Source organism: Thermococcus sp. AM4 (genome assembly GCF_000151205.2).
In the GTDB taxonomy this organism is placed as follows: Archaea; Methanobacteriota_B; Thermococci; order Thermococcales; family Thermococcaceae; genus Thermococcus.
The window spans coordinates 496,899-600,631 of sequence record NC_016051.1; the positions used below are offsets into that span (position 1 = coordinate 496,899).

Sequence of the window (103,733 nt, forward strand, 5' to 3'; positions counted from 1 at the left end):
TCGTAGGTGCTTCTCTTGTTCCATCTGCCCGCGTTGATCTGCTCGACTTTGCTCACGTCAGCGTTCAGGGTTACCTTGGTGCTCCCTCCGTCTATCAAAAAGGTAACACTGTTCCGGGCTACCTCAATCCGGTATGTGTGGGGGACGCTCATATCGAGGCTGATCGTCTGGGAACCTGAGGGCGAGTCTATCACTACTTCGTCCTTTCCGTACCAGTAAAACGAATACCAGCAAGTTTTTCCTTTGCTGTTCTTGGCCTGGATCTCAAGGAGGACGACTCCCGCGCTGCCACTGTAGTTCGCCGCCATAACGACCTGTTCTATCGCGTAGACATCACCGGAACCAAGTACGCGGTTTACGTTGTGGATCTCAATGTATGAACTTTTTCGATCGTGACTCCATGCGTGGAGGACGGTGCCGCTGAGGGGGGAGCCGTAGGCGTTGGGAATCCCGGCTATTATCATGATTATAGACAGGCTGATTATTGCACCCCTCATGAATTTCACAACCGGCTCACCTCCCTTCATACGTTACGGCTCTGACGTTTATAATACCTTTAGACGTTACTTCGAACGCGGCTCGCCGGATTATAAGCGTTTCTCCTCAGAATCATCGAGTCCCTAGTCAATTTTGTCGTCTCTCCCTCAGGCTCTTCACCAGAAGATCCCCCAGCAGAAGAACCACTACTCCAAACATCAGCGCGGGCCCGAGGATGTAATGGAAGAACGAGAACACCTTCTCCCCGAAGTGGTGGTAGAGGAGTATCGAGGTAACGACGCGGAGAAAGTTCGCCAGGTAAAGGACCGAGACCCCGAAGAGCCATTCCCAGGGATTTCTTCGTATACCCGGAAAGGTCAGGTAGACGATGGTGTAAAGGCTTATGCTGAACATCCCGCTGCACTGCCAGGTTATCTCGAAGGAGAGGCGCTCCTCCGGGAGGTACACCATGTTCCCCATGAGGGTGTTTGGAACTCCGAGAACCTTCAGCAGCACGTGGACGTTCTTTGCCTCAATCCTAACAAGAGGACCGCCGAATTTGGTTCCGATCACGAGTATCAGGATGGAGAACAGGAGGAGATACCCGAGGAGCTGCAGTATTCCAAAGGCGAGGCTATTCCTCTTCATCTTCCTCCCCCAGCACCCCGTACTCCTTGAGGATCTGGATGTTGTAGTGAACGGTGGACTTGCTCACCCCGAGTATTCTGGCGATCTCGCTTAAGCTTTTCCCCTTCTGGAGGAGCTCGTATATCTTCCTGCGCGTCGTGTTCTCGAGGAGGAAATCGCGCACGGCCCTCCTGCGGTTTTCCTGTCCCGGCAGATGGAAGACTATAACCTTACCAACTGAGGTTTCGTCCACTAGCCGGGCCCTTTTGAGAACGCTGAGATGCCAGCGGGCATTGGTCCTTGAAATGGAAAATGTGGAAGCCACGTCGTCTATTGTTGAGTACCCTTTGGCCTTGATGTAGTTGTATATTGCCGCCCTCGTGCTGTTCTTGAGAACGTCTTCGGGTGGGGTTATGAACCTTCCGAAGATTATGGGAACGGTCTTTATCCATCTCCTAACCTTCTCAGCCTGGGGGTTGTTGGAGGTGGCGATGTAAGCCGCTGTCGCTCCCGCTATGCCCAGGGCCACGGCTGTTCCGACGGGAAATCCCCCACCGGTGTAGTGCTTTATGATTGCCACGAGAAAATCGACAACCGCGGGGTTCTCGGTGTTGAGGTAGTAATCCGCCGGATTTATCGTCAGTATTACAAGCCTTCCCCTCCCAACGGGCGTTTCGATCAGAATTGGATGGCCCTCCGCCTCCAGCAGTATCTTGCCATTGGAGGCATTTACCTCGGCCAGACCGTAGACGTCGGAATCGTAGCCAAAGGGCTTGAACTTGAAACCGTTTTCAGGGGCTATCTCAATGATTCCGGCCTTTCTGAACGCAACCGAGAGACCGAGGAGTTTCATGGTCTCGGGAACCTCGAGCTCAAGGCTTCTGAGAGTGTTAAGGCCGATTATAACGGTCTTACCGGACTTTGCCTCCCGGAGGAGCATTACGAGGTACTCCTTTCCCGTCTCGTTGAGGAAGTTGTAGTTAAGATCCAGGGCGAGGATAACGTCTCCCCCTGGCTTCTTGGAGAGGGACACGTCCACCCTCTCGGAAAGGGCCCGATACAGGGGGATGTCTCCCTGGTCCGAGATAACGTAAACGACTCCCGCGGCCGTGGCTATTGGAACTATGAGCAGGAGGATGATTAGAAGGGGCAGTAGTCTCTTTACCAAGCCTGAACCACCCCCCTGAGGAATCTCAGCATCGCGTCTATCTTCGCCAGGGAGAGGAGAGGGTTGTAGATCGGGTAGTAAAGGAATATCACAGGAAGATACCTGATAGCCGTCCCCGGGCCTCTTTCAATGGCCATTGCAACGCCGCTCATCAATACTCCGGGCAGGTACTGGAGAGGGAGGACGAGGAGAAAGACCACGGCCATGAGAATGGGAGGCAAGGTTATGTCGAGTATACTCAGGCCGAGAACGTTCTGGGCGATCAGTATTATGGGGAACGCCACCATACCGAACACCTGAAGAACCGGAAGGATGTACTCAAGGAGGATCATGTGAAAGAACAGGAAAAGGCCCTTCTCCCCGTACTTCCTGTTCATTATCATGTCGTGATACTTGGCCATAACCTGAAGTCCCCCGTAATACCACCTTATCCTCTGCCGGTAGAGTTCTCTCCACGAGCCAGCTGGCTCCGTGTAAACGGCGGCCTTCGGCTCGAAGTTTGAGGTCAGCCCCGCGCGGTACGTGATCATCGCGAGCTCAAAGTCTTCCGCCAGCGTGTCCTTGGGTATTGCGGGAAGTGACTTTATGAAGTATCCCTTGAAGGCTGAAAACGCTCCTGGAACCACGAGAAGCCAGTCAAGATAGCCCTGAACCCTTCGTCCCACCTCGAAGGAATGGAGGTACTCGATGACCTGGAACTTCTCTATCAGCTTTCCGCCCCTGACGTCGATCCTGATTGTGCCGGTGGAGATGCCCACGAAGGGCCGGCTGAACAGGTTCTCCACGATGTTCCTCAGTGATGAGCCGTCGGCGAAGTAGGAATCGGCATCCAGGGTTATTATCACGTCACCCTTAGCAGCCCGTATCCCCGTTTCCAGTGCGCGAGCCTTTCCGAGGTTTTTCTCGTGCCGGATCACCTTAACCCCGTACCTTTCGGCTATCTCCGCCGTCCCGTCAACGCTGCCGTCGTCCACGAGTATGACCTCGTAGCACTCGAAGGGATAGTCCTGGTACTGAATGCTCTCGATCAGACGCTCGATGTTCATGGCCTCGTTGTGGGCGGGTATAACCAGCGAGACCTTCGGGAAGAAGCGGGGAACAGGTTTAGAGCCCTCGTTCCCCCTGAAATGGAGGTAGAAAATGAAGTAGGCCGAATATATCAGGATGACGAAGGCCCCTGTCAGGTAGAAGAGGTATCGAACGAACGCGTAGACCGGGTATCTGGGGGTTCCGGGAAAGAGAACCGAGACAACTTTCCATACAGTTCCCTGGACGAAGAGGTAGTCGAGGTACACGAGATAACTCGCAACTACGAGGGCTGAGAAATAGGACAGCAGTTTTCGTTTCATACCTCGAACCACCTCAATAGGGGCCTCATCGGGTAGACCTCGTAATCGACGACTATTTTCCTGAGCTCGACCACTCCGTAGCGCGAGAGCTCCCTGAGGAGCCTGAGAACGTCGTAGGGCGGCATGTTAACCTGACGGGCGAGGTCTATCACGCCGATCCCGGGGTTGCTGGCTATGATCTCCATCATCCTGGGGTAGACCTCAATAGCCCAGGCGGCAACGCCATCCCCCTCAAGGCCCCGGAGGACAACGAGGACATCTTTGAAACCGAAGGGGGAGAGATCAATGACACTGATCTGCTTTTTGAGGAAGAGAAGCGCCAGGGGAAACTTAAGCCTTCGGGGGGACCTTCCTATTTCATCTGCCAGGTTCCCGAGGGTTACGCCCCTGAGCATTCTCACTATCTCAAGGATCGCTGAGTAGGGCGCCCTCCCCAGCAAAAACCTGGAGAAAGGCAATAAGGGAACGGCGAAGAGGACGGTAACGCTGAAGGGAAGAAAACCAAGATAAGCCATTATCTCAAGAAGCACGAAGACCAGAACTCCAAGAAAGACCGGATGGAGGAGAACCCTCTCCAGTTTTAGAAGAACGGCCTCTCCTGCCGGAATTTCAGGCTTTCCGGAGCGCTCCGAAAGGGCGATGTTGGCCACGTGGACGTAAACGTCAATGATTTCAGGATTGTACTCAACCAGCTCCTTCACGGGGTTGAACGTCATTAGAACACCAACTCCCCTGCCGTAGCGGGAGAGCGTTACAGCGGGAAGGCCGTTGGAGTACCTGGCAAGGACCTGGGCTCTGTACGGGGTCACAACGGCGACTTGGTATGTGGCGTTGTAGGGGTAAACCCTGCCCTCAAACACCAGGTTCCACTCATCGCTCGCCTCTTCCGGCTTTTCAATGCGCATGAGCCTGGTTCCCGTTATCCTCTCCAGGGTTCTGCTCCAGCTCTGGGTGTAGGTGTTCAGCCCGAGGACAAGAACGCCCCCTCTCCTCACGTACTCTGCGAGGGCCGACGTTTCCTCCCGGTTCAGTCTTCCCCCTTCAGTTAGTCCGGCGTTCAAATCTGGGATCCATATTTCGTCGTATTTAATCAGGTACAGCTCGTTGGAGAGAAGGGAACGGTCGTCGGGAAGATCCCTGCCGAGGTAGAGGACATCAACGGTGAAGTTGCCTTCGGCCCCAAGGGTGTTTGCGAACATAACGTCCTCGGGATCGCTGCAGACGACCAGTATTCTGGCCTTCTCGTTCGGTGAGGCGTAATTGGGGGGAAGATGGAACAGAAGGGCAAAGAAAAGAAAGACCACCAGCAGCTTGGAGCCAAGTCTCGTCATTCGAAAGTCACCCTTCAGCTTGGCATTTCCTTTATGTGGACGTCCATCTGCGGGAACGGGATCTCAATGCCCTCCATTGTGTAGGCCTCGTAGATGGCCCTCGTGAGATCGCCCTTAACGGCCCAGTAATCCTCAGTCTTGGCCCACGCCCTGAGCTGGAGGTTTATCGAGGAATCGGCGAGGGCGGTTATGACGACGCTCGGCTCCGGATCGCTCAGGACCTTCGGGTGGCTCTTCATGATGTCCATCGCGATCTTTATCGCTTTGTCGAGATCTGTTCCATATGCAACGCCAACGTCCACGTCAACCCTCCTCGTTGGCATCCTGGTGTAGTTGGTTATAACGCTTCCCCAGACGAGCTTGTTGGGGACCGTTACGAAGGTGTTGTCCGGTGTCAGGAGTTCGGTGCTCATTATACCAACGGCGTTGACCTTTCCAACCTTGCCGGCTACCTCAACGACTTCGCCAACGTCTATCGGCCTAAGCGCGGCTATCCACACTCCCGCGGCCAGATTGGTCAGGGTGTCCTGCATTCCAAAGCCCAGGATGAGGCCGATCACCGCCGAGAGGCCCAGGACGACCGAGCCAACGCCGATTCCCAGCGCGCTGACAGCGAGGAGGATCACCGCAACGTACAGGAGCGCGCTCAGGAACCGGCCGAGGAACTCCACGACGAGCTCTGGAAGTTTGGTCTTCTTCAGTCCCTTCTTGAAGGCACCGACGACTATCTTGGTCACTATCCAGCCTACCACTAGAATCGCTACCGCGGTCGCTATCTGAAGGGGGGTCACCCCTACGTAGGGCAGGGGTTTGTCTATTTTCACAGCTTCCACCTCCTAAGAGTTTTGAGTGCATGGCTTTAAGGGTTTCCTAATTTATAACATCATTAGCCGGACCATCGAACACCGGAAGCCTAATTAACGGGAGCGTGGAAGCGGGGATGGTGGTGTGGATGGATCCCCTCGACGTTGCCATCGAACGGCTGAGAAAGCTCGACAAGGAATCGCTCATAGCCTACTGGATAAAGGGCGAGCTTGAGGAGGCCGAGCTGTACGAGGAGCTGGCGAGGAGGGCGAAAAACCTTGGACTGCCCGATTCGCTCGTGGAAACTTTCTGGACCCTCTCCAAGGAGTCAAGGGAGCACGGCGAGAGGCTGAAGGAGATCTACAGAAAGACCTACGGCAGGGAGCCAAAACCGCCGGAGATCCCGCCGATAGAGGTTTACCCTATCCTTGACAGGTTTGAAAGGGCAGAGGACGCGGTAGAAGCTCTTCAAGCTGCTATGGAGAGCGAGAAGCTGGCCATGGAGGTCTACAACCGCCTGGCAGAGGAAACGGATGATCCGGAGCTCAAGGAACTCTTCCAGTCTCTGGTGAAGGTAGAAAAAGGCCACTACGAGCGCCTGGAAGGCGAGCTCAAGCTCCTCAAAAAGTTGATGGAGGGGAAAGACTGATCACTTCCCCATCTTTTTCATGAGGTTCGCCATCTCGAGCGCGGCCATCGCGTACTCGAAGCCCTTGTTGCTCTTCACTCCCGCCCTGTTGAAGCCCTGAAGTTCGTCCTCGACTGTTATGACACCAAAAATCACCGGAACGCCGGTGTCGAGAGAGACCTTCGCGACACCCTTCGCGACTTCGCTGGCAACCAGGTCGAAGTGCTTGGTCTCGCCCCTCACGACAGCCCCCAGGGCTAAAACCGCGTCGTAGTTTCCGCTCTCGGCCATTTTCTTGGCTACCAGTGGAATCTCGAAGGAACCCGGAACCCTGACGACGTCAACCCTCTCAACGCCGTGCCTCTCGAAGCAGTCGAGTGCTCCCTTAAGGAGCTCCTCCGTGAGCAAATCGTTGAAGCGGGCAACCACTATTCCCATTCTCAGGCCGGTTCCGATAAAACCGCCCTCAACCGTCCTTACCTCCATCACCACACCCCCTAAACCTCGAAGGGAAGCTTGTGGCCGAGCTTCTCGACCTTAACCTTGAGGTACGTCCTGTTGTGCTCCGTGATCTCGGGAGGGGCCGGAACGATCTCCACCACCTCAATCCCGAACTCCTCCAGGGCTTTGGCCTTCGCCGGGTTGTTCGTTATGAGCTTTATCCTTGAAACGCCCAGCGCGCGAAGCATCTGGAAGGCGGCCTCGTAGGTCCTCTCGTCTGCCTTATGACCGAGGGCCTCGTTGGCCTCAACGGTATCTAAGCCCTTATCCTGGAGCTCGTAGGCCTTAATCTTTTCCTTTAAGCCAATTCCCCTCCCCTCCTGATCCATGTAGAGCAGTATTCCGCCCTCCTGCGCTATCATTCTCAGCGAATTGGCAAGCTGACTGCCACAGTCGCACTTGAGGGAGGCTAACGTGTCGCCGGTTAGGCACTTCGAGTGCACCCTGACGAGAGGAACCTTGCCGTAGGGTTCCTTGACTATCGCGACGTGCTCCTTGAAGTCCAGCTCGTTCTCGAAGGCGATTATCCTGAACTCCCCGTACCTTGTCGGCAGTCTCGCGTTGGCGTAAACTCTAATCAGCTGCTTCCTTTTCACGAACTCCTTCCAGACGTCGTCCGTCGTGATAACCGGCAGGCCGTGCTCCTCCGCAAACTTGAGGGCGTACTCGCGGTTGTGGGAGTCGCCCTTCTCGTCGAGAATCTCGATTATCAGGGCGTAGCGCCTGAACCCGAGGAACTCCATGAGCTCGAGCGAGCTCTCCGTGTGCCCACGACGCCTGTTGAGTCCAATTCCGCCGAGGAGGTGCAGATGCCCGGGGTAGCGGAAGGCCTCAACCCCCAGCCCCTCGGCGAGCTTTTTAGCTGTTAAAGCCCTCTCCTCGGCGGTTATGCCCGTAAAGGTCTCCCGGTAATCGACCGGAATCAAAAAGTTCGTCTCGCCCTCCTTGCTCGGCAGGCGGAAGAAGCCCTTCTTTAAGGCCTCGTCCATGTCCATCGTGAGGCAGAGAAGGCCCTTAGCGGAAAGCATGAAGTTCACAACCTCAGCCGAGGCAATCTCGGCCGGATAAATCAAATCGGCCTCGAACTCCCTCCTGTCGTCTATAAGAACCACGGGTTTTCCCTCAAGGATTGCCCTCCGGATTTCTTCAAGGTTCATACTCCCGCCTCCATGATGCGCTTTACGTACCTCGCCAGAACGTCAATCTCGTAGTTCACCCTGTCTCCAGGCTTAAGATGGCCGAGGTTCGTCACCTCGAGCGTGTAGGGGATAACCTGAATCCAGAAGCGGTTCGCCTCGACCCTCGCGACGGTTAGAGAAACGCCGTTGAGCGCTATCGAGCCCTTCTCGGCAACTCCCCACCTCTCGCGGGGCATCTCAAAGGCCAGCCAGGTCGTGTTCCCGCTCCTCCGCGCGGTGATGAAGCGAACCGTCCCGTCCACGTGGCCCGTAACTACGTGGCCGTCGAGCCTGTCCCCAAGCTTCAAGGCCCTCTCGAGGTTCACCAGCTTTGCCTCGCGCAGGTTGGTCCTCCTCAGGGTCTCCTCGCCGACGTCGAAGACCGCTCTCTTTCCATCGAACTCGACGACGGTTAAGCATGCCCCGTTCACCGCGACGCTGTCGCCCGGTTTGACCTCGAACGGGAGCTCAACGTACAGCTTTCCCGCCGAGTAGCGGGCTTTGCCCGTTCCCTCAACGATTCCGCTGAACATCTTCACCACCAGGGTAAGCGGTTACGAGGAAGCTCTCGCCGAGCCTCTCGATTGAGTCAATCCTCAGCAGCGGGGCCTCGTTCGCGTCCCTAACGTTTAAGCACTCGAAGGGCTTGATTCCCCTCCCGAAGAGCTTCGGTCCGTAGAAGAGGTAGAACTTGTCCGCGTAGCTTAAAAACTGGCAGGCTATCCTTCCACCCTCAATCAGGACGCTGTCGATGCCGAGTTCACCGAGCTTCCTGAGGATTTCCTCCGGCCCGGTTATAGGGTAGGCTTCCGCTATTCCCTCGAAGAGCTCGGGCCTCTCGGTGAAGAAGATGACCCTGCCGTCCTCAAAAAGCCGGAACTTCCTCCCCGACCTTATCGCCTCGGCAACCCTGCCGGAGCGGTCGAGGATTACCTTGACCTTCTCGGGGCAGTTCTCCAGTCTGCAATTGAGCCTCGGGTTGTCAGCTAAAACGGTTCCCGCGCCGACCATTATCGCCATGTGCCTCCTCCTGAGCTCCTGAACTTTGAGTCTCGCCTTCTCGCCGGTAATCCACTGGGAGGATCCGGTCTCCGTCGCGATGAAGCCGTCCAAGGTTAGGGCGAGCTTGATTGAAACGAAGGGCATCTTTGTAGTCACGTACTTGATGAAAATTTCGTTGAGCCTTCTTGCCTCGTCTTCAAGAACGCCGACTTCGACCTCGATTCCAGCCTTCCTCATCTTCTCGATTCCCCTTCCCGAGACGAGGGGATTGGGATCGACCATCGCGACGACGACACGCTTGAAGCCCTCTTTAATTATCCTGTCGGCGCAAGGCGGCTGCTTCCCCCAGTGGGAGCAGGGCTCGAGAGTCACGTACATGGTTGCACCCCTTACGTCGTGCCCCCTGCTCTTCGCGTCCTCTATGGCGTTAACCTCCGCGTGCTTCTCGCCGAAGCGCCGGTGCCAGCCGACGCCTATTACCTCCCCGTCCTTGACAATAACCGCGCCTACCATTGGGTTTGGATTGACCCACCCCTCACCGCGCTTCGCAAGTTCCAATGCAAGGCGCATGAACCTCTCATCTTCGCTGCTCATGGTTGAACCTTTGTTCCAAATTTTAAAAGAATTTGTTCCGTTTTTGGAACACCCTAAGGCTTATATCGCCTTGATCCCATCTTCCGCGGGAGGTATCGATGCCCTTCTCCGTCTGCATGCGGGACTGCTACGACACCTGCTCGATGGTGAGCGAGCTCAAGGACGGAAGGCTCGGGGTTAGGGGCAATCCGGAGCACCCGATAACGGCCGGCTTTCTCTGTCCCAAAGGTGCCTTGCTCCCGAAGTGGTTTCATTCAACGGACAGACTGAGAAAGCCTCTCATCAGGACGGGCGAGAGGGGGAGCGGTTCCTTCAGGGAGGCGAGCTGGGAAGAGGCGATAAGCCTCGTAGCGAAGAGGCTGAAGGAGACCATCGAGAAACACGGGAGCGAGAGCGTTCTCGTTTACCAGTACGCCGGTGACAGGGGAGTTGTGAACTACGCGTTCCCGCTGAGGCTCTTCCACTACCTCAACACCGCCATGCTCGACTACGGAATCTGCGACAGGGCCGGGCAGGAGGCACTCAAGGACGTCTATGGAACCGCCGTCGGTCTCGACCCTGAGGAGATTAAAAACCAGCGATTAATCGTCTACTGGGGGATAAACGCCTTCTGGACGAACCTTCACGGCTTCGCCCTCGCCAAAAGGCACGGCCTTGAAATCTGGACGGTTGACGTCGTCAGGACAGAAACTGCCAAGCGCTCTCACCGGTTCTTCCAGATAAAGCCTGACACGGACGTTCTTTTGGCTTTGGGCGTTGCAAAAGTTATAATCGAGGAGGGACTTTACGATAGGGCCTTCGTCCGCGAGAACGTTTACGGCTTTGAAGAATTCAGGAATTATGTAAAAACGCTATCGCTTGATTATGTAAGCAGGGAAACCGGGCTGAGCGTCGAGGAGATAGAGACCTTCGCGCGGGAGTTCGCCGAGAAGAGAGGAGTAATCCACATCGGCTACGGCTTTCAGCGCTCCCTTGCTGGTGGGGAGGCGGTTAGGGCGATAGCAATCCTTCCCGCCCTCGTCGGCCACCGCTTCGGCTTCATCTACGACATGAAAACGATAGACAAGTCCTACGCAGAAGGCGCCTTCCTGAGGACGAAGCCGGCAAAGAGAATCCCCCAGATGAAGCTGGCGGAATACATCGAGCGGGGCGAGGTTAAGTTCCTCTACGTCTACAACTCCAACCCCCTCGCGAGCCTTCCGAACCAGAACCGGCTGAGAACAGCCCTAAGCGAGAGCGACGTCTTCGTCGTTACGCACGACATCTTTCTCACCGACACGGCCCTCTACTCCGACGTCGTTTTGCCGGCAAACACCTTCTTCGAGAGGCTTGACATAGCGGATTCCTACTACCACCACTATGTTGCTCTGAACGAGCCGGTCGCGAGGCTGTACGGCAGGAGCAACAGCGAGGTAACGAGACTGCTCGCAAGAGCGCTGGGCATTAAAAATCCCCACCTCTACGAGAGCGATGAAGAGGTAATTCGAAAGGTCCTTGAACTCAACGGCCTGAGCTGGGAGGAGCTGAATGCGAAGGGCTTCGTCAAAATTCCGGAAAAGCCGAGGAAATGGGAAACCCTGAGCGGAAAAATCGAGTTCCTCTCGCGGAGGGCCGTTGAGAGGGGATTAGGGCCGTTTCCAGAATACAGGAAGTTTGAAGGAAAGTATCCGCTCCGCCTGCTCACGCCAACCTACAGAATGACGATAACGAGCCAGTATCACAACACCTACGGAATGGTTGATCCCCATCTCTACATCAATCCTGCGGACGCCGGTGAGCGGGGAATCAGGGATGGCGAGACGGTCGAGGTCTTCAACGACTATGGCCGAGTAAAAACCCTCGCAAAGCTCAGCGATGACGTCCCAAGGGGTGTTGTCCTGCTCTACAAGGCCTTCTGGGTCAGGCTCCTCGGCTGGAACGCCAACTTCCTGACGACGGATGAGACGGTTGAGGATTACGGGAACGGCTCGGCGTACCATTCAACGTGGGTCGAGGTTAGGAAGCTTAGCGGCAAATAAACATTTTTGTTCACTGATTTTCGACAACAGGAGTTTGGGCTATTTTACACAATGCCAATCAAAGATGGGCATGGCTGTACTTCTCCCCGATGGCTTTTAAGGGCCATTGTTTTTTCTCCAAGATTTCTCCTGAAAACGAACCGAAAAGCTTATATATTCGAACCAATGAGGTTTATAGTGAAGACGACACAGGAAAAGAAGAGGTGATGAAAGATGGTCGTCATAGGAGAAAAGTTCCCAGAGGTTGAGGTCAAGACCACCCACGGAGTGATAAAGCTCCCGGACTACTTCGCCGAGCAGGGCAAGTGGTTCATACTCTTCAGCCACCCGGCTGACTTCACCCCGGTCTGTACGACCGAGTTCTACGCCATGCAGAAGAGAGCCGAGGAGTTCAGGAAGCTCGGCGTCGAGCCAATAGGGCTTAGCGTTGACCAGGTCTTCAGCCACCTCAAGTGGATGGAGTGGATCAAGGAGAACCTCGGCGTTGAGATCGACTTCCCGGTCATCGCCGACGACCGCGGCGAGCTCGCCGACAAGCTCGGCATGATCCCGAGCGGCGCCACCATAACCGCCAGGGCTGTCTTCATCGTCGATGACAAGGGCGTCATTCGCGCTATAGTCTACTACCCGGCCGAGGTCGGCAGGGACTGGGACGAGATACTTCGCCTTGTCAAGGCCCTCAAGGTCAGCGACGAGAAGGGAGTTGCCCTCCCGCACAAGTGGCCCAACAACGAGCTCATCGGCGACAGGGCCATCGTTCCGCCCGCGGCCAGCGTCGAGGAGATCAAGGCCAGGGAAGAGGCCAAGGCCAAGGGCGAGATCGAGTGCTACGACTGGTGGTTCTGCCACAAGAAGCTCGAGTGAGCTTCTTTTCCTGTTCTATGTTTCTTCCGTTTCTCGTTTAGATTCTCAGCATCAACACAGCCAGCACCACGGACACTATAAAATACACAATCGAATGTTTGTGGAAGTCCCTCAGAGAAACCCTCGCTATTCTAACCGCTATGAGGTTGGCGAGAGATCCCACAATAGTCCCAGTTCCGCCGGCGTTCACACCCACAGCTAAGGGAAGCCAGCTCGGCTTTGAGCCGAGGAAGACAACCGTCGCCGGAACGTTGCTTATCAGCTGACTTAACCCTGCAGACACCAGAACGAGGCCGGCTCCTCCGGTTGGGAAGGACAGGCCTGCCTTGATGAGCAACGTCGAGAGCTCGTTGAAGTCTATGAAGATGAACGCGAAGGTGAGCACGAGCGCCCAGTCGAAGCTTAGAAGAACGTCCCGCTCGAGGAGAAGAAAGGTGAGCAGAGTGAGCGCAATCGAGAGCTCGTGCCTCCCGGTTTCACCGAGGTAGACGTTGAGAGCGAGGAGAAGGGCCGAGACAAGAAACAGGTCCTTTCTGAAGGCAACCGGAGGAAGGGAGCGGACGGAGAGCGTTTCATCTGGAGTGAGGAAGACGATTGCCAGCAACAGGCCGAGCCAGAGGAGAACGAAGGGGAGCATACCCCTGATGAATGCAAAGAAGCCCAAACCGTACTCGCGCCAGATTATGATGTTCTGCGGGTTCCCTATCGGCGTCAGGGCGGAACCGACGTTCGCCGCTATCGCCGAGAGTGTTACCGCCTTCGCCTTGTCCATTCCCGAGAGCTCAGATAGGGCAACAACAAGGGGAATGAAGACGAGCATGGCGGTGTCGTTCATTATCAGGGCCGAGGAGAGGGCTATCGTCGGAAGCAGGAGGAGGAGCAGTCTCCTGCTCGAACCGTTTGCCCCCACAACGAGTCTCGGCGCGAGCCTGTTGAAGACCCCCGAAAGCTCGAGGCCCTTCGAGGTTATGATTAAAGCAGTGATGAGGCTTAAACTGCCCCAGTCAACGAGCTCAGGCGTTCTCCCGGGAAGGGAGCGGTCTATCAGAACTAACCCGGCGTAGAGGAGGAGCAGAAGGCTCAGAAACCACTCCCTTTTCAGGAAGTCTTTCAGCCTACAGGCCGTGTCGCCTCACCTCTTCGGTTAGATGGTAATCCGGAATCAGCTCGCTTCCATCCGCCGAGACGCGGACGTGCAGGATTATAAAGCTTTTCCAGGCAACAGGCACGACCCAGCAATCCTCCGGCTCCCTGAACTCCGCGCCTTCGAGGACATAAGCCTCTTTGAGAACCTCGTCTATTCTCCCGCGGGCTCCCTCGGCGCAGGGCTCCGCGTGGGGCGGTGCGCCCTTTGGGCTGGGATTGCCCGTTCGCGGGTCGTAGTGAACCCTGTCTATCGCGAAATCGAGATAGAGAACCGGAACGTCCACGTGGTCGGGGTGAACTATCGGTTCTCCCGCCCTGAAGAAGGGCAGTGCCTGCCTGACGAGCTCTATTGCCTTTTCAGCGTCTTCCGGCTTGAGGATTCGGCTCTCCCTTACCGGCACCCTTCTTATCGGGGGAAACGGCGCGCTCACCTTTCACCACCTCCAGAAAGCGCGATGACGAGGGTGAACGCCATGATGAGGATAATCTCGTAGGTTTCTAAGAGGGCCGTTGAGGGCCACTTGAAGAGGGTTCCGATTACGGCGAGGGCAAAGAGAACGAGCGAGGCAATCTTAACTTTTCTCTCCGAGCCAAGGCCGTAAATCAAAGCCCCCAGGAAGAACTGGACGAAGAAGTACGTCGAGACGAAGACGTGAGCTTTAGTTCCCTCGTGGAATATCCCTATCAGGGCCAGGAAGATGGCCGAGACGCTTATGTAGGCTCCTCCAACGGTCTGGGCCTTATTGACTGCCGTCGAGATTAGATAGACCGCGAAGGCGAGCACGAAGAACGATGTAACCACCAGGCCGGCGTTGTAAATCCAGGGCGAGTTTGCCTTGGCCCCTCCGAGGTCGCTCAGCGCGTTCCTCCAGAAGGAGAACCAGGGGTTTCGGCTTATGCTCCAGGCAACGAAGAGCCAGTAGACAAGACCGCCCGCAAAACCTGACCACCTGAGTTTTTCGTTCATTGAACGGCACCGATAAGGGATTAGGAAAAAGGGCGTAAAAATGTTAGCCGAGGGCGGAGAAAGTGGCTTCGGCCAGCCTCTTCACCGCGTCAACGTAACCCTGCCAGTCCATCGCATGAACGGCCGCTGGGTGGAAGAACCTGTCGATTATCACCGGGGCGAAGAGTCCGAAAAGGACAACGAGGATTCCAAGGACTAAGTTGACGGCCACGAAGAGCGGGATCTCGTGCCTCTCCGGTTCTTCATGTTCTCCGTGCTCATGATGCCCCTCGACCGGCTTTCCGCGCCAGAGGGTTATGAAGAGCCCGAAGTAGGCCCACGCGGCTATGGCGCTCGTTATTATCACGACGGAAGCCACGAGCGGGCTCACCTGGAGGAGGGCATTGAAAATCAGCATCTTGCTGAAGAAGACGTTAAGCGGGGGAACGCCGACGAGGCTGAGCGTCGCCAGGCCGAAGAGGAAAGTATTGATGGGCATCTCCCTGCCGACCCCAGCTAAGTCCTCGACCTTCACCGTTCCCCTGCGGTAGATGAAGGCTCCAACCGTGAAGAACAGGAGGGTCTTCGCTATCGCGTGGTTGACGATGTGGAAGTCGATTGCCATCAGCGCGAGCTGGGTTCCGACGCCGAGGGTCATGAAGAGGTAGCCCATGTGGAGTATCGTGGAATAGGCAATCAGCCTCTTGACGTTCTTCTGGACGAGCATCATAATCGAGCCGAGGAACGCTGTTGCTGTTCCGAGGACGAGGAAGACGAGCGAGAGGATTCTCCAGAAGGGGAGCCCGTGGAAGAGCGTGTAGGTGTAGCGCGCGAGCAGGTAGATTCCGACGACCTCGACGAAACTGCTGAGTATCGCTCCAACGGGAATCGGTGCGCCTGAGTAGGCGCTCGGAAGCCAGTAGTGGCCGGGGAAGATTGCGCTCTTGACTATGACCATAGCCAAAGTCAGCGCGAAGAAGATGACCAAAGCGAGAGTTGGCTCGCCGAAAAGCTTCGTCGTTACCGGGAAGGAAACCCCGTGGAACTTGGCGCTTAGGTCGGCCATGTTGAGGGTTCCGAAAGATGCGTAGATGAAGCCGAGAGCCAAGAAGTAGAGGCTCGTCGCGACGGCCCCGCTGATGCCGTACTTGAAGGCCCCTTCAACGGCCTCGCTCCTGTTGCGGTAGAAGCCGACTATCGCGTAGGCGCTCGCGCCGATGACCTCGAGCATGACGAAGGTGTTGAAGGCATCACCCGTCATGAAGGCCCCGAGCGTTCCGGCCTCAAGTCCGAGGAGGAAGGTGTAGTAGAACTCGAGGCCGTGCGTCCTTATGAACTTGGCAGAGTAGATTCCCGCGAGGAGGAAGCCGAACGTGGCCGTTAAAACGAGCGTCGCCGAGAGCTTATCCACTTCAAAGACTATGCCAATGGGCGCTATCCAGTTACCGAAGGCGTAGACGAGGGGTTCATTGCTCGAATAGGCCCTATCGAACAGCCAGATTCCAGCGAGGAACGTAACGGTGAGGGCGGTGAGCGAGTAGGCTATTACAATCCCTCTCCTCCTGCCGGTCATGAAGGCCACGAAGGGCAGGAAGAAGGCGAAGCCGAGCGGAATTACCGGAACGAGTCCAACCTGCATGCTATCACCTCAGTCGAAGATTTTCCTCGCGTAGTCCTCGAAATAAGCGACGATGTTCTCTTTCACTTCCTTCTCGTCGAGCGTGGAAACGTCAATCCAGTGGACGTACAGCCACTTTCCGTCGTCGCTTATGTCCACCACAACCGTTCCGGGTGTGTTGGTTATCGAGTTTGCAACGAGGACCTTTCCGTAGTCGCTCTCGACGTCGAGGGGAATTCGCACTATGCCGGGGTTGGCCTTGAGCGTAAAGACCCTCTTTGCCACGTCGATGTGCGTCTTGGTTTCCTCGATGAAGAAGTATCGGAGGGCGTAAATGAGGGCATAGAACCACCTCCTCGGCGAGAAGAACTTGAGCTCGTTCTCCACCAGCCAGTGGCCGACGATGAAGGAAACTATGAGCGCGACTATCGAGCCCGTTATCATGTCGTACTCCGTGGCCGAGCCAGTGTAGAACAGGTACGTTGCCAGGACTATAAAGAACGTCGCCGGTGAAAACCTGAGCCTCATTCGTCCTCACCCCCCATTATCTCGGCCATGTCCCTCGCATCAACCGTCCCGTGGAGGCGGTAGAACTGTATCGCGTAGGTAGCCAGCAGTATGTTCATGGCCATTCCGATGACTATCGCCGTCAGAACCAAAGCTTGAGGAACCGGGTCGACGGCCCTGCTCAGGAACTCCTCAAAGGTTATGTGCTTCTCGTAAATCGGCGGGAAGACGGGGAAGACGAGGCGGTAGCCGATTAAGATGAAGAGCATGTTTATGGCATCTCCCATGACGTTGAGCATGATGATTTTCTTAATCAGGTTGGAGCGAGTGGCAACTCCGTAGATTCCGAGGAGTATCATGCCGAAGAGCGTCAGCGTGATGTAGGCGAGGAGGAAGCTAATCATCGACCTCACCCCTGAGGACGGTCTTGAATATCCACTCAGAGACGCCGAGCACGAGGAACACCGTCAGGAAGCCGAAGGTCACCGCTGTATACTCGCCCACGTCGAGGTTGAAGAGGCCGGTTTCTCCGGGCAGGAGGTTTATCTCAAGGACTTTGCCGCCGTAGAGGAAAACTGGAGCGAGCACCGTGGCGAGGATTAAGGCCAGGCCGAGGGCATAAGCTGAAATCGTGTGCCTCAGGTTGAGGCCCTTTCTCTCAAGGGTGAACTTCGAAAACACCGCGAAGAGCAGGAGGGAAGCAACTGCCATCGCCGAACCGCCCTGGAAGCCACCGCCCGGCGTCAGGTGCCCGTGGAGCGCTATCGAGGCGGAGATGGCGATTATCATTATCACGACGAGCTTGGTAGTTGACCTCGTGATTAGATCCATGTGCCTGTGCGGTTCCCTCGCCTCGAGCTCCCTTACAATCTTCTCCTGCTCGTCGGTGAGCCTGAGCACGCTGAAGGCCCCCATTATGGCGAGGAAGAAGACGAAGGTCTCGAAGAGCGTATCGAAGCCACGGTAGTTCCAGACTATGGCCGTAACGACTTCGGGGCTGTGGCTCGTGAGGCCTTCGTGGGCGAATGCATGGCTGAGATAGAACTCACCCAGGGGCCTTAGCTCCTCTCCCCCGAGACCAAGGACGTTAACGTAAACTAATGCATAGGCTATGAACAGGAACGCGAGCAGGAAGGAAACCGCGACGATAACGTCCCTCTTCATTCTCCCACCTCGTAGCGCTCCGTTTTGCTTATGGCGAGGATTACGAGGGCTGTGTAGGCCCCAACCGCTATGGCGAGGTAGGCAAGGACTATGTCAGGGGCGGCCAAGATGTAGAAGCCGAGGGCGAAGAACGTTGACTGGACGGAGCTTAAAGCGAGGGCCTTGAGCAGGTCGTGCTCTTTCATGGCCAAGTAGCTGAAGACGAAGCCAAATGAGACGACTATCGCGAGGATCAGCAGGTGAAGCTCGATCATCTCGCCAGCCTCCTGAAGGTGAACTTGGGTTCTTCCTCCTCACCGGGCAGCTCTTCGTGCTCGCGGACGAGCTCCGCAACGTCCTCTCTCGTTGGTAGGTCTTCCTCGAGCTGGTCAACCACCAGAGGAGGCTTCTTCCCGACCCTTCCGAAGTAGACAGCGGAGACTATCGAGTGCGTTCCGGTCGGCGCTATCAGGAGGATTAGAACGCCGACGGTGAAGGCTATTCCGGCCATGAAGAACCTCTGGGCCCCGAGGGGGTGGTAGACGAGCGCCACCAGGCCGGCACCGAAGACAGGCAATGCGGCGCCTCCGACGGTTCCAACTGTCGCGGCGTGGGTTCTCATGTAGAAGTCTTTGAACCTGAGCAGACCTATCGCCGCTATGAGGTCATAGATGGCCCCGAGGAGTATTGCAATTGAGCCGATGACGAAGATTACGTCCTCGATAATCATACCTCCACCTCCCCGTAGAGGACGTACTTGGTGTAGTAGATGTCCAGCATGAAGGCCCAGAGGGTGAGGATTATCGCGCCGCTCGCCAGCATGATGGACTTGAAGTATATTCCTAATATTACCATAAACGCCGCCATATCGAATGACAGGCAGTCAACGGCGAGGATTATGTCGGCCGTCGTCGGCCCCTTAATCGCGCGGATTCCGTAGAGCACGAACGCGAGGGTGTAGATGACGGCGGCAAAGTAGAGGACCTCGTTGAAGACGACCTCAAAGTTCATGCGAACACCCCCAGGAGGACTATCAAAATCGCCATCGCAATCGCAAAGCCACTTATGAGAGAGTTCATGTCGAGGTTCCTCGCCTTGCCCCAGCGGGCCAGCCTCTCGACGGCCCTTATGAGCGGCATGAACATGGCCTCGTCAAGGTGCCTTACCGGGTAGTCGAGCGCGTCGTCGTAGTCCTTGATGAGCGGAACCTCGTGCTTGGGAACCACCTTGATAACAGGCAGGACGTGATGGAGGTAGAAGTTCTTTCCGGCTGTGAGTATGTACTCCGAAGTGTACCTCAGTATGTCGCCCATGTTGTAGAAGATCAGGAGCAGCTCGCTTGCCCTGTCCGTTGGCATTCTCCCTATCTTCCACCCGGCGATCGCCACGCCAGCGAGGAGGAGCAGCGAAAGGACGGCGCTCGGATGGGCAAAGAACAGCTCGGCCGGGGTGTTGGGGAGGGGAACCTCCAGCTCTTTAAGGGATCTCGTGAGCCAGGGGAAGATGACCACAGGAAGCACGGCCACGACCACGCTCGTCAGGGCAACGAAGCCCGTAACCGTCCTTATCGGGAACGGTATCTCCTCCCTCTCCACCTCCCTCTTGCAGAGGAGCCTGTTTATCCTCCTGACCTGGATTATCGAGGCGAGGGGGAATATTCCAAGGAACGCAACGGCTAAAGCCATCAGCCAGAGGAGAACATCATGGCTTCCCATCGAAGCCGTGTAGATCAGCCATTTGCTCACGAAGGCCGAGAGGGGCGGAACCGCCGCCATCGAGAAGACCGAGAGGGTGATGAGGAGCGCCACGACGTGACCGCGGAGGAGCTTCCTGAGGGAGCAGATGTTCGGCTCCTCTCCGTAGTGCTCTATCGCCCCGAGGCCGAAGAAAGTTGAGCTCTTGTAGAGGACCTGGTAGAGAACGTGGAGGAGTGCGCCGATTAGAGCGACGGTCCCGAGCAAACTTCCTTTGAGGACGAGCGCGCTCCCGAGGGCGAAGTAGGCTATCCCGACGTCCATGACGCTGTGGTAGGCGAACTTGCGCTTGAGCCTGATCTCCCTAAAGGAATAGAGCGTTGCGAAGGCGGTAACGATCCCGAGGAAGGCCAGAGCGTAGCCGAAGGTTGGGCCGGCGGGGAGGACGAAGAAGGAAACCCTCATGAGGATGTAAAGGCCGAGGGCTTCGCCGAGGAGGAAAACCGGCACGAAGGGACTCGGAAGCGAGCGGTAGACCCTCGGAACCCAGACGTGGAAGGGGAACGCCCCGCTCCTGACGAGGGAAGCCGAGAGGAAGAGGACGAGGAGAAACGCCGGACTGACCGCGAGGTTTCCAAGGTTCTCGCGGAGGCCGTGGAAGGTCAGGTGGTGCAGATCACCAACGGCGCCGTAGGCCAAGCCGGTCGCTATGAGGAGGGGGATCATGCCGAAGACCTGGGTGAGGACGAGGTAGCGCCATGTGGCCTTTCTTGAGCCCCTCGTTTCGGATGCTAACACCATCACCGCCGTGAAGACCGCGAAGAGCTCGTAAAAGAGCGTGAGCCTCTCGATGTTGTCGGTTACGAGGAGGAGAAGCCCCGAGAGCAGGGCGAGGTTGGTTGCCATCGTGAGGTATCTGGCGTCACCCTTGACCTCGTAGGAGGGCAGGTAGAGCGAGAGGGCGAGCGTTATGAAGGCGAAGACGAGGAGGAAAAGGGACGAGAGGGAATCGATCTTGACGCTCGTCGGCAGGAAAGGAAGTATCTCCCCGGAGAGGCCCCTGAGGCCCTCGATTGAGGTCCCGAACATTGCGAGTGAAGCCAGGAACGTGAAGGCGTAGGCTGCCCTTCTCCCGGTGAAGAGGCCGACGAGTGAGGCAATGAAGAGCAGTCCGAGGGCCAGCTCTAGGAGGTAGAGGCTCATGGTATCACCCCGTAGCCGATCTCCTCAACGAGCGGGTAGGCGAGGTAAGCAGAGACCAGCGTCAGGACGATGAGAATCAAGAGCGACGCGGTTATTATCGGGTGCGTTGAGGCCCTGATCGCTATCGGCCTGCCGAAGACGTTCTTGGTAATCCACTTGAGGCCGACCCAGAGGAAGACTACCGAATCCGCGAGGAGCATCACTATCGGAAGCCATGCCAAAGCGGAAACCCTGACGAGGCTCAGGTTGGTTATCAGCTCGGCCTTGCTGAAGGCTATTCCCATCGGGGGAAGGCCGGCCAATCCAAGAAGTGCCACCGTCCACGCGAGGCCGTTTATTGGCAGAACCTCCCTGAGCCCGCTTATCTGCCTCAGGTCGAGGGTGCCGAGGGAGTAGGTGAAGCTTCCCGCGGTGAGAAACGCCAGGCCCTTGACGAAGGCGTGAGTAGTCAGCTGGAACATCGCCGCTTTCAATCCAACGTCGAAGCCTGGAGCTTTGCCCGTGAGGCCGAGGACGGCGTAGGTTAGGCCGGCGAACATTATTCCCGCCTCGGCAACCGTTGAGTAAGCTAAAAGCCTTTTCGCGTCCTTCTGGACCGGGTAGTTGAGTATCGGAATGAGGAGCGTGAGGGAGACCATTATTGCCATGAAGTAGAAGACCCAGACCGGGAGGGGCCCGATAAACTGGATAACCCTCGCGACGAGGTAAACGCCCATCTCAACCATTGCCGCGCCGTGTAGGAAGGCAGAGGCTGGAGTTGGGGCCTCCATAGCATCGGGAATCCACGAGTAGGTCGGGAACTGGGCGCTCTTGGTGTAGCCCGCTATGAGCAAAGCTAAGAACAGCCAGGGCTTTATATCGGGCGAGACCTTCGAGAGCGAGAACAGGCTCAAATCGTGGAGCTGGGTGAGGCCGATGTAGATTGCCGTGTAGAAGCCTATCATCGCCCCAACGTTCGGGATTATGAAGGCCTTGAAGCCGGCCCTCCTCGCTTCCCTGGTGTTGTAGAAGCTCACGACGCCCCAACATGCAAGTCCCATCAGCTCGAAGAAGATGAGCAGGCCGAGGAAGGTGGAGGAGTATATAAAGCCGAGGGTGGCCCCTTCAAAGAGCGTCATCCAGGCGTAGAAAAGCCCCCTGCCCTTTCCGCCCGGGTGGCCGACGTTCCTCTCGCTCATGTACTCGACGCCGTAGAACATGAATATGAAGCCGGCAACCGCAACAACGGTGCCTATCAAAACGCTCATGGGGTCGATTATAATGCCGTAAACCTCGCCGAACTGGGCGCTCTTGAGGTAGGTGATGTGGATGAGCTCCTCGTGGCCCCTCAGGTAAAGGAACGCAACGCCGAGCTGTGCCAGCATCGCCGTTATAAAAGATGCGAGCATTAGAACGTCCGCTTTTCTCTCGTCGAGCCTGAACAGGATTAACCCACCGATGAGCGGGACTGTGAACGCTAACGTCGCGAGAAGGCCTATCATGGTTCCCCCTCCACACCGGCCAAAATCCATTAGGTTTGTCTAACAAACCCTTTTAAAGTTTTTCGTTTATCCCCGAAAGGCATTTAGCCAAATGCCCATTTCCGTGAAACCTGATAGGCTAACCGCCCTGAACGTTGATCTTTTCGAAGATCCCCTCGAAATAGTCCGAGACGAGGTTCATGACGTCGCTCCCATCAAAGGGCAGGCCATCAACGAGCCCGAGGGCCTCTTCCACGTAACCCCTCGCCCTCGCAAGGGACTCCTCGAAGACTCCGGCCTTGCTCATCCTCTCGAAGAGCTCGAGCAGGTCATCCTCCTTTGGATTCTTCAGGATTCTCTCGACGAGGGAGGAGCCGTAGCGCTCCGTGTAGAGGATTAGCGGGAGGGTCGTTTTTCCGTTGAGCAGGTCCTTGAAGCGGTCCTTTCCCGTTCCCGGGAAGTAGTCGAGGACATCGTCCACTATCTGAAACGCCCTCCCCACGAGCGTTCCGGCCCTATCGAGCTCTTCCCAGTATGTCTTCCCGTGGTAATAGGCGGGAAGCGCAAAGGAGGCACCGAAGAGCCGTCCGGTTTTCCCATCTATTATCCTGTAATAAGTTTCAAGGTCGAGGTGGACGCTCCCGCGCACTGCCTCCTGGAGGATTTCGGCCTTCACCATGTCCTCGACGACCTTCGCAACGTAGTCCACCATCTCGACCTTCTTACCCGCTATAATCCTCAGCGCGCGGACAAAGAGGAAATCACCGCTGAGAACAGCTAACTCAGGCCCCCAGCGCATGACGACGGTGGGGTTGTTCCTCCTCTTTTCCGCCAAGTCGATGACGTCGTCGTGAACTAAACTGGCGGTGTGGATCAGCTCTATCGCGGAGGCGAGGTCGAGGGCATCTTTTTCCTCAAGTCCGAGGCCTTTGGCAACCGCCAGGGTTATTCTCGGCCTTATTCTCTTTCCCCCGCTCCGGATTATGTACTCCCCGATTTTCTTGGCGAGTTCGACGCTGCCTTCAAGGGCCTCAACGAGCCTCTCGTCCAGCGATTCCATCGATGACACCTCCGAACCTGATTCCGAAGGCAACTCCTATGAGACCAAGGAGCAGGGAGATCCCCACGTGAAAGGCCGTTGAACCGAGTGCCAGCCCCTCGATGAGGACGAAAAGGCCCAGAAGCCTGATGTCGCGGAGCTTTGAATACGTCTCGGCCGAAAGCGCGTGGAAGGCGGTGAATATGGCCGCGTCGAGGAAGGCCCAGTAGATCGGTCCCGTGAAGGAAACCGGTAGCTGCATTATGAAGTTCGTCGCCACGAAGGTGCCGATGGAGAGGAGGATGTACTGGCCGATGCCGAGCCCGAGGCCGAGGGAAAGGCCGTCCCTGTTCCGGGAGAAGTAGAACTTAACTGCCTCGACAGTTATCGCGGTTGTAAAGGCCGTGAACAGGGCGCGCGCAACCGTTGAGTATGCCACGATGAGGGAGATTATCCCGTAGAAGGGGATTATAACCGAGAGGCCGAGCGCAATTCCAGCACCGAGGACGAGGTCCGGAATTGAGGGCTTCCTGATGAGGTAAAACGCCCCCAGAACGAGCAGAGAGCCGATAATCATCGCGACCATTCCGGCCGGGTTCGGCTTTGCCCTCACCCCGAGGCCGATTCCAACGAGCTCGCCGTTTTCATACGTCAGGGCAACCGGAAAGCTTCCTTTCTCGGCTCTGACCTCGTATTCCAGCTTCACCATGTCCCCTTCACGACTCTCGTTGACGAAGCTGAAGGACAGCAACTTTCCGTAGTTGGTAAGGGTGAACTCCCTCAGCTGGGCGAACTCCCTTTCCCCGAGTTCCTTCTTGAGCCTCTCGCTCATGTATGGCTCTATTAGGGAGTAGTTGCCGGTGTTCATGGCCTTTATGAAGTCCTCCATGAAGGCGTTTCCCTTCTCGGTGAACTCGTCGGCAAGAACTGACGGCTGAAGGAGCAGAATAACCGCGAGGAGCAGGGCGATGGAGGTTAGTCTTCTCATCTTCATCCCTCACACAGCTGGGGATATGGCCTTAATGAGCTTTTTGGCCAGTCCCTCGATGCCGGGAATCCTGTAGGTTTCTCCCCTCAGCATCTTCCACATCCCGAAGGCCGCGTAGACGTACCAGAGGGCCAAGACGTAGAGCGACCAGCCGAACTCGGGGTAGCCGGGGTACATGTGCCAGGCCCCCATGAAGGCAATCCAGAAGAAAAAGCCCACCACGCTGGAGTAGGCCGCGTGGGTCTTCGTTAGCTCGTCAGTATCTTTCATGAGGAGCAGGGGAATTCCCCCGACAAAGCCGAAGACGTAGGCTATGAAAGCGTCGCTAAGCCTTCCCATCTTCCCACCTCCTAAGCTCCTGGACTATCGCCGAGATGAGGTAATCGTGCCTGTGGTCGAGCTTCGCCCGGTAAAACCTAAGCCCGAGCTTTTCAGCAAATTCCCGGTATTCAACGTCGAGCTCGTAAAGCGTCTCGACGTTCTCAACGAGGAAGCTGAGCGGGTAAACCAGAACCTCCTCGACGCCCTCCTCCTTAAGTCTCTCCAGGACCTCCGGAACCTCCGGCCCGAGCCAGTCGCCTTTGCCGAACCTGCTCTGGAAGGCCATTTCCCACTCGAGGTCAAAGGCCTTCATGACCCTCTTAGCCAGCTCGGTGTGGCTTTTCAGGTAGGGGTCGCCCCTCTCGATGACCTTCCTCGGCAGGCTGTGGACGCTCAGGACGACGTAGGGGTTCTCAAAACCGCTCTCAGCTAAGCCCTTCTCGATGTTGTGCCTGACCCAGGCGATGAACCTCTCGTTGCCCCACCACTCCCTGACGTAGGGCCTATCGCCGAAGAGCTCCCTGACCTTGAGCAGGCACCTTTCGGTCGTCGAGCTGGAGTATACGTGGTAGAGGGGGAAGACAAGGTCGAAGCCGTCGCTCAGCTCCTCGAGGAGGGGTTTAGAATAGCACATGCCGAGCGCCATCTCGTGACCGGTTCTCTCGCCTACCAGTTCGGCTATCTCGCGCATGTAATCCACGAGGGGGCTTTTCCCGCCCATAACCGCGTAGTGGCCCCTAACTGCCCGGGCGCGGGCCTTGGCTATGCCCCGGATTATCGCCTTTGCCCCGGGCACGTCGAGGCCAATATCCCTTCTCACGTCGTAGAGAAAGCGGAATATGAAGTCCTCAACTTCATCGGGCGTCGTCGGTGCCCCCATGTATGTGAAGAGAACCCTCAAGGTTTCACCTCCGAAAAGAAAGGAAAGAATTACTTCTCGTTCAACGCCGCTCCGAGGTTCTTGGCCAGAGTTAGTAGGAAGCCGAGACCCTTCTGAACGTCCTCGTCGCGGAGGTAGCCGAGAGCGGCTGTCATTCCGACCTTCGGAACCTCCTTGGGGTTGGTCTCCGCGAGGGCCTTGAGCAGCGCTTTGACGAGTTCCTCCGTGTTCCAGCTGAGCTTTCTGACGTCCTCAACCTCGAGCTCCCTGACCGGTTTGAGGGCAGAATTCCCTATCGCGGTGAGCCTCAGTATCGCCTTCTCCTCGGCTATGGTCTCAAGCAACTTATCACCGTTCTCTGTCATGGCCCTGAGGATTCCGAGTGTTCCGCTCTTCTTCAAAGCCACGGCAACCTCAACCAGCTCCTTAACGGCGGCAATCTCTTCGGGGGTGAAATTGAGCTCGCTCATCTTCCTCACCTCACAGCCTCAAACTGTCGAGCCAGCCCCTGTAGAAGGAGTCCTTCATCATCCTGACCAGCGGGCTCTTGAAGAGCAGGTAGCACTCGCGCCTGTACTTGCTTCCGGTCCACTCGTACTCACAGTTGCCGACGAAGCCGGTGTTGTAGCCGTGGCCGACGCACATCGTCGGGGCGTACTCCGCGACCGGGAACCCGCCGTGTATCTGGTGGAGTATGCTCGTCGCGGAAACTATCGAGGCGTTGTGGAGCGGAACGCCCGCTGTCAAGAGTCCAAGCGGTGGCATGCTCGCTTCGCTGACGACGTAGACCTCATCGTAGCCGGGGTAGCGGAAGTCCGGTCCCTTAACCTTGGCCCAGCGCGGGTCCTTCTCGTCGGCCATGAAGGCCATGACGTCGGGAATCGCTATGGGTGGCACTTTGATTAGGAGGTCGTACTCAACCTCGGCGTTCTTGGTGATGACCTTGTTCGGCGTTATCTCAACGTGCCCCTCGTTCCTGATGAAGTTCACCCTCGCCTTCTCCATTTCCCTCTTGAAGAACCTGACGAGGTCCGGACCGAGTCCGATGGCCGGCTCCTTGTCCGGGTGAACGACGGTAATCTCGACGTCGTCAATTCCGCGGTGCTCAAAGTACATCCTGAGGTTGAGGCCCATCTCGTATGGATAGATGCCACAGCGGTGCGGTGCCTCGGGGGTGTAGATGACTATTCTCTTCCCCTTGAACTCGTAGAGGGCCTTTCTCAGCTCAAGGGCCCCTTCAAGGGTGAAGTTGTGGTAGCCGTGCTCGGCCAGTCCCTTGTACTTGTCCCAGACGTACTTGACGCCGAGGCCGAGGACGAGGTAGTCGTAGTCGTAAACCTTTCCTCCCTCTGTCTTTACCTGTCTGTTATCGAGGTCAATCTCGGTAACCCTATCGATGTCAACCTTGAAGCCGTAGACCTTCTCGGCGTTCTTTATCGGCGCCCAGGTCTCGTGCCCCTCGGCGGAACCGAGCGCAACCTCCATGAAGAGCGGTGGCATGTAGTGCCTCTCGCTCGCGGTCACCATCGTTACGTCAACGTCAAGCTTGAGTCTGTCCGCTTCCGCCTTCAGATAGCGCGCCGCCACGAGACCGGCGGTGCCTCCTCCGAGAACCAAAACCCTGGCCATAAAAGTGCACCTCCGTGTAGTACCTCTGGTGGATATGGTGTGTGGGAGTATTTAACCCTTTCGATTTTCATACCTTAAAGGTTTGAGTCCCGGAGACGAAAACCCTTTAAGAAGAAGTTCCCAAATCATACTTCGGTGGTTCCCATGGCGGTGAAGGCTGAAACCGGAACTGAGGTGAAGGCGGGATTAACGGCGATAGTGCTTGCCCTGCTGTTCGTTTTGGTGGCGTTCCTGCTCCACAACGTCGTTTGGGTTGTTCCGGGGATGATTTTCGGCATAGGATTTCTCATCTGGGTTCTGGAGAAGAACGGACTGGGCTTTTTCACGAAGCCGAAAGCCGGCAGCTGATGTTTTTCGTTATTTTTAGTCAAACGTCGAAAACCAAAAGTTGCCAAGTCGAAAACGTTATAAGTTTGGACATCGGTGTTTTCGATTTGAGGAGCAAACTTTGGGAGGTGAAATGGTATGGATCCCATACTGCTTTCAAGGATACAGTTTGCCCTGACCGCGGGCTACCATTGGATTTTCGTGCCCGCGAGCATAGGAATGGCCTTCATGGTCTTCCTGCTATGGACCATGGCAGCGATAACGAACGAGGAGCAGTGGCACAAGGCGGCGAAGTTCTTCAGCAAGTGGCTTGGGGTTTTCTTCGTCCTCGGTGTCCCCACTGGAATCGTCATGGAGTTCGAGTTCGGTGCTAACTGGGCCAACTACTCGGTCTTCGTCGGCTCGATCTTCGGGCCGCCGCTGATGCTTGAGGGTCTCTTCGCCTTCGCCCTCGAGTCGACGTTCCTCGGTGTGCTTCTCTTCGGTATGGACAGGCTCCCGAGGGCCATAACTTGGATTTCGTCGTTCTTCGTGTTCATCGGTTCGAGTCTCTCCGGCCTGTGGATTCTCATCGCCAACAGCTGGCAACAGACGCCGACAGCCTACATCATCAGGGACACGCCTCTTGGCCCCAGGGCCGAGCTGACCGACTTCATGAAGGCAGTTTTCAACCCTCTCCTGGTCAGCCAGTACACCCACACAATAAACTCCGCAATCCTCACCGGCGCCTACATAGTCGTCGCGGTCAGCGCCTACTACCTGCTCAAGAAGAGGCACGTCCAGGTCGCGAGGAGCGCGCTCGCCCTGGGCATAGTCGTTCTCGCGATAAGCTCTATAATCCAGCTCTATCCAACGGGCCACGAGGAGGGCATGGTCATAGCCAAGTACCAGCCCACGAAGCTCGCCGCAGACGAGGGCCTCTTCAAGACCGAGAAGGGTGCGCCCATGGTCATATTCGGAATAGTGGACGAGAAGAACCAGGAGGTTAAGGCTGCCATAGGAATTCCAAAGCTCCTCAGCTGGCTTGCCTTTGGCGACTGGAACGCTGAAGTTATGGGGCTCCACGACGCGGCCAGATACGTATGGTACGAGCAGGTTCTCAACAACCCGAACTTCGAGAACGAGAAGGTGAAGAAGCAGGTCATAGAGGGTATAATGAAGGCCCACGGCGTTGATCCCAACGCTCCAGACGCCAACGAGCAGATGGTGAAGGTCCTTGAAGATGCCGTGCCGGTTGCCTTCATGTTCTACGCCTACCGCGTCATGGTCGGCCTTGGAACGCTCTTCATACTGATCGGCCTCGTGGGCGTTCTGCTCCTCCTGCTCGGCAAGCTCTACGACGCCAGATGGTTCCTCAAGGTGCTCGTCGTGACGATACCGCTTCCGTGGCTCGCGGGCGAGGCGGGCTGGTTCACCCACGAGGTCGGCAGGATGCCATGGATGGTCTGGGGCCTCGTCACAACGAACACGGGTGTATCCTCCAACGTCTCGGCAACCCACGTGCTGATAACCCTCATAGGCTTCGTCGTGGTCTACAGCATACTGTTCTACATCTGGCTCCACTTCGTCAGGAAGCTCATCAGAGAGGGCCCCGAGCCGGTTGAGGGTGACCTCACCTCAAAGCCAACCCCTGCCGTTAGCGCCGCGGGAGGTGGTCAGTGATGGACTACGCGAGTGCCTGGTTTTACTTTTCCGCCTTCCTCCTTGGAATGTACCTAGCGTTTGACGGCTTCGACCTCGGCATAGGCGCGTTGCTCGCCCTGATCAAGGACCAGAGGGAGCGCGACATACTCGTGAACACCATCGCGCCGGTCTGGGACGGCAACGAGGTCTGGTTCATCACCTGGGGAGCCGGGCTCTTCGCGATGTGGCCGGCGCTCTACGCGACGCTCTTCAGCACGTTCTACCTCGCGGTCTGGCTGCTCGCGTTCCTGTTCATATTCAGGGCTGTCGGCTTTGAGTTCAGAAACAAGAACAAAGAGCTATGGGACAAGCTCTTCGCCCTCGTCAGCGCATTAATCCCGCTCGTCATCGGCGTCATCGTTGGCAACCTCATCATGGGAATCCCCATCGACGCCAAGGGCTTCCACGGCTCACTGCTGACGCTCTTCAGGCCGTACCCGCTCATAGTCGGCCTCTTCGTGCTCTTCGCGGTGACCTGGCACGGGGCCAATTGGGGCGTCTACAAGACCACAGGAAAGCTCCAGGAGAAGATGAGGGACTTTGCTTTCAAGGCCTGGCTCCTGACCGTCGTCTTCCTCCTGCTCACGGTCATCGGCATGAAGATCTGGGCCCCGCTGAGGTTCGAGAGGCTCATGACCCCACTCGGACTCTTCCTGACGGTCGTAATCCTCGTGGCAGGGCTGCTCGACGGCTACCTCATCAAGAAGGGCGAGGAGAAACTAACATTTTACATCAGCTGGCTGGCCTTCCCGCTCGTGGTGTTCCTCGTCTACTACACGATGTACCCCTACTGGGTCATCTCGACCACCGACCCGAACTTCAAGCTCAGCATACACGACCTCGCGGCATCTCCACTGACCCTCAAGGCCGTCCTGGGAATCTCGCTGATCCTGGCGGTCATCATCATGGCCTACACCCTCTACGTATACAGGGCCTTCGGCGGAAAGGTCACCGAGGCGGAGGGCTACTACTGAGTTCCCCTTTCCTTTTTCGATATTCGAACTTTTTTAGGGAAAAGTTTATAATTCGAGTCACCTAAGTTCCTTCTGGAAACCTAAAAAACGGTGGTCGAAATGCACAGAGGCAGATCTACCGGCTGGCCCTACGACCGGAAGCCGGTCCTCGTCTTCTGGGAGACGACGAAGGCCTGCCAGCTCAAGTGCAAGCACTGCAGAGCGGAGGCGATACTCCAGGCACTGCCGGGCGAGCTGAGTACCGAGGAGGGAAAGGCCCTCATCGATTCCCTCACCGACTTCGGAAGGCCCTACCCGATACTCATTCTCACCGGTGGCGACCCGCTCATGAGGAAGGACATCTTCGAGCTTATTGACTACGCTGTTGAGAAGGGCGTAAGGGTAGGCCTCGCCCCTGCCGTGACACCTCTCCTGACCGAGGAAACAATCGAGAGAATCGCGAGGAGCGGAGTTAAGGCGGTAAGCATAAGCCTCGACAGCCCGTTTCCAGATGTCCACGACGCAATCAGAGGCATAGAAGGGACGTGGGAGAAAACCGTCTGGGCCATCAAGGAGTTCCTGAAACACGGCCTAAGCGTTCAGGTGAACACGGTTGTGATGCGCGAGACCGTTGAGGGTTTGCCCGAGATGGTGAAGCTCCTCAAAGACCTCGGCGTCGAAATCTGGGAGGTCTTCTACCTCGTCCCGACCGGGAGGGGCAACTTCGAGAGCGATCTAAGGCCGGAGGAGTGGGAGGACGTCACGCACTTCCTTTACGAGGCCTCGAAGCACCTCCTCGTGAGGACCACCGAGGGCCCGATGTTCAGAAGGGTAGCGATAATGAGGAAAGCCCTTGAGGAGAGGGGACTCGACCCCGACGAGGTTCTCAAGCCAGGGGAACTCTACTTCCGGCTGAAGAAGAGGCTCGTTGAGCTTCTCGGCGGAGGTGGAGAGGCGAGGGCGCAGACGATGGGGACGCGCGACGGAAAGGGAATCGTTTTCATCGCCTACAACGGCAACGTCTACCCGAGCGGTTTCCTGCCCTTCAGCGTCGGCAACGTCCGCGAGAAAAGTTTGGTCGAGATTTACAGGGAGAGTGAACTTATGAAAAAGCTCCGCTCGGCCGAGTTCGAGGGGCGCTGTGGGAAGTGCGAGTTCAGGGAAATCTGCGGGGGAAGCCGGGCGAGGGCCTACGCCTATAGCTTAAACCCTCTCGCCGAAGACCCGGCCTGCCCGTACGAGCCCGGCTCATACCTCAGGCTCGCCGGCGAACTCGGGCTGAACCTTCCAATCGGAACCTTCGGAGGGCAAAAGCCGATTTGAGGTGGTGGAGATGAGGTGGAGCGGTCTAATCCTGTCGGTCGTTCTCCTCCTCGCGGTCGTTTCGGCCGGTTGCGTGGGCAACTCAACCGGAACCTCAAGCGAGGCAACGGCAAAGGAAGTAACCGTGAAGGACTTCTCGGGAAGGAGCGTCACGGTTAAAGTTCCGGTTCAGCGGGCGGTCGTTCTCTCGACTTCCGCCCTCGAAATAATCCAGCTCCTCAACGCGAGCGACCAGGTCGTCGGGATTCCCAAGGAAGCCCAGTACGACGCTTTACTGAGCGAAAGCCTGAAGAACAAGACCGTCGTCGGCGCGAGGCTCAAGATTACCGACTGGGAGAAGGTTTTAGCTCTGAAGCCCGACCTAATCATCGACCTCGACCTGAAGAAGTTCTACAACGTTGACGAGCTCCTCAACCGCTCCGCCAGCTACGGAATTCCGGTTGTTCTTCTGAGGGAGGATAACCTCGAGGACATACCCAGGGCCGTTTCGCTCCTCGGCGAGCTCTTCGGAAGGGAGAAAGAGGCCAAAGCCTTCGACAACTACTTCAACGAGCAGGTGAAGGGAGTTCAGGCCATAGCCTCAAAGGTTCCGGCCAACGAGAGGAAGAAGGTCGTAATGATACAGCCGATAATGGGCAAGCTCTACCTCGTCAACGGCAACGACGTCCTTGCTCAGGCCGTCAGGCTTGTGGGGGCGAACTACCTCGTGAACCTGACCTTCAACGGCTACACACCGGTTAGGGTCCCGATGGACGGGGAGAAGATAATAGCGAGCTACCGCGACGCCGACGTCGTAATCCTCCTCACGAGCGCAATAACGCCTTACGAGAAGGTCGAGAAGCTCAGGGAGGAGATGCTCAGCGATGAGGCCTGGAAGGGCATTAAGGCCGTCGGGGAGGGCAACGTAGTAATCCTCAGGGCGGACATGGGCAAGGACTCCTTCCTCCGCTGGAGCCCGCGCTTGGCAGTGGGAATCTGGGTCATTGGAAAGGCAATCTACCCGGACTACTACCCCGCCTGGAATGACAAGGCCAAGGACTTTCTGAAGAGGTTCTACGGCCTCTCCTGATTTTCCTTTTGGGGTGGGACGATGATAGCGGTCTTTCCAGCGAGTCTCGCGGAAATCGTCAAACTCGTCGGGAAAGCCGGGGAGATAGCCGGGGTGAACGAGGAAATCAGGCTTGACCCCTGCCTTCCCGAGCTGAAGGATAAGCCTGTCATCGGGAAGTACCTCAAGAGGAGCAAGAAGACCTACTGGGACGTTCTGGAGGAGCTTAGGCCGGACCTTATCCTCGACTTCGAGGTTGAGAACCTGCACTCAGGGAACGAGCTGAGGGCCTTTGGGGAGCGTATAGGGGCAAGGGTCGAGCTGATTGACTTCGAGACTGTTGAAGGCCTCGTCGAGGCGAGCAGGAGGATAGCCGAACTGACGAACGGCGATTTTTCAAGGCTCGGTGAATTCTATGAGAAGCACCTGACGAGGCTGGGTGAGATAACTGAAGCCATCGAGGAGAGGCCTAAAGCCCTGCTCACCTACCGGAACTTCAACGTCGTAACGAGGACCAACGTTCTGAGCGACGCGGTTAGAAAAGCAGGGGCGATGAACCTCGGCGAGAGGATACAGACAAGGCGGAAGGTCTATCCGGTAAAGAAGGAGCGCTTCTTCAGGGCCTTCGGCGATGCGGAGCACCTCTTCCTGCTCACGAGCATAATGACGGACAGGGAGAAGATGGAAGAGATAAGGGACGAAATCCTTGACTCGGCCGAGTGGAGGGCAATCGAAGCCGTTCAGCTCGGAAACGCGCACATAGTCGGCTCGGCCCTCGACCTTGAGAGCTTCATGCGCTGGAGTCCCCGCATAATCCCGGGAATCTACCAGCTCGGAAGGTTTGTTCACGGAAGGGCCTTTCCGAAGTGGAAAAGAGTCGCGGGGGAACTCTACTCGCTCTGCGGTGTTTGAGATGAAGAGAGAACTGACTCTGGTAATCCTTCCGGTGGTGGCGGTGCTCCTCGGGGTCTTCGTGGGTAGCTACCCGACCAACCCGCTCCACCTCGATAGCTTAGCCAAGGCCATAATCTGGAAATTCAGACTTCCGAGGACGCTTATGGGTGTCTCGGCCGGAATAGCCCTGAGCTTAGGCGGAATGACCCTTCAGGCAGTTTTCAGAAACCCTCTCGTTGATACCTACATTCTGGGCGTGGCATCGGGAGTGGCCTTTGGCGCAGCACTGGCCGTCGCTTTCCTCCCCTTCATCGGCCTCGCACCGCTCGCGCTCCCCTTCGGCCTCTTGGCGGTTTTCTTAGCCTATTACCTCGCGCGCGTCAACGGCAGGGTCTCTACCGTCTCGCTAATCCTCGGCGGAATAATCGTTACTGCCCTTTTCTCCGCCCTGCTTTACCTCCTCGAACTGCTCCTTCCGAGCGAGAGCTTATCCGGTTTAGTCGTCTGGCTGATGGGAAGCTTGGCGAACTCAACGTGGAAGACGGTGGTTTATTCCCTCCCCGGAGTCGTCCTCATAGCCGTGCTCCTCTACCTCCTCCGCTGGAACCTGAACGCAATGAGCCTCGGCGACGAGGCAGAAATCCTCGGCCTGAACGTCTCCTTCTGGAGAGGGATTTTCGTGTTCCTGTCTGCCCTCCTAACGGCGCTCGTGATTTCCTTCACGGGCATAATCGGATGGGTCGGGCTGATAGTCCCGCACACGGCGAGAATGCTCGTCGGGCCCGAGCACTCGAAGCTGATTCCTGCAACAATCTCGATTGGAATAACCGTTATGGTCTTGGCGGATGTGATAGTCCGCCTTCTTCCGGGGGACATCCCCGTTGGGATAATAACGACCCTCGTGGGAGTTCCCTTCTTCGCGTATCTCCTCAGAAAAACCGGAGGTGGTTGGAGTTGAGGATTCTCATCGTTTACACGACCCGCTACGGAACGACCGAAAGGGCCGTAAAATTGGCTAAGAAGCTCTTCGAGGAGGAAGGCCACGAAGTGGAGGTCAGGGAGGTTAAGGAGAACCCCTCGCTAAGGGGCTACGACCTGGTCGTCATGAGTGCCCCCGTTTACCGCGACGGCCCCCACTGGGATTTGACGGACTGGATAAGCGAGCACCGGGAGGAGCTTGAAGACGTTCCAAAGGCGTTCTTTCTGGTGGCGATGCATTTGGCCGGCTCGGTCTTCATGGGGAAGCTCCACGGTGGAATAGCCTACTCCCAGCCACTGATAGAGGCCTTTGAAGTTCCGCCCTTCTACGGGACGCTCATCGGGGGCGAGATTGACGTTGAAAGGCTCAGCGACGAGGACAGGAGGAAGATGAAGCGCTTCTATGCGGTCCTCGGTGAGAGGCTCGAAAGCAAGAGCCTTTACAGGGAGGAGGACGTTAAAGCGTTCGTGAGGAGGACTCTATTGTATTACGACTGGTTCGGGAAGCACTTCAGGCGGGGCGAGGTCAATAAAGCTAAAGACTTCGACTTCATGGAGAAGGTAAGGGAGATGGAGGCAAAGCTCGATGCTGAGGGCTGATAACCTCTCGTACTCCTACGGGGACTTCGGAATCGAGGGGGTTAGCCTGGAGGTTGAGACGGGTGAGTTCGTCGCCCTAATCGGGCCGAACGGCGCGGGGAAGAGCACCCTCCTGAGGCTAATATACGGCCTGTTGAAGCCCGAAAAGGGGCGCGTCTTCGCCGACGGAAGGGACGTTCTGAGACTCTCCTCTAAGGAGAGGGCAAAACTGCTCGGCTACGTTCCCCAGAACCACGTTCCGACCTTCCCCTTCATGGTTCTCGACTTCGTCCTCCTCGGGGCAACCCCTGAACTCGGGACCTTCGGCTCGCCAGGGAAGGAGCACAGGGAAAGGGCTGAAAGGTTGCTCAAGCACTTCGGCCTCGATGCTTATCGGGAAAAGCCCTACACCGCCCTGAGCGGGGGGCAGAAAAGGCTTCTCCTCCTCGCGAGGGCGATGATGACGTCGCCCAAATATCTCCTCCTCGACGAGCCGACGAGCGAGCTCGACCTCAAGAACGCCCTCCTCGTCCTCGGAACCGTTAAGAGGCTCGCGAGAAATGGTGTGGGTGTTCTGGCGGTTCTCCACGACCCCAACTTAGCCTACCTTTTCGCCGACAGGGTCGTCCTCATGAGGAACGGGAGGATAGTGGCTGAAGGAAAGCCCTCGGAGGTCCTGTCTGAGGAACTTTTGAGCGGGCTTTATGGGGTTAAGCTTAAGGTGATGGAGTGCAACGGGGAAAGGGTTTTGAGGGTTCTCCCGGAGGTGCTCCCATGAGGGACATGCGCGACTATCTGGAATGGCTTGAAGCGAGAGGCGAGCTGATTAGAGTTAGTGAGGAGCTTTCGCCCGAGCTTGAAATTCCCGCGTTTCTGAGGAGGGCGATGTATCAAAAGGCAGGCGCGGTTCTCTTTGAGCGCGTTAAAGGCCACCCGGAGTGGAAGGTAGCGGGAAACCTCTTCACGAGCGTTGAGACCGTTAGGGAAGCCCTCGGCGTTGAAAGGCTTGAGGAAATCGGCGAGAGACCGCTAAAGCTAATGGAAAGCCTGCCCCTTGGATTGTCCGACAAGCTGGCCTCCATCTCAAGGCTCAGGGAGCTAAGCAACTACCTGCCGAAGCTCGTGAGAAAAGCGGAGTTCACGAGGAACGTGGTGGAAGACGAGCCCCTGAACTTCGTTCCGGCCTTTAAAACGTGGCCGAAGGACGGTTCACGCTACCTCACCTACCCGCTCGTCTGCTTCTCGGACCCGAGAGGAATTAACTCCATCAGCGTCTACCGCGTCATGCTCCTCGACGGTGAAAGGGGTGTAATCCACTGGCAGGTTCACAAGCGCGGAAGTCAGGCCTGGATGGACTACCTCGAGAGGAACGACGGCAGAATGTCGGTCGCGATAGCGATTGGCTCCGATATAGGCACTCTCCTGACGGCAGTTTCTCCCGTTCCCTATCCTATGGACAAGCTCCTTTTCGCGGGCTTCGTTCGCGGTTCGGGTTTGGAGCTCTACCGCCTGCCCAACGGTGTCCTCGTTCCGGCAAACGCGGAAGCGGTCATAGAGGGCTACGTTCAGGTTGACGAGCTGAGCGAGGAGGGTCCCTTCGGCGACCACTTCGGCTTCTACGATAAGCCGAGCGAGAGGAACGAGCTCTACCCCGTTTTCCACGCAGAGAGGGTTTACTACCGCGACAACCCGATTTACTACGGCTCGGTCGTTGGGAAACCGCCGTTGGAAGATGCCGTAATCGGAAAGGCCATCGAGAGGATTTTCCTCCCGTTGATGAGGGTCGTTTTGCCCGAGGTCGTCGATGTGAACTTCCCCGAATACGGCGTCTTTCAGGGCGTCGCGATAGTCTCGATAAAGAAGCGCTACCCTGGGCAGGGGAAGAAGGTTCTCAACGCGCTCTGGGGAATGGGGCAGATGGCGCTGACGAAGGTCATAGTGGTTGTCAGCGACGATATCAACCCCCACGACATAAACCAGGTGATATGGGCGATAGCTTCCTTCGTGAACCCCGAGCGGGACGTTTTAATAATCCCGCACGCCCACACAGACGCGCTCGACCCGGCCGTTCCGAGGCCTCCGCTCGGGAGCAAGCTCGGCATAGACGCTACCAGAAAGCTCCCTGAGGAGATGGACGGCAGGGTCGTTGAGGAGGTTAAAGAAGACCCCGAAGTCCTTGAAAGGCTTGAAGACCTATTCATGGAATACCTCGGTGGTAGCGATGGCCTTTGACCCCGGAGAGGTTAGGGAAGCCAACAGGTTTCACGCGCTGATGAGGCTCGTCAGAATAGAGCACACCCTCTTCAGCCTGCCCTACGCTTACGTCGGCGCTTTCCTCAGCGGTTTCCCGGTAACCCTGAGGGAGCTAATCCTGATGAGCCTTGCCCTGCTCGGACTCAGGACTTCTGCTTTAGCCTACAACAACATAGCCGACCTCGACATAGACAGCCAGAACCCGAGGACGTGGAATAGACCGCTGATTAAGGGAACCGTGAAGGTGAGCGACGCCTGGTGGCTCGTCGTCGTTGGCTCGGTAATCTACTTCGTCTCGGCAGTCCTTCTCAACCGCTGGACAGCTCTGCTCAGTCCGATTCCCTGGTTAATAGCGATGAGCTACTCCGGGGCAAAGAGGAAGCACAGCTTCCCCCATCTCCACCTCGGATTAACGCTCGCCCTGGCCGTTGCGGGCGGAACGATAGCCGTCGCTGACAACGCTCCTTTCATAGAAGTCCTCGCGCGGATTCCCTGGGCGTTCTTCTTCGGCGTCCTCTTCTGGGTGGCTGGCTTCGACACGATATACACGATAATGGACTACGAGTTCGACGTTAAGCACGGCGTTGGAAGCATCCCCGCGAGGTTTGGCATAGAGAAGGCCCTCAAGATTGCCCTCGCCTTCCATCTTCTCGCTATAGCCCTCTTCGGCCTGGCTGGATTCCTCTACGGCCTCGGCCGGGTTTATTTAACCGGTTGGCTCGTCGCGAGCGCCCTAATCCTCTACGAGAACGCAATCGTCTGGAAGAGCCTTGACAACGTTCCAAAAGCGTTTAACCTCAACATTCCAATCGGTTTAATCCTCACGCTTTCGGCCATAGCGGACAAGCTTTTAGGAGGGGTTTGAATGAGAAAAGCTTTGGCGTTGCTCCTAATCGGGCTGATTGTGATGGTTTCGGGTTGCATAAGCTCGAACTCGACGAAACCAACGAACACCAACGAGCTTCCCACCGTTAAAGCCGCGACCCTGCTTGGAGGAATCAGCACGCTCGACATAATGGGGGCCAAGGGTTTTGACAGAAAGAACGGCTTCAAGGTCGAGGTTCTCAGGCTCGGCAAGACCCCCGACATAATAGCGGCCCTCGAAAAGGGCGAGACAGACTTCGCGGTAATTCCCGCTGAGATGGCGGCGAAGCTGGCGCAGAGCGGTGTAAGGATTAAAATCATCGGCGTTGATATGTTCCAGAACCAGGCGATAATCGGAAAGGAGAAGATGAAGCCTGAAGAGATGAGGGGCAAGAAAATCGGCGCCGTCGTCGCCTCGGGAACCTTCAAGCTCTTTCAAGCTTACATGAAGGTCCTCTACAACCTCACTCCAGAGGATTACACAGTCGTGAACGTCCCGCCCGGCTCGGTTGAGGACTCGCTCAAAAGCGTTGACGCCGTCGTAATCTGGGAGCCGATTGTGAGCCAGCTTATGGCCAAGAACTACACGGTAATAGCGACGTTTTCAGAGCTCTGGAACGAGGCCAGGGAGCGTGGCATAGTTCAGGGACCGCCGGTAATGCTCGTCTGGGTCGTCAGGGAGGACTTCCTTGAAAAGCACGGGGATTTGGTCAATGCCTTCATAAAGGCCCAGATTGAGAGCGCCAAGTTCTGGAAGGAGAATCCGGCCGAGACGAAGGAAATCCTCGGAAAGCTCTACCACCTCGACAACAAAACGCTTGATATTCTCTACAACAGAACGGAGGTCAACGACGAGAGGCTCAACGATGAGCTGATAAGGGGCATCAAGAGCGAGTGGAAGTTAGCTTACCTCGGGGGCTACCTCAAGGAGAACCCCAAGAACCTCGACATCTTCTACAGGGGTTGAGCATGAGGGGCTGGCTCTACCTTTTCCTCTTTGCACTGGCCTCGTGGCTTGCACTCTCCTACCTGTACCCAGCCCTAATCCCCATCCCAGCGGAGACTTTAGCGTTCTACCGCGAGGTCGGACTTTCCCTAATCTTCTCCTCGCTTCTGCTGACGCTCTACCACAGCTTCTCCGGCTTTCTGGTCGCTTCCCTTCTGACGGGCCTCGCGATGCTTCTGGCGCTCTACTCAGGGGCCTTCAGGGACTTTCTGAACGCTTTAAACGTCTTCCTCCAGAGCGTCTCGGTTCTCGTCTGGACGATAGTCTTCATAATGCTCTTCGGCGTTACGAGTTCAATCGCGACGATACTGGTCACCGCGATGGCGTCCTTCCCGGCACTGCTTTCGGCTGGAGTGAGCTCAAGCGAAAAGGTGGTAGAAAAATACCGCCCGCTGATAGTTCTCCTCAAACCCTCAAAGCTTCAGCTCTACCGGCACTTCATCGTCCCGGGAACGCTCCCCGAGATGGTCTCGGCAGGCAGAGTTGCTTTGGGAATAGCGCTCAGGATAAGCGTCGTTGCCGAGGCCTTTGGCTCCGCTGGCGGAATCGGCTACCAGCTCGTCTACTCCTACGATTTGGGAATTAAAGCCGGTGTTTTTGCCTGGGCACTGCTCCTCATAGCGCTTATGATAGCCCTCGACCAGCTACTCCTGAGGAGGCTCGAGGAATGGGTGAAAGGCTGGTACTGGTGAGGAACCTTAGAAAGTCCTTCAGCGAGCTCATACTCGACGGGGTTAGCCTTGAGGTTAGGGCCGGCGAGGTGGTTGGCCTTATCGGGCCGAACGGGACGGGAAAGAGCACCCTCGTGAAGATTTTGGCCGGAGTTGAGAACCCCGACTCGGGCGAGGTCTTTGTAAAGAATCCCTCCGTCCTCTATCAGGAGGACTACCTTCTGCCGTGGAAGAGGCTGAGGGACAACGTCTGCCTGCCCGCTCGCTTCAGGGGAGGGGAGTGCAGGCTCGAATACGTGGAGAGACTCGGCCTGGAGAACTACCTCGACCTCTATCCAAAGGAAGTGAGCGGGGGGACGAGGAGAAAAACTTCTCTCCTGCGTGCCCTGCTCATGGACTTCGACGTCCTGATTCTGGACGAGCCCTTTACCGGCCTCGACGCGCGCTCCAAAGAAGAACTTCTTTCCATAATTCGGGAATTAGCCAATTCTGGAAAAGGCGTTCTGGTCGTCTCGCACCAGCTCGAGGAGCTCTTCAAGGTCGCCGACAGGGTCTACCTCATAGGCGGAAGGCCCGCGAAGATAAAGAAAACGCTTGGGAGGGAGGAGCTTGGTAAAGGAGCTCTTTGACAGCATCGCGGAGCGCTACGATTTAACCAACAGGCTGATAAGCCTCGGTCTCGACAGGTTGTGGAGGAAAAAGGCCTGCGAGGAGGTTTTAAAGTCCCTTGAGGTCCGCGAAGGGCCGTTAAAAATCCTCGACGTGGCCTGCGGAACCGGGGACATGATGCTCTGCATGAGGAAGAGGCTTGAAAAGCGGAATTTGTCGGGCGAGTTCTACGGCCTCGACTGCAGTGAGGAGATGCTCAGGATAGCGAGGAGGAAGGTCCCCTTCGCGAGGCTGAGCGTCGGAACTGCCGAGGAGATGCCTTACTCGGACGGAAGCTTCGACATTGTCAGCGTCGCCTTCGGCCTCAGGAACTTCTCCGACAGGGAGCGGGCAATCGAGGAACTCCACCGCATTCTGAAGCCTGGCGGAAGGCTCGTAATCCTTGAGTTCTCAAAAAGCCCATCGCTCCTCGGAAGAATGACATGGCTATACACGAGAACGGTTGTTCCCATCATCGGGAAGCTGACCACCGGTAACGGAAAAGCCTACGAACACCTTGTCAACTCGATAGATGCCTTCCCCTCGCCGGAGGAACTTAGGGGAGAGTTCGAGAAGAGGGGTTTTAGGGCAAAAAGCCTTCGCTGGCTCTTCCCGAGGATAGCGTTCATTCTCGTTATGGAGAGGCCCTGATGAGCCTCACGGCACCGTTGACGAGCCTTTCCTCCTCAACGTCAAAGTCCTCCCCCCGAAGGAGTGCCGGAAGGTCTGTTCTGAAGTCCGTTCCCGTGAGCCGTGAGGTTAAAACACTTATCCCGGAGAGCAACGCCCTGAAAGCCCTGTTTTCAGGAGGGGAACACTCCATAGCGAGGAGAGAACCGTTGGGTTTTAAAACGCGCTTTATCTCCCGAATAACCCTTTCCTTCTCCGGAACGACGCAGAGGAAGAACGTCGAGACGACGGTGTCGAAGCTCTTATTCGGAAATGGGAGACTTCTTGCGTCCGCTTGAATCAGCTTAACCGGGACCTCGGTCCTTTTCCTTCTCGCTTTTTCAAGCATTTTTCTGCTGATGTCGACTCCAATGACTTCCTCCACGTTTCTGTAGAGAGGAAGGTTCAGGCCCGTTCCCACGCCAAGCTCGAGAACCCTGCCTTTGGCCTGAGAAATCAGTCTTTTTCGAGCTTTCCTTATTCCGGTCGGCCTTTCGAGGAGGCCGTTGATGGGCTCGTAAACGTAGCTCGCCAGGTCGTACCTCAACCCAACCCCTCCGCCGTCCACTTAATTGAGTCATCGAGTTCCCTAAGCACTCCTAAAAGCTCAAGGGCGTCGTTTCTCTCGCAGGTGTTCTCGGTTAAGGCCATGAGGAGAGAACCGTCAAGCCTTCCGAGGAGCCTTATGATTGACTCCGGAGCCGGAAGAAGGAGCACCCTCCTCCCGGCCTCTCTCATAACTTTCCTCACGAGCTCGCCGAGCGAAATGACTTTTCCTCCGCAGGCGTTGAACTCGCCGTTTTTGCCTTCCACGAGCTTTAGGTAAAGCCCGGCCAAATCCCTCAAATCAATCGGCTGAACTCTTGTTTTCAGGTTGGAGAAGACCTTAAATCGTAGGGTGTCGCGAAAGAGCCTCTGCCCCGGACCAAGGACGAGCGAGGGTCTCACTATCGCGTGCTTTCTAACCTCCCTTACTGTCTTCTCGCCGAGGGCCTTGGTCCTGAAGTAAGGAATCCTTGAGTTCTCGTCCGCTCCAAGGGCGCTCGTGTGAATCAACCGCGAGCCGGTTCTTCTCGCGCCTTCAGCGATAAGCCTTGGAATCTCAACGTGAGCCACCCAATAATCGCCCCTGAGGACTCCTATGAAGTTGACCACCACATCGGGGTTCAGCCCTTCGATTAAGGCAGGTATCTCGGCAGGATTGGAAAAGCGGACGGTTTTAAAGCTCTTAACTGGCCTTCTGACGGCGAGAACTACTTCGTCAACCTTGGAAAGGCGGGAAGAAACGAAAGAGCCGATGAAGCCCGTCCCGCCGAAGACGAGAATCAACTCACCCACCCTGGGCTAAGAGCGTTCTCAGCTGGGCCTTCCTCGCGCCCAGCTCCCTGTCGAGCATGAAGAGGCCGTGCGGATTGTCGCCGATTATCCTAAGCTTGTCCACTATCGCCTTTGTGCTCGCTTCCTCCTCGACCTGCTCCTCGACGAACCACTGGAGGAACTGATAGGTCGCTCTGTCCTTCTCCTGCTCGGCCAAATCAACGAGCTTGAAGATGGACTGCGTAACGCCGACCTCGTGGAGGTAGACCGCCTCGAAGGCCTTGAGCGGGCTCTCGAAGTCCTGCTTGGGCTTCTCAATCCTCTCAAGCTCAACTCTTCCGCCTCTGTTGAAGATGTAGTCGTAGAACTTCATCGCGTGCCCGAGTTCTTCCTCGGCCTGCGCCTCCATCCAGCTGGCAAAACCGTCGAGGCCCCTCTCCTTGAAGTAGGCCGCGATTCCGAGGTAGAAGTAGGCAGAGAAGAGCTCCTTGTTGAGCTGTTCGTTCAAAGCTTTGAGCATCCTTTCGCTCAGCATGATATCACCTCACTTTTTCTTGTTTTCGAACCTTATAAGTTTATCTATCGAACCTTTGAATTGGACTGTCAGAGTGAATGTATTTGGGCGTTTCATTGGCAGTTCTCCAAAAACCCACCTTTGTGTAATCAAAATGATGAGTTTTCCCTGAAAATTCGGGGAAATTTTGTCGTTCTGCCAGAGATGTTTTAGATTAGCCCACCAAAAGTTCATTAGGTAAACCGAAAAAGTTATATCTCAGAACATCACTGGTCAGTATCGAGAACAAACCCACATAAGTGGGTAGGGAGGTGATTGGAAATGGCGAAGACGAGCTTTGAGGAGGAGATTTACCTGAGAGCTTTGACCGGAAGGCTCGTTGGGAAGGCCTTAGCTGACCTTGGACTCAACAAGGTTGCCGTCGTGGCAAGTAAGAACATCATCTGCTCCAGCATAGCGACCGCGACCGAGGCGACCTTCATAACCCTCAGCGGGGGCGTTACCTACCACTTCCTTGCCGAGAAGGGCAAGGAGGCCGAGCTTGCCGAGCGCGTCAAGGAGTTCGCCCCTCAGGTTACCGTTCTCCAGTTCGGCGGTGAGACTCCGATAGAGGAGACCAAGGAGATATTCGTCGAGACCCTCAGACAGTTCGCCGAGAAGGACGTTCCCGGAGCGTTCGTAGTCCACGTCAGGATATTCGCGGCTGGAGGACTCAGCGAAGCGCTCAAGGACGAGAAGATTAAGGAGTACCTGAGCAGGAAAGACCTCTTCGTCTACACCGTCGGCTTCGACGAGGGCAAGGTCTACGTCAACAAGATAATCCTCAATGGCGAGGAGCTCAGGCTCGAGAAGCTCGCCGAGTACCAGGTTACCCTCGAGCACGCCGACCTGCTCAACCGCTCGCTGAAGGACAGGAGCGTTACCTTCGCCTGATTTCCCGGCTTTTTGTTCCCCATTTTTGTCCCATAAGGTCTTTAAACGCATAACGGTACTCTTCTCGGTGTTGCTATGAAGGTTAAGATAATACTCGGAACGGGGAGAGAGGGCAGGGAAAGCGAGAGGGTTGCGAGGTATCTCCTCAGGAAAGCGAAGGAGCGCTTCGACGCCGAGCTCATAGACGTTCGAGACTACAAACTCTGCCACACCCATCGCTGGAAGGTTCCACCCGAGGTTGAGGACTACCGGCGGAAGATAATCGAGGCCGACGCCCTAATCATCGTCGCTCCCGAGTACAACGGCGGTTTTCCCGGAGAGCTGAAAGTTCTGCTCGATACCCTCTTCGAGGAGTACGAGGGGTTGCCCGTTGGAATCGTCACCGTTTCGAGCGTTACCGGCGGGGCAAGGCTCCTGCAGGAGCTCAAGCTCCTCGCAACGAACTACCGTATGCTACCCGTCTCGTGGGTGCTCTTCTACAATGTAGGCGAGCTTTTCGAGGGAGACGAGCTAAAGGGCGAGAAATACCGCGAGAGGGTTGAGAGGTTTTTCGAGAGGCTTGAAAAGTACGCAAAAGCCCTGAAGCCGATTAAGGACGAGGTCAGGAGGGAGCTGAGATGAGAATCTTTAGGGTTCCGAGGGAGCCCGGGGCTGGAGGAACGATAATCCTCGCCATGATTGGTGGCTTACTCCTCAGTGGTGCCGACCTGAGGGGCTGGCTAATCGGCCTCGCCGTCGCTTTAGTTACTTTCTTCACCTTTGACTACGCCTTCGACTCCTACCGCGCGTGGAAGCTCAGAGATATGGCCGTCGCGCTGGGGCTCAACGGTCTGGCGTATCTCCTCCCTGCTTTCTACTGGGGAACGGTGGACGAACTCGTCGTTCCCCTCGCCATCGTCGGAGTTATCTTCGCCCTTCATTTCGCCTTCTCCCGGGCAAAGGGCTGGAAGGACCCGGTAACGTATGCGCTCGGCAACCTACTACCTGCTGTCCCGGCCCTCTTTGCTCCGGCCGTGGCCGGTAAGCCCTTTACGGACAAGGTTCTCGTCTTCTGGTTCCTCCTGGCTTACTACGAGGCCATCGGAGCGGCCTACGTCGAGACGAAGCTCGCCTTCAGGAAGTTCCCGCGGAAGTACCCGCTGATAGCCTGGATTCCCGCTTTCATTGTGGTTCTCTACAACCCCTACCTTGCAATAGCTCTCATTGAGCCAACAATTAGACTCGTGAGAAACCTGAAGGACGCCACCTACGTGGCCAAGATAGAGGACATCAAAAAGCTCGGCTGGAGCGTCTTCAGGAGCGTGATGCTCCTCTACCTCCTAACGCTGGCGATACTCTACCTGACGTGATGGCCATGCCGTTCAATCCCGCCTTCGCGGACGCTCTCGACAACCCCGAGCGCAGGAGGGCGCTTCCGATAAAGGAGATACTGCGCTATCTACTGGCCCTGAAGATGGAGAGAAAGGTAGCCGTTGACATCGGAGCCGGAACCGGCTACCTCACCGTCCCGCTCTCGTGGGCCTTTGAGAGGGTTTACGCGGTCGAGGCCAACTCGAAGATGGCAGAGCTACTGCGGGAGAACATCGAGGGCCGGGGCATCGCGAACGTTGAGATAATTCTCTCCGAGAAACCGCCCGAGCTTCCGGAGAGGCCAAACCTCGTCGCTTTTTCCCTCTCGCTCCACGAGGTCGGTGACTGGCGGGGCTATCTGAGATGGGCGTCTATGGCGGACTACGTTCTCGTAATCGAGTGGTGCCCCGAATCGGAGCGAGGTCCACCGAGGGAGGAGAAGATTCCGCGAGAGGAGCTGATTGAGCTTGAGGACTTTGAGGTCGTCCTCTCGAGGGTGCGGTTTCCCTACTACCTCGTGATTCTGAGGCCTGTGCGAAGGGGTTAAATAGTTCTGGAACAAGACGAGAGTGGTGGGAGGATGGGAAAGAGAATAGTTGTCGAGCTTCCTGAGATAGTAAAACTACCCGAGGACGAGACAGAGGAGAGAATCAAGATTGAATTGGCTATAAGGCTTTACGAGAGGGGAATACTCTCTTTCGGCCAGGCGAGGAAGCTCGCTGGGCTGAGCAAGTGGGAATTTCTTGAGATTCTCGCGAGGGAAGGCAAGGGAATTCCTTACGACGAGGAGGAGCTTGAGAACGACCTCAAAGTCGTGGAGGAGCTATCATGAGAGTTGCCGTAAACTCATCGCCACTCATATTTCTCGCCAAGCTTGGACTGCTTCACGTTCTTGATGGGCTCTTTGACGAGGTCTACTTACCGATGCAGTCTACTACGAAACCGTTGTGGAAGGAGTTGCGCATGAGGAGGCCGTGGATATAGCAAAGGCAGACTTTTTGAGAAAGGTCTCTCCTCAGAATCAGAAGCTTGTTAAGTTCCTGCTTGAGCTGGTTGATTACGGGGAGGCCGAGACGATAGCGTTCGCCATTGAAAAGGACATTGATTTGGTCGTTCTTGACGACAGGGAAGCGAGGAAAGTCGCAAGGAGTTTCGGACTGAGAGTAACCGGAACGCTTGGAATCCTGCTTCTTGCCAAGAGGAAAGGCCTGCTTAACGAGGTTGGGCCTTATGTAGAAGAGCTGAGAAAGCATGGATTCAGAATCTCCGATGAAATCGTGCAAAAAATATTGAAAAGCGCTGGAGAGCTTAAATCTTGATTGAGATTTCAGCCTTGTCGCTCTTCTTGAGTTGAATGGCGAAGAGGGCTTTTTCGATGGAGCGCTTGCGGAGGTAGGAGATTATCGTTAGAACAAACCCGACAAAAGAGGCTATCGAGCATATACCAAGCACAGCCCAAAGATACGACCAGTTCTTAACGACCAAGTTGTCAGCAACGAGCGCCAGCTCCACGAGTCCAATGTAGACTCCAAGGCCAAGCCATGCGGTAAGTGCGTCTTTGAATGCTTTGTTCTGGTATTCGTGGGCTTTTTTGTATCCTGATTCAAGGAGATTAATTTCTGGTTCCTTGGGATAGTCTCTTTTATAAGCCTCCACGAACTCTTGGGCGTCTGCTTGAACTTCATATATTGCCATCAAAACTGAGAAGATTCCAAGAGGAATGAATGCCATACTGGCCATTACTGCAATAAAACTAATAACCCCTCCTGAAGAGTTATCTAAGTCAAAGGCAACCCATGGAGTTGCCAACCCAAGAACAAAGGAGCCGATAAAAAATACTATTAATAATCCTTTATCGTAATCTCCTTTTAGCTTCTTCTCAAGCCTATCGACGGAGTAGCCCATTTCCCTCCTCCCTCCGGGTATTTATGTATTTCCCTCCTCCCGGAGGGTATAACACTGGCCGAAGGCGTTAAATACCGCCTACCGTATCTTCCCACATGATGATAAAGCGGAGCGAGTACGAGCGGTGGATGAAGCAGGCCGAGAGAACCCTTGCCTCAGCCCGAAGGGATTTGGAGGAAGGCTACTACGAGTGGGCCAGCTTTAAGGCCCAGCAGGCAACGGAGCTGGCAGTTAAAGCGTTACTGCGCGGTCTTGGCTACGCTCCAATCGGCCACTCAATCACGCGCCTTCTCCGAGAGCTCAGGGCTGAAGGTTTTAGAGTTCCGCGGGAAATTCTCAGTATGGCAATGGAGCTTGACAGGAACTACATAGCCCCCCGCTACCCGGACGCTTATCCCGAAGGCGCACCTTTTGAGTACTACTCCGAGGACGTTGCAAGGGAGCTTATTTCCTACGCGGAGGAAATTATGAAATTCGTGAGGGGGTTTGTTCGTGATTCCCAGAGAGCTTGAGAGGTTTGTGCGAAGGCTTGTCAAATACTTCGGCGGGGACGTCACGATAATTCTCTTCGGGTCGCGGGCAAGGGGAGACTTTAACAGGGCCAGCGACTACGACCTCATTGTGGTCTCCAAGCGGCTGAAGGGGAATCCCCTGAGGAGAACGCGCCCCCTCTACGCTCTGAACGAGGACTTTCTGGAGGTTGACATACTCGCCTACACCCCATCGGAGTTCCTCCGGGCGATGGAGAACCTCTCGCCTTCCGTTCTCGACGCGATGAAGGAAGGAATCCTGCTCCACGACAATGGGTTTTACAAAATCGCCAAGAGACACTTTGAGGAGCTGAAAAGAAAAGGGCTCAAGAAAGATAGATATTGGAGAATAAGGATAGTTTCCAAGGAGAACGAGCATGTTTAGTGAGGATTAATCTCTAAACCTTAATTGAGATTTCCGCGTTCTCAGAGCCCTTAAGTCTGATTGCTAGAAGCTCCCTCTCGTAGTTTCTCACCCGCAGGTAGGAGAGTATCACCATTATAAAGGCAAGCCCCGAGATTATGAAACCAATATCAATGATGTATCCTGTGGTCTTTACATCGGGAACGTTCTTCATGAGTTCTTCGCTCCACGTTGTGAGGTATTCGCCGTTCAGCATGGCATACCAGCCAAGCAGAGCCCCGGCACCGCTCAAGAGCCACCCTCCGACTATTTCGTGGAAACCCTTCGTTGCAGTGGCGAGGACATCTTTGTAGGCTCGCTGAAGATGTTGAAGCTCGGATTCGTCTCTGTAGATAGAACTCGAACGGTAGTAGGAGAGTGCTTTTTCCAAGGCCCCGTGACCGCTGTCAAGGAAGTTCATGACGCCGTACGCAAAACTTGCTCCACCAACGACAATCAAAAATACAGCCCAGCCTATCATTTCCCTTCTCCCGAAGGGTATAATACTGGGCGAAGGGGTTAAATACCGGGAAGTCAAACATGGTCTGGTGAGAGGTATGGGAATAATTGTTGAGGCCGTCTATGAGAACGGCGTTTTTAAGCCCCTCAAGAAGGTTAACATTCCCGAGCGGGCGAGGGTTAGGATTAGGGTCGAGATTTTCGGCCTGCTGAAGGACTGGAGTGTGGACGCTCAACAGCTAAAGGACGAGCTGAGGGAAGTTCATGGCTGAGTACTTCGCCGACACCTACGCTCTCGTCGAAATTCTAAAGGGAAATCCAAATTATGAGAAGTACTCTTCGGCGGAGCTTTACACGACAGAATTCAACCTTTTGGAGCTGTCCTATGCCCTCGTTAGAGACTTTGGAGTTGAGAAGGCTGAGGAGATACTGGAAATCATGAAAAGCTCAGTTACAGTCGTTATTCCGGAGGTTCACCACTACGTTCTCGCCTCCGAAATTCGAATAAGAGAGAGGAAGAACGGAAAAAAACTGTCTCTCATAGACTGTCTCGGCTACGTGATGGCCAAGAGCCTGGGCGTGAAGTTCCTGACTGGAGATAGGGGATTCAGGGAAATGGAGAACGTGGAGTTCGTGAAGTAACAAACGCTTGAAAAATTGAAAAGCTAAATCTTGATTGAGATTTCGGCCTTGTCGCTCTTCTTGAGCTGGATTGCGAAGAGGGCTTTCTCGATGGAGCGCTTGCGGAGGTAAAAGACTATTATAAAAACGAAGTCAATGGTTCCAAAAAGTGACACGAGGAGTAGAGCTATCAAATTGGGGGTTACTAAATGTAGCCAGCCCTTCCACAGAGCTATCTCTGCGAATGCTAAAACTAACCCCGAATAAATCCATCCCTCAAGAGAGTACTTAAAGGCATTTTCTGTATACTCTAAGGCTTTTTTGTGAGCAAGTTCAAGCTTTTCCAGTTCCGTCTCTGTCTTTACACCCCACTCTTTGAGACAGGGTATAAGTAGCTGGGGATTTGATACAGACAAGTAATAAAATCCAACGGGTATTGCAAATGCAGGGGAATAAGGGAAGAAAGTTGAGATAATACCATCGATTCCTGAGGTCTCTGGTAGTGAGTACATTGCCCACCACATGAATATAAACCCGATTAAGAGAACGCCATAAAAGAGATTCTCTGATTCCTTTTCGGGTGAAGGACAGTCTACCATTTCCCTCCTCCCTCCGGGTACTTATAGATTTCCCTCCTCCCTCCGGGTACTTATAGATTTCCCTCCTCCCGGAGGGTATAATATCTGGGAGAAAGCCGTTCCGAAAACCAAAGCTCTCTCATCTCGCGTGAAAACCTTTTTATTCGGAAAACCGAACTAAAACCGGTGATAGTCATGGTGAAGGCCAGAGTTGAGAAGCTCTGCACCGACCCGGAGCTCTACATCATCAGGATTGACGATGACGAGATTAAGTACTTCGAGGCAACCTGGTACATCCCCGAGGGGATAACCTACAACGCATACCTGATGAAGCTGAAGGACGCGGTTGTGCTCTTCGACACGACCAAGGCGGACTACGCCGACCTGTTTCTCGAAAAGCTGAGGGAACTCGTGAACCCGGAGGAAATAACGCACATCATCGTCCACCACACCGAGCCGGACCACAGCGGGGCTCTGCCAAAGGTCCTCGAGGCCAACGGCTACAGAGCCCAGGTCATCGGAACGGCCTTCGCGAGGAACCTGCTCGAGGGCTTCTACGGAAAAGACGTCGTTAGGAACTTCAAGGTCGTCAAGGACGGCGAGGAGATGAGCATCGGCGGAAAGACCTTCCGCTTTATCACCGTCCCCTGGCTCCACTGGCCGGACACGATGATAACCTACGTCGTCGAGGACAGGCTGATATTCAGCTGTGACGCCGGCGGTGGCTACTCGATTCCAGAGACGATAGACGACAGCGACGAGGAGGTCGTTCAGCGCTATCTGCCTTACGTCACCAAGTACATCGTCACCGTTATCGGCCACTACCACAAGTACATCGTCCAGAACATCAAGAAGCTCAAGAACCTCGGAATCGTCGAAGACGCCAAGATGATCCTGCCCGGGCACGGAATAGCGTGGTGCCACAATCCAAGGAGAATCTTCGAGTTCTACGAGCGCGTCGGGGCTGGCGTTCCCGAGAAGGACAAGGTTCTCGTGGTCTACGACTCGATGTACGGCTTCGTTGAGCGGAGAATGGAGATAGTGCTCGACGAGCTTAAGAAGCTCGGAAAGAAGCCGGTAGTTTACCGCTTCACCGACAGGGAGGCTCCAGCAGTTAGCGACATCCTCGGCGAGGTTCCAAGCGCGGAAGCCATAATCATCGGCGCCTCAACCTTCGAGGCCGAGATACACCCGCGCATACGCTACACACTCTTCGAGATACTCGATAAGGCCAACTACGAGAAGCCCGTCCTAATCGTCGGAGCGTACGGCTGGGGCGGGGTTGCGGGGAGGAAGATAGAGACGCTGATAACGAGGAGCAAGTTCGACCACGTGGCAACGGTCGAGAGCAAGGGAATGCCAAGCGAAGAGGACGAGGCCAAACTGAGGGAGGCCGTCAGGAAGCTCGTCGAGTGGGCTTCGTGATTTCCGCTTCTCTTTCTCTTCTCAATAGCTTTACTCCCCCTTGGTTCGAAAAGTGTTATATACTTTCGCTTCCATCTCAGTACGGTGTTTTCCATGCCCGTGGAGAGAGCCATGACCAGGAAGTTTTTGGAGGACGCCTTCGCCGGCGAGAGCATGGCCCACATGAAGTACCTGGTTTTTGCCGAGCAGGCCGAGAAGGAGGGCTTTCCAAAGGTTGCCAAGCTTTTTAGAGCGATAGCCTACGCGGAGTTCGTCCACGCTAAGAACCACTTCATAGCCCTGGGCAAGCTCGGGAAAACCGAGGAGAACCTAAAGGAAGCCATAGCGGGCGAGACATTCGAGGTCGAGGAGATGTACCCCGTTTACAAGAACTCCGCCGAGTTCCAGGGTGAGAATGAGGCCGTCAGGAGCACTCACTACGCCCTCGAGGCCGAGAAGCTCCACGCCGAGCTTTACGAGAAGGCCAAGGAGACGGTTGCGAAGGGCGAGGACATCGAGGTGAAGAAGGTCTACATCTGCCCGGTCTGTGGCTACACCGCCGTGGACGAAGCCCCTGAGCGCTGTCCCGTGTGCGGTCTGCCGGGCGAAAAGTTCGTGGTCTTCGAATGAAAATTGTTTTTAACTCTTCTTTCGATCTAATTTTTGGTGATCGAAATGGCTCCGCCCGAACTCGACGAGGGGCTTCCCCTCGAAAGGATTAAGGAATTCTCGCTTGAGGAACTCCTTGGAATGGCCATAAAGGCCGAAATCGGCGCGAGGAAGTTCTACGAGAGCCTGGCTGAGAGAGTAAACATCGAAGAGCTGAAGGAGAAGGTGAGCTGGCTCGCGGGCGAGGAGAAGAAGCACGAGGAACTGCTGAGGAAGATTTACGCCGAGTTCTTCCCGGGAAAGGAAGTGGTCTTTCCAAAGGAGCACATCGGGCCGGAGCTTCAGCCCGTTGCCAGGAAGCTCGATAAGGTGGAGGACATAATCGACCTAATACGGTGGGCGATGAAGGCCGAGGAGATAGCGGCTAAGTTCTACGCCGAGCTTGAGAACATGGTCGAGGACGAGAGGAAGAAGAGACTCATGCGCTACCTCAGCGACATGGAGTGGGGCCACTACTATAACCTCAAAGCCGAGTACGAGCTCCTCCTCGACTGGGCGATGTACGACCAGATGATGCACGTTGGGCCTTAATTCGAGCTAAATAGTAGAAAGGAGCGAAATTAAAGCTCCACCTTTATTCCCGTCTCCTCTTCAACCTCCTCAAAGCCCTCCTTCATGTACTTCGCGAGCTCCTCGTCAACGGCGAAGAGAACCGCCAGGAACTCTCCAAAGTGCTCCTTCTCCTCGTTGGCGACGTCGAGGAAGACGTGCCTAATCTTCTCGTCCTCGATATGCTCCGCCAGCTGCTCGTAGAAGCTTATCGCGTCGAGCTCGGCCTCGATGGCCCAGCGCAGGGCCTGGGCGATTTCCCTCTTCGTTAGGGGCCGGCCCTTCGGCAACTCAAACGGGTATTTCGCGAGCATGGTATCACCACCTCAAATTCACTTTCAATCCTAATAACCTTCACCTCAGGAACTTCGAGACGAAGGGACTCTCTCCGGGGACGCCCCTCCTAAAGTGGCCGCTCGGTTTGCCCGTCAGGAGCTCCTCGAACCAGGCCTCGTGCTCAATCTCCTCGTGGAGTATTGCCAGAGCCAAATCGTAGGTTCTCGGGTCCTTTCCGAAGGTGTAGCTGCATATCTCCGTGTAGACGCCGACGGCACAGCGCTCCGCCTGGAGGAGAACCTCGAGGATTTTCTCAACGGTCGGCTCCTCCGGAAGGTAGGCGTCGCTGCACCAGGCCATCTCCACGAAGTCCCGTATGTCCCTTGGCAACTCGCCTCCAAGCTCGTAAATCCTCGGCACCAAGGCCTCGAAGTGGTTTCTGTCCTCGATGCGGGCGTCTTCGACTATCTCCTTTATCGCCTCGCCTTCCAGACCGGCGGAATGGTTCCGCAGGAGGGTGTAGTAGTAATAGGTCGTGAACTCGGCCGCGGCCGCTTTCAAGAGCATCTCCAGAAGCTTGTTTACGTCCAGCCCAGCCCTTTCAACGAGTCTTCTGTTGTGTTCCGACATGGGTTTCACCGATAACAGTTGGTGCTTCTACTTAATAAACTTTTCTATTTAGAAGTTACTTCTAAATAGGTAGCTTTATAAGTTGGGAATCAAAGCCCCTACCATGTGGAAGGAAAAAGCCATCGAAGAGCTCAGGAGATGGGGATACAAACTGACACCTCAGAGGCTTAAACTCCTTGAGGTTCTCGAGGAACTCGGGTCAAAGCATCCGGCGATGACCGAGGTGCTCGCAAGAATCCGGGAAGAATTTCCAACGGTCAGTTTTTCGACGCTTTACTCCAACCTGCTCACTCTCAGGGAGCTCGGCCTCGTTGAGCTGTTCTCCCTTGATGGGGAGACGAGGGTCGAACTGAACACAAAGCCCCACCTCAACCTTATCCACGGCGAGGAAGTTACGGACCTCGACGATGAAGAAATCATCGAGGCCATCAAAAGAAAAGTGGGAAGGAACGTTCGCCTCGTCAACGTCGTCCTTGACTAATCAACCTCAAGGCTGAAGTCCTGGTAGTCCATCCAGATGCCTGTCTTCATAACCGCGTCGTACTGGGCTTTGAGCAGCTCGTAGTGGGCCTTCTCTATCCTCGCCAGCTCCTCGAAGAGCCTTTTAACTGAGTCATGCCTTGCTTCCTTCGCGGCCTTCTCGTAGAACTCCCAGGTGAGCTTTTCCTGCTCCATCCCAATCCTCACGGCATCGACTTCGCTTTCAATCTCCCCGGCTTTGACGAGAAGCTTTTCAAGGAGCTCTTCGCTTACTGCCGGCAACTTGCACTCCTCGGCAACGCGCTCAAGGAACCTCTCCTCGAACTCCGCCCAGTGGTCGGCCTCCTCCTTGGCCAGGAAAAGGAACATCTTCTTAGCTTTCTCGTCCTTCGTCTTCCTCGCGAGGTCGAGGTAAAAGCGCATCTCGGCCTTCTCAACCTCCAGGGCCAGAGCTAAAGCCTCAAGCTCGTCCATAAAACCACCCCCGCTATTCTTTGCCGATTAGGCCTTTGGCCACTTCCAAAACCTTCGCCGCGTGGCCCTTCGCGCGGACGTTGCGCTTCTCCCAGACTATTTTCCCCTCGGGGTTCAGTATGAAGGTGCTCCTAATCGCTCCCTCGTACTCCCGTCCATAGCGCTTCTTCTTGCCCCACGCTCCCAAAGCCCTGTGGAGTTCAGCGTTCGGGTCACTGATTAGCCTGACCCTCAGGCTGTGCCTCTCCTTGAAGCGGGCGTGGCTCTTCGGCGAGTCCCTTGAGACGCCAATCACCTGAAAGCCGAGCTTTTCGAACTCGTCTATGAGCTCGGTGAACTCCTTTGCCTCTGTCGTACAGCCGGGTGTGTTGTCCTTGGGGTAGAAGTAGAGAACCGTCCACCTGCCGAGAACCAGATCCCTCAGGGGCTTCTCGGTTCCATCTTCGTCGAGAACAACGATGTCCAGATAGTCCATCCGATCACCGTTTTAATTAGGTCACCCTAATTGATAAACCTTTCGCCGCAAGCGTTAAAATCCCGATTCATTATCGGATGGCAGGGGAAGAGCATGAGGATTGAGAGGGTCCCCAACCCACCGGATGTGGAGGATGAGCTTTTGGAATTCGTTTTCAGAGTTTACAGGGGGACTGGAGGAGCGTATCCAGCGTTGGAATGGGTCGAGGAGAAACCCTCGCCGGGCGATTTCGAGGGTTTTGAGCGGGTTTACCGGCCGTTTCTTCGCTTCAGACTTGGGGAGGAATTCGACGAACTCTACGTTCTGAGGGACGACGAAGGGAGAATCGCCGGCACGGTGGCGCTGGTTTACAATCTCAGGGGAAAGAAAGTTTGGTGGGTCCCGGAGGAGATAATCGACTCCAAGTCCGGCCTGGTGGAGTTCTTCATGGTTGATCCCGAACACAGGGGAAAGGGTTACGGGTCGAAACTCCTCAACTTCGCCCTCAAGAGGCTTGGAGAGATGGAAAAAGTGCCCTATGTGATAACATTCCCCGAACTGGAGGCCTATTCCTACTACCTTCGGAGGGGGTTTCGCAGGGTTATGGACTACGGGAGGTTCGTCGTTCTGCGGTTTGAGCCCTAAAGACCAAGTTTCCTTCTAACCCTCTTCTCGAACTCCGCGAAGTTCGGAACTCCTATAAACTCCACCCTGTTGTCGATGAGTATCGTCGGCGTTCCGAGGATGTTATGCTCCACGGCCTTTCTCTGTCCCTCTGGCGTGGCAACGCTGAGTTCTCTCGCCACGACACCCTCATATTTCCGTTCGAGCTCTTTGGCCATCTGGACGGCAATCGGACAGTATGGACACCCCGGGGCCGTTATGACCTCGATGACGACCTTACGTTTCGGCTTTACCTCAATCATGCCCGCTCGCTTCATGAGTTCCAGCATCCTCTTTCTCCTTATCATCTCCAGCTCGTCCATGCCATCACCCGGGAGAAGAATCCTCAGAAAAATTAAAACGCTAACGGCGGAAATCCACAGAACTCTTCAATCAACGGCATTCAGGTGAATCGCGAGCAGGACGGCGAAGAGCACCGCGAGCGCTATGTGGGCCTTCTTCCAGCGCTGGTACATCTTCACGTATCTGGCAACCTCTTCCTTCCGTCCGGCCTTTGCAAGGGCGAGTATCTTTCTGTTTATCGCCCTGCCAATGAAGCCAAGGGCGTTGAGGGCAATGAGAGTTATCCCCATAGCAAGACCCGCTATACCACCGATTCCCGCGTAGTTCCCGCAGGAGAGGAAGTGGACGAAGACCAGAACCGTTCCCGTTATCGTCAGGGCGTGGTGAATCGTCATTGGCGATACGGGACCTATGAAGGTCACGTACGGGTGCTCGGGCTGGATCTCAAAGCCCCACCTGTCGCCTCTCCTGTGTCTTATCAGGAGCTTCCGCTTTGTGAGGGCATAGTAGGCAACGCCCGCGCCAATCAGCACAACGCCGAGCACTGCGAACGCTGTATAGCCGGCATCGTACTCGTTCTCGTCCTCTTTTTCGTTTTCATCCGCGAGAACTAAGGGCACGAGCAGAAGGAACAGGAACAACACGGCGATTAGCTTCTTGCCATTATTTTTCATACCAAACACCTCAAAAGTTTTCACACTCAGCCGAACAGCTCTATGCAGACCCTGCACTCCCTGGGATTCACCTCGGGGTCAATCTTTGAGTGGAAGGTGCACGCGTAGCCCTTCCCCAGGAAATCGAGTGAAATCCTGACGAGCTCGGCGTGAATTCTGTACTCTCCAGGCCTCTGAGAAACTATCCGTTCGGCGAGTTCCGCTATTTCCCCGTCGATGTCCTCGAACCTGGAAACGTCTATCAGAGCCCCCCTGTCCATCCTGAGATACCTCGAAACCGCCGACTGAGTTATGTGGAGCAACTCCGCTATCTCGGTCTGCTTTAATCCTTTCTCCCTGAGGTGTTCCACGAGGCGTCTCCTCAGGGAAGGATAAACGTAGCGCGAGGCAACTTCGAAGGCGCTGACCTTCATGCTCGTGAAATGACGTGTGGAATATATAACCTTTGTTGGACAGTTCTGCCCAGAAATCCTTAAAAGTGCTGATATGACACTTGTCATGAAGGTGGTATCATGACCGAATTGCTCTCAAACCGCGAGCAGAAGAAGGAGGCCCTGAAGGCCCTTCTCCTCAGGATTCACAGGGGAGAGGATGTGAGTAAACTCAAGGAGGAATTCCGGGCAGTTCTAAGCTCGATATCTCCCCTTGAAATTCCAATCATCGAGCAGGAGCTCGTGAAGGAGGGCGTTTCCGCCAAGGACATCGCTAAGATGTGCGATCTTCACGTCGAGCTCTTCAGGGAGGCGGTAAAGGGAACGGACGAGGTGGAGGAGAAGGAACTTCCCGAGGGGCATCCCCTCTGGGTTCGCTACATGGAAAACAGGGAAATCCTCAAGGACGCTGAGATGCTGAACCTCTACGCCAGAACCCTCGCAACGACGAGAGATGAGCGCATGAGGGAGGAAATCCTCGGAGTTCTGGAGGAGATAGTTGGAAACCTCCGGAAGGTCGGCTTCACCCACTACAACCGCGACGAGATGCTGACGTTTCCCTACATTGAGAGGAGGGGTTTGACGGCAATAGCAACCGTCCTCTGGACGAAACACGACGAGATAAGGTTCATGCTAAAGCACCTTTACGGACTTCTGGCCCGGAGGGATGAGATGCCCTGGAAGGAGTTCGTGGAGCGCTTCAAAGCGAAAGCGGGCGAGGCATCCTTTGCGCTGAGCGATATGGTCTTCAGGGAGAACAACATCTACTATCCAACCCTCAAGGCCCTCCTCAGCGACGGCGAGTGGAAGGCAGTAAGAATGCAGGACGATGAGATTGGCTACTACAAGGTGAACCCGCCTGCTTGGGACCCAGGGGAGGACGTTAAACCGCTCCAGCCCTGGCAAATTAACCCGGAGCTGAGCGCGGAGGAACTGCTAAGCCTTCCAAAGGAGGTCCAGCAGGCCCTTAGGGGCCAGCCCCTGGAGTTTGACAAAGGCCAGCTGAGGCGCGAGGGGGACATCGACCTCGGCACGGGCTTCGTGAGCGTCGAGGAGCTTAAGGCCATATTTGAGGTCCTCCCCGTTGACGTTACCTTCATAGACAAGGATGACCGCGTTCGGTTCTTTTCCCCGGGCGAGAGGATATTCACAAGGACGCCGTCGATTCTCGGACGGCCGGTCCAGCTCTGCCACCCTCCGAAGAGCGTTCACATCGTTAACAAAATCCTGAGGGCCTTCAAGGAGGGCAGAAAAAGGGAGGCAACGTTCTGGCTCAGGCTTGGCCCGAAGTACGTCTACATCAAGTACGTGCCCCTCTTTGACAGGAACGGGAACTACCTGGGAACCCTTGAGATTACGATGGACATCGGAGAGTATAAGAGGATAGAGGGCGAGAAGAGACTGCTCGACTGGAGGGATTGAGATGCGCGGGGATGAGGGAATCTTTAAAAAACGGGTTGAGCGCTTTCAGGAGCTTTTGAGAGAGAACGAGATAGACGGTGCCATCATCAGGACGCTGTCCAGCTTCATATACTTCACCGGAACCAAGTGGCTCAGGCCGAGCCTGTTCATACCCGCTGATGGGGAACCCCTTGTTTTTGTTGTTAAGGGTGAGGCTGAGCTTTTCAGAGAGAGGAGCTGGATTGAGAACGTTGTTGAGTACCAGCGCGTTGAAGACCTCATGGCCGGTGTCGTCAGCTGGGTCCACAGGAACGGTATGGAGAGGGTCGGCCTCGAGTTCGGGGTCGAGAGGGACGCCTACCTGATATTCCTGAAGATATTTGAACGCCTAAACCCGACTGTGGAGATAGTGGACGTGCTCGACCTCACGATGAGCCTGAGGATGATAAAGGACGAGTGGGAGCTGGAGAACATCAGGAAGGCGGGAAAGATAGCGCGGAAGGGAATGAAGGTCGCCGGGGAAGTCATAAAGCCCGGTGTCAGCGAGCTGGAGATAGTGGCAGAGATAACGAGGGAACTCATGCTCAGCGGGAGCGAAGAGCCTAAAGTGTACGTCTCAACGACTCCAAGGGCCCACGCCGAGCCTTTCCGCGACCTGAAGGTTCCCGAAAACGGCGTCGTTACCGTCGTCATCGGAACCGACTGGAACCACTACTACGCCAACACCGCGAGGACTTTCATCGTTGGTAAGCCCGGCGAGAGAGTTAAGAAGGCGATGGAAGTCAAGAGAGAAGCTTACGAACTCGCCCTCAGAGAAACGAGGGTGGGGGTTTCTTTGAACGCCGTTGAGAAGAAGCTCTTCACATTTTTCCAGGAGAGGGGCTTTGAGGGCTCTTACATAGCCGGTTACACCCACGGTGTTGGTTTGCTCATCGAGGAACTTCCCATGCCGACGATAGTCGTTCCCACGAGGGCCGAAAGGGTTCGCGAGAATATGGTCCTGAGCGTTATCCATTCCCCGCTCATGATTCCTGAAGGGGCAATAAAGCACGAGGACACCTACATCGTCAAAAAGGATGGGCTGGAGAAGGTGACCTAGCACAAAAGCTTTAGGAGAGAACGCCAACCTTCCACGGTGGTGGTCATGATAGGTATAGACCTCTCGGGCAGGCTGGCCTTCACAACCGCCTCCAGCAAGGGAATCGGCTTCGGGGTCGCGAGGGTTCTGGCGAGGGCAGGCGCGGACGTTGTGCTGCTCTCGCGCAGCGAGGAGAACCTCAAAAAGGCGCGGGAGAAGATACTCAGCGAGAGCGGCGTTGACGTGAGCTACATCGTGGCCGATCTGACCAAGAGAGAAGACCTTGAGCGAACGGTGAGGGAACTCTCCGAGATAGGCGAGCCGGACGTGTTCTTCTTCTCCACCGGCGGACCGAGACCTGGCTACTTCATGGAGATGGACATGGGCGACTGGGAGAACGCGGTTAAGCTGCTTCTGTATCCCGCCGTTTACCTGACCAGGGCTTTGGTTCCGGCCATGGAGAGAAAGGGCTTTGGAAGGATAGTCTACTCCACGAGCGTCGCGATAAAGGAACCGATCCCGAACATAGCCCTCAGCAACGTAGTTAGGATCTCGATGGCCGGCTTAGTAAGAACCCTCGCCAAAGAGCTCGGTCCGAAGGGCATAACTGTGAACGGCATAATGCCCGGCATAATCAGGACGGACAGGATGATCCAGCTCGCGGAGGACAGGGCGAGGAGGGAAGGAAAAACCGTCGAGGAGGCCCTGGCGGAGTACGCGAAGCCCATTCCCCTCGGCAGGCTTGGGGAGCCGGAGGAGATAGGCTACCTCGTTGCCTTCCTCGCCAGCGACCTCGGCTCTTACATCAACGGGGCCATGATCCCCGTGGACGGTGGAAGGCTGAACTCCGTCTTCTGAACTTTCTATTTTGAACAAAAACCTTTTAAGTTCCAACCTCAAACTTTAAAGTGGAAGAATAGAACTGAGGTGAGGACATGCCATACGCGGGGTTTGCGAGAACCACCGAGGGTCCGCTGAAAACCTTTGAGAGAATAATGGAGGAACTGAAAAAGCGGGGCTTTGAGGTGACCTTTGCCAAGCATCACTGGGCCGGTGACATGCCCTTCGGCCTCATAATAGCCGAGACGGATAAGGGGCCTCTGGCGATCAGGTGGAGCCTCGGAAAGGAGTTCGAGCTCAGGATCGAGGAGATCGATGAAGACGCCTTCGAGGATCTCGTCGAGGAGACCCTCGACTACATCGGCGGCGACTGAAGAATTGAGCAAAACCATAAAAAGCTAATTGTTCAATTACATAATGCTGCGATTAAAGGTTTCGTTTTTCCATTTCACAGGTTTGAACCGCAAACCTTATAAGTGCTCAATCCTACCCAATACCGGTGAAAGGATTGGCAAAGTGGAGATGTCTCATCTGCGGTTACATATACGATGAGGACGAGGGCGATCCCGAGGATGGGATAGAGCCCGGAACCAGGTTTGAAGACCTTCCCGAGGACTGGGTCTGCCCGCTCTGCGGTGCGCCCAAGGACCAGTTTGAAAAGATAGAGTGAGGTGGTTGAGATGCTGAGCGAAACCATAAAGAGTGGAGACTGGAAGGGGGAGAAGCACGTCCCCGTTATAGAGTACGAGAAGGAGGGCGACCTCGTCAGGGTCGAGGTCTCCGTTGGAAAGGAGATACCGCACCCGAACACCCCGGAGCACCACATCGCTTGGATTGAGCTCTACTTCCACCCCGAGGGGGAGAACTTCCCGATTCTCGTCGGCAGGGTTGCCTTCACCAACCACAGCGACCCGCTGACCGAGCCGAGGGCGGTGTTCTTCTTCAGGACGAGCAAGAAGGGCAAGCTCTACGCGCTCAGCTACTGCAACATCCACGGCCTCTGGGAGAACGAGGTCGCGCTGGAGTGAGGTTTAAAACCTTTCTTCTTTTTGCGTTTTGCGTTATTTCTGTGGAAAGGTTTAAATCCACAACACCGTTTGTTTTAGAGATGAGCGCTTATGCTGGAATACAATCTGCTGATGTCTATAATGGGCCCGCTGGTGCTGGCTGGAATAATTCTCATGTGGGACCTAACCCGAAAGGTGGAAAAGCTCAGGCTGGGAACTCGAAGGCTGTCCTTCCTCATTTTAATCGGCGGCATCCTGACGGCTGTGGGTTTCATCACGTACTCACGGAGCGTTGATCACACGTGGGAGGCCTTTCTCGTAATGTTCGGCCCCGTTCTCATAGCGTACAGCCTCTCGGAGAGCGGTCTGGTCCAGCCCAAGCTTGAGATGCTCGCCCAGGTGGCAATAATGCTGGGCTCAATCGGGATTAGTGCCCACAAGGCGTTCTACACCATGCTCATGTTCTCGGCCCTCTCAATCCTGCTGATGATAGACGCGGTCGCCTTTTACAGGTACGTCCCGCAGCCTTACGGAAAGATAGCGAGGCTCTCAGCGTGGCTCTTCGTGGCCTTTACGGTCGTCAACGCAATAAGCTACGGCAGTCCGCTCGCCTTCGCCATCTACTTTCTCTCCATTGTCCTCTGGATCGGGACTCTGATCTGCCTTGAGCTCTACCTCAGCCGGATTGATGTGGACAGATGTGGCCAAAAAGCCTTATAACTGCCCTTTCAAACCCCCTCCGGTGAGAACATGAAGATCTATATGCCAGACAGGAAATGGCCCGAGCCATATAGGGCGGTCATCGAGGAGCTGAGAAAGATAACCGATCCCGTTACCGGTGGGGATATCCTTGACTCAGGCGTCGTGGCCGGTCTTGAGGTGAGCGAGGACACGCTTAAGATCTGGCTCCGATTCGAGAGCCACGCCGAGTACAACATCATCGGCGAGAGCCCGATAGCTTACTCCAAGATAATCGGCGACATAATGGAGCGCTTCGCCCTCGTCAAGTTCGACAACGTCTACGTCTACGACCTGGCCAACCACGTCGTCGGAAAGTTCGAGAACAGAAAGGGCTACAAGCCGGAGGATCTGAGCGAGGGGCGTGTGTAGATTGTCCCTCCTGGCTTTTCTTAAACCGAAGGCCCGACCCAGGCGGGGTCCCCGAGGGGATCTTCCGGATGATGTCAAAGCGGTCGTCCGAATCTTAGAGGATGTCAAAGACCCCGAGACCGGTCTGAACGTGGTCGAGGAGGGGCTCGTTTACGGCCTCACCGTGAAAGAGAGGAGCGTGGACGTTTTCATGCTCATGGCCCACTCCACCCCGGAATGCCACTTCTGCCAGATGCTCGCCATAAGCGTCCAGAACAGGATCCTGAAGGATGTTGTGGAGGCACTGAAAAGAAAAGGCTTTGAGAGGGTTAAGGTGTACAACGAGCTGGGCCTCCTGCTCGCGGAGGGCTGATCACCCCTCAAGGTAGGGAATGCGCGGCTTTCTGAACAGCTCGTCGAGTTCGGCCCTTCTCCTCCTGACCCTCTCGTAGAGCTCCCCAACCCGGGGATCGTCGTGCCTCGTCTTCAGGGTGAGCAGGATCCCCTCCAGAAAGCCCAGTATTGAGACCTCTATGAACTCCTTCCCCTTTTTGCTCTCAAGCCCCTCGTTGAGCATAACGAACGAGTCCACTGCCCTCACGAGGCCGGACTCGCCGAGCTCCTCCAGGAGGGCCTTAACTTCTTCCACCTCGGGGACCTTCACCATCTCCATCACCTCAACTCGAAGAACCTGAGGACGTTTTCCTCCGTTGCCCCCTCAACCTCCTCAAAAGTTAAGCCCCTCAGCTCGGCTATTCGTTTGATCGCGTATTCCACGTTCCAGGGGTAGTTTTTCTGCCCCTTGTAGGGGCTCATGTACGGCGAGTCGGTCTCGACGAGAACGTTCTCAAGCGGAACGAGTTCGGCGGCGTTCCTGACCTCGGGGATGAAGTCTATGCCAGTGTTTATGCCGACGACGTGCCCTGCCCGGGCGATCTCAACGGCCAGGTCACCGGGCCCGCTGTAGGAGTGGAAGTAGGCTTTAACGCCCGCCTTTTCGATTGCCTCGAAAACCTCCCGCTCGGCGTCCCTTGCGTGCAGAACAACCGGCAGATCCAGCTCAACTGCTAAACCCAGGAAGTGGGCGAATATCTCCCTCTGGTTCTTCCTCTCGGCCTCAGTCCTCGCGTAGTAGAAGTCCAGGCCGATCTCGCCGACTGCCACTATCTCACCGGCGTGCTCCCGTATGAACTCCTCAACCCTCTTTACCTTCTCCCAGTTGCCCCTCCTCGCCTCGTTCGGCGCGTAGCCGAGCGTCGGCTGGATGAAACCGAAGTAGGGCTTTAGAGCCTCCCAGCTCTTCCAGACGTGGAACTTCCTGTACTCGGTTATGGAATCGACGATGAGTTTCAGCCTCTTCCTGCTCTCCTCAACGACTTCCGGAATTTTTCCCTTGAACATCTCAACGTGAGCGTGAGCGTCGATCATGGCCTTCCCCATCGAAGGTTTGATCCCGATAGAAAAGCTTTTCTCCAGGGTTTTCAAAACCAATAACGGCGGTGAGGCCGATGGATGATCACAACTCCAGTCAGCTCGATGAGTATCTGAGCACGATCGTTGATAGACTGAAATCACTGTCCTTCAAGGAGGCCCTGAGCTACGCGATCTTCAACGAGGAGGACGAGGCAAAATACTACGCGGAGCTGGCCCAGAAGGCGAAGAGGCCAAGCGTCAGGGCGCTCTTTCTCCAGATGAGCGACGAAAGCCTTGAGCACAGGGACAGGCTTTACAGGCTCTTCAAGAAGGTCTTTCCGAACGAGGAGCCGGTTAAGGTCGACGCCCCTCCGGTGGAGGTGGCGCCCTTCTATCCCGAGTTCGAGAAAGTCGAGGACTACCTCCACGCCCTGGAGTACTGCATGGAGAGCGAGCTCTTCGCGAAGAGAACCTACGAGATACTCTCCACCAAGGCGGAGGATGAAGAGGCGAGGGCTCTGTTTGCCCAGCTCGCCCTCATGGAGGACGAACACTACGAGAGGATAAAGAAGGTTTACGAGCTCATATCCCAGATGAAGAAAAGGCGCATCGCCCTTGAGAACATTGAGCCCGAGGGGTACCTCTTCGAGGACAGGGTAAAGGCGCGCTACACCTTCCTCGACGTAGCGGAAGGTGAGAAAGGCATGGTAATAACGCGCGAGCACCCGAAGAAGATCCGCTCGTGGATGAAGAGCGACGTTCCGGTTCTCTGGCTGTCGGAGAGCGCGATGAGGATGGAAGGCGTTAAGACACTGCCCCCTAGGCTTCTGCTCGATAAGGCGGAGGACATAGCCGAGTGCATTTCCTCCGAGAATCTGAAGGCGATCCTCCTCGAAAGCGCCGAATACCTGCTCCTCGAAGCCCCGGAGAAGGACCTCATAAAGTTCCTCCTCGATCTGCGGGATCTCGCCATAGAGAGGGGCTTTTACCTGATCGTCTCGGCGGAGAGGGAAGCGTTTACCCCGACGGGCTGGGCCATACTGAGGGCCAACATGGCCAGGGTAGAGTGATCAGGGCTTCCGCTTTCCCCTCTCCCACACGACCCTTCCGTTCTTCTTCACGACCCTGATGATGCGGTGGTAGGGGATCTGCGTCTCGCCTATGAAGAAGTAGCCGTGTCCGAGCTCTATCATCTCGACGGGTATCTTCTTCTCGTTTCCATAAGCCCCCCGGTGCTCGATGACGATGTAGTAGTCTCTCTCATCCTCCCGGGGATCGTGCTTGATCTTGGCCAAAACCTCCTTCAGCGAGCCCCTCCTCATCCTACCAGCCCCATCACTTCCTCCAGGTTCTTCCTCCACTCGGTTATCGGCTTTCCGTGACCTGGCAGTCCGAAGTCCACCTCAAATTCAAGAAGCCGCTCAAGGCTCTCCCTGAGCTCCCATCCGTTCCCGGTGGGCAGATCAACCCTTCCGACCGTTCCGTTAAAGACAGTATCGCCCGTGAACATCACCCTTGTCTCGCCGTCGAGGTAGAGACAGGCGCTCCCGGCGGTGTGGCCCGGCGTGTGGATCAGCTCAAACCTGAGGGAACCAATTTTAATTCTGTCTCCATCTTTGAGCTTTATATCAACAGTCTGGGGCTCAAAGGGCCTGCCGTAGGCGTAGCCGAGGATCACGTAGTCGTCCCCCCGCTCGAGGGTTCTGGCGGTTATCTCGTGGGCCGCGAAAAGGACTTCGATGCCCCTGCTTTTCAGCCACTCCCCAAACGCCCTGTTCCCTCCAACGTGGTCGAAGTGCTCGTGCGTGTTGAAGATCACCGCCCTCTTTATCCCCCTGAGATAGCCGTTTCTCGTCCAGATTTCAGCGTAGACGTGCCAGTTAACGCCCGTCCCCGTGTCCACGATTAGGGCCTCTCCACCGCTTCTGACTAAGTAGACGTTGGAGTCCCAGCCTATGCCCCTGAGCATGACAACGTCGGGCGGGATCTCTATGGGGACGATGTCGCGGGGAAACTCCTCGATGGGGCTTATCCTCAAACCGCTCACCGTACTTGATTGGAGGCGCGGTTTATAGCATTGACCCCGGGACGGCCGGCCAAAATATTTATTAGGGGAAGTGCCCATGTTTTACTCCAGCCGTAATAAAAGCGATGGTGATGGCTGTGAGGAAGGCTTACCTTGGCCTGTTTCTGGTTCTCATCCTGCTCGTGGGATACGTCTCCATTGGTCGTAACCCATCGAAACCTCCCAGTAGTTCCCGGGAAAAGCCTTCGATTTTCTTGGAGATATTCAACGACTATGAAACCAACTCAACCATCAACAAAGCGATCAACGGAAACCACCTCTGGGACAAGCTCGATCCAAATCCCTGCAACGGGACAATCACCACCAACGCAACGGTTCTCAACCAAACCGCCCGGGAGAACATTGAACTGTTCAGAAACCTCTCCGCGAGGGAGGAATCGAGGCGCGACCTCATCGGGGTTCTCCTCCTCAACGACCTGAGGGAAGACGCCGGGGGCATGACAGCAAAGAAGAGATGGGCCCTCATAGGGCTGAGGGATGATATCTGCGCGCTGAACGAGCGCCTCAGGAACTTTGATGCCTACAAAGAGAAGGCCGTTGAGGTGTACGGGGAGCCAAAGTTTTCCTACGAGGATCTGTACAACCTCAGCATGGAGCTGAAGGCAATTGTTTCAGATACCTACCGGCCGTTCTCGGGATCTTGGGTTGTCGATACGAGATCGGCCCTGCTCCACTTCCTCTACCGGGGCATATCCAACGGGTCGATACCCGACTACCTCTTTGCAAACTACAGCCCCGAGAAGAGCGCCGCGACGCTGAAACGCGTTTACAATGAAATCCGGGCCGATCCCTACGCCGAGGCCCTGTTCGGGCCCTCGCTGGCGTACCTCGCGGATTGGTGGAAGTACGAGGACATGCACACAAAGGATCACGAAGCGGTTGACGATAAGTACCTCAGGCTGTTCTGGGCCTGGTACAACCTCGTGAGGCCGGAGCGTTTCGGCTGCGGATAGCGAAGATGCGTACGGGTGAGCGCCGTGATCCGCCACGCTCTAAAGATCCTCCTCAAAAAGAAGAGCCTCGGCTTCCTGTTAGGAATGGTCTTCATAATCTCTCTCATCGTGCTTAACCTCGTCTCACAGGTCGGAACGCTCGTCGACGCGAACCTCGAATACGGTTTCAAAGAATACCGCCCCCACTCAGTTTACAGGATCATGCTTGATTTCGGGAGGAACTCCACGAACCTGACGGAAGAGCTGAGAACTGCTATCGAGGATCTCAGGGAGGGAACTTCAAACAACAGCACGGAAAGCGGCGTTCTGATAGCTTTCTCATGGTCCCTGTTAAAGCCCGTGAGGATGGGCAACCACACGGTGAACGTCGTTGTGTACCTCTTCGAGACCCCCGAAGATCTGAGGGAGTTCGGCTTTGGAGGAAACTTCTCCAGCTCCTCCATAGTTCTGCTGAAGGAGAGGCTGAACGGAAACATCTCAGCCGGGGACGTGATCTCAAGGGTTTTCAACGGAAGTGTGGAGCTGAAGAAAGCGTACGGCATCTTTAAGGGGTATCCCCTGCTCGAGAACAAGGAGGTTGAGTACGTCCAGGTGGCGGCCCCGCTGAGGGAATGGGCCGTCAACGCCTGCATCAGGCGCGGAAACTCAATTCTGATAAACTCAAGCAGCTACGTACTTCCCATATACATCGCGGTTAACTTCCGGAGCGTACACCGGGATCCCGGGGTTTTGGAGAAGACCCTGAAGAAGGAGATCCCCGACAGGATAATAAACTCGACGGTGAAGTTCTATCAGGAAGAGAGATGCAGGAACAGGCCGATGATAGTTTTTGGGGATGATTGGGCCTACGTAAACGGAACGTGGCTCTCCACAACACCCAAGGAGCTGGAGTACAAACTAAGCCAGACCCTTTTGGAGAACCGGGGAAAGTGGTGCACGATGGGAAAGCTCATAGGGCCGGAGCTTGAGGGATGGGATATACTCACCATCGTGAAGAACTCCGGGAGCCAGACTTTGAAGTTCTTCGGCCTCTTCGGCGGACTGCTCGTTACCTTCTACCTGCCGCTCTTCCTCATGCTGATCTACTCCGGAGCGAGCATGTTCTCCGACCTGAGAAAAGACCTCGAAGTGCTCTCCCTCCGAGGGATAGGCAGCAAGGTAACGCTAATCCAGAAAACGACCGTCTTTTTGCTGACAATCGGGGTTTCCGTAGCCGCCTACAGGATCTTCGAGGAAACAACTGGCAGGGGCCTACCGGTTTCCGCGGAGCTTGCGGTGGTTCTCCTCGTTCTGGTTTCCGTGGCGATCTCGGACAGGGCGGCCTCTTTCAACCTGCCGTCAAAGGTAATCGCCTCGGCCATCGCGCTCATGGGAGTGATCATCGCCCTCGGATACGCGAGGATAAACGAGACCGTCCTCTTGGCCAGGGGTTACGGGGGACTCTCGATCTTCCTCGCGATGCTGACGGCGTTGATTCCCCTGCTCGGCCTGTTCGTTGGGCCTCTCTTTCAGAGGGCGTGCGTGAGAGGCCTCTCTTTGCTGGAGCGGCCCTTTGATACGAGACACTACTTCAGATGGCTGAAGAACTACGGACCGGTGATAACGTTCTCCGCCTACTCCCTCTCAATCGCACTGATACCGAGGATCACCTCAATCCACCGGGTTCTGGAGGAGATATACCGGAACGAGTACCTGGCAGTCGTTGGGTACTCGGAAACGGTCTCCCTCGATATCCTCGGGAGATACCTCAGCACACTGGGAACGTGGTTCGCGCTGTTCGGCCTGCTCTCCATTGCGGTTCTGGCGGCGCTTTCATTCAGACGGTACCTCAGGATCGGCTTGTACTCGGGAATCAGGGGGATTGATAAAAAAGAAGTCCGGAGGTCGTTTCTGAAGTTCATGGCGTCCCAGCTCATCTTTGTGGTCGTGCTGACCCTGTTAATCACGGCGTTTTTAGTGGCATTCGTGGATGCCTACATCGGGCTCGTCTACACCCGCGCCGAGATAGCCTTCACCGGGGGCAGGTTCATTGTTGAGTCGCTTTTCCGGCCGCCGCACATATGGGGGTGGTGAAATGGTCGTTGTTGAGTTTGAGGATGTGTTTGTAAAGTACGAAACCTACACGGGTGGGGTCTTGGCATTAAGGGGAGTAACCTTCAGTTTGGATAAAAGCGAAGCAATCCTCATCATGGGGCCCTCTGGAAGTGGAAAAACCACAATCCTCAAGGCCATCCTCGGATTAGTTCAACCAATGCACGGAACAGTCAAAGTTTTCGGGATTGAACCAAAGGACGAGAAACGTGCCTTAGAAGTCAGGCGGAAGATTGGTTACCTTACCCAGGAGGGGAGAATGATAAACGAACTGACTGTGTGGGAGAACATCGTCTTCTACGCAAAGGGCAGGGGGAGAGGCTTGGACGATGGTAGGATTAGGGAGCTTGCGGGGGAACTCAACATTGAAACCATCCTCGACAAGCGTCCGGGCCAGTTGAGTGGTGGTGAGCTTAAGAGGGCTGAGTTGTTGATGGTGCTTTCTGATGATCCGGATCTCTTGCTCCTCGACGAGCCGACTTCGATGCTCGACGCGGAGAATTCGGAGGCCGTTGTTAGTGTTCTCTCGGCGCTCAAAGGGAGGGTTCCAATGATAATCACCTCCCACGATCCAAGACTCCAAAAGATCAGCAACAAAACCCTGGAGATAATAGGAGGAGAACTAAAAGGGGCTCGAGGGGGGACCGCGTCTTCATCTCGGGGGGAGCGAGTCCCCGTCAGGAGGGATGAATCTCTTCATCGCCCCGGCTGAATAGCCCCTTCCCTTGATAGACTTTTTGGTTTTCGATTCTGCACCGCCGTGTGGAAAAAGTTTTATACGATCGTGATGATTTAGGCACACCGTAAAATGGAGGGATGGTGATGGTTAAGATACTCGCCTCAAAGCTCAGGGACGTTGAGCTTATCACGGACACGGGAATCAGGCTCGGATGGGTCTACGATCTCAGCTTCGACGAAAAGACCGGGGAGTTACTCGTTATAGTCGCGGAGCCCGACGAGGATCTGGACACGAGCGAGTTCGTCACCGACCACGAGGGCCTCCTTCTGATACCCGTGAGCGCGGTGAGGAGCATCGGTGAGGTTATAATCATCGACTCCAGCAAGCTGGCTGTGAAATCAAAGCTCAGGGGGATACGGCACCGTTAGTAGCCCTCGAAGAGCCTCTCCGCAAGGAACCTCGGCAGTCCGGCTTCCATTATCTTTCTTGCCGCCTCTTCTACGTCGTATTCAACGCGGTGGAACTCCACCCTCCCCGGGGGTTCTGTGTCGATTAGGGCGTAGCTGGCCCTCCAGTCCCCATCCCTGGGCTGTCCAACGGAGCCGGGGTTTATTATCCGCCTTCCATCGATGACCTTGAGCATCGGCACGTGGGTGTGGCCGAGCAGAAGGTCGTCCTGCCTGACGTAGCTCAGGACTGCCCTGAACTCGCTCTCCGGGAGCCAGGGAAAGAGGTACTCGTCGAGTGGAGCCCGAGGAGAACCGTGAATGAGCAGGTAGCTCCTCCCCGCGTCGTCCTCAAAAAGCTGTTTCACAGGCAGTTGTCTGAGGAACTCAAGGTTTTCAGAGCTCATGACCCACTGATGCCACCTCACGGCCTGCCTCGCGTAGGGGTTGAAGCTCCAATCCGCCCCGAAGGCAATCGCGTTGTCGTGGTTTCCGCGGACGCAGAGGAAGGTTCTCCTCTCCATCTCTCGCCTCACGAAGTCAACGACCTCGTTTGGGGAAGCGCCGTAACCAACGAGATCGCCCATGCAGAGGAAGACATCGGCGTCCTTGATCTCGTCCCACACGGCTTCGAGTGCCTCCAGGTTCGAGTGGATGTCGCTGATAAGCGCTATGATCAAGGCCACCACCGAAGGAAAATGGGAGAAGGGACTTAAAACTTCATCCCGTAGGCGAACAGAATGATGCCCGCGAGCATGAGGCCGAGCCCGAGGGGAAGCTGGTATCGGGGGGAGCCGCTGGCCTGGCAGGCTTTGAGGGTCTCCTCGTAGTGCTCCGCGCAGTTTTTAAACCGGAGGTAAGAGGCAGGGTTATCGTAAACGACCATCTCCCTGACCAGCGTCCCGTTTTTCACGAGTATTCCCTCAAGGGGCCTCTGATAGAGTACGTCCTCCAGGCGGAGGGTGCCGTTGAGGTAAGTGGCCTCATACGTCCCAAAGTTCTCTGCGAGGGCGAGTTCAAGCCTTGTCGTGACCCTCGGGCTCACCCTGCCCGAGACCTTCATGTAGAACTCCCTTAGGGGCAGGTTGTAATCGCTCAGGAAGAGGTAGCCCCCGATATCGTAGGTGACGTTTGGGAGGGTAACGTTGGAGAGGTACGTTTTGACCGTGTAGACCGTCAGGTTTCCCCGGCATTCGGAAACGTAAAAGCTCCCAAAGTGCTCCATTCTGTCGGCGACGTAAACCGGGCCCTTTCTCTGGAACCTGACGTTTCCGCCGTCGGAGAAAACGTCGTGGACCTTACCGCTGCAGTTCCCCTCGAAGGCGATGACGTAAGCGTTAACTCCCCCGCCGTTTTCCACGTTGTAATCGGAAAGCTCGAGGACGGGAAAGCCGGAATGAAAACAGGCAATCCCCGAACAGTCTGGCCTGCTGTACGTTGCGGTGAGAACGAGGCCGATGATGAACACAAAAATTCCCACGATCCTAAGACGGCCGTTCATACGGACACCCTGACCGCTTACGTCAAGGTGGTATAAAAAGGTTTTGAAAAGTCGGGAAAAGAAAGATCACTCCTGCTTGGCCTTCCACCTGCTCCAGCGGTAGAGCGCCGCCAGGGCCTTTATCGCCCTCTCCGGTTCGGGATAGGCAGGAATTCCCTCCTCGTTGAGCATGTCGATGGCCTCTTTGGCCTCGATTCCACCGACGATGGCAACGACGAGGGGCTTCTTTCTTCCGCTCTCGTTGTACTCACGGATGACGATCTTGGCGAGGTCCCTCGGGTCAAGGACTGCCGTCTGACAGTAGAGGACCGCTATGCTGTGCATCTCGGGGTGAGCGAGGGCGTCCCTGACGGCTCCTTCGTAGCTCTCGGCCCCGGCCATACCTGTTAGATCAACGGGGTTCTTGTAGGATCCGAAGGGCGGCATGTGGTTGGCGAAGATCTTGAGCTCCTCGAGGTTGTCGTAGAGGTGCAGTCCGGCTTCCTCTGCCGCGTCCGTTGCCATAACTCCTATTCCACCGCCGTTGGTTATTATGACGAGGTTCTCACCCTCGGGCTCGGGGAGGTTGCTGAGGGTTCTCGCGTAGTCGAAGGCCTCGCCTATGGTGAGGGCCCTTATGACTCCCGCCTGCTTGAACGCTGCATCGTAGATCTTGTCGCTTCCCGCGAGCGAACCGGTGTGGGAAGCGGCCGCTTTGGCACCGCGCTCGCTCCTGCCTGCCTTGATGACGACTATCGGCTTGACCTTGCTGACCTTCTTCGCGACCTCCATGAAGCGCCTTCCGTCCTTAACGCCCTCCATGTAGATGAGTATGGCCTTGGTGTTCTCGTCGACCTCGAAGTACTCGAGCAGGTCAGCGTCGTCGATGTCGCTCTTGTTTCCAATGCTGACGACGGCGGAGAGGCCGACCTTCTCAAGGATCGTCCAGCCCATGAGGGCTATTCCCAAGGCACCGCTCTGGCTTATGAGGGCGAGCGGGCCGGGCATGACGTCGGTGGGCCCGAAGGTGGCGTTGAGCTTCTCGGGGGTGTAGACGACGCCGAAGATGTTCGGGCCGAGGATCCTCATGCCGTACTTCCTGGCTATCTGAACGAGCTGCTCCTCAACCTTCTTGCCCTCCGGCCCGAGCTCACCGAAACCGGAACTGATGATCGGAAGAACCTTGACGCCCTTCTTTCCACAGTCCTCGACGACCTGCGGGACGAACTTGGCTGGAACGACTATAACCGCCATATCCACCTCATCGGGGACATCGAGAATGCTCTTGTAGGACTTGAAGACACGGTTGCCTATCTTTATCTCAACGCCCTTGATGTTGACGGGGTAGATCTTACCCTCGTAGCCGTACTCCACGAGGTTCTTCATAATCGCGTAGCCTATCTTTCCGGGTTTCTCCGAAGCGCCTATGACGGCGATGCTCTTCGGCTTGAAAAGGGCCTCGATGTTCGGGTCAACCATTTTTATCACCTCGGATGACACTTACAGTTTTACGTCTGTAAAAGCCGTTAAAACCTTTCTCCTCTCTTTTTGCCGATGTTCAACTCGACGGACGTTAAAAAACCGCAGGTTTGGAACGGAACGTTCAGGGCTTCCCGGAGGGAGAATTAGGCTTTCGGACAACTTTTAGATTCTCCGAAAAGTTTTTAGAGCGAGCCTCAATTTTTAGGCGGGTGTGCGGATGGGCAGGAAGCATCACGACATAGGGTTCATAGAGGACAGCCTTATCAAGTGGCTCAGCGTGATCTTCGACATAGTTGTTATCGGCCTCGCCACCATAACGATGGGCTACGTCGTGTACATGATGATAGAGCTCCTAATAACGGCCCCTCTCTCGATCGAGGACGTCCTCCACCACATCGTTCTCATCATAATCTTCCTCGAGATCTTCGAACTGCTCACCATGTACGTCAAGGAGCACCACGTCAGCATGAGGAACGTCGTCGAGCTCGGCGTTCTGGCCATGGTGAGGAAGATCATAATAACCCTCGACTACAACCTCCTCGGCTGGCAGACGCTCTTTGGAATGGCGGCCCTCATATTCGTCATGGGCTGGATCTACGTGCAGGAGAGACAGAGGAGGACGAGACACGAGGAGTTCCTCTTAACCCACGGCATCAAGAAGGTCTAGCCGATGACGACCCTTCCCCTCCCTGAGCGGTGATGAGCAACCCGGTAGGCCGAGGCAAACCCTAAATACCCCTTTCCCCACTTTTCTTGGGTGGTGAAGATGGGAGTCCAAATCGGCGAACTCATACCCAGAAAGGAAATCGAGCTGGAGCGGCTTTATGGAAAGAAGGTGGCGATAGATGCCTTCAACGCCATGTACCAGTTCCTCTCGACGATCAGACAGCGCGACGGGACGCCTTTAATGGACTCAAAGGGCAGGATAACCTCTCACCTGAGCGGGTTCTTCTACAGGACGATTAACCTGATGGAGGCCGGCATAAAACCTGCCTACGTTTTCGACGGCGAGCCACCGGCGTTCAAGAGGAGAGAGCTTGAAAAGAGGCGTGAAGCCAGAGAGGAGGCCGAGGAGAAGTGGCATGAGGCCCTTGAGAGGGGCGACATAGAGGAGGCCAAGAAGTACGCGATGAGGGCGACTAAACTGAACGAGACCCTCATAGAGGACGCCAAGAAACTGCTCGGGCTGATGGGCGTTCCCGTCGTCCAGGCCCCGAGCGAGGGCGAGGCACAGGCCGCTTACATGGCTTCAAAGAAGAAAGTTTACGCCTCCGCGAGCCAGGACTACGACAGCCTTCTCTTCGGGGCACCGAGGCTCGTCAGGAACCTCACGATAACCGGGAGAAGAAAGCTCCCCGGCAAGAACGTCTACGTTGAGGTCAAGCCGGAACTCATAATTCTCGAAGAGGTACTCAAAGAGCTCGGCATAGACAGGGAGAAGCTAATCGAGCTGGCCATCCTCGTTGGGACGGACTACAACCCGGGCGGAATCAAGGGAATCGGGCCCAAGAAGGCCCTGACGATAGTCAAACGCTCGAAGGACCCGCTGGCGAAGTACCAGAAGATGAGCGACGTTGATCTGTACGCGATAAAGGAGTTCTTCCTAAACCCACCTGTCACGGACGACTACGAGCTCAAGTGGCGCGAGCCCGACGAGGAAGGAATCATTAGGTTCCTCTGCGATGAGCACGACTTCAGCGAGGAGCGCGTCAAGAACGGCCTCGAAAGGCTGAAGAAGGCGATAAAGGCCGGAAAACAAAGAACTCTCGAGAGCTGGTTCCGCTGATCAGCCTATCGGAACCTTGAGGTTGAGCTTCTCTATCAGCTCTTTGTACCTGTTTCTTACCGTTACCTCGGTGACCCTCGCTACCTCGGCAACCTCGCGCTGGGTTCTCCGCTCTCCCTCCATGATGCCCGCTATGTAGAGTGCCGCCGCAACGAGGCCGGCCGGGCTCTTTCCGCTCGTGAGGCCCTTTTCGTAGGCCTCCTCAAGCAGTTCTATCGCCCTCCTCCTCACCTTCTCGCTCAGGCCGAGCTCGTCCGCGAACTTGCTGACGTAGTCCGTCGGCTTGACAAAGAGCTTCTTTGGAGTGAGGTTGAGGTGCCTCGCTATGAAGCGGAAGCTCCTGCCTATCTCCTTCTTGTCGACGCGGGAAACCTCCGCTATCTCGTCGAGGGTCCTCGGGATCTTGAGCAGCCTGCAGGCGGCGTAAACGCAGGCCGCTATGACGCTCTCAATGGAGCGGCCCCTTATCAGGCCCTTTCTGACGGCTTCTCTATAGAGTCTCGCTGCTTCCTCCTCGACGTGCCTTGGAAGGCGGAGGTTGCTTGCCAGTCTATCGAGCTCGCTGAGGGCGAACGCCAAATTCCTCTCGGCGGCGTCGCTGACCCTCAGGCGGGACTGCCACTTCCTAAGGCGGTACATCTTCTCCCTCATCAAACCCGTGAGGGAGCGGTCGATGCCTATGTCCGTCGACAGGCCTTTATCGTGAAGGAGTATGCTCTCGGGGGCACCTGCACGGGCCCTCTTCTCCCTCTGGCTCGCGTCAAAGGCCCTCCACTCGGGCCCCATGTCCACAACGTTTTCCTCAATAACGTAGCCGCAGACCTTACAAACGACCTCTCCCCTGCTGGGGTCGTAGATGAACTCGGTGGAACCGCAGATGGGGCAGACCCTCTTCTTACTCACCCAAACACCCCCACGGCGGGCCCTATACGAGTGCCTCTTATAAATGTTCCCACTCACTTTCCCTTTTTGGCGGGAACGTAGCGGAGGATCCAGGCGAGGTCTTCCCTCTTGAAGGTTATCCTCTCCAGAACCCTGACGTCCTCGTCCCCGTCATCAACGACGTTCGCGTATATCCACAGGAACACGGGGTCGTCGTCGCTGCCGAGGTGGAGGTTGCGGTAGAGGATGTCCACCGTACCGTCCCTGTTGTTCTTAACGGAGATCGCCTTCCAGGTCTCGAGGCTTACCTCTCCTTTCTCGTCGAGGATCTCGATTATCCTCTTGATCTCCATCTCTTCACCTTCCGCTACCACCTGATCCTGAACTCCCTTCTCGTCCTCGCGTCGATCTGGGCGAGGATTTTCTTCAGCTTGGCGTCGTCTATGGGCTCCCTTATCTGGCCGGCTTGGTAGAGCTGAACGAGGACTAGCTCAACCTGTCTCGCGAGTTCCGGCTTGACGAGCTTAACGCGACCGAGCCTCTCCCTCGCGTCCGGTGTCAGGATTTTCCTCATTATGGCATCGAGCTGGGCCTGGAGCTCCATCTCCTGCTTTATTGCCTCCTCCTGGGCCTTCTGCTGTTCGAGGTACCTCTTCTGAAGCTCCATGAGCTTGCGCTTCCTAATCTCCTCAATGTCCTCGGCCATGCCCCTCACCTCCGGTTGGGGCTCAGAAGTAGGAGTTAAAAAGGTATTGGGTGGGATGTGAGAAAAGGGGAGCTCAGTACTTCTTGAGCTCCGGAATCTGCTCCTCGAGCTCCTTCTTGAGCTCGGTGGCAATCTTGTCGAGGAAGCTCTGGCCCTTCGGGGTTATGACCCTTCCCTCTCCCGGAACCTTCTGGACGAAGCCGGCCGCCTCAAGCTGCTGGAGGGCCTTCCTGATTATGCTTCCCCCGGCCTTGTAGAAGTGCTCCGGGGCGTGTCCGCGGTTCTTCCTGCCTCCGTACCAGGTCCTGAGCCTCTCGATTCCAACTGGACCGTCGATGTAGACCTTTCTGAGTATGCTGGCAACTCTGTAGTACCACCAGTCCTCCTGCTCGGGAAGCCTCTCCTTGTGCCTTCCGGTCTTAACGAAGGGCGCCCACTCGGGGGGCTTTATCTCCTCAACTTCTTTGAGTGCCTGCGCGACCCTCTCGACGAGCAGGTCACCGGGAACGTCATAGACAGTCGCCATCTTTCAATCCCTCCCCTTTCTAAACTTCTTCCTGAAGTTAGCGATGTCGAGCCTGACTTTACGGACGGGCTTCTCCCGCCTCTCAGCCGACGCCTTTCTTTCAAGGCGCCTTAAATACCTTTCCCAGCCTTCCCTCGGTTTGAACAATATAAACCTTTTGCCCCTGACGTCTATCAGCTCGCTGTCGGTGAGCTCGGCTACCTTCTCCGCTATGGCCTTCCTGTCCATTCCGGTCGAGATGAGCGCTCCCTTCCTAATCTCGACCTTAAGGACACCGTCCTTCTCAAGCTGTGTCTCAATCTCCTCAATCACGCTCTCGGCGAGACCCTTCTTACCAATCCACGCTCGCGGTTCGATGTCGTAGTATCTCGCGCGCAGAGCCCTCCTCACTTTACCGGGTAAGCGTTTCTCCATCTCTCTCACCTCTTAACCTCTCGCCCGGAAGGGCCTTAAAAAGGTTGGCCTTTTAAGGCTATTTGCCGAACCTCTCCATGACCTCCTCAGGCGTTAGAACCTCGGGAAGCCAGCTGAAGTCCTTTTTATTGTACGTAACCAGCGGGGCGTTGAGCTTTAGAGCCAATGAGCCTATCATGTAGTCCCTCGCGTTCTTTGAGAAGTCCCAGCGACCGAGGGCAGATTCCACCGCAAGCTCTGCACATTCCCAATCAAAGTCCATAACCTCAATTGCCAGCGAGTTGAAAACGGCCATTAACTTGCTCCTAGCTTCGGCGAGACCCTTTCGTCTGGCATATTTGTAGAGCAGTTCCATATAAACCACCGAACTCGTTACCGGCTCAAGGCCTGAGTGCCTCAACCATTCGAGAAAGGTCCTGTTGTTGAAGACGTTGGTATCGAGTACAACGTTCATTCCTCTCCCTCCAGCTCGCGCAGAGAGCGTTCTATACCCCTCGCCAGTCCCTGTCTAACTTCTTCAACTGTCTCGTCTATGTCACTTGTTATCTCGCTAAGCTCCTTGAGGAGGTCGGTAAGCTTCATCAAAACGTAACGATTCCCCTCTCTAACGAAAACCACCTCGTCTCCGGCCTTTATTCCAAGCGCCTCCCTAACCTCCTTGGGTATCGTGACCTGGTATTTCTTCGTGACGACTGGCATTACCTTCACCAAAATAGTATTACCCTCAACCCTTAATAACCCCTGCGGTCGCTAATAAGCCCGAGAAAAGGTGATGAGGATGAAGGTTCACCACCTCTACTCCGGCGGGAAGGACTCAAGCTTGGCCGCGTGGATTCTGAGCCAGCTCGGCTACGAGGTCGAGCTCGTGACGGTCACCTTCGGCCTGCTCGACAACTGGAAGTACGCGAGGGAAACAGCTGAGAGGCTCGGCTTTGCCCATCGAGTTCTGGAGCTTCCAGTTGAAATCCTCGAAAAAGCCGGGGAGATTGCCATAAGCGACGGCCACCCGAACAACGCGATACAGTTCATCCACGAGAGGGCTCTGGAGGCTCTGGCTTCTCTTCCCGAGGTGGAAAGGGTGAGCGACGGAACTCGGAGGGACGACAGGGTTCCGCTCCTCGATTTGCCTAAAGCGAGGTCGCTGGAGGACCGCTTCGGCGTTGCATACATAAGGCCACTCCTCGGTCTCGGCTACAAGACGATACGCGAGCTGACAGAGAAGCTCTTTGTAGTCGAAATCCGGGAGAGCGAGGAGCTTGAGAAGGCCGACTACGAGGTCGAGCTGAGGCATCTCCTCAGGGAGAAGGGTATCGATCCGCTCGAAATCTTTCCTAAGAGACACTACCAGTCAAGGGTCTTGGGCTGGAGGGGGAGATAAATGATAAGCCTCGAAAAAACCGCAAATGAAATGATACGCAACGGCACCTGGGCCTTCAGGGACGGCACTTTCTACCAGGCCCTGAGGCTGAGCAACGGGAAGACCGGAGTTGTTTCATACGACGGGGACTACCGCTTTCCCGAGGACTGGGGAAGGGGCGAGAGGAAGGAAGCGAGGGAAAAGCTAACTTTCGTTCTCGGCCTCGACACGGATTTGGATTCCTTCTACGCCGAGATAGGCGATTCGCCCTTTGCGTTCCTCATAGACGAGTTCTACGGTCTCGTTACCCCGGCGTCGCCGAGCACATACCAGGCCCTCATCGAGGTGATAGCCCAGCAGCAGGTTAACTACGAGTTCGCCCAGCGGACGATTAGAAACCTCGTCAAACTCGCCGGAGAACCCGTTGGCGAACTCTACGCCTTTCCGACCGCCGAGAGGATTGCAGGGCTGAGCGAGGAGGAGCTAAAGGGGGCAAGACTAGGTTATAGAGCGGGCTACATAAAGTCCCTCACCGAGTCCTACCTAAAGGGCGAGCTGAACCTCGAACTCCAAAATCTTGAAGTCGATGAAGCAATCAAATACCTCACGAAGTTTCGAGGAATAGGGAAGTGGAGCGCGGAGCTGTTCCTTGCCTATGGCCTTAGGAAGAACGTTTATCCGGCGGGAGACCTCGGGCTGAGGAGGGGGATAGCGAAGATTTTCGGCAAACGGCCGAAAGAAGTTAGAGAAAGGGACGTTAGGGAAATCATCGAGCCCTACGGAAGGTGGAAGGGGCTTCTGGCCTTTTACATTCTCTGCTACGACAGGAAGACCGAGATGGAGAGGAGGAAGAGATGAGCGATGTTGTGATTATCCTGCCCCGCGAGAAGTTCAAGTCCCTGAAGGGAAGGGACGTTAAGGCCTTAATCGAGGAGAACCTGCCCAGGGTTGAGGAAACCCTTAGGGCCGAGCGGGAGGAGTTCCTTCGGGAGAAAATTGGGAAGCTCGAGGAGAAACTTCAAGAAATGGAGAACCAACTCGGCGAGCTGAGGGAGTTCTACGAGAAAGCCCTGAGGGACAGGGAGCTAATGATGGCCGAGCGAGATAAGCTGAGAAAGGAGAACGAGGAGCTGAGGAAAAGGCTCGAAGAGAGGAGAAGTTCACAAGACGTGAACGACTCGTTCACGGAGCGTGAACAAAAAGTTCATAAATCATGAACGAGAGTTGGTAACATGTTCGAGCTCATTTCAACGCCGGAGCGGGTCAAGATTTTGACTATGCCCTTGAGAGAAAAGCGTCGGCGTCGAGGAAACCGCTCGGGCGACCGGGTTGAGCAAGGGGCTCGTTTCGAAAACGCTGAACCTCCTTACCAAGTACGGAATAGCGGAGAAGAAGGGTAGGAGGTTTGTAATTCTTCAAACACCAAAAACGCGCGAGTTAAAGAGGTTTTTGAACTTCGTCGTGCTCTCTGGGAAGCTTGAGCCTTTGAAAGAGGACTGGGTCTTGGCCCTTGGAGTATACGGAAGCTTTGCGAGGGGGGAGAACACCGACAAAAGCGACCTTGACGTCTGGATTCTTGTGGAAAAGCCGAGCATACTGAAAACTGCCTCGTTGCAGAGGAAGATAGAAACCGCAACCGGAAGGGAAGTTGACCTGCTCGTTCTGACACCGAAGAGGGTCAAAGCGCTCCGTGAGAACGACCCAGTTTTTTATTACTCCCTCGCCTACGGCTCCATGATAATCTGGGGTGAAAGCCTTGAACGGATTCGAGACGTGCCTTCAAAGGAACCTGCTGAGAAGGATTACACCCTCACGAGAAAAGGCCCTGGTAAGCCTAAGACGAGCTGAGGAGTGGCTCGAAGAGGCCAGACGACACCTCGGGTTCGGCTCTTACAGGACGTCGCTGGTTGAGTCGTACATGGCGATGTTTCACGGCGCGAGGGCTTTGCTCTTCAGGGACGGGTGGAGGGAGAAGAGCCACTACTGCATAGCCCGCTACCTCGAGGAGTTCTACGTCAAAAGCGGAAAACTGGACGGGATATGGGTGGAACTGCTCGACAGGATGAGGGAGCTGAGACACGAGGACCAGTACGACATCGTCTATGAGCCGATATGAGCCGAGGGCCGATGAGGCAGAGGAGGCTCTGAAACTCGCGGAGGAGTTCCTGAAGGTTATGAAGTTGCTGGTGGGTGGGGAAGATGAAGCTCACAATCAAACCCGATAGGGGCTTCGGGAAGGTTGAGGTCGCGCTCGATAATACCGAGGTTGAAAAGCTCGCTGAGCGCTACGGCGTCTCTCCTGAGAGGATTATTAAAATCGCACTCACCGGAGAATTCAAGGAGTCGAAGGGAGAGCTTGATCAACTTGAGAAAAAGGCAGAAGAGCTTGAAAAGAAGGTCTGGAGGCTCGAAAAGGAGTACGCTCCGCTCCGTTACAAGGCCTACGGCCTGAGCGAGGACAACAAAATCCTCGCAATCGAGCTCTCCGGCCTGATAGCGGAGAACAACCAGTTAAGGCGCTTCTTGAGGCTCCCCCCGAACAGGAACCTTGAGCTGAGAAAGCTTATATCCTACTACCTTCAAGGTTAAAACGCGGATGATGACAGCGAATTGCACCGAACGCTGTGATGACGAGGACTGGCCCTGACGCCGTCCCGGGCCGGCCGTGAGGAATCCAAGACGGGATGAGCGAAGGCGATGATATACCCTATGAGCGCCGAGCCGGTCCGGGGCGTTGGACAAACCGCAACTTCTGGAAAAACTTATAAATTCGGCGTTCGTTTCTTTACATTAACAGCCGGAGGTGTGCACCATGAGAAGAATAAGCGCTCTAATAATACTCCTTGTCTTTCTGGCCTTCGTGCCCGTTGGCAACGTCCCCAGTGTTGGAGCGGTCCAGAGCGACCTCAGCGGCTATACAATCTGCGTCGATGCCGGCCACGGCGGAACCGATCCTGGAGCGGTTGCAAACGGCGTTCAGGAGAAGGACATAAACCTCGCGATAGCCCTCAAGGTTGCCAAGCTCCTCGAGGAGGACGGTGCAAAGGTCGTCCTGACAAGGGACGGCGACTACTTCGTTACCCTCTCGGGCAGGGTTCAGATAGCCAACTCCGCCGGCTGCGACATCTTCATCAGCATACACGCCAACGCCGGGCCGAGCTCGGCGAGCGGATTCGAGGTCTACCACTACTACGGCTCGACCAGGGGCAACCTTCTCGCGACCTACGTTGACGAGGAGATAGCCAAGGAGATCCCGCTGAAGAACAGGGGCGTCAAGGAGGCGGGCTTTTACGTCATTAAATACACCAAGATGCCGGCGATACTCATCGAAACTGGCTTCGTCACCAACACCTACGATGTGAGCATCATCACCGACGAGAACTACCAGTGGAAGTACGCCTACGCCATTCTGCACGGCGTCCAGCGCTACTTCGGCGTTCCGGTCCACGACCCGGTTCCGACCGTTACGGGCATAAGGTTCGCCCAGCACGACGGCTACTTCCGCGTCGTCCTCGACCTGAGCAAATCCGTGAGCTATCACGTCTACTACACCTCGTACTCCTACGGCTACCACCTCGTGATCCAGCTCGACGGCGCAAAGCTCGCGGACCTCGGCTGGAACACCTACAACGGCTGGCAGTACATCTACACGGGCTCCCCAAGCGTTCCCTACATCTACGCGACCGAAAGCAACGGCTACGTCTTCATCGTGCTCGTGCTCAACACGCCCTACCTGCCCTACAACTCCTTCACCCTCAGCAACCCCGACAGAATAGTGGTAGACGTCTACAGCTAAACCGCCCCCGCCTTCTCCAATATTTTTGGTATCTCACCCGGTTCGAGGGCGCTCTCGACGATGTATCCCTTCTCCACGAGGATTCTCGAAACGAGCTCCTCTCGCGTGAAGCCGTCCAGTGTTCTGTCGCCGTAGAACATCAGCTCCGGCAGAAGAAGCAGACCGAGGTCGACCTCTGGAAGCTTTTCAACGGTTCTGAGAACGTCCCTGCCCGTGAGCAGGCCCGCCGTCCCTATGTTCCCTCCGAAGAACTCGTTTTTAACCGCCACGACGGGAATCCTCGGGAAGATTCGCCTCAGCTCTGGATAGGCCAGCTCGCCGGTCAGTATGTAGGTCGGCATCTCCGGCTCGATTTCAAAGGGGCCAACATCGAGCCGGAACTCGCCGAGGAGGGCCTTGAAAATCGGCGGAATCACGACCTTTATCCCGGTCTCTCTCCCGACATCGAGGGCAGTTTCTTTGACGAAGATTAGTTCGTCCCTCGTTAAGGGCCTAACGTCCCGGTTGTATCTCGTCACGCCGACTGGGAAGAGCCTGACCTCGGCAACGCCCATCGAGGCCAAATCCTCTATTATCTCCCCGATGTCGTCGACGTTGTAGCCCGGAGTGAGGATTATGTCCGCTATTACCCTAAAGGTCCGGGCCACAAGGGGAAGGAGGTCTATAAGTTTGCCGGCGAGCGGGCTTCTCATGAGGGCAATCCTCTTTTCCTTCTTGGTGGTATGAACTGAAATCTGCATCTCGTCAAGGCCGGCTTTCCAGAGGCTCTCAATCCGTTTCTCGTCGAGTCCGACGTTTCCAGCTGTATCTGTAACCCGAATCCACAGCTCGGGATAGTGCTCGCTCACGTAGGCAATCCTCCCCTCAAGCTCGGGGTCGTTCAGGGTGTCGTGGAAGGAAACGCGGTAAATCATCTCCGGTGGATTCTGCCGGAGGTAGCAGAAGAGGCAGTAGCTCCCGCACGGGCCAGCCCTGCTCGATGGAGGAATGACCACCAAATCGTCCCGCTCATCGACGCCGTCCAGCTCGTACTTGGTGATTCGCCTGAGCTTGAAATCCTCGGTGAACTCGTACATACTCGAAACTCCGGGCTGGGTTTTTAAAAGCTTAAGGTGAAAGCTTAGAGGGTGGTGGCATGATAATCGCGGTAACCGGAACGCCCGGGGTCGGAAAGACGACGGTTTCGAAGCTTTTGGCTCAAAAGCTCGGCTATGAGTACGTCAGCCTGAGGGACTACGCGATGGAAAAGGGCATCGGCGAGATGAAGGGCGATGAGCTTGAAGTCGAGGTTGACGAGCTGGCCTACAACTTCGAGCGGGACTTTAAGGGAAAAAACGTCGTCGTTGACGGGCATCTCAGCCACTTCCTCAACGCCGACCTCGTGGTTGTGCTCAGGGCTCACCCGAGGCTAATCGGCGAGAGGTTAACCGAGAGGGGTTATTCGCGGGAGAAGGTTGGGGAAAACGTCGAGGCCGAGCTCGTCGATGTCATTCTCGTCGAGGCCCTTGAGGAGAACGAGAACGTCGTAGAGGTCGACACTACCGGAAAGACGCCGGAAGAGGTCGTGAACGAGATTCTGGAGCTGATTGAGAAAGGTGTCAGGAGAAGGGTCAGCGTAGTTGACTGGAGCGAGGTCTACGACGAGGTGATTCCCTACCTGCGCCTCTGACGCCTCCTCTTTTTCCTCGGTATGAGTCTAACCGGACTCCCGCAGTCGGGGCAGATACCTTCAGGGGGCATCTCAGAAAAGCGCTTCCCACAGCCGATGCAGACGTAGTTCCAGCGGATTACCCGCTTTATCCCGCGCTTGAGGGTCTTGAAGGAAATCCCGAGGGTTTTGGCTATATTCTGGAGGTTGTAGTCATCGGTGAGAATTGTGGCTTTAAGCTCGTACGCCAGCGCGAGGACCTCAACGTCGGCCTCGCTGAGCTCTTCCAGTTCCCCGGTCCTTCTTGCAGCTTCCTTAACGGCTTCAATGCTTTCTTTCGATGGAACGAGCACCCTAACCTTTCCCGCGCTTATCAGACCTTCAAGGAAGAGCCTTGACTCCGGGTCTTTAACCTCTTCAACGACCTTCGGCGTCGTGAAGCCTTCAACATCTATCCCCTGAATGAAGATTGCCGCGTCTATTACCTGCATAGTTCAAACTCTGGGAAAGCCTTTTTTAGATTTCCGTCGAAATGAGGCCGGTGGGAGCATGAGGGTCGATTTGAACTCCGACCTCGGGGAGAGCTTTGGCCGATACAAGCTGGGCCTCGACGAGGAGGTCATGAACTACATCACGAGCGCCAACGTCGCCACCGGCTGGCACGCCGGCGACCCGCTGGTTATGAGAAAGACCGTCAGGCTCGCGAAGGAGAAGGGAGTTGAAGTCGGTGCGCACCCGGGCTATCCCGATTTGATGGGCTTCGGGAGGAGGTACATGAAGCTCACGCCGGAAGAAGCTCGCAACTACATCCTCTACCAGATTGGGGCACTCTACGCGTTCACTAAAGCTGAAGGTCTCGAACTTCAGCACGTCAAACCGCACGGAGCACTTTACAACGCCCTCGTTAAGGAGGAGGAACTCGCGAGGGCTGTGATTGAAGGAATCGCTGACTTCGATAAAAAGCTAATTTTTGTAACCCTCTCCGGTTCAAGGCCCGCCCAGATAGCCGAGGAGATGGGCGTTAAGGTTGCCCACGAGGTCTTCGCTGACAGGGCCTACAACCCCGACGGAACGCTCGTCCCGCGCTCGAAGCCCGGAGCGGTTATCCACGACAAGGAGGAGATAGCGGAGCGCGTTATCTCGATGGTCAAGGACGGCGGGGTTAGGGCCATCAACGGCGAGTGGATTGAGCTTAAAGCTGATACAATCTGTGTCCACGGCGACAACCCGAAGGCGGTTGAGATAGCGAGGCACATCAGAGAGGTCCTCGAGAGGGAAGGAGTTAAGATAGTGCCGATGAAAGAGTTCATCCGTTAGGTTTATCACGCTTAACGAGTATAACAAACTGGGGGAGAAAAATGGAAGTTATAGATGCCGTTTACGAAAACGGGGTTTTCAGGCCAACCAAAAAGCCTAACATTCCAGATAAAAGGAGAGTGAAGCTAATTGTAATTGACGAGTTCCTGAGGGACTTGGAGGATGCATTTGGAATCTTTGAAGAGGACATTGACGTCAGAAAACTTCGCGAAGAGTGGGACAGGAATGTATCTGGTGGACACTGATGTCCTGATAGACGTGCTGAGGGGAGTCAATGAGGCAAAGCAATACCTAACGGAACTGGCCGGGGAAGGACTTGCGGTCTCCGTAATAACCGTCGCCGAGCTTTTCTCCGGCAGGGACACAAAAGACCCCATTAAGAGAGAAAAAGTCCTTAAACTCCTGAGGCACTTTGAAGTAATCCCTGTTGATAACGAAATAGCCGTTCTCGCAGGGGAAGTTCGGAGAGACTACGGCCTTCATCTGGGAGACGCAATTATCTCGGCAACTGCAATAATCCACGGCCTAACCGTTGTAACCGGCAACCTGAAACACTTCGGGAAGGTTGAAGAGCTTCCAGTAATCAAACCGCCGTACAGGTGAGACCATGAACCTCAAACCCCTCGGCGACTCGGCGTTACTCGTCTCCTTCGGGGAGGTAATCGACGAAGAAACAAACGACCGCGTTCACGCCCTCGCTGGGGCGATAGAAAAAGCCAACTTCGAGTGGCTCATCGAAGTCGTTCCGGCCTACTCTTCCCTCGCTGTAATCTATGACCCCAAGCTCATAGACTTCGAAGGGGTCAAGCGGGCAATCCAGGGGCTTGAGTTCTCGGCTGAGAAGTTCGAGGGGAAGCTCGTTGAGATTCCGGTTCTCTACGGCGGTGAGTACGGCCCGGATTTGGAGTTCGTAGCGGAATACAACGGCCTGACTCCCGAGGAGGTCATTGAAATTCACTCGAAACCGGTTTACCGCGTCTACTTCCTCGGCTTTCTGCCCGGCTTCGCCTATCTGGGTGGAATGGACGAGCGCATAGCGACGCCGCGCCTTGAGAAGCCCAGACTGAAGGTTCCCGCCGGCTCCGTTGGAATAGCCGGAAAGCAGACCGGGATTTACCCCCTCGAAAGCCCCGGTGGCTGGAGGCTCATCGGCAGAACTCCGCTGAGGCTCTTCAACCCATCGAAGGAACCGCCGACGCTCCTTCAGCCCGGCGACAGGGTAAAGTTCGTGCCGATTGACGAAGAGGAGTTCGAGGAGCTGTACAGAGCTGAATGGGGGCGCGGAAATGATTGAACTCCTCAAAGTCCCGTCTTTGCTGACGGTTCAGGACTCCGGCAGGAGGGGCTACCGAAAGCTCGGCGTCCCGGTTTCCGGTTATATGGACGATTTCTCCGCGAGGATAGCCAATTACCTCGTCGGAAACTCCGGCGATGCCCCGCTTTTGGAGTTCCTCCTAATGGGACCAACGCTGAGATTCAATTCCTCTGCCGTTTTCGCCGTTGCCGGCGACGTTGAGGTTAGACTCAACGGCGTTCCCATCGAGCCCTGGGCAAGCTACTGGGCGAAGAGGGGAGACATCCTCGAAGTCGGAACGCTGAGGAGCGGTCTCTACGGCTACATCGCCTTCGCCGGTGGGATAAAGTGCGAGGGGCTCCTGGGCAGTTGCTCGACCTACGCCAAAGCGGGTTTAGGGCGGCCTTTAAAAACAGGCGACAAGCTGAACTTCGGCTACGCGATACTGACGGGCAGAGAGGGGCGCAGACTTCCAGAGGGGCTGAGACCAGACTACTCGGCGGTGGAGATAACCGTCGGCGTCGTTCTCGGCCCGGATTTGGACCATTTCACAGAAGAGGGCGTGCGGACTTTCCTAAGCGAGGCATACACCGTAACGCCGGAATCGGACAGGATGGGCTACCGCCTCGATGGAAAGGTTATAGAGCACTCTGAAAAGGGAGCTGGGATAATCACCGGCCCGCTCGTTCCCGGAACGGTTCAGGTTCCTGCCAATGGAAAGCCAATCGTGATGATGAAGGATGCTCAGACCACCGGCGGTTACGCGAGGATTGGCGTCGTTGCGAGTGCATATCTGCACCGCCTTGCCCAGCTGAGGCCCGGTTTTAAGGTGCGCTTTAAGGAGATGAGCGTCGAAGAGGCCAGAAACGAGCTCTTGAAGAAGGAGAAGACGCTTGAGGCGATAAGGCTTTTCCTTGAGGGAAGGCTGAGGGCCTACAGGATAAAGACGAGATCGCGGGAGTTCAGGGCGTTCGCGGGTTAACGTTAAAAACCGAGACCCCTCACCCCCACCGGTGGAGGAGATGATAAAGGCGATCTCGCTCGATATAGACGGCACGATAACCTATCGAGACAGGACTCTGAGCGTCGAGGCTTTAAAGGCGATACGGCTTGCGGAAAAGCTCGGCGTTCCGGTTATGCTTGTAACGGGCAATTCGGTTCCGTTCGCCGAGGCGGCGGCGGTTTTCATAGGGACGAGCGGGCCGGTTATAGCGGAGGACGGAGGGGCTCTCTCGCTGAAAGGAGAGGGAACGATGAGGGAGCGCGTTTTTTTAACGGACATGGACGAGGAGTGGATCCTTTGGAGCGAGCTCAAGAGGCGCTATCCGGAGGCGAGGCTGAGCTACTCGACGATGGAGAGGAAAGCTGGACTCGTGGTTATGAGAACTGTTCCCGTGGAGGCGGTGAGGGAGATTATAAAGGAGCTCGGGCTCAACCTGGTCGCGGTCGATTCGGGCTTTGCGATCCACATTAAGAAGCCCTGGATCAACAAGGGGACTGGTATAGAGAAGGCCTGCGAGTACCTCGGGATAAAGCCGGACGAAGTTGCCCACGTGGGGGACGGGGAGAACGACCTCGATGCCTTCCGCGTCGTCGGGTACCGCGTAGCCATTGCCCAGGCCCCGGAGAGCCTCAAGAGGAAGGCCGACTACGTAACTGAGAAGCCCTACGGTGACGGCGGCGCGGAGGCGATAGTCCACATCCTCAGGAAGTTCGGCTACCTCGGTGAGGGGGATGAGGATCCGCTTCGCGACCCTTGATGACGTCGGGGGAATAGTTGGACTCCATACCGCCGGAGAAGAGGTCAGCGGCAGCCTTTACGAGCGGTACGTTCAGGGCGGCCCCTGGATGGCCGTTGAAACCCTGGCTATTCACCTCAACAACCTCCTCCTCGATGACCAGCTCGTGGCCGTTGCGGAGCTGGAGGGCAGGATAGTGGGTGAAATCGAAGTGCTGTTCTCCGAGGAGCCCGTTAACGGCGAGATCCGGAGGATAGGACACGTTGACGTTATAGAGGTTCATTCCGAGTACAGGCGAAAAGGTATCGGGCGGGCGCTCGTGGAGTTTGCTGAGGACGTCGCGAGGGAGCGGGGAGCAGAGATGCTGACCGTCCAGCCGGAGAAGGAGGCAGAACCTTTCTACGAGAAGCTGGGGTTCGGGAAGAGGGTTTTCTCGGGCAAAGTGGCGTGGGTTCCCACCGGGGGTGAGGGGAGCGTTAAACGAATGAACCTCGAATGGGAGGCGATTAAGGGCCTTGAACTCGCGGCAGGGCGCTTTCAGAGTTCGTACAGCGTATGGTTTTCGGCTTTCAGGGACGAAATCGCCGGAATTCACTACACCATCGAAAGCGGAAGGGCCGGGAACTCATTCTACGCCCTACGAAACCTGCCGGGACGGGACGGCGTTGCCCTCTTCCTCTGGGGCCGGGTTGAGGATCTAAGGCCGGTTCTCGGAAGGGCAAAACTGCTGGGCTTTGAGAGGGCCCTAACCGTGCTCCCGGAAAACATGGAGAGCGCTGGCATGAGGACCGTGGGAAAAATAGAGATGCTCGCGAAGGAACTCACCTGAGGAACTCCCTCGCGAGGGCAACCTCCATAGCCGTGCCGATGTGGAGAACGTCCTCGTCCACGTCAAAGCGCGGGTGGTGGTGCGGGTAAACGATGCCCTTCTCCTCGTTCCTTATTCCCAGAGCCAAGAACGCCCCCGGAACCCTCTGAAGGTAGAAGGAGAAGTCCTCGGCGCCCATGGTGGGCGGAACTTCGTCGTACCTCAGCCCGTACTTCTCAGCTACTTTACGGGCGAATCCGGCCATCTCGGGATCGTTGACGGTTGGGGGGGTGAGTTCGTCTATGCTGAGCTCGTACTGGATGTTGTGGGCGATGGCGATTCCCTTGGCGATCTCGTCCATCCTTCTCTTTATCAGGTCGCCAACCTCCTGCTTGAAAAACCGGAAGGTGCCCTTGAACTCGGCCCTCTCGGGGATGATGTTGAAGGCGGTTCCCGCGTGGACAGAGGTAACGCTCACGACGCCAGTCTCGATTGGATCGACGTTCCTGCTGACTATCGTCTGGTAGGCGAGGATCAGCTCGGCTAGAGCGGGCACGGGGTCCTTGGCCTCATGGGGTGCCGCGCCGTGACCCCCTTTTCCAGTGAGCCTTCCGCTGAAGATGCCCGCGCCGGCCAGGAACGGGCCGTCCCTGATGCCTATCACACCGCTTGGGAGGTCCATCCAGACGTGGAAGCCGAAGATCGCATCGACGCCTTCGAGCGCTCCGCCTTCTATCATCTTGAGCGCTCCGTTTCCGCCTTCCTCCGCCGGCTGGAAGATGAGCCTTACCCTGCCGCTGAACTCCTCAACGTGCTCCGCGATTATTTTGCCTGCCCCAAGGAGCATTGCCGTGTGGGCGTCGTGGCCGCAGGCGTGCATCTTTCCCTGAACCCTCGATCTGTACGGAACGTCGTTTTCCTCCTGGATCGGCAGAGCGTCCATGTCCGCGCGAAGGGCGATGGTTTTTTCTCCCTCCCCGATGTCCGCTATAACCCCCGTCCCGACGCGCTTGATCCGGTAGCCCCACTCCCTGAGGTGCTCCTCGACGATCTTTGATGTCCTCTCCTCCTCGTACTTGAGCTCCGGCCACATGTGGAAGTCCCGTCTCCAGGAGATTATGAGGTCTCTAATCCTCTCCGCCTCAAGAACCGGGTTGAACGTCATGGAGACCACCAAACCATGTTGTAAAAGGGAGATATTAACCTTTCGATGGAAGTCTCATCCCCTTCCGTGCCTCTCGTACCAGCCCCACTCCTTCTTCGGCCCGAAGGCTCTCACTCCTTTCTTCGCCAGCGTTATCCTCAGTTCTTTCGCGATCTCTGGCGTTATCTCGCCCCTGCTCTCCATCCAGTTGATTATCTCCAAAGCCTCTTCGTCGGTCTCGCATCTCCGGAGGAAGTCTATCACGGTTGGATTGTAGCCGGCGAAGTTCCTCGGTTCGGCCAGCTCTTCACCCTCCTCAGCGGAGCTGCGGTAGGCGTCTATCCCCAGGCCCTCCCCTTCCTCAAGCTCCCTCGCGAGGGCAGGAAACATCTCCCTGAACTCGTCTTTGTCGTACTCCTGCCAGGCGAAGTCGTCAACTGGTTTCCTTCTCTCCCTGCGTTCCCCCATAGCTTACACCTAACCCGATATCGAGCCCGAAGTTTATAAACCCTCAGTGGAAGCCTGGGGCATGAAGGGTTCGTACTTCCTCGTTATCAGGCTCGAGGAAGGGAGAAGGATCCGCACCAAAGGAAAAACCTTCGAGCTCAAGCCGGGTTACTACGTTTACGTGGGCTCGGCCATGAACTCCCTCGAAAAGCGCGTCGCGAGGCACTTCCGGCGGGAGAAAAGGCTACACTGGCACATTGATTACCTCCTCAAAGAGGCCGGGCTTCTCAGGGCCTACCTCATCCCGAGCGAGGTGAAGCTGGAGGAGGAACTCTCGCGCGAGGTTTCTCGCTTCGGTGAGCCGGTTCCGGGCTTCGGGGCCAGCGACGTCAGAGTGAGCACGAACCTCTACCGCTTTGAGAACGAGCCGGACGAAGTCCTAACGAGAATCCTCGATAAGCTCGGACTGGGCTGGAAAATCGTTAAAAGCGAAGACGACATAGGGAAAATACGGTGGTGATATGACAGTCATCGAGGCCGTCTACGACGGCGAGACATTCAGGCCCCTAAAAAAGGTAAACCTCCCGAAGGGAGCGAGGGTCAAGGTAATCGTCGGTGAGACGATATGGGATTTGCTTGAAGAGATTGAGGGAATTCCCGTTGATGCAAACGTCGAGGAAGTGCTCGAAGATGTCAGGGGACGAAAGAGGGTTCGTTATTGACACTAACGTCATAGTCGGAGCGTTCTTTTACGAAAGGAACTACCCCCAGATTAGAAACAAACAAGCGGTGCTCAGAAAATGCAGATTGATACTCGACTTGGTGAAAGGGAAAAACGTCGCAATCCCCCGAGTGGCAGTTGTTGAAGTCATAAGCGTTGTAAAAAGGATAAGCGGGGATACAAGTCTCGCCATCAGGCTTGGAAACGCCGTCGAGGCATCATTTGAGGTAGTGTCCGAGGAGGAAATCTATGGAATCGCCAAGGAAACTGCTTCATTAGTTGCGCCTTCTGGATTCGATACTTATTTCCTTGCCCTAACACTAATGAAAGGATACAGTCTGATAACACGTGATAAACCCCTTTGTTCGCATTCAAAGGATTTAAACGTTCCTTGTCTTCTCATTGATGAATCTACCGATGACAATATGATTAAGGAATTCTTGGGGGTGTGAGCATGTTGGAAATAGGCAAAGTTGAGCGCTACATTCACGAGAAGCTGAAGAAGGAGAAGCTCCACTTCGTTCTCCTCGACCCGGACGACGTTTCGCCGGAAACGGCGGGAAAGATAGCGGAGATGAGCGAAAGCATTGGCGTTGACGCGATAATGGTCGGGGGCTCGACCGGGGCCGAGGGAGACGTTCTCGACAGCGTCGTTAAGGCGATAAAGGAATCATCCAGTCTGCCGGTAATTCTCTTCCCGGGCTCGCACGGCGGGATAAGCAGGTACGCCGACGCGATATTTTTCATGAGTCTGCTCAACTCGAGGAACCCCTTCTTCATAACCGGCTCCCAGGCTTTGGGAGCCTTCACCGTCAAGCGCTACGGAATAGAGCCGATTCCGATGGCCTATCTAATAGTCGAGCCCGGTGAAACCGTCGGCTGGGTTGGAGATGCGAAGCCGATACCGAGGCACAAGCCGAAGATTGCCGCCGCTTACGCTTTGGCCGGCCAGTACCTTGGCATGCGCCTCGTTTACCTCGAAGCGGGTAGCGGTGCGCCACAGCCGGTCCCGCCGGAGATGATTGCCCTCGTTAGGAAGGTCATAGACGTTCCCCTCATCGTCGGCGGTGGCATAAGAAATGCCGAGCAGGCGAGGAGAGCGGTTGAAGCGGGGGCCAACATCATCGTTACCGGAACGGCGATAGAGAAGGCCGGCTCGATTGAAAGGGCAAGGGCAAAGCTCGAGGAGCTCAACTCGGGAATCAAAGGATGAGTTTTTGCCCCAGCTCTCGAACCACAACTTTTTTATAAACTTTAGGCCAGCCTAAAGCGGCGGTTGTTCAGCGGAACAAGGGGTGATGGGAATGAACGCAACCAGAGGTGAGGACGATGACGGTAATAAAGAGCGCAGTGGGCACCTCGGGAACGTTCAGGGGCAAGCTCAGGGACGCGCTTCTGCTGTCGTTTCCGGCCCTGTTCCTGTGCCTGATATTTGACTTCGTCGGCGGTGCGGTTCTCGGCAAGAACTGGGACACGATAATGAGCTACTTCCCGATTCTGGTCTTCATAATGCCCGGCCTCATGGATTTGAGGGGCAACATCTTCTCGGCTTTGGCTTCTCGCTTCACGACCAAGCTGTACCTGGGGCTCATAGACGGCATCCGCGATCCGGAAGTCACGACCCAGATCGTCATGGCGATCCTCAGCAGCAAGATCCCGCTCGTCGTGCTCTGGGTCGTTGGGCTTTTCCTCGTCCACAATCTCGTTCAAGACGCGATAGTCCTCCTGATGGTCGTTGCCTCCGCAATCTTCATAGGCGTTATCCTCGGCTACGGCACGGCCCTGATCACGATAATCCCCTTCAAGAAGGGCTACGATCCCGATTTAATCGCCGCGCCGCTGATAAGCTCCGTCGCCGATCTGATAACGATGCCGACGATGGTTTACTTCGCCCTGCTATACCTCCGCCATGAGGGGGTCTTTTACGCCCTGTCCTTCACGATGCTCGCCCTGCTCCTCGTTCTCGCGCTAAAGGCGAAGTTTAAAGGAGAGCACAGGAGGGCCTTTGGGGAGCTTGCGGCGATAATAGGCGCGATGGCCCTGATAGAGACCCTGACCGGAGGACTGCTTGTAACGTACGACAGGATAATCAACGCCGTGATAATAGTCAGCGTCATGTGGCCGAGCGTGAACGACAGCATGGGCAACTTCGGCTCGATAATAGCGGCGAAGGTCTCAACCAAGATTCACCTTGAAGGAGTCGAGGCCGTCAAGAGCAGGGAAACGCTCTACGATTTCCTCTCGCTCCTAATCCTCGCGCCGATAATCGGCTACCTGACGAACCTAATCTCGATGTGGGTTGTGGTCCATTACATCCACAGGCCCGCGAGAATTCTCTGGCAGTTTGTACTCGGCTTCCCGGCGATAATCCTCGTGGCGATGCTCATCGGGCTCGTCGTGGCAGTACTTGCCGACAGGTACAACTGGGACCCGGACAACGTGGCGATTCCGGTCGTTACAACCCTCAGCGACGTCATAGGAACGATGTTCCTCGTCTGGGTGGCGCTGAGCGCAATGTAAAAAGAATCAGGCCTCCGAGAGCACTCTAAACGAAAGCTTTCCGTTCTTTACTATTCCTTTGAGCTCCTGAACGAGCTCCCTGCCTCCAACGAGCTCCAGCCTAACCTCCGACATACCTGTGGCGTCAGGGGGAAGGAAGTGTATATCCCTTATCCTGCCGGAAACTCTGGAGAGCAGACGGCTTAACACGCTCCCCCTCTCACGGTAGGGGAGTTTGATGTCAACTTCAAGAATTTGCATAGCCATCACCGTTTTATTCTAGGGAAGAAGGCCTATAAAACCTTTTTCATTCGCGATGGTAATCTCCGGAAGCCCGCGATATTCCCCGGGGTTATAACCCGGAGCGGCCAAACTTATATAAGATGTCGCACCATTTGGCCTTTAGGTGTCGAGTATGCCGTACATAGAGAAGATTGAAATGAAGGGCTTCAAATCTTACGGTAACAGGAAGGTTGTCGTTCCGCTCTCCAAGGGCTTCACCGCCATCGTCGGTGCCAACGGTTCTGGAAAGAGCAACATCGGCGATGCTGTTCTGTTCGTTCTCGGAGGCCTATCCGCCAAAGCGATGAGGGCGACGAGGATAAGCGACCTCATTTTCGCCGGGAACAAGGCAGAACCACCGGCCAAGTACGCGGAGGTTGCGATGTATTTCAACAACGAGGACAGGGGCTTTCCAATCGACGAGGACGAGGTCGTGATAAAGAGGAGGGTTTACCCCGACGGCAGGAGCACGTACTGGCTGAACGGCAAGAGGGCCACGAGAAGCGAGATACTCGATCTCCTGAGCGCGGCCATGATCTCACCCGAAGGCTACAACCTCGTCCTGCAGGGCGACATAACGAAGTTCATCAAGATGAGCGCGACGGAGAGAAGGCTGATCATAGACGAGATATCTGGAATAGCCGAGTACGATGCAAAAAAGGAGAAGGCGCTCGAAGAGCTCAAGAAGGCGGAGGAAAACCTCGCCAGGGTTGATCTTCTGATCAAGGAGGTAAAGAAACAGCTCGACAAGCTGGAGAAGGAGAGAAACGACGCCCTCCGGTACCTCGACCTTAAGGAGAAGGTGGAGCGCGCGAGGGTGGCCCTGCTTCTCGGAGAGATCAAGAGGCTCGAACTTCTGCTCGAGGAGAGCAGGAACAGGGATTCCGGCATTGAGGAGGAGATAGGGAAGGTTGAGGCGGAGCTAAAGGCCCTCGTGAAGGAGATCATAGCCAGGGAAAGGGAACTCAACGAGGTCGAGCGCGAGCTGGAGGAGAAGAGCGAGGACGGAATCCTCGAGGTCACTCGGAAGATAAGCGAGGTCAAATCGAGGATCGAAATGGCCAGGAGAAACATAGAGAACGCCCGCCGTGAGATAGAGGAAGACCAGAGGAGACTCTCAAAGGCAAAGGAAGAGCTCAGGAAGGTCTCAGAGGAGATAGAGAAGAGCAAAAACGCGATAGTCCGGTGGAAAAAGAGAAGGGAGAAGCTCCTCGCCGAGATCAAGGAGAAGGAAACCGTGAGGAACAGCCTCGTCGTCAGGCTCGGGGAAATCGACAGGAGCTACGCCGTCGCGAGGGAGGAGTTTGATAAGGTTGTCGGCGAGCTGGAAGAGGCAAAGAAGGAGATGTACACCAGGGAAGCGGAGGTCGAAAAGTTCCGAGAGGAAATAGAGAGGCAGAGGTCGCTGATAACGCGGGCAAACCTCCGGAGAAACGCGCTCAGGGAATCCATAGCGAAGCTCAAGTCGGAGATAGACGAAAAGCGCTCCGAACTTTCGAACATCGACGGGAAGATGTCACGGATCGAGGCGAGGATAAGAAAGGCCGAGAAAGAGCTGGAAGAGAAGACCGCGAAGCTCAAAAAGCTCGATCCAGAGCTGGCAAAGGCAAGGGAGGAGCTCATAAAGGCCGAAGCCCAGAGGGAAGTCCGCGGCAATCGCGCCGTCGAGTTCCTGAAGAAGAGCAACATTCCCGGCCTTTACGGCACGCTCGGCGAGCTGATAACGGTTAAAGACGGGAGATACGCCCTGGCGGTTGAGGTGGCCCTCGGCGGGAACTACGACAACGTGGTTGTTGAGGACGACAGGGTCGCGGAGAAGGCGATAAAGCTCCTCAAGGAGAAAAAACTCGGAAGGTTAACCTTCCTCCCGCTCAACAAGATAAAGCCCCGCTCTATGCGTGAGAAGCCATCCCTCGGAATCCCGGCTATGGACGTCGTGAGCTACGACCCGCGCTTCAGGAACGCCGTCGCTTACGCCCTCGGAGATACCCTCATCGTCGAGGACATGGACGAAGCGAGGAGCGTCGGCATAGGGAAGGTCAGAATGGTGACCCTTGGCGGCGAGCTGCTCGAGAGGAGCGGGGCAATAACAGGCGGCCACTACAGGCCGAGGGGCAGGCTCGGGGTCAACGTCGACGAGATCAGGGCGAAGGTCGAGAGGCTCGAGCGCGAGAAGGAAGCCCTTGAAGCGGAGGTTAATTCCCTGAAGGTCGAGGTAAACGGCCTCAGAAATGAACTCTTCGAGCTCCGCATGAGGAAGAGCGAGCTCTCAAAGGACCTCCAGGTCGCGCAGAGGGAGATGGAAAGACTCCTCGCGGAGGACAGGGCGCTGAAAGAGGAGATAGAAACTGCAGAGGAGACGATAAAGAAACTAGAGGCCAAGATAGAGGAGTACAGGGGCGAGATCGCGAAGCTCCGCGGGAGGATCGAGAGACTTGAGAGGAAGAGGGAGAAGCTCAAGAGGGCCCTGGAGAACCCTGAGGCGAGGGAGCTCAACGCGAAGATAAGGGAAGTTGAGGGACAGATCGCAAAGCTCAAGGAGGAGCTCAGCAGGGTCGAGAGCAAGCTTGAGAGTCTTGAGAGCAGGATAAACGAGGAACTGCTCCCGAGGAAGGCCGACCTCGAGGAGGAAATCGAGGGCTTGATCAACAGGATAAACGCGCTCCAGGCCAACATAAAGGAGAACGAGGAGGCGATAAAGAAGTTTGAGGCGGAGCTTGAGGAGCTCAAGAAGGCCGAGGAGAACGTGAAGGATGAACTCAAGGAGCTCCGCGAGAGGCGCGAGAGGCTGAGGAACGAGATAATCGAGCTGAGGGAGAAGAAGGACGAGCTGAGTTCCAAACTTCAGGAGCTCAGGATAGAGGCCAACACCCTCAAAATAAAGATGGGGCAGTACGAGGCCGAGCTCGAGGAAAAGAGGGCGGAGCTCAAACACCACGATCCAAAGCTGGTCAGATCGATAAAGCCCGACGAGATACCGGAGCCTGAGAAGCTCGGTGAGCTCAAGGAAAGGATCGAGTCTATGGAGGAGGAGATACGCTCCCTTGAGCCCGTGAACATGAAGGCCATCGAGGACTTCGAGGTCGTGGAGAGGCGCTATCTCGAACTTAGCAGCAAGCGCGAGCAGGTTTTAGCGGAGAAGGAGAGCATAGAGGAGTTCATAGCCGAGATCGAGGGGCAGAAGAGGGAGGTTTTCATGAGAACCCTGGAGGCAATAGCGAAGAACTTCTCGGAGCTGTTCGCCAAGCTCTCGCCGGGCGGGAGCGCGAGGCTCATACTCGAGAACCCGGAGGATCCGTTCTCGGGGGGCCTGGAGATAGAGGCCAAGCCCGCTGGGAAGGACGTCAAGAGGATCGAGGCGATGAGCGGCGGCGAGAAGGCCTTAACTGCCTTGGCTTTCGTCTTCGCAATCCAGCGCTACAAGCCGGCCCCGTTCTACCTCTTCGACGAGATCGACGCCCACCTCGACGACGCGAACGTCAAGCGCGTTGCGGACCTTATCAAGGAATCCTCCCAGTCGAGCCAGTTCATAGTCATAACCCTGAGGGACGTCATGATGGCCAACGCCGACAAGATCATCGGCGTCAGCATGAGGAACGGAATAAGCAGGGTCGTGTCGCTCAGCCTTGAGAAGGCCATGAAGATACTCGAAGAGGCCAGGAGAAGGAGCGACGAGGAGCACAGGGAAATGTTCGGCCATCTGGAGGGCTGAGGATGTTTGATGAAGAGGAATACAGACGATGGATGGACCAGGCTGAATACACACTCAGGAGTGCGGAGAACGATATGAGGGCGGGCTTCTACTCGTGGGCGTGCTTCAAAGCACAGCAGGCAGGGGAATACGCGGTTAAGGCCCTTCTTTACGGGATGGGCGTGATGGCTTACGGGCACTCAATAAAAAAGCTCCTCGATGTGTTATCGCAAAAAATAGAGGTTCCCAGCGAACTGTTCAACAGGGCAAGGCTACTTGACAGGCATTACATACCCCCCAGATATCCGGATGCGTACATAGAGGGTTCTCCTTACGAGTACTACGGCGAGAATGACGCCAGAGAGGCAATAAATTCGGCTAGGGAGATAATAGAGTTCATCAGGAGGATTGCACATGAGAAGATTGAAAAATCCTGAGAAAATACCATACTGGGAGGAAATTCAGCGATACGTCCAGGACGTTGTTAGGGCCATTAATCCAAAGTTAATTCTCCTGTACGGCTCAATATCCAGGGGAACCTTTGGAATTGGAAGCGACGTTGACCTGCTCATAATCGCGGATAATCTGCCCAAAAACCCAAACGAACGACTCAAACTGCTCTATTCCCTTGACAGGACAAAAGCACCACTCGACCCCAAAGCTTACACTCCCTCTGAGGCTTTAAAAATGCTCAGAAAAGGACACCCCCTCCTCATGGATGCACTGGAAGACGGGATAATCCTTTACGCAGACGAGGACTACTTCCGGGAACTCGTGAAGGCATTTCAGCTGGCGAAGAGAAGATACCAGCGCTTTGAGAGAGGTTGGATTAGGATGGAGGGCTGAGGATGGAATCGAGGTTTGAAACCGAGATAACTCCCGTGGATATACTGCTCCAGCTGGTCAAAATGGGAAAAGTCGACCCCTGGAACATAGACATAGTGGACCTGACCGAGAAGTACATAAAGATGCTGCGCGAGATGAGGGAGCTCGACCTCAGGGTTTCCGCGAGGGCCATTTTAGCGGCTTCAATCCTCGTCAGGATGAAGACCGAGGCCCTTCTGAGCGAGGACGAAGAGGAGGAAGAGGAGAAAGGCGAAGAGAGGATCAGGGTGGAGGTTGAGCCCCTCGCACCGCCGATAAGGAGATCGGAGCGCTATTACACCTTCGACGACCTCATAGAGGCCCTCATGGATGCACTCGAGGAAGCGGAGAGAAGAAAGCCGAGGAAGCGGAAGAAGGAGAACATAGAGGAGCAGGTCTTTGTGGTTGATGACTTCCGCGTCGACATTGAGAAGCACGTCCACAGACTGCACGGCATAGTGGTGAAGCTCTACCGCGAAACAGGGAAGCCGATAAGGTTCTGGGACCTCGTCTTCGATCCGAGCCCGAAGATAGTGGCGAGGACCTTCCTCTACCTCCTCTTCCTCTCGAACATGGGGAAGGTAGAGCTCATTCAGGAGGAGCCCTTCGGGGAGATCCTTGTTCTTCCACTCGATCAAGATCGCAGCCGGCCAGCGTGAGGGAAGAGAGAACCTTTTTGGCCTTGTTTTCGCTTATCCTTCCTTCTTCGATCGCCTTCTGGAGGAGGTACTCTATCATGAAGCACTGAGCCGGGAGGAGGGGATTTCTGGTTAGAGCGTAGCTCTGCTCCCTCTTGAACATGAAGTGCCAGTCGAGCTCGGCCAAGAGCACGAAGCCGATGACGGCGAGGGTGTAGGTGACTCCCACGAACTCCCGGAAGCTGAACCTGGAGGCTATCCAGGGAACTGAGTAGAGCTCCTTGGCGAACACGAAGAGGATCATGAAGCTGTTCGCTATGCTGAGGTAGCTCGCGGCCCTCGTTATCTTGAGCTTCCACAGGACGATTCTATCCCGGGCTTTAACGAGGCTTTTTGCCCTCATCATCGTTCTCACCCGAAGGGGCACTCTCAACGCCAGCGATAAAGTTTTCTGACGGTGTTCTCTCCTCTCTCTTCGCGGGCCTCAGCGTTATCGCGAGTAAAGGCTCCTCTCTCCCGATGTAGAGGCTCCGCTTTTCCCTGTTGAGGTAGAAGCAGTAAATGCCGTTCGGAATTTCGGAAAGGAACTTGATTGGGGACGTTTCCCTCGCGAGCCTCTTATCAGGAAAGACGCAGCGGTAGGTCCCATTTAAGCCCTTCACGCGCTCCCGGATTTCATCGAGGTGGAGCCTCTCGCACTCGAGTTTTGCACACACGAGGCTCTTCCTTCCGTCGGTAAAGATTACAACGCGCTCGTTGACCTCGATCCTCCGCGAGCGGTCGAGGAACGACCAGAGCTCCGAGTAGACCCGCTCAAGCTTTCTCCTCTTTGCCAGCCTCTTCACGAGCCTTTCCTCGGCGTGCCTCGTCAGGAGCATAGGCAATCTCTCCAAAGCTTTGAAGGTCACGGATGCACCTACACAGGTACGTACATATGCAGGTTTTGACTAGTGAAAAAGGTATTTAAGTCTTAGAACCTGAGAGGAACCCATGAAGGGAAAAGTTTACCTGCTTGCCTTCGTGGCCCTCGCGCTCATCGACGCGCTCACAACGTGGTTCGGTGTTAGAATGGGCTTTGTCGAAGCCAACGGGATAATAGCCGAAAGACTGAGGAACCCGGTTCTTTTCTTCGGCAGCTACGCCCTCTTTACCGCGCTCGGCGCCGGCGTTATCGTCGTCTCGATCAGGCTGGAAAGGCTCAGCCCCGCTTTCAGGCTTGTGGTGATCGGGATGATCATCCTCAAAGCGGTTCCGGCAGTTAACAACCTCCTTCTCCTCGCGGGGATTTCGAGGTCAAGCGTCCTTCTAACGACTGCGGAGCCGCTGTTAAGAGCCCCATACGCAGCCAATCTGCCATGACTTTTTAAATCCTTTTGTAACTGCTTTCATCCCTTCTAAAGAACGCCAAAAGACAAATTTATGGGCAGGATACGGAGTTATGTGAAGCTCTTCAGCGAGCTCATCAAGTTTTTGAAGAATATTGCGTGTTTCCTCCTCAGACAGCCCCTTAAGGGCCTTTTCAAGGTCTTTGTAGAATCGTTCAGAGACGAGGACTTTCCACATTACCTGATCAGCCCCCGCGCCTTACCCCATCTGGTAAAGTCCCCTGGCCGATACTCCCGAACCTCCACAGCATCATCAACATGAAATTCCTCGTCGTCTTCGGGGATAAGGGCTTCGATAACCTCTTCCAGCACGTCAAGGCGTCTCTCTATTTCCTCTATTCTGTGGAGAATACGTGAGACCTCAACTCTTTCCACACCCCTCACCGAGGGGAAGTAGGGCACGGAGGATATTAACCTTGCTCGGAAAGCTTTTATGGTTGGCCGCCGAAGGGCTCAACATGTCCTATCTCAGAAGGGATTTAATCGAGCCCCGCGTTTACCAGGAGGTCATCTACGCCCGCTGTAAGGAGCGGAACTGCCTCGTCGTCCTGCCAACTGGCTTAGGAAAGACGCTCATAGCGATGCTCATAGCGGATTACAGGCTCTCGAAGTACGGGGGAAAGGTTCTCTTCTTAGCTCCAACCAAACCGCTGGCTATGCAACACGCCGAGAGCTTTAGAAAACTCTTCAACCTTCCGCCCGAGAAGATTAACGTCCTCACGGGTGAGCTTTCCCCGGATAAGCGCGCTGAACTCTGGAGGAAGAGCGTCGTCATTACCGCAACGCCCCAAACAATTGAAAACGACCTCCTAACGGGCAGGATTTCGCTTGAGGACGTCGTCCTGCTCGTCGTCGATGAGGCTCACAGGGCCGTTGGCAACTACGCCTACGTCTTCATAGCGAAGGAGTACCTTAAGACCGCCAAACATCCCCTCGTCCTCGGATTAACTGCATCGCCGGGGAGTGACGAGGAAAAGATTCGCGAGATAGTTGGGAACCTTGGGATAGAGCGCATAGAAATCAGAACCGAGAACTCGCCGGACGTCAAGCCCTACGTCCAGAGGATAGCCTTTGACTGGGTGAAAGTTGAGCTGCCGGGAATCTACAAAGATGTAAGAAAAATCCTGCGCGAGATGCTCAAGGATTCCCTAAAGCCCCTCGCAGATGCCGGGCTCGTGAGCTCCTCTTCACCGGACATCTCGAAGAGGGAGGTCCTTCAGGCGGGCTCGAAGATAAACCAGGCGATGGCCAAGGGCGACTACTCCATCGGCTACCTCAAGAAGCACCAGGCCAAGGCCATGAAGCTCCACCACGCGATTGAACTTTTGGAGACGCAGGGGCTAACGGCCCTCAGGAGCTACCTCAAGAAGCTCCGCGAGGACCGCTCAAAGTCTGGGAGAGAGCTCATGGAAGACCCGCGTATGAGGAAGGTCACTTACCTCCTCGTTCAGGCGAAAGAACTTGGCCTCGACCACCCGAAGATGGAGAAGCTGAAGGAGCTTATCCGGAAACAGCTCCAGAAAAAGCCGGACTCGAAGATAATCGTTTTCACGAACTACCGCGACACTGGGAAGAAGATAGTCGAGGAGCTCCAGGAGATGGGCATCTCGGCAGAGCGCTTCATAGGGCAGGCGAGCAGGGGAAGAGATAGGGGGATGAGTCAGAGGGAGCAGAAGGAAGTCCTGGATAGGTTCTCGCGCGGTGAGTTCAACGTTTTAGTTGCCACGAGCGTCGGCGAGGAGGGGCTGGACGTTCCCGAGGTTGATTTGGTCGTCTTCTACGAGCCCGTGCCTTCAGCAATAAGGAGCATTCAGCGCCGTGGCAGGACCGGAAGGCACAGGCCCGGAAAGGTGGTAATCCTCATGGCCAAGGGGACGCGGGACGAGGCCTACTACTGGAGCTCCCGGAGGAAGGAGAAGGGCATGTTCGAGGCGATAAGGAAAGTCGCGAGGGAATTGGAGAGCCTTGAGAGGGAATCCAAAGGCCGGGAGAGGGTTGAGGTGGGGAAGGGTAAGATAACATCCCTTGACGCGTTTCTAAAGGTTGGCAGGAGCAAGAAGGCCGGGAGTGAGAAGGAGAAAGAACCGGAGAAAAAGGCCGAATCAAAAGCTCCGCAGGTTCAAGATGAGAAAAAAGAGAAAAGCAAGAGCGGGGAAATCCCGGTTAAGCCGATATTCGTGAGGAAGCCGAAGGGGATAGTCGTCTACGTTGACTCGCGCGAGCTGAGGAGCGGAGTGCCGAAGATTCTGAAGGAGCTCGGGGCAGAGATTGAAGTTAAAACCCTTGATGTGGCAGATTACGTCGTCAGCGAGGAGGTGGGAATAGAAAGGAAGAGTGCCAACGACTTCATACAGTCAATAATAGACGGCAGGCTCTTCGACCAGGTTGAGAGGCTCAAGAGGGCCTACGAGAAGCCCGTGATAATCATCGAGGGCGAGCTCTACGGCATCAGGAACGTCCATCCCAACGCGATTAGGGGAGCCATAGCCTCGGTAACCGTTGACTGGGGTGTTCCGGTGCTCTTCTCCTCGGGAAAGGAGGAAACGGCGAGCTTCATCTACCTCTTAGCTAAACGCGAGCAAGAGGAGCGGAAGAAGGAGGTAAGGCTGAGGGGCGAGAAGAAGGCCCTAACCTTAGCTGAGAGACAGCGCCTAATCGTTGAGGGCCTTCCAAACGTTTCCTCGACGCTGGCCAAGCGCCTGCTCAAACATTTTGGCAACGTCGAGCGGGTCTTCACGGCAACCGAGGAGGAGCTCAAGGAGGTCGAGGGGATAGGGCCAAAGAAGGCGAGGGAGATAAGAAAAGTTATAACCGCGCCCTACGTGGAGGACGAGGGGTGAAGAACCGCCCTCAGAACCGGGAGCCTGTCCCGATACCACGTGAGGTTTTCAATGTTGAAGAACCAGGTATCTGCGTTGATGTCGTAGGGGATTCCGGCGCTCCAGAGTGCCGAAGCCATGACCTTTCCGAAATCCTCGTCAGCCTGAATCGGGCACTGAACGCTTTTATCCTTCTTTGAAAACCAGAATGGCCTCCACGCACCCACCCACGTGGGAATTCCCGTCTTTTTCGACCAGGCAAGAGAAGCGTTTATCGCGCTCTCTATGAGCGTCATA

Annotated in this window: 141 protein-coding genes (2 of these 141 cut by a window edge); 76 read left to right on the forward strand and 65 right to left on the reverse strand. The window is 55.7% G+C overall.

Translation table 11 applies throughout. From position 1 onward, the window contains the following. From TAM4_RS02645 to TAM4_RS02670, 6 genes are all read right to left on the reverse strand, one after another. Positions 1–497, reverse strand: the 5' portion of a protein-coding gene (locus TAM4_RS02645) for a hypothetical protein (protein ID WP_048150838.1). Its footprint begins 205 nt before the window's first position; 497 of the gene's 702 nt are visible here — the first part of the coding sequence; the start codon lies at positions 495–497; its stop codon lies off the left edge, out of view. A gap of 127 nt (positions 498–624) precedes the next feature. Continuing rightward, positions 625–1,125 (reverse strand): archaeosortase family protein ArtF, encoded by a 501-nt coding sequence (artF, locus tag TAM4_RS02650; RefSeq protein WP_014121691.1) that lies wholly within the window; start codon positions 1,123–1,125, stop codon positions 625–627. Continuing rightward, positions 1,112–2,272 (reverse strand): helix-turn-helix domain-containing protein, encoded by a 1,161-nt coding sequence (locus tag TAM4_RS02655; protein WP_014121692.1) that lies wholly within the window; start codon positions 2,270–2,272, stop codon positions 1,112–1,114. The genes artF and TAM4_RS02655 overlap by 14 nt, the downstream gene beginning before the upstream one ends. Next, a complete protein-coding gene (locus TAM4_RS02660) occupies positions 2,266–3,621 on the reverse strand; it encodes a glycosyltransferase family 2 protein (RefSeq protein WP_014121693.1) in 1,356 nt (451 codons plus the stop codon). Before TAM4_RS02660 ends, TAM4_RS02655 begins: the two co-directional genes overlap by 7 nt. Beyond that, the gene (locus tag TAM4_RS02665) at positions 3,618–4,952 is read right to left on the reverse strand and encodes a beta-galactosidase trimerization domain-containing protein (protein WP_014121694.1); all 1,335 of its coding nucleotides are present in this window, start codon (positions 4,950–4,952) and stop codon (positions 3,618–3,620) included. Before TAM4_RS02665 ends, TAM4_RS02660 begins: the two co-directional genes overlap by 4 nt. 14 nt (positions 4,953–4,966) lie before the next feature. After that, entirely contained in the window at positions 4,967–5,776 is an 810-nt protein-coding gene (locus tag TAM4_RS02670; RefSeq protein ID WP_014121695.1) for a mechanosensitive ion channel family protein, read from the reverse strand. A 116-nt stretch (positions 5,777–5,892) separates the two neighbouring features. Between TAM4_RS02670 and TAM4_RS02675 the strand changes: the two genes are divergently transcribed. Continuing rightward, complete coding sequence (locus TAM4_RS02675) at positions 5,893–6,405, forward strand: ferritin family protein (protein WP_237702118.1); 513 nt, start codon at positions 5,893–5,895, stop codon at positions 6,403–6,405. On the opposite strand, the gene ribH is transcribed toward TAM4_RS02675, so the two are convergent. Genes ribH through ribD form a run of 4 tightly spaced genes read right to left on the reverse strand, consistent with a single transcriptional unit; the run spans position 6,406 to position 9,659 of the window. Continuing rightward, positions 6,406–6,870 carry a 6,7-dimethyl-8-ribityllumazine synthase gene (gene ribH, locus TAM4_RS02680; RefSeq protein ID WP_014121697.1) on the reverse strand — a complete coding sequence of 155 codons (465 nt, stop codon included), beginning with the start codon at positions 6,868–6,870 and terminating at the stop codon, positions 6,406–6,408. Positions 6,871–6,881: 11 nt separating this feature from the next. Further along, entirely contained in the window at positions 6,882–8,042 is a 1,161-nt protein-coding gene (locus TAM4_RS02685) for a bifunctional 3,4-dihydroxy-2-butanone-4-phosphate synthase/GTP cyclohydrolase II (RefSeq protein ID WP_014121698.1), read from the reverse strand. Next, a complete protein-coding gene (locus tag TAM4_RS02690; RefSeq protein ID WP_014121699.1) occupies positions 8,039–8,596 on the reverse strand; it encodes a riboflavin synthase in 558 nt (185 codons plus the stop codon). Before TAM4_RS02690 ends, TAM4_RS02685 begins: the two co-directional genes overlap by 4 nt. Next, positions 8,577–9,659, reverse strand: coding sequence for a bifunctional diaminohydroxyphosphoribosylaminopyrimidine deaminase/5-amino-6-(5-phosphoribosylamino)uracil reductase RibD (gene ribD, locus TAM4_RS02695; protein WP_048149795.1), 1,083 nt, complete (start codon positions 9,657–9,659; stop codon positions 8,577–8,579). The genes TAM4_RS02690 and ribD overlap by 20 nt, the downstream gene beginning before the upstream one ends. A 98-nt stretch (positions 9,660–9,757) precedes the next feature. On the opposite strand from ribD, the gene TAM4_RS02700 reads away from it, so the two are divergent. Both TAM4_RS02700 and TAM4_RS02705 read left to right on the forward strand, forming a co-directional pair. Next, positions 9,758–11,677 (forward strand): molybdopterin-dependent oxidoreductase, encoded by a 1,920-nt coding sequence (locus TAM4_RS02700; protein WP_014121701.1) that lies wholly within the window; start codon positions 9,758–9,760, stop codon positions 11,675–11,677. Between the two features lie 213 nt (positions 11,678–11,890). Continuing rightward, entirely contained in the window at positions 11,891–12,541 is a 651-nt protein-coding gene (locus TAM4_RS02705; RefSeq protein ID WP_014121702.1) for a peroxiredoxin, read from the forward strand. A 37-nt stretch (positions 12,542–12,578) separates the two neighbouring features. On the opposite strand, the gene TAM4_RS02710 is transcribed toward TAM4_RS02705, so the two are convergent. The 18 genes from TAM4_RS02710 to TAM4_RS02795 form a co-directional block, all read right to left on the reverse strand. Further along, positions 12,579–13,589, reverse strand: coding sequence for an SLC13 family permease (locus TAM4_RS02710; RefSeq protein WP_371136999.1), 1,011 nt, complete (start codon positions 13,587–13,589; stop codon positions 12,579–12,581). Between the two features lie 67 nt (positions 13,590–13,656). Continuing rightward, entirely contained in the window at positions 13,657–14,118 is a 462-nt protein-coding gene (locus tag TAM4_RS02715; RefSeq protein ID WP_014121704.1) for a hypothetical protein, read from the reverse strand. Next, positions 14,115–14,654 carry a DUF998 domain-containing protein gene (locus tag TAM4_RS02720; protein ID WP_014121705.1) on the reverse strand — a complete coding sequence of 180 codons (540 nt, stop codon included), beginning with the start codon at positions 14,652–14,654 and terminating at the stop codon, positions 14,115–14,117. Before TAM4_RS02720 ends, TAM4_RS02715 begins: the two co-directional genes overlap by 4 nt. A gap of 43 nt (positions 14,655–14,697) precedes the next feature. Further along, complete coding sequence (locus TAM4_RS02725) at positions 14,698–16,272, reverse strand: proton-conducting transporter membrane subunit (RefSeq protein WP_014121706.1); 1,575 nt, start codon at positions 16,270–16,272, stop codon at positions 14,698–14,700. A gap of 9 nt (positions 16,273–16,281) precedes the next feature. Then, positions 16,282–16,779: a Na+/H+ antiporter subunit E gene (locus tag TAM4_RS02730; RefSeq protein ID WP_014121707.1), complete on the reverse strand. Its 498-nt coding sequence runs from the start codon at positions 16,777–16,779 to the stop codon at positions 16,282–16,284. Next, positions 16,776–17,162 (reverse strand): sodium:proton antiporter, encoded by a 387-nt coding sequence (locus TAM4_RS02735; protein WP_014121708.1) that lies wholly within the window; start codon positions 17,160–17,162, stop codon positions 16,776–16,778. The genes TAM4_RS02730 and TAM4_RS02735 overlap by 4 nt, the downstream gene beginning before the upstream one ends. Beyond that, on the reverse strand, positions 17,155–17,922 hold the full coding sequence (locus TAM4_RS02740; protein ID WP_014121709.1) for a Na(+)/H(+) antiporter subunit B: 768 nt from the start codon (positions 17,920–17,922) through the stop codon (positions 17,155–17,157). Before TAM4_RS02740 ends, TAM4_RS02735 begins: the two co-directional genes overlap by 8 nt. After that, positions 17,919–18,176: a hydrogenase subunit MbhD domain-containing protein gene (locus tag TAM4_RS02745; protein WP_014121710.1), complete on the reverse strand. Its 258-nt coding sequence runs from the start codon at positions 18,174–18,176 to the stop codon at positions 17,919–17,921. The genes TAM4_RS02740 and TAM4_RS02745 overlap by 4 nt, the downstream gene beginning before the upstream one ends. Continuing rightward, positions 18,173–18,631 carry a monovalent cation/H(+) antiporter subunit G gene (mnhG, locus tag TAM4_RS02750; RefSeq protein ID WP_014121711.1) on the reverse strand — a complete coding sequence of 153 codons (459 nt, stop codon included), beginning with the start codon at positions 18,629–18,631 and terminating at the stop codon, positions 18,173–18,175. Before mnhG ends, TAM4_RS02745 begins: the two co-directional genes overlap by 4 nt. Next, the gene (locus TAM4_RS02755) at positions 18,628–18,912 is read right to left on the reverse strand and encodes a monovalent cation/H+ antiporter complex subunit F (protein ID WP_014121712.1); all 285 of its coding nucleotides are present in this window, start codon (positions 18,910–18,912) and stop codon (positions 18,628–18,630) included. The genes mnhG and TAM4_RS02755 overlap by 4 nt, the downstream gene beginning before the upstream one ends. Then, entirely contained in the window at positions 18,909–20,798 is a 1,890-nt protein-coding gene (locus TAM4_RS02760) for a complex I subunit 5 family protein (protein ID WP_014121713.1), read from the reverse strand. The genes TAM4_RS02755 and TAM4_RS02760 overlap by 4 nt, the downstream gene beginning before the upstream one ends. Further along, on the reverse strand, positions 20,795–22,279 hold the full coding sequence (locus TAM4_RS02765) for a hydrogenase 4 subunit D (protein ID WP_014121714.1): 1,485 nt from the start codon (positions 22,277–22,279) through the stop codon (positions 20,795–20,797). The genes TAM4_RS02760 and TAM4_RS02765 overlap by 4 nt, the downstream gene beginning before the upstream one ends. A 118-nt stretch (positions 22,280–22,397) precedes the next feature. After that, entirely contained in the window at positions 22,398–23,318 is a 921-nt protein-coding gene (locus TAM4_RS02770; RefSeq protein WP_014121715.1) for a polyprenyl synthetase family protein, read from the reverse strand. Next, positions 23,290–24,291 (reverse strand): hypothetical protein, encoded by a 1,002-nt coding sequence (locus tag TAM4_RS02775; protein WP_014121716.1) that lies wholly within the window; start codon positions 24,289–24,291, stop codon positions 23,290–23,292. The genes TAM4_RS02770 and TAM4_RS02775 overlap by 29 nt, the downstream gene beginning before the upstream one ends. Before the next feature lie 3 nt (positions 24,292–24,294). Further along, positions 24,295–24,624 (reverse strand): hypothetical protein, encoded by a 330-nt coding sequence (locus TAM4_RS02780; RefSeq protein ID WP_014121717.1) that lies wholly within the window; start codon positions 24,622–24,624, stop codon positions 24,295–24,297. Beyond that, positions 24,611–25,507 carry a ferrochelatase gene (gene hemH / locus TAM4_RS02785; protein WP_014121718.1) on the reverse strand — a complete coding sequence of 299 codons (897 nt, stop codon included), beginning with the start codon at positions 25,505–25,507 and terminating at the stop codon, positions 24,611–24,613. Before hemH ends, TAM4_RS02780 begins: the two co-directional genes overlap by 14 nt. Before the next feature lie 29 nt (positions 25,508–25,536). Continuing rightward, positions 25,537–25,956: a DUF1641 domain-containing protein gene (locus tag TAM4_RS02790; RefSeq protein WP_014121719.1), complete on the reverse strand. Its 420-nt coding sequence runs from the start codon at positions 25,954–25,956 to the stop codon at positions 25,537–25,539. 10 nt (positions 25,957–25,966) lie between these two features. Beyond that, on the reverse strand, positions 25,967–27,115 hold the full coding sequence (locus TAM4_RS02795) for an NAD(P)/FAD-dependent oxidoreductase (RefSeq protein WP_014121720.1): 1,149 nt from the start codon (positions 27,113–27,115) through the stop codon (positions 25,967–25,969). A 144-nt stretch (positions 27,116–27,259) separates the two neighbouring features. Between TAM4_RS02795 and TAM4_RS02800 the strand changes: the two genes are divergently transcribed. From TAM4_RS02800 to ubiE, 15 genes are all read left to right on the forward strand, one after another. After that, positions 27,260–27,463, forward strand: a complete 204-nt coding sequence (locus tag TAM4_RS02800) for a hypothetical protein (protein ID WP_014121721.1) — start codon at positions 27,260–27,262, stop codon at positions 27,461–27,463. 117 nt (positions 27,464–27,580) lie between these two features. Then, positions 27,581–29,104, forward strand: coding sequence for a cytochrome ubiquinol oxidase subunit I (locus TAM4_RS02805; protein ID WP_014121722.1), 1,524 nt, complete (start codon positions 27,581–27,583; stop codon positions 29,102–29,104). After that, positions 29,104–30,099 carry a cytochrome d ubiquinol oxidase subunit II gene (gene cydB / locus TAM4_RS02810; protein ID WP_014121723.1) on the forward strand — a complete coding sequence of 332 codons (996 nt, stop codon included), beginning with the start codon at positions 29,104–29,106 and terminating at the stop codon, positions 30,097–30,099. Before TAM4_RS02805 ends, cydB begins: the two co-directional genes overlap by 1 nt. Positions 30,100–30,198: 99 nt before the next feature. Next, the gene (locus TAM4_RS02815; protein WP_014121724.1) at positions 30,199–31,401 is read left to right on the forward strand and encodes a TIGR04053 family radical SAM/SPASM domain-containing protein; all 1,203 of its coding nucleotides are present in this window, start codon (positions 30,199–30,201) and stop codon (positions 31,399–31,401) included. A 10-nt stretch (positions 31,402–31,411) separates the two neighbouring features. Then, positions 31,412–32,470: an ABC transporter substrate-binding protein gene (locus TAM4_RS02820; protein ID WP_014121725.1), complete on the forward strand. Its 1,059-nt coding sequence runs from the start codon at positions 31,412–31,414 to the stop codon at positions 32,468–32,470. Between the two features lie 21 nt (positions 32,471–32,491). Further along, complete coding sequence (locus TAM4_RS02825) at positions 32,492–33,361, forward strand: ABC transporter substrate-binding protein (protein WP_014121726.1); 870 nt, start codon at positions 32,492–32,494, stop codon at positions 33,359–33,361. A gap of 1 nt (position 33,362) precedes the next feature. Continuing rightward, entirely contained in the window at positions 33,363–34,301 is a 939-nt protein-coding gene (locus TAM4_RS02830) for an iron ABC transporter permease (RefSeq protein WP_014121727.1), read from the forward strand. Then, on the forward strand, positions 34,298–34,921 hold the full coding sequence (locus TAM4_RS02835) for a flavodoxin domain-containing protein (RefSeq protein WP_014121728.1): 624 nt from the start codon (positions 34,298–34,300) through the stop codon (positions 34,919–34,921). Before TAM4_RS02830 ends, TAM4_RS02835 begins: the two co-directional genes overlap by 4 nt. Then, positions 34,908–35,678 carry an ABC transporter ATP-binding protein gene (locus tag TAM4_RS02840; protein WP_014121729.1) on the forward strand — a complete coding sequence of 257 codons (771 nt, stop codon included), beginning with the start codon at positions 34,908–34,910 and terminating at the stop codon, positions 35,676–35,678. Before TAM4_RS02835 ends, TAM4_RS02840 begins: the two co-directional genes overlap by 14 nt. Continuing rightward, positions 35,675–37,132 carry a UbiD family decarboxylase gene (locus tag TAM4_RS02845; RefSeq protein ID WP_014121730.1) on the forward strand — a complete coding sequence of 486 codons (1,458 nt, stop codon included), beginning with the start codon at positions 35,675–35,677 and terminating at the stop codon, positions 37,130–37,132. The genes TAM4_RS02840 and TAM4_RS02845 overlap by 4 nt, the downstream gene beginning before the upstream one ends. Next, the gene (locus tag TAM4_RS02850; protein WP_014121731.1) at positions 37,122–38,018 is read left to right on the forward strand and encodes a 4-hydroxybenzoate octaprenyltransferase; all 897 of its coding nucleotides are present in this window, start codon (positions 37,122–37,124) and stop codon (positions 38,016–38,018) included. The genes TAM4_RS02845 and TAM4_RS02850 overlap by 11 nt, the downstream gene beginning before the upstream one ends. Beyond that, positions 38,019–38,984 (forward strand): ABC transporter substrate-binding protein, encoded by a 966-nt coding sequence (locus TAM4_RS02855; protein ID WP_014121732.1) that lies wholly within the window; start codon positions 38,019–38,021, stop codon positions 38,982–38,984. It abuts the gene before it with no gap. Between the two features lie 2 nt (positions 38,985–38,986). Continuing rightward, a complete protein-coding gene (locus TAM4_RS02860; protein ID WP_014121733.1) occupies positions 38,987–39,715 on the forward strand; it encodes an ABC transporter permease in 729 nt (242 codons plus the stop codon). Next, complete coding sequence (locus tag TAM4_RS11590; RefSeq protein WP_014121734.1) at positions 39,691–40,323, forward strand: ATP-binding cassette domain-containing protein; 633 nt, start codon at positions 39,691–39,693, stop codon at positions 40,321–40,323. Before TAM4_RS02860 ends, TAM4_RS11590 begins: the two co-directional genes overlap by 25 nt. Next, positions 40,304–40,993, forward strand: coding sequence for a bifunctional demethylmenaquinone methyltransferase/2-methoxy-6-polyprenyl-1,4-benzoquinol methylase UbiE (gene ubiE / locus TAM4_RS02865; protein WP_014121735.1), 690 nt, complete (start codon positions 40,304–40,306; stop codon positions 40,991–40,993). The genes TAM4_RS11590 and ubiE overlap by 20 nt, the downstream gene beginning before the upstream one ends. Here ubiE and TAM4_RS02870 read toward each other — a convergent pair. The 3 genes from TAM4_RS02870 to TAM4_RS02880 are packed head-to-tail and all read right to left on the reverse strand — an operon-like array spanning position 40,977 to position 42,863. After that, entirely contained in the window at positions 40,977–41,558 is a 582-nt protein-coding gene (locus tag TAM4_RS02870; RefSeq protein WP_014121736.1) for a class I SAM-dependent methyltransferase, read from the reverse strand. The genes ubiE and TAM4_RS02870 overlap by 17 nt on opposite strands. Continuing rightward, positions 41,555–42,340 carry an NAD-dependent epimerase/dehydratase family protein gene (locus tag TAM4_RS02875; protein ID WP_014121737.1) on the reverse strand — a complete coding sequence of 262 codons (786 nt, stop codon included), beginning with the start codon at positions 42,338–42,340 and terminating at the stop codon, positions 41,555–41,557. Before TAM4_RS02875 ends, TAM4_RS02870 begins: the two co-directional genes overlap by 4 nt. A 1-nt stretch (position 42,341) precedes the next feature. Next, the gene (locus tag TAM4_RS02880) at positions 42,342–42,863 is read right to left on the reverse strand and encodes a ferritin (RefSeq protein WP_014121738.1); all 522 of its coding nucleotides are present in this window, start codon (positions 42,861–42,863) and stop codon (positions 42,342–42,344) included. A gap of 300 nt (positions 42,864–43,163) precedes the next feature. On the opposite strand from TAM4_RS02880, the gene TAM4_RS02890 reads away from it, so the two are divergent. From TAM4_RS02890 to TAM4_RS02915, 7 genes are all read left to right on the forward strand, one after another. Further along, on the forward strand, positions 43,164–43,775 hold the full coding sequence (locus TAM4_RS02890) for a hypothetical protein (RefSeq protein ID WP_014121739.1): 612 nt from the start codon (positions 43,164–43,166) through the stop codon (positions 43,773–43,775). A gap of 75 nt (positions 43,776–43,850) precedes the next feature. Then, a complete protein-coding gene (locus tag TAM4_RS02895; RefSeq protein ID WP_014121740.1) occupies positions 43,851–44,396 on the forward strand; it encodes an NADPH-dependent FMN reductase in 546 nt (181 codons plus the stop codon). Next, entirely contained in the window at positions 44,393–45,124 is a 732-nt protein-coding gene (locus TAM4_RS02900; RefSeq protein WP_014121741.1) for a hypothetical protein, read from the forward strand. The genes TAM4_RS02895 and TAM4_RS02900 overlap by 4 nt, the downstream gene beginning before the upstream one ends. After that, positions 45,124–45,672: a methyltransferase domain-containing protein gene (locus tag TAM4_RS11490; RefSeq protein ID WP_148258592.1), complete on the forward strand. Its 549-nt coding sequence runs from the start codon at positions 45,124–45,126 to the stop codon at positions 45,670–45,672. Before TAM4_RS02900 ends, TAM4_RS11490 begins: the two co-directional genes overlap by 1 nt. Positions 45,673–45,705: 33 nt before the next feature. Beyond that, the gene (locus TAM4_RS02910) at positions 45,706–45,957 is read left to right on the forward strand and encodes a UPF0175 family protein (protein WP_014121743.1); all 252 of its coding nucleotides are present in this window, start codon (positions 45,706–45,708) and stop codon (positions 45,955–45,957) included. Continuing rightward, on the forward strand, positions 45,954–46,109 hold the full coding sequence (locus TAM4_RS11750) for a hypothetical protein (protein ID WP_162467901.1): 156 nt from the start codon (positions 45,954–45,956) through the stop codon (positions 46,107–46,109). The genes TAM4_RS02910 and TAM4_RS11750 overlap by 4 nt, the downstream gene beginning before the upstream one ends. Further along, positions 46,100–46,444: a DUF3368 domain-containing protein gene (locus tag TAM4_RS02915; RefSeq protein ID WP_014121744.1), complete on the forward strand. Its 345-nt coding sequence runs from the start codon at positions 46,100–46,102 to the stop codon at positions 46,442–46,444. The genes TAM4_RS11750 and TAM4_RS02915 overlap by 10 nt, the downstream gene beginning before the upstream one ends. On the opposite strand, the gene TAM4_RS02920 is transcribed toward TAM4_RS02915, so the two are convergent. Further along, entirely contained in the window at positions 46,434–47,030 is a 597-nt protein-coding gene (locus TAM4_RS02920; RefSeq protein WP_048149813.1) for a hypothetical protein, read from the reverse strand. The genes TAM4_RS02915 and TAM4_RS02920 overlap by 11 nt on opposite strands. A 98-nt stretch (positions 47,031–47,128) precedes the next feature. Between TAM4_RS02920 and TAM4_RS02925 the strand changes: the two genes are divergently transcribed. Then, a complete protein-coding gene (locus tag TAM4_RS02925; protein WP_083820440.1) occupies positions 47,129–47,542 on the forward strand; it encodes a HEPN domain-containing protein in 414 nt (137 codons plus the stop codon). Then, complete coding sequence (locus TAM4_RS02930; RefSeq protein WP_014121747.1) at positions 47,523–47,945, forward strand: nucleotidyltransferase domain-containing protein; 423 nt, start codon at positions 47,523–47,525, stop codon at positions 47,943–47,945. Before TAM4_RS02925 ends, TAM4_RS02930 begins: the two co-directional genes overlap by 20 nt. 13 nt (positions 47,946–47,958) lie before the next feature. On the opposite strand, the gene TAM4_RS02935 is transcribed toward TAM4_RS02930, so the two are convergent. Further along, positions 47,959–48,444 (reverse strand): hypothetical protein, encoded by a 486-nt coding sequence (locus TAM4_RS02935; RefSeq protein WP_048149815.1) that lies wholly within the window; start codon positions 48,442–48,444, stop codon positions 47,959–47,961. Between the two features lie 76 nt (positions 48,445–48,520). Here TAM4_RS02935 and TAM4_RS11595 point away from each other — a divergent pair, with 76 nt between their 5' ends. Both TAM4_RS11595 and TAM4_RS02940 read left to right on the forward strand, forming a co-directional pair. Beyond that, positions 48,521–48,694: an antitoxin family protein gene (locus TAM4_RS11595; protein WP_014121749.1), complete on the forward strand. Its 174-nt coding sequence runs from the start codon at positions 48,521–48,523 to the stop codon at positions 48,692–48,694. Next, positions 48,687–49,064, forward strand: a complete 378-nt coding sequence (locus TAM4_RS02940; RefSeq protein WP_014121750.1) for a PIN domain-containing protein — start codon at positions 48,687–48,689, stop codon at positions 49,062–49,064. The genes TAM4_RS11595 and TAM4_RS02940 overlap by 8 nt, the downstream gene beginning before the upstream one ends. 23 nt (positions 49,065–49,087) lie before the next feature. Here the strand turns inward: TAM4_RS02940 and TAM4_RS02945 are convergent, their stop codons facing one another. After that, the gene (locus TAM4_RS02945) at positions 49,088–49,642 is read right to left on the reverse strand and encodes a hypothetical protein (RefSeq protein WP_048149818.1); all 555 of its coding nucleotides are present in this window, start codon (positions 49,640–49,642) and stop codon (positions 49,088–49,090) included. A gap of 174 nt (positions 49,643–49,816) precedes the next feature. On the opposite strand from TAM4_RS02945, the gene TAM4_RS02950 reads away from it, so the two are divergent. The 3 genes from TAM4_RS02950 to TAM4_RS02960 all read left to right on the forward strand — a co-directional run bounded on the left by TAM4_RS02950 (position 49,817) and on the right by TAM4_RS02960 (position 52,225). Next, entirely contained in the window at positions 49,817–51,046 is a 1,230-nt protein-coding gene (locus tag TAM4_RS02950; RefSeq protein WP_014121752.1) for an FprA family A-type flavoprotein, read from the forward strand. A 93-nt stretch (positions 51,047–51,139) separates the two neighbouring features. Continuing rightward, positions 51,140–51,655, forward strand: coding sequence for a rubrerythrin family protein (locus TAM4_RS02955; protein WP_014121753.1), 516 nt, complete (start codon positions 51,140–51,142; stop codon positions 51,653–51,655). 45 nt (positions 51,656–51,700) lie between these two features. Continuing rightward, the gene (locus TAM4_RS02960; RefSeq protein WP_014121754.1) at positions 51,701–52,225 is read left to right on the forward strand and encodes a ferritin family protein; all 525 of its coding nucleotides are present in this window, start codon (positions 51,701–51,703) and stop codon (positions 52,223–52,225) included. Between the two features lie 29 nt (positions 52,226–52,254). Here TAM4_RS02960 and TAM4_RS02965 read toward each other — a convergent pair whose 3' ends face one another. After that, the gene (locus tag TAM4_RS02965; RefSeq protein WP_014121755.1) at positions 52,255–52,557 is read right to left on the reverse strand and encodes a ferritin family protein; all 303 of its coding nucleotides are present in this window, start codon (positions 52,555–52,557) and stop codon (positions 52,255–52,257) included. A gap of 40 nt (positions 52,558–52,597) precedes the next feature. Continuing rightward, positions 52,598–53,149, reverse strand: a complete 552-nt coding sequence (gene dps / locus TAM4_RS02970; RefSeq protein ID WP_014121756.1) for a DNA protection during starvation protein — start codon at positions 53,147–53,149, stop codon at positions 52,598–52,600. A gap of 103 nt (positions 53,150–53,252) precedes the next feature. Here dps and TAM4_RS02975 point away from each other — a divergent pair, with 103 nt between their 5' ends. Next, positions 53,253–53,630, forward strand: coding sequence for a transcriptional repressor (locus tag TAM4_RS02975; RefSeq protein ID WP_014121757.1), 378 nt, complete (start codon positions 53,253–53,255; stop codon positions 53,628–53,630). Here the strand turns inward: TAM4_RS02975 and TAM4_RS02980 are convergent. Together TAM4_RS02980 and TAM4_RS02985 are read right to left on the reverse strand one after the other, a co-directional pair. Further along, positions 53,627–54,103, reverse strand: a complete 477-nt coding sequence (locus tag TAM4_RS02980; protein WP_014121758.1) for a ferritin family protein — start codon at positions 54,101–54,103, stop codon at positions 53,627–53,629. The genes TAM4_RS02975 and TAM4_RS02980 overlap by 4 nt on opposite strands. A 13-nt stretch (positions 54,104–54,116) precedes the next feature. Continuing rightward, positions 54,117–54,578 carry a peroxiredoxin gene (locus tag TAM4_RS02985; RefSeq protein WP_014121759.1) on the reverse strand — a complete coding sequence of 154 codons (462 nt, stop codon included), beginning with the start codon at positions 54,576–54,578 and terminating at the stop codon, positions 54,117–54,119. A gap of 93 nt (positions 54,579–54,671) precedes the next feature. Between TAM4_RS02985 and TAM4_RS02990 the strand changes: the two genes are divergently transcribed. Then, entirely contained in the window at positions 54,672–55,202 is a 531-nt protein-coding gene (locus TAM4_RS02990; RefSeq protein ID WP_014121760.1) for a GNAT family N-acetyltransferase, read from the forward strand. On the opposite strand, the gene TAM4_RS02995 is transcribed toward TAM4_RS02990, so the two are convergent. The 3 genes from TAM4_RS02995 to TAM4_RS03005 all read right to left on the reverse strand — a co-directional run bounded on the left by TAM4_RS02995 (position 55,199) and on the right by TAM4_RS03005 (position 56,610). Further along, a complete protein-coding gene (locus tag TAM4_RS02995; RefSeq protein WP_014121761.1) occupies positions 55,199–55,543 on the reverse strand; it encodes a thioredoxin family protein in 345 nt (114 codons plus the stop codon). The two genes, TAM4_RS02990 and TAM4_RS02995, sit on opposite strands and share 4 nt — an antisense overlap. Before the next feature lie 66 nt (positions 55,544–55,609). Then, positions 55,610–56,197, reverse strand: a complete 588-nt coding sequence (locus tag TAM4_RS03000) for a hypothetical protein (protein WP_014121762.1) — start codon at positions 56,195–56,197, stop codon at positions 55,610–55,612. 26 nt (positions 56,198–56,223) lie between these two features. After that, the gene (locus TAM4_RS03005) at positions 56,224–56,610 is read right to left on the reverse strand and encodes a transcriptional regulator (protein ID WP_014121763.1); all 387 of its coding nucleotides are present in this window, start codon (positions 56,608–56,610) and stop codon (positions 56,224–56,226) included. 99 nt (positions 56,611–56,709) lie between these two features. Here TAM4_RS03005 and TAM4_RS03010 point away from each other — a divergent pair, with 99 nt between their 5' ends. The 9 genes from TAM4_RS03010 (at position 56,710) to TAM4_RS03050 (ending at position 62,416) form a co-directional block, all read left to right on the forward strand. Continuing rightward, positions 56,710–58,050 carry a DUF438 domain-containing protein gene (locus TAM4_RS03010; RefSeq protein ID WP_014121764.1) on the forward strand — a complete coding sequence of 447 codons (1,341 nt, stop codon included), beginning with the start codon at positions 56,710–56,712 and terminating at the stop codon, positions 58,048–58,050. A 1-nt stretch (position 58,051) separates the two neighbouring features. Then, the gene (locus tag TAM4_RS03015) at positions 58,052–59,128 is read left to right on the forward strand and encodes a Xaa-Pro peptidase family protein (protein WP_014121765.1); all 1,077 of its coding nucleotides are present in this window, start codon (positions 58,052–58,054) and stop codon (positions 59,126–59,128) included. 45 nt (positions 59,129–59,173) lie between these two features. Beyond that, positions 59,174–59,965: an SDR family oxidoreductase gene (locus tag TAM4_RS03020; RefSeq protein ID WP_014121766.1), complete on the forward strand. Its 792-nt coding sequence runs from the start codon at positions 59,174–59,176 to the stop codon at positions 59,963–59,965. A 77-nt stretch (positions 59,966–60,042) separates the two neighbouring features. Further along, complete coding sequence (locus TAM4_RS03025) at positions 60,043–60,321, forward strand: hypothetical protein (RefSeq protein WP_014121767.1); 279 nt, start codon at positions 60,043–60,045, stop codon at positions 60,319–60,321. Between the two features lie 134 nt (positions 60,322–60,455). Then, positions 60,456–60,617: a rubredoxin gene (gene rd / locus TAM4_RS03030; protein WP_014121768.1), complete on the forward strand. Its 162-nt coding sequence runs from the start codon at positions 60,456–60,458 to the stop codon at positions 60,615–60,617. A 10-nt stretch (positions 60,618–60,627) separates the two neighbouring features. Beyond that, positions 60,628–60,975 (forward strand): class II SORL domain-containing protein, encoded by a 348-nt coding sequence (locus tag TAM4_RS03035; RefSeq protein ID WP_014121769.1) that lies wholly within the window; start codon positions 60,628–60,630, stop codon positions 60,973–60,975. 90 nt (positions 60,976–61,065) lie between these two features. Further along, a complete protein-coding gene (locus tag TAM4_RS03040; RefSeq protein WP_148258594.1) occupies positions 61,066–61,674 on the forward strand; it encodes a hypothetical protein in 609 nt (202 codons plus the stop codon). 30 nt (positions 61,675–61,704) lie between these two features. After that, positions 61,705–62,064, forward strand: a complete 360-nt coding sequence (locus tag TAM4_RS03045; protein WP_014121771.1) for an iron-sulfur cluster assembly protein — start codon at positions 61,705–61,707, stop codon at positions 62,062–62,064. Further along, the gene (locus TAM4_RS03050) at positions 62,057–62,416 is read left to right on the forward strand and encodes an iron-sulfur cluster assembly protein (protein WP_371136994.1); all 360 of its coding nucleotides are present in this window, start codon (positions 62,057–62,059) and stop codon (positions 62,414–62,416) included. The genes TAM4_RS03045 and TAM4_RS03050 overlap by 8 nt, the downstream gene beginning before the upstream one ends. Here TAM4_RS03050 and TAM4_RS03055 read toward each other — a convergent pair whose 3' ends face one another. Together TAM4_RS03055 and TAM4_RS03060 are read right to left on the reverse strand one after the other, a co-directional pair. Further along, positions 62,417–62,710: a DUF3216 domain-containing protein gene (locus tag TAM4_RS03055; protein WP_014121773.1), complete on the reverse strand. Its 294-nt coding sequence runs from the start codon at positions 62,708–62,710 to the stop codon at positions 62,417–62,419. It lies immediately after the preceding gene. Positions 62,711–62,715: 5 nt separating this feature from the next. Further along, complete coding sequence (locus TAM4_RS03060; protein ID WP_048149824.1) at positions 62,716–63,471, reverse strand: YchF/TatD family DNA exonuclease; 756 nt, start codon at positions 63,469–63,471, stop codon at positions 62,716–62,718. 80 nt (positions 63,472–63,551) lie between these two features. On the opposite strand from TAM4_RS03060, the gene TAM4_RS03065 reads away from it, so the two are divergent. Beyond that, positions 63,552–64,526 (forward strand): ferritin family protein, encoded by a 975-nt coding sequence (locus tag TAM4_RS03065; protein WP_014121775.1) that lies wholly within the window; start codon positions 63,552–63,554, stop codon positions 64,524–64,526. Here TAM4_RS03065 and TAM4_RS03070 read toward each other — a convergent pair whose 3' ends face one another. Together TAM4_RS03070 and TAM4_RS03075 are read right to left on the reverse strand one after the other, a co-directional pair. Beyond that, on the reverse strand, positions 64,527–64,778 hold the full coding sequence (locus TAM4_RS03070) for a DUF504 domain-containing protein (protein ID WP_014121776.1): 252 nt from the start codon (positions 64,776–64,778) through the stop codon (positions 64,527–64,529). After that, positions 64,775–65,494: an MBL fold metallo-hydrolase gene (locus tag TAM4_RS03075; protein WP_014121777.1), complete on the reverse strand. Its 720-nt coding sequence runs from the start codon at positions 65,492–65,494 to the stop codon at positions 64,775–64,777. Before TAM4_RS03075 ends, TAM4_RS03070 begins: the two co-directional genes overlap by 4 nt. Before the next feature lie 119 nt (positions 65,495–65,613). On the opposite strand from TAM4_RS03075, the gene TAM4_RS03080 reads away from it, so the two are divergent. The 4 genes from TAM4_RS03080 to TAM4_RS03095 all read left to right on the forward strand — a co-directional run bounded on the left by TAM4_RS03080 (position 65,614) and on the right by TAM4_RS03095 (position 69,693). After that, on the forward strand, positions 65,614–66,495 hold the full coding sequence (locus TAM4_RS03080; protein ID WP_237702119.1) for a hypothetical protein: 882 nt from the start codon (positions 65,614–65,616) through the stop codon (positions 66,493–66,495). 24 nt (positions 66,496–66,519) lie between these two features. Next, entirely contained in the window at positions 66,520–68,568 is a 2,049-nt protein-coding gene (locus TAM4_RS03085; protein WP_014121779.1) for a hypothetical protein, read from the forward strand. A gap of 1 nt (position 68,569) precedes the next feature. Beyond that, the gene (locus TAM4_RS03090) at positions 68,570–69,298 is read left to right on the forward strand and encodes an ATP-binding cassette domain-containing protein (RefSeq protein ID WP_014121780.1); all 729 of its coding nucleotides are present in this window, start codon (positions 68,570–68,572) and stop codon (positions 69,296–69,298) included. A gap of 110 nt (positions 69,299–69,408) precedes the next feature. Next, complete coding sequence (locus TAM4_RS03095) at positions 69,409–69,693, forward strand: PRC-barrel domain-containing protein (protein WP_014121781.1); 285 nt, start codon at positions 69,409–69,411, stop codon at positions 69,691–69,693. Here TAM4_RS03095 and TAM4_RS03100 read toward each other — a convergent pair. The 3 genes from TAM4_RS03100 to acs form a co-directional block, all read right to left on the reverse strand. Continuing rightward, complete coding sequence (locus TAM4_RS03100) at positions 69,690–70,391, reverse strand: metallophosphoesterase (RefSeq protein ID WP_014121782.1); 702 nt, start codon at positions 70,389–70,391, stop codon at positions 69,690–69,692. The genes TAM4_RS03095 and TAM4_RS03100 overlap by 4 nt on opposite strands. 32 nt (positions 70,392–70,423) lie before the next feature. Further along, entirely contained in the window at positions 70,424–71,212 is a 789-nt protein-coding gene (locus tag TAM4_RS03105) for a hypothetical protein (protein ID WP_048149829.1), read from the reverse strand. Positions 71,213–71,278: 66 nt separating this feature from the next. After that, on the reverse strand, positions 71,279–72,670 hold the full coding sequence (acs, locus tag TAM4_RS03110; protein ID WP_014121784.1) for an acetate--CoA ligase alpha subunit: 1,392 nt from the start codon (positions 72,668–72,670) through the stop codon (positions 71,279–71,281). A gap of 220 nt (positions 72,671–72,890) precedes the next feature. Between acs and TAM4_RS03115 the strand changes: the two genes are divergently transcribed. Both TAM4_RS03115 and fen read left to right on the forward strand, forming a co-directional pair. Next, positions 72,891–73,340: a phosphate-starvation-inducible PsiE family protein gene (locus tag TAM4_RS03115; RefSeq protein ID WP_014121785.1), complete on the forward strand. Its 450-nt coding sequence runs from the start codon at positions 72,891–72,893 to the stop codon at positions 73,338–73,340. 99 nt (positions 73,341–73,439) lie between these two features. Then, positions 73,440–74,459, forward strand: a complete 1,020-nt coding sequence (fen, locus tag TAM4_RS03120) for a flap endonuclease-1 (RefSeq protein WP_014121786.1) — start codon at positions 73,440–73,442, stop codon at positions 74,457–74,459. On the opposite strand, the gene TAM4_RS03125 is transcribed toward fen, so the two are convergent. From TAM4_RS03125 to TAM4_RS03155, 7 genes are all read right to left on the reverse strand, one after another. Then, positions 74,460–75,362 (reverse strand): transcription initiation factor IIB, encoded by a 903-nt coding sequence (locus TAM4_RS03125; protein WP_014121787.1) that lies wholly within the window; start codon positions 75,360–75,362, stop codon positions 74,460–74,462. 53 nt (positions 75,363–75,415) lie between these two features. Continuing rightward, entirely contained in the window at positions 75,416–75,694 is a 279-nt protein-coding gene (locus TAM4_RS03130) for a hypothetical protein (RefSeq protein ID WP_048149832.1), read from the reverse strand. 14 nt (positions 75,695–75,708) lie between these two features. Then, positions 75,709–76,047, reverse strand: a complete 339-nt coding sequence (locus tag TAM4_RS03135; protein WP_014121789.1) for a DNA-binding protein — start codon at positions 76,045–76,047, stop codon at positions 75,709–75,711. A gap of 73 nt (positions 76,048–76,120) precedes the next feature. Beyond that, positions 76,121–76,573 (reverse strand): 30S ribosomal protein S19e, encoded by a 453-nt coding sequence (locus TAM4_RS03140; protein ID WP_014121790.1) that lies wholly within the window; start codon positions 76,571–76,573, stop codon positions 76,121–76,123. A gap of 3 nt (positions 76,574–76,576) precedes the next feature. After that, a complete protein-coding gene (locus tag TAM4_RS03145) occupies positions 76,577–76,987 on the reverse strand; it encodes a YhbY family RNA-binding protein (RefSeq protein WP_014121791.1) in 411 nt (136 codons plus the stop codon). 58 nt (positions 76,988–77,045) lie between these two features. Next, positions 77,046–77,441, reverse strand: coding sequence for a type II toxin-antitoxin system VapC family toxin (locus TAM4_RS03150; RefSeq protein ID WP_014121792.1), 396 nt, complete (start codon positions 77,439–77,441; stop codon positions 77,046–77,048). Further along, a complete protein-coding gene (locus TAM4_RS03155; RefSeq protein WP_014121793.1) occupies positions 77,438–77,686 on the reverse strand; it encodes an AbrB/MazE/SpoVT family DNA-binding domain-containing protein in 249 nt (82 codons plus the stop codon). The genes TAM4_RS03150 and TAM4_RS03155 overlap by 4 nt, the downstream gene beginning before the upstream one ends. A gap of 79 nt (positions 77,687–77,765) precedes the next feature. Between TAM4_RS03155 and TAM4_RS03160 the strand changes: the two genes are divergently transcribed. The 7 genes from TAM4_RS03160 (at position 77,766) to TAM4_RS03190 (ending at position 82,140) form a co-directional block, all read left to right on the forward strand. Next, on the forward strand, positions 77,766–78,365 hold the full coding sequence (locus tag TAM4_RS03160; protein ID WP_014121794.1) for an asparagine synthase-related protein: 600 nt from the start codon (positions 77,766–77,768) through the stop codon (positions 78,363–78,365). Next, positions 78,366–79,202, forward strand: coding sequence for a DNA-3-methyladenine glycosylase (locus TAM4_RS03165; RefSeq protein WP_014121795.1), 837 nt, complete (start codon positions 78,366–78,368; stop codon positions 79,200–79,202). It abuts the gene before it with no gap. Continuing rightward, positions 79,199–79,561 (forward strand): hypothetical protein, encoded by a 363-nt coding sequence (locus TAM4_RS03170; protein ID WP_014121796.1) that lies wholly within the window; start codon positions 79,199–79,201, stop codon positions 79,559–79,561. Before TAM4_RS03165 ends, TAM4_RS03170 begins: the two co-directional genes overlap by 4 nt. A 112-nt stretch (positions 79,562–79,673) precedes the next feature. After that, a complete protein-coding gene (locus TAM4_RS03175; RefSeq protein WP_014121797.1) occupies positions 79,674–80,192 on the forward strand; it encodes a nucleotidyltransferase family protein in 519 nt (172 codons plus the stop codon). Further along, positions 80,092–80,460, forward strand: a complete 369-nt coding sequence (locus TAM4_RS03180; protein ID WP_237702120.1) for a HEPN domain-containing protein — start codon at positions 80,092–80,094, stop codon at positions 80,458–80,460. Before TAM4_RS03175 ends, TAM4_RS03180 begins: the two co-directional genes overlap by 101 nt. An 83-nt stretch (positions 80,461–80,543) precedes the next feature. After that, on the forward strand, positions 80,544–80,933 hold the full coding sequence (locus TAM4_RS03185; protein ID WP_014121800.1) for a hypothetical protein: 390 nt from the start codon (positions 80,544–80,546) through the stop codon (positions 80,931–80,933). Positions 80,934–81,156: 223 nt separating this feature from the next. Then, positions 81,157–82,140 (forward strand): N-acetylmuramoyl-L-alanine amidase, encoded by a 984-nt coding sequence (locus tag TAM4_RS03190; protein WP_014121801.1) that lies wholly within the window; start codon positions 81,157–81,159, stop codon positions 82,138–82,140. Here TAM4_RS03190 and TAM4_RS03195 read toward each other — a convergent pair. Further along, positions 82,137–83,216, reverse strand: coding sequence for a DUF512 domain-containing protein (locus TAM4_RS03195; RefSeq protein WP_014121802.1), 1,080 nt, complete (start codon positions 83,214–83,216; stop codon positions 82,137–82,139). The genes TAM4_RS03190 and TAM4_RS03195 overlap by 4 nt on opposite strands. Positions 83,217–83,275: 59 nt before the next feature. Here TAM4_RS03195 and TAM4_RS03200 point away from each other — a divergent pair, with 59 nt between their 5' ends. After that, on the forward strand, positions 83,276–83,809 hold the full coding sequence (locus TAM4_RS03200) for an adenylate kinase family protein (protein WP_014121803.1): 534 nt from the start codon (positions 83,276–83,278) through the stop codon (positions 83,807–83,809). Here TAM4_RS03200 and TAM4_RS03205 read toward each other — a convergent pair. Further along, complete coding sequence (locus TAM4_RS03205) at positions 83,794–84,279, reverse strand: type II toxin-antitoxin system VapC family toxin (RefSeq protein WP_014121804.1); 486 nt, start codon at positions 84,277–84,279, stop codon at positions 83,794–83,796. The genes TAM4_RS03200 and TAM4_RS03205 overlap by 16 nt on opposite strands. Positions 84,280–84,337: 58 nt before the next feature. Here TAM4_RS03205 and TAM4_RS03210 point away from each other — a divergent pair, with 58 nt between their 5' ends. From TAM4_RS03210 to TAM4_RS03240, 7 genes are read left to right on the forward strand one after another with little or no spacing between them, the layout of a single operon-like run. Further along, positions 84,338–85,105, forward strand: coding sequence for a LamB/YcsF family protein (locus TAM4_RS03210; protein WP_014121805.1), 768 nt, complete (start codon positions 84,338–84,340; stop codon positions 85,103–85,105). A 41-nt stretch (positions 85,106–85,146) separates the two neighbouring features. Further along, entirely contained in the window at positions 85,147–85,350 is a 204-nt protein-coding gene (locus tag TAM4_RS03215; protein WP_014121806.1) for an antitoxin family protein, read from the forward strand. Next, positions 85,331–85,708 carry a type II toxin-antitoxin system VapC family toxin gene (locus tag TAM4_RS03220; protein WP_014121807.1) on the forward strand — a complete coding sequence of 126 codons (378 nt, stop codon included), beginning with the start codon at positions 85,331–85,333 and terminating at the stop codon, positions 85,706–85,708. The genes TAM4_RS03215 and TAM4_RS03220 overlap by 20 nt, the downstream gene beginning before the upstream one ends. Positions 85,709–85,712: 4 nt before the next feature. Continuing rightward, a complete protein-coding gene (gene pxpB, locus TAM4_RS03225) occupies positions 85,713–86,399 on the forward strand; it encodes a 5-oxoprolinase subunit PxpB (protein ID WP_014121808.1) in 687 nt (228 codons plus the stop codon). After that, on the forward strand, positions 86,392–87,381 hold the full coding sequence (locus tag TAM4_RS03230; protein WP_014121809.1) for a biotin-dependent carboxyltransferase family protein: 990 nt from the start codon (positions 86,392–86,394) through the stop codon (positions 87,379–87,381). Before pxpB ends, TAM4_RS03230 begins: the two co-directional genes overlap by 8 nt. A 40-nt stretch (positions 87,382–87,421) precedes the next feature. Further along, positions 87,422–88,159 carry a phosphoglycolate phosphatase gene (locus tag TAM4_RS03235; RefSeq protein ID WP_014121810.1) on the forward strand — a complete coding sequence of 246 codons (738 nt, stop codon included), beginning with the start codon at positions 87,422–87,424 and terminating at the stop codon, positions 88,157–88,159. Next, entirely contained in the window at positions 88,134–88,967 is an 834-nt protein-coding gene (locus TAM4_RS03240; protein ID WP_014121811.1) for a GNAT family N-acetyltransferase, read from the forward strand. Before TAM4_RS03235 ends, TAM4_RS03240 begins: the two co-directional genes overlap by 26 nt. On the opposite strand, the gene TAM4_RS03245 is transcribed toward TAM4_RS03240, so the two are convergent. Together TAM4_RS03245 and TAM4_RS03250 are read right to left on the reverse strand one after the other, a co-directional pair. Continuing rightward, on the reverse strand, positions 88,960–90,111 hold the full coding sequence (locus TAM4_RS03245; protein ID WP_014121812.1) for a M20 family metallopeptidase: 1,152 nt from the start codon (positions 90,109–90,111) through the stop codon (positions 88,960–88,962). The genes TAM4_RS03240 and TAM4_RS03245 overlap by 8 nt on opposite strands. 54 nt (positions 90,112–90,165) lie before the next feature. After that, positions 90,166–90,558 carry a DUF2095 family protein gene (locus TAM4_RS03250; protein ID WP_014121813.1) on the reverse strand — a complete coding sequence of 131 codons (393 nt, stop codon included), beginning with the start codon at positions 90,556–90,558 and terminating at the stop codon, positions 90,166–90,168. A 61-nt stretch (positions 90,559–90,619) separates the two neighbouring features. On the opposite strand from TAM4_RS03250, the gene TAM4_RS03255 reads away from it, so the two are divergent. From TAM4_RS03255 to TAM4_RS03275, 5 genes are all read left to right on the forward strand, one after another. Then, on the forward strand, positions 90,620–91,057 hold the full coding sequence (locus TAM4_RS03255) for a DUF123 domain-containing protein (protein ID WP_014121814.1): 438 nt from the start codon (positions 90,620–90,622) through the stop codon (positions 91,055–91,057). A gap of 1 nt (position 91,058) precedes the next feature. After that, positions 91,059–91,259: an antitoxin family protein gene (locus tag TAM4_RS03260; RefSeq protein WP_014121815.1), complete on the forward strand. Its 201-nt coding sequence runs from the start codon at positions 91,059–91,061 to the stop codon at positions 91,257–91,259. Next, positions 91,228–91,710, forward strand: coding sequence for a PIN domain-containing protein (locus TAM4_RS03265; protein ID WP_048149838.1), 483 nt, complete (start codon positions 91,228–91,230; stop codon positions 91,708–91,710). Before TAM4_RS03260 ends, TAM4_RS03265 begins: the two co-directional genes overlap by 32 nt. A gap of 2 nt (positions 91,711–91,712) precedes the next feature. Beyond that, positions 91,713–92,471 (forward strand): geranylgeranylglyceryl/heptaprenylglyceryl phosphate synthase, encoded by a 759-nt coding sequence (locus tag TAM4_RS03270; RefSeq protein WP_014121816.1) that lies wholly within the window; start codon positions 91,713–91,715, stop codon positions 92,469–92,471. 116 nt (positions 92,472–92,587) lie between these two features. Continuing rightward, positions 92,588–93,778 carry a magnesium transporter gene (locus TAM4_RS03275; protein ID WP_014121817.1) on the forward strand — a complete coding sequence of 397 codons (1,191 nt, stop codon included), beginning with the start codon at positions 92,588–92,590 and terminating at the stop codon, positions 93,776–93,778. A gap of 6 nt (positions 93,779–93,784) precedes the next feature. Here the strand turns inward: TAM4_RS03275 and TAM4_RS03280 are convergent, their stop codons facing one another. Continuing rightward, positions 93,785–94,018 carry a hypothetical protein gene (locus TAM4_RS03280; protein WP_014121818.1) on the reverse strand — a complete coding sequence of 78 codons (234 nt, stop codon included), beginning with the start codon at positions 94,016–94,018 and terminating at the stop codon, positions 93,785–93,787. Positions 94,019–94,172: 154 nt separating this feature from the next. Here TAM4_RS03280 and smc point away from each other — a divergent pair, with 154 nt between their 5' ends. From smc to TAM4_RS03300, 4 genes are read left to right on the forward strand one after another with little or no spacing between them, the layout of a single operon-like run. Beyond that, positions 94,173–97,751, forward strand: a complete 3,579-nt coding sequence (gene smc, locus TAM4_RS03285; protein ID WP_014121819.1) for a chromosome segregation protein SMC — start codon at positions 94,173–94,175, stop codon at positions 97,749–97,751. 2 nt (positions 97,752–97,753) lie between these two features. Then, the gene (locus tag TAM4_RS03290; protein WP_048149841.1) at positions 97,754–98,167 is read left to right on the forward strand and encodes a HEPN domain-containing protein; all 414 of its coding nucleotides are present in this window, start codon (positions 97,754–97,756) and stop codon (positions 98,165–98,167) included. Continuing rightward, on the forward strand, positions 98,145–98,576 hold the full coding sequence (locus TAM4_RS03295) for a nucleotidyltransferase domain-containing protein (RefSeq protein ID WP_014121821.1): 432 nt from the start codon (positions 98,145–98,147) through the stop codon (positions 98,574–98,576). Before TAM4_RS03290 ends, TAM4_RS03295 begins: the two co-directional genes overlap by 23 nt. 2 nt (positions 98,577–98,578) lie before the next feature. Next, complete coding sequence (locus tag TAM4_RS03300) at positions 98,579–99,253, forward strand: ScpA family protein (RefSeq protein ID WP_014121822.1); 675 nt, start codon at positions 98,579–98,581, stop codon at positions 99,251–99,253. On the opposite strand, the gene TAM4_RS03305 is transcribed toward TAM4_RS03300, so the two are convergent. Then, on the reverse strand, positions 99,183–99,638 hold the full coding sequence (locus TAM4_RS03305; protein ID WP_237702121.1) for a hypothetical protein: 456 nt from the start codon (positions 99,636–99,638) through the stop codon (positions 99,183–99,185). The genes TAM4_RS03300 and TAM4_RS03305 overlap by 71 nt on opposite strands. Further along, positions 99,613–100,140 carry a hypothetical protein gene (locus TAM4_RS03310; RefSeq protein WP_371136995.1) on the reverse strand — a complete coding sequence of 176 codons (528 nt, stop codon included), beginning with the start codon at positions 100,138–100,140 and terminating at the stop codon, positions 99,613–99,615. Before TAM4_RS03310 ends, TAM4_RS03305 begins: the two co-directional genes overlap by 26 nt. 82 nt (positions 100,141–100,222) lie before the next feature. Between TAM4_RS03310 and TAM4_RS03315 the strand changes: the two genes are divergently transcribed. Then, positions 100,223–100,591 (forward strand): DUF5658 family protein, encoded by a 369-nt coding sequence (locus TAM4_RS03315; protein ID WP_014121824.1) that lies wholly within the window; start codon positions 100,223–100,225, stop codon positions 100,589–100,591. Here TAM4_RS03315 and TAM4_RS03320 read toward each other — a convergent pair. Continuing rightward, on the reverse strand, positions 100,559–100,795 hold the full coding sequence (locus TAM4_RS03320; protein WP_048149845.1) for a type II toxin-antitoxin system RelE/ParE family toxin: 237 nt from the start codon (positions 100,793–100,795) through the stop codon (positions 100,559–100,561). The two genes, TAM4_RS03315 and TAM4_RS03320, sit on opposite strands and share 33 nt — an antisense overlap. Then, positions 100,795–100,992, reverse strand: a complete 198-nt coding sequence (locus tag TAM4_RS03325; protein WP_014121825.1) for a hypothetical protein — start codon at positions 100,990–100,992, stop codon at positions 100,795–100,797. Before TAM4_RS03325 ends, TAM4_RS03320 begins: the two co-directional genes overlap by 1 nt. 83 nt (positions 100,993–101,075) lie before the next feature. Here TAM4_RS03325 and TAM4_RS03330 point away from each other — a divergent pair, with 83 nt between their 5' ends. Next, entirely contained in the window at positions 101,076–103,457 is a 2,382-nt protein-coding gene (locus TAM4_RS03330; protein WP_048150858.1) for a DEAD/DEAH box helicase, read from the forward strand. Here TAM4_RS03330 and TAM4_RS03335 read toward each other — a convergent pair. After that, positions 103,436–103,733: the end of a glycoside hydrolase family 5 protein gene (locus TAM4_RS03335; protein ID WP_014121827.1), read on the reverse strand. The gene runs 746 nt beyond the window's last position; only the last 298 of its 1,044 coding nucleotides appear in the window; its start codon lies beyond the right edge, outside the window; its stop codon occupies positions 103,436–103,438. The genes TAM4_RS03330 and TAM4_RS03335 overlap by 22 nt on opposite strands.

What these genes read in the sequence shown, in the direction of transcription:
- artF (WP_014121691.1), bottom strand. Translation starts at nt 1,125, where the DNA reads ATGAAGAGGAATAGCCTCGCCTTTGGAATACTGCAGCTCCTCGGGTAT.
- TAM4_RS02660 (WP_014121693.1), bottom strand. Translation starts at nt 3,621, where the DNA reads ATGAAACGAAAACTGCTGTCCTATTTCTCAGCCCTCGTAGTTGCGAGT.
- TAM4_RS02665 (WP_014121694.1), bottom strand. Translation starts at nt 4,952, where the DNA reads ATGACGAGACTTGGCTCCAAGCTGCTGGTGGTCTTTCTTTTCTTTGCC.
- TAM4_RS02675 (WP_237702118.1), top strand. Translation starts at nt 5,893, where the DNA reads ATGGTGGTGTGGATGGATCCCCTCGACGTTGCCATCGAACGGCTGAGA.
- ribH (WP_014121697.1), bottom strand. Translation starts at nt 6,870, where the DNA reads ATGGAGGTAAGGACGGTTGAGGGCGGTTTTATCGGAACCGGCCTGAGA.
- TAM4_RS02685 (WP_014121698.1), bottom strand. Translation starts at nt 8,042, where the DNA reads ATGAACCTTGAAGAAATCCGGAGGGCAATCCTTGAGGGAAAACCCGTG.
- TAM4_RS02690 (WP_014121699.1), bottom strand. Translation starts at nt 8,596, where the DNA reads ATGTTCAGCGGAATCGTTGAGGGAACGGGCAAAGCCCGCTACTCGGCG.
- ribD (WP_048149795.1), bottom strand. Translation starts at nt 9,659, where the DNA reads ATGAGCAGCGAAGATGAGAGGTTCATGCGCCTTGCATTGGAACTTGCG.
- TAM4_RS02700 (WP_014121701.1), top strand. Translation starts at nt 9,758, where the DNA reads ATGCCCTTCTCCGTCTGCATGCGGGACTGCTACGACACCTGCTCGATG.
- TAM4_RS02705 (WP_014121702.1), top strand. Translation starts at nt 11,891, where the DNA reads ATGGTCGTCATAGGAGAAAAGTTCCCAGAGGTTGAGGTCAAGACCACC.
- TAM4_RS02720 (WP_014121705.1), bottom strand. Translation starts at nt 14,654, where the DNA reads ATGAACGAAAAACTCAGGTGGTCAGGTTTTGCGGGCGGTCTTGTCTAC.
- TAM4_RS02725 (WP_014121706.1), bottom strand. Translation starts at nt 16,272, where the DNA reads ATGCAGGTTGGACTCGTTCCGGTAATTCCGCTCGGCTTCGCCTTCTTC.
- TAM4_RS02730 (WP_014121707.1), bottom strand. Translation starts at nt 16,779, where the DNA reads ATGAGGCTCAGGTTTTCACCGGCGACGTTCTTTATAGTCCTGGCAACG.
- TAM4_RS02735 (WP_014121708.1), bottom strand. Translation starts at nt 17,162, where the DNA reads ATGATTAGCTTCCTCCTCGCCTACATCACGCTGACGCTCTTCGGCATG.
- TAM4_RS02740 (WP_014121709.1), bottom strand. Translation starts at nt 17,922, where the DNA reads ATGAAGAGGGACGTTATCGTCGCGGTTTCCTTCCTGCTCGCGTTCCTG.
- TAM4_RS02745 (WP_014121710.1), bottom strand. Translation starts at nt 18,176, where the DNA reads ATGATCGAGCTTCACCTGCTGATCCTCGCGATAGTCGTCTCATTTGGC.
- mnhG (WP_014121711.1), bottom strand. Translation starts at nt 18,631, where the DNA reads ATGATTATCGAGGACGTAATCTTCGTCATCGGCTCAATTGCAATACTC.
- TAM4_RS02755 (WP_014121712.1), bottom strand. Translation starts at nt 18,912, where the DNA reads ATGAACTTTGAGGTCGTCTTCAACGAGGTCCTCTACTTTGCCGCCGTC.
- TAM4_RS02760 (WP_014121713.1), bottom strand. Translation starts at nt 20,798, where the DNA reads ATGAGCCTCTACCTCCTAGAGCTGGCCCTCGGACTGCTCTTCATTGCC.
- TAM4_RS02765 (WP_014121714.1), bottom strand. Translation starts at nt 22,279, where the DNA reads ATGATAGGCCTTCTCGCGACGTTAGCGTTCACAGTCCCGCTCATCGGT.
- TAM4_RS02770 (WP_014121715.1), bottom strand. Translation starts at nt 23,318, where the DNA reads ATGGAATCGCTGGACGAGAGGCTCGTTGAGGCCCTTGAAGGCAGCGTC.
- TAM4_RS02775 (WP_014121716.1), bottom strand. Translation starts at nt 24,291, where the DNA reads ATGAAGATGAGAAGACTAACCTCCATCGCCCTGCTCCTCGCGGTTATT.
- TAM4_RS02780 (WP_014121717.1), bottom strand. Translation starts at nt 24,624, where the DNA reads ATGGGAAGGCTTAGCGACGCTTTCATAGCCTACGTCTTCGGCTTTGTC.
- TAM4_RS02790 (WP_014121719.1), bottom strand. Translation starts at nt 25,956, where the DNA reads ATGAGCGAGCTCAATTTCACCCCCGAAGAGATTGCCGCCGTTAAGGAG.
- TAM4_RS02795 (WP_014121720.1), bottom strand. Translation starts at nt 27,115, where the DNA reads ATGGCCAGGGTTTTGGTTCTCGGAGGAGGCACCGCCGGTCTCGTGGCG.
- TAM4_RS02800 (WP_014121721.1), top strand. Translation starts at nt 27,260, where the DNA reads ATGGCGGTGAAGGCTGAAACCGGAACTGAGGTGAAGGCGGGATTAACG.
- TAM4_RS02805 (WP_014121722.1), top strand. Translation starts at nt 27,581, where the DNA reads ATGGATCCCATACTGCTTTCAAGGATACAGTTTGCCCTGACCGCGGGC.
- cydB (WP_014121723.1), top strand. Translation starts at nt 29,104, where the DNA reads ATGGACTACGCGAGTGCCTGGTTTTACTTTTCCGCCTTCCTCCTTGGA.
- TAM4_RS02815 (WP_014121724.1), top strand. Translation starts at nt 30,199, where the DNA reads ATGCACAGAGGCAGATCTACCGGCTGGCCCTACGACCGGAAGCCGGTC.
- TAM4_RS02820 (WP_014121725.1), top strand. Translation starts at nt 31,412, where the DNA reads ATGAGGTGGAGCGGTCTAATCCTGTCGGTCGTTCTCCTCCTCGCGGTC.
- TAM4_RS02825 (WP_014121726.1), top strand. Translation starts at nt 32,492, where the DNA reads ATGATAGCGGTCTTTCCAGCGAGTCTCGCGGAAATCGTCAAACTCGTC.
- TAM4_RS02830 (WP_014121727.1), top strand. Translation starts at nt 33,363, where the DNA reads ATGAAGAGAGAACTGACTCTGGTAATCCTTCCGGTGGTGGCGGTGCTC.
- TAM4_RS02840 (WP_014121729.1), top strand. Translation starts at nt 34,908, where the DNA reads ATGCTGAGGGCTGATAACCTCTCGTACTCCTACGGGGACTTCGGAATC.
- TAM4_RS02845 (WP_014121730.1), top strand. Translation starts at nt 35,675, where the DNA reads ATGAGGGACATGCGCGACTATCTGGAATGGCTTGAAGCGAGAGGCGAG.
- TAM4_RS02850 (WP_014121731.1), top strand. Translation starts at nt 37,122, where the DNA reads ATGGCCTTTGACCCCGGAGAGGTTAGGGAAGCCAACAGGTTTCACGCG.
- TAM4_RS02855 (WP_014121732.1), top strand. Translation starts at nt 38,019, where the DNA reads ATGAGAAAAGCTTTGGCGTTGCTCCTAATCGGGCTGATTGTGATGGTT.
- TAM4_RS02860 (WP_014121733.1), top strand. Translation starts at nt 38,987, where the DNA reads ATGAGGGGCTGGCTCTACCTTTTCCTCTTTGCACTGGCCTCGTGGCTT.
- TAM4_RS11590 (WP_014121734.1), top strand. Translation starts at nt 39,691, where the DNA reads ATGGGTGAAAGGCTGGTACTGGTGAGGAACCTTAGAAAGTCCTTCAGC.
- TAM4_RS02880 (WP_014121738.1), bottom strand. Translation starts at nt 42,863, where the DNA reads ATGCTGAGCGAAAGGATGCTCAAAGCTTTGAACGAACAGCTCAACAAG.
- TAM4_RS02890 (WP_014121739.1), top strand. Translation starts at nt 43,164, where the DNA reads ATGGCGAAGACGAGCTTTGAGGAGGAGATTTACCTGAGAGCTTTGACC.
- TAM4_RS02895 (WP_014121740.1), top strand. Translation starts at nt 43,851, where the DNA reads ATGAAGGTTAAGATAATACTCGGAACGGGGAGAGAGGGCAGGGAAAGC.
- TAM4_RS02900 (WP_014121741.1), top strand. Translation starts at nt 44,393, where the DNA reads ATGAGAATCTTTAGGGTTCCGAGGGAGCCCGGGGCTGGAGGAACGATA.
- TAM4_RS11490 (WP_148258592.1), top strand. Translation starts at nt 45,124, where the DNA reads ATGGCCATGCCGTTCAATCCCGCCTTCGCGGACGCTCTCGACAACCCC.
- TAM4_RS02910 (WP_014121743.1), top strand. Translation starts at nt 45,706, where the DNA reads ATGGGAAAGAGAATAGTTGTCGAGCTTCCTGAGATAGTAAAACTACCC.
- TAM4_RS11750 (WP_162467901.1), top strand. Translation starts at nt 45,954, where the DNA reads ATGAGAGTTGCCGTAAACTCATCGCCACTCATATTTCTCGCCAAGCTT.
- TAM4_RS02920 (WP_048149813.1), bottom strand. Translation starts at nt 47,030, where the DNA reads ATGGGCTACTCCGTCGATAGGCTTGAGAAGAAGCTAAAAGGAGATTAC.
- TAM4_RS02925 (WP_083820440.1), top strand. Translation starts at nt 47,129, where the DNA reads ATGATAAAGCGGAGCGAGTACGAGCGGTGGATGAAGCAGGCCGAGAGA.
- TAM4_RS02935 (WP_048149815.1), bottom strand. Translation starts at nt 48,444, where the DNA reads ATGATAGGCTGGGCTGTATTTTTGATTGTCGTTGGTGGAGCAAGTTTT.
- TAM4_RS11595 (WP_014121749.1), top strand. Translation starts at nt 48,521, where the DNA reads ATGGGAATAATTGTTGAGGCCGTCTATGAGAACGGCGTTTTTAAGCCC.
- TAM4_RS02940 (WP_014121750.1), top strand. Translation starts at nt 48,687, where the DNA reads ATGGCTGAGTACTTCGCCGACACCTACGCTCTCGTCGAAATTCTAAAG.
- TAM4_RS02945 (WP_048149818.1), bottom strand. Translation starts at nt 49,642, where the DNA reads ATGGTAGACTGTCCTTCACCCGAAAAGGAATCAGAGAATCTCTTTTAT.
- TAM4_RS02950 (WP_014121752.1), top strand. Translation starts at nt 49,817, where the DNA reads ATGGTGAAGGCCAGAGTTGAGAAGCTCTGCACCGACCCGGAGCTCTAC.
- TAM4_RS02955 (WP_014121753.1), top strand. Translation starts at nt 51,140, where the DNA reads ATGCCCGTGGAGAGAGCCATGACCAGGAAGTTTTTGGAGGACGCCTTC.
- TAM4_RS02960 (WP_014121754.1), top strand. Translation starts at nt 51,701, where the DNA reads ATGGCTCCGCCCGAACTCGACGAGGGGCTTCCCCTCGAAAGGATTAAG.
- TAM4_RS02965 (WP_014121755.1), bottom strand. Translation starts at nt 52,557, where the DNA reads ATGCTCGCGAAATACCCGTTTGAGTTGCCGAAGGGCCGGCCCCTAACG.
- dps (WP_014121756.1), bottom strand. Translation starts at nt 53,149, where the DNA reads ATGTCGGAACACAACAGAAGACTCGTTGAAAGGGCTGGGCTGGACGTA.
- TAM4_RS02975 (WP_014121757.1), top strand. Translation starts at nt 53,253, where the DNA reads ATGTGGAAGGAAAAAGCCATCGAAGAGCTCAGGAGATGGGGATACAAA.
- TAM4_RS02980 (WP_014121758.1), bottom strand. Translation starts at nt 54,103, where the DNA reads ATGGACGAGCTTGAGGCTTTAGCTCTGGCCCTGGAGGTTGAGAAGGCC.
- TAM4_RS02985 (WP_014121759.1), bottom strand. Translation starts at nt 54,578, where the DNA reads ATGGACTATCTGGACATCGTTGTTCTCGACGAAGATGGAACCGAGAAG.
- TAM4_RS02990 (WP_014121760.1), top strand. Translation starts at nt 54,672, where the DNA reads ATGAGGATTGAGAGGGTCCCCAACCCACCGGATGTGGAGGATGAGCTT.
- TAM4_RS02995 (WP_014121761.1), bottom strand. Translation starts at nt 55,543, where the DNA reads ATGGACGAGCTGGAGATGATAAGGAGAAAGAGGATGCTGGAACTCATG.
- TAM4_RS03000 (WP_014121762.1), bottom strand. Translation starts at nt 56,197, where the DNA reads ATGAAAAATAATGGCAAGAAGCTAATCGCCGTGTTGTTCCTGTTCCTT.
- TAM4_RS03005 (WP_014121763.1), bottom strand. Translation starts at nt 56,610, where the DNA reads ATGAAGGTCAGCGCCTTCGAAGTTGCCTCGCGCTACGTTTATCCTTCC.
- TAM4_RS03010 (WP_014121764.1), top strand. Translation starts at nt 56,710, where the DNA reads ATGACCGAATTGCTCTCAAACCGCGAGCAGAAGAAGGAGGCCCTGAAG.
- TAM4_RS03015 (WP_014121765.1), top strand. Translation starts at nt 58,052, where the DNA reads ATGCGCGGGGATGAGGGAATCTTTAAAAAACGGGTTGAGCGCTTTCAG.
- TAM4_RS03020 (WP_014121766.1), top strand. Translation starts at nt 59,174, where the DNA reads ATGATAGGTATAGACCTCTCGGGCAGGCTGGCCTTCACAACCGCCTCC.
- TAM4_RS03025 (WP_014121767.1), top strand. Translation starts at nt 60,043, where the DNA reads ATGCCATACGCGGGGTTTGCGAGAACCACCGAGGGTCCGCTGAAAACC.
- TAM4_RS03035 (WP_014121769.1), top strand. Translation starts at nt 60,628, where the DNA reads ATGCTGAGCGAAACCATAAAGAGTGGAGACTGGAAGGGGGAGAAGCAC.
- TAM4_RS03040 (WP_148258594.1), top strand. Translation starts at nt 61,066, where the DNA reads ATGCTGGAATACAATCTGCTGATGTCTATAATGGGCCCGCTGGTGCTG.
- TAM4_RS03045 (WP_014121771.1), top strand. Translation starts at nt 61,705, where the DNA reads ATGAAGATCTATATGCCAGACAGGAAATGGCCCGAGCCATATAGGGCG.
- TAM4_RS03055 (WP_014121773.1), bottom strand. Translation starts at nt 62,710, where the DNA reads ATGGTGAAGGTCCCCGAGGTGGAAGAAGTTAAGGCCCTCCTGGAGGAG.
- TAM4_RS03060 (WP_048149824.1), bottom strand. Translation starts at nt 63,471, where the DNA reads ATGATCGACGCTCACGCTCACGTTGAGATGTTCAAGGGAAAAATTCCG.
- TAM4_RS03065 (WP_014121775.1), top strand. Translation starts at nt 63,552, where the DNA reads ATGGATGATCACAACTCCAGTCAGCTCGATGAGTATCTGAGCACGATC.
- TAM4_RS03070 (WP_014121776.1), bottom strand. Translation starts at nt 64,778, where the DNA reads ATGAGGAGGGGCTCGCTGAAGGAGGTTTTGGCCAAGATCAAGCACGAT.
- TAM4_RS03080 (WP_237702119.1), top strand. Translation starts at nt 65,614, where the DNA reads ATGGCTGTGAGGAAGGCTTACCTTGGCCTGTTTCTGGTTCTCATCCTG.
- TAM4_RS03090 (WP_014121780.1), top strand. Translation starts at nt 68,570, where the DNA reads ATGGTCGTTGTTGAGTTTGAGGATGTGTTTGTAAAGTACGAAACCTAC.
- TAM4_RS03095 (WP_014121781.1), top strand. Translation starts at nt 69,409, where the DNA reads ATGGTTAAGATACTCGCCTCAAAGCTCAGGGACGTTGAGCTTATCACG.
- TAM4_RS03105 (WP_048149829.1), bottom strand. Translation starts at nt 71,212, where the DNA reads ATGAACGGCCGTCTTAGGATCGTGGGAATTTTTGTGTTCATCATCGGC.
- acs (WP_014121784.1), bottom strand. Translation starts at nt 72,670, where the DNA reads ATGGTTGACCCGAACATCGAGGCCCTTTTCAAGCCGAAGAGCATCGCC.
- TAM4_RS03115 (WP_014121785.1), top strand. Translation starts at nt 72,891, where the DNA reads ATGGGCAGGAAGCATCACGACATAGGGTTCATAGAGGACAGCCTTATC.
- fen (WP_014121786.1), top strand. Translation starts at nt 73,440, where the DNA reads ATGGGAGTCCAAATCGGCGAACTCATACCCAGAAAGGAAATCGAGCTG.
- TAM4_RS03130 (WP_048149832.1), bottom strand. Translation starts at nt 75,694, where the DNA reads ATGGAGATCAAGAGGATAATCGAGATCCTCGACGAGAAAGGAGAGGTA.
- TAM4_RS03135 (WP_014121789.1), bottom strand. Translation starts at nt 76,047, where the DNA reads ATGGCCGAGGACATTGAGGAGATTAGGAAGCGCAAGCTCATGGAGCTT.
- TAM4_RS03140 (WP_014121790.1), bottom strand. Translation starts at nt 76,573, where the DNA reads ATGGCGACTGTCTATGACGTTCCCGGTGACCTGCTCGTCGAGAGGGTC.
- TAM4_RS03145 (WP_014121791.1), bottom strand. Translation starts at nt 76,987, where the DNA reads ATGGAGAAACGCTTACCCGGTAAAGTGAGGAGGGCTCTGCGCGCGAGA.
- TAM4_RS03150 (WP_014121792.1), bottom strand. Translation starts at nt 77,441, where the DNA reads ATGAACGTTGTACTCGATACCAACGTCTTCAACAACAGGACCTTTCTC.
- TAM4_RS03155 (WP_014121793.1), bottom strand. Translation starts at nt 77,686, where the DNA reads ATGCCAGTCGTCACGAAGAAATACCAGGTCACGATACCCAAGGAGGTT.
- TAM4_RS03160 (WP_014121794.1), top strand. Translation starts at nt 77,766, where the DNA reads ATGAAGGTTCACCACCTCTACTCCGGCGGGAAGGACTCAAGCTTGGCC.
- TAM4_RS03165 (WP_014121795.1), top strand. Translation starts at nt 78,366, where the DNA reads ATGATAAGCCTCGAAAAAACCGCAAATGAAATGATACGCAACGGCACC.
- TAM4_RS03170 (WP_014121796.1), top strand. Translation starts at nt 79,199, where the DNA reads ATGAGCGATGTTGTGATTATCCTGCCCCGCGAGAAGTTCAAGTCCCTG.
- TAM4_RS03185 (WP_014121800.1), top strand. Translation starts at nt 80,544, where the DNA reads ATGAAGCTCACAATCAAACCCGATAGGGGCTTCGGGAAGGTTGAGGTC.
- TAM4_RS03190 (WP_014121801.1), top strand. Translation starts at nt 81,157, where the DNA reads ATGAGAAGAATAAGCGCTCTAATAATACTCCTTGTCTTTCTGGCCTTC.
- TAM4_RS03195 (WP_014121802.1), bottom strand. Translation starts at nt 83,216, where the DNA reads ATGTACGAGTTCACCGAGGATTTCAAGCTCAGGCGAATCACCAAGTAC.
- TAM4_RS03200 (WP_014121803.1), top strand. Translation starts at nt 83,276, where the DNA reads ATGATAATCGCGGTAACCGGAACGCCCGGGGTCGGAAAGACGACGGTT.
- TAM4_RS03205 (WP_014121804.1), bottom strand. Translation starts at nt 84,279, where the DNA reads ATGCAGGTAATAGACGCGGCAATCTTCATTCAGGGGATAGATGTTGAA.
- TAM4_RS03210 (WP_014121805.1), top strand. Translation starts at nt 84,338, where the DNA reads ATGAGGGTCGATTTGAACTCCGACCTCGGGGAGAGCTTTGGCCGATAC.
- TAM4_RS03215 (WP_014121806.1), top strand. Translation starts at nt 85,147, where the DNA reads ATGGAAGTTATAGATGCCGTTTACGAAAACGGGGTTTTCAGGCCAACC.
- TAM4_RS03220 (WP_014121807.1), top strand. Translation starts at nt 85,331, where the DNA reads ATGTATCTGGTGGACACTGATGTCCTGATAGACGTGCTGAGGGGAGTC.
- pxpB (WP_014121808.1), top strand. Translation starts at nt 85,713, where the DNA reads ATGAACCTCAAACCCCTCGGCGACTCGGCGTTACTCGTCTCCTTCGGG.
- TAM4_RS03230 (WP_014121809.1), top strand. Translation starts at nt 86,392, where the DNA reads ATGATTGAACTCCTCAAAGTCCCGTCTTTGCTGACGGTTCAGGACTCC.
- TAM4_RS03235 (WP_014121810.1), top strand. Translation starts at nt 87,422, where the DNA reads ATGATAAAGGCGATCTCGCTCGATATAGACGGCACGATAACCTATCGA.
- TAM4_RS03240 (WP_014121811.1), top strand. Translation starts at nt 88,134, where the DNA reads ATGAGGATCCGCTTCGCGACCCTTGATGACGTCGGGGGAATAGTTGGA.
- TAM4_RS03245 (WP_014121812.1), bottom strand. Translation starts at nt 90,111, where the DNA reads ATGACGTTCAACCCGGTTCTTGAGGCGGAGAGGATTAGAGACCTCATA.
- TAM4_RS03250 (WP_014121813.1), bottom strand. Translation starts at nt 90,558, where the DNA reads ATGGGGGAACGCAGGGAGAGAAGGAAACCAGTTGACGACTTCGCCTGG.
- TAM4_RS03255 (WP_014121814.1), top strand. Translation starts at nt 90,620, where the DNA reads ATGAAGGGTTCGTACTTCCTCGTTATCAGGCTCGAGGAAGGGAGAAGG.
- TAM4_RS03260 (WP_014121815.1), top strand. Translation starts at nt 91,059, where the DNA reads ATGACAGTCATCGAGGCCGTCTACGACGGCGAGACATTCAGGCCCCTA.
- TAM4_RS03265 (WP_048149838.1), top strand. Translation starts at nt 91,228, where the DNA reads ATGTCAGGGGACGAAAGAGGGTTCGTTATTGACACTAACGTCATAGTC.
- TAM4_RS03270 (WP_014121816.1), top strand. Translation starts at nt 91,713, where the DNA reads ATGTTGGAAATAGGCAAAGTTGAGCGCTACATTCACGAGAAGCTGAAG.
- TAM4_RS03275 (WP_014121817.1), top strand. Translation starts at nt 92,588, where the DNA reads ATGACGGTAATAAAGAGCGCAGTGGGCACCTCGGGAACGTTCAGGGGC.
- TAM4_RS03280 (WP_014121818.1), bottom strand. Translation starts at nt 94,018, where the DNA reads ATGCAAATTCTTGAAGTTGACATCAAACTCCCCTACCGTGAGAGGGGG.
- smc (WP_014121819.1), top strand. Translation starts at nt 94,173, where the DNA reads ATGCCGTACATAGAGAAGATTGAAATGAAGGGCTTCAAATCTTACGGT.
- TAM4_RS03290 (WP_048149841.1), top strand. Translation starts at nt 97,754, where the DNA reads ATGTTTGATGAAGAGGAATACAGACGATGGATGGACCAGGCTGAATAC.
- TAM4_RS03295 (WP_014121821.1), top strand. Translation starts at nt 98,145, where the DNA reads ATGAGAAGATTGAAAAATCCTGAGAAAATACCATACTGGGAGGAAATT.
- TAM4_RS03300 (WP_014121822.1), top strand. Translation starts at nt 98,579, where the DNA reads ATGGAATCGAGGTTTGAAACCGAGATAACTCCCGTGGATATACTGCTC.
- TAM4_RS03305 (WP_237702121.1), bottom strand. Translation starts at nt 99,638, where the DNA reads ATGATGAGGGCAAAAAGCCTCGTTAAAGCCCGGGATAGAATCGTCCTG.
- TAM4_RS03315 (WP_014121824.1), top strand. Translation starts at nt 100,223, where the DNA reads ATGAAGGGAAAAGTTTACCTGCTTGCCTTCGTGGCCCTCGCGCTCATC.
- TAM4_RS03320 (WP_048149845.1), bottom strand. Translation starts at nt 100,795, where the DNA reads ATGTGGAAAGTCCTCGTCTCTGAACGATTCTACAAAGACCTTGAAAAG.
- TAM4_RS03330 (WP_048150858.1), top strand. Translation starts at nt 101,076, where the DNA reads ATGTCCTATCTCAGAAGGGATTTAATCGAGCCCCGCGTTTACCAGGAG.